This is a genomic window from Rhizobium tumorigenes, from assembly GCF_003240565.2.
Taxonomy (GTDB): Bacteria; Pseudomonadota; Alphaproteobacteria; order Rhizobiales; family Rhizobiaceae; genus Rhizobium; species Rhizobium tumorigenes.
Window position 1 is genome coordinate 3,449,363 of sequence record NZ_CP117255.1, and the last position, 110,983, is coordinate 3,560,345.

At 61.0% G+C, this 110,983-nt stretch carries 111 protein-coding genes, 1 tRNA gene and 3 pseudogenes (2 of these 115 cut by a window edge); 44 read left to right on the forward strand and 71 right to left on the reverse strand.

Annotated features, from left to right (window positions below; genetic code table 11):
* The 9 genes from PR017_RS16755 to PR017_RS16795 form a co-directional block, all read right to left on the reverse strand.
* Positions 1–649: the start of an aminotransferase gene (locus tag PR017_RS16755; RefSeq protein WP_111216058.1), read on the reverse strand. The gene continues 2,306 nt to the left of window position 1, outside the view; only the first 649 of its 2,955 coding nucleotides appear in the window; its start codon is at positions 647–649; its stop codon lies beyond the left edge, outside the window.
* A gap of 124 nt (positions 650–773) precedes the next feature.
* On the reverse strand, positions 774–1,658 hold the full coding sequence (gene purU, locus PR017_RS16760; RefSeq protein ID WP_111216060.1) for a formyltetrahydrofolate deformylase: 885 nt from the start codon (positions 1,656–1,658) through the stop codon (positions 774–776).
* Positions 1,659–1,904: 246 nt separating this feature from the next.
* Positions 1,905–3,212 (reverse strand): type III glutamate--ammonia ligase, encoded by a 1,308-nt coding sequence (gene glnT, locus PR017_RS16765; RefSeq protein WP_111216909.1) that lies wholly within the window; start codon positions 3,210–3,212, stop codon positions 1,905–1,907.
* A gap of 44 nt (positions 3,213–3,256) precedes the next feature.
* Positions 3,257–3,718, reverse strand: a complete 462-nt coding sequence (locus PR017_RS16770; RefSeq protein WP_111216061.1) for an OsmC family protein — start codon at positions 3,716–3,718, stop codon at positions 3,257–3,259.
* Between the two features lies 1 nt (position 3,719).
* Positions 3,720–5,048: an FMN-binding glutamate synthase family protein gene (locus tag PR017_RS16775; RefSeq protein ID WP_111216063.1), complete on the reverse strand. Its 1,329-nt coding sequence runs from the start codon at positions 5,046–5,048 to the stop codon at positions 3,720–3,722.
* 72 nt (positions 5,049–5,120) lie between these two features.
* Entirely contained in the window at positions 5,121–5,807 is a 687-nt protein-coding gene (locus tag PR017_RS16780) for a GltB/FmdC/FwdC-like GXGXG domain-containing protein (protein WP_111216065.1), read from the reverse strand.
* Positions 5,808–5,865: 58 nt separating this feature from the next.
* Positions 5,866–6,762 (reverse strand): class II glutamine amidotransferase, encoded by an 897-nt coding sequence (locus PR017_RS16785; RefSeq protein ID WP_111216066.1) that lies wholly within the window; start codon positions 6,760–6,762, stop codon positions 5,866–5,868.
* A gap of 105 nt (positions 6,763–6,867) precedes the next feature.
* Positions 6,868–7,830: a GlxA family transcriptional regulator gene (locus tag PR017_RS16790; RefSeq protein WP_111216068.1), complete on the reverse strand. Its 963-nt coding sequence runs from the start codon at positions 7,828–7,830 to the stop codon at positions 6,868–6,870.
* A gap of 103 nt (positions 7,831–7,933) precedes the next feature.
* Positions 7,934–9,004, reverse strand: coding sequence for a glycoside hydrolase family 5 protein (locus PR017_RS16795; protein ID WP_425070006.1), 1,071 nt, complete (start codon positions 9,002–9,004; stop codon positions 7,934–7,936).
* A gap of 339 nt (positions 9,005–9,343) precedes the next feature.
* Here PR017_RS16795 and PR017_RS16800 point away from each other — a divergent pair, with 339 nt between their 5' ends.
* Positions 9,344–11,293, forward strand: a complete 1,950-nt coding sequence (locus tag PR017_RS16800; RefSeq protein WP_111216070.1) for a polysaccharide biosynthesis protein — start codon at positions 9,344–9,346, stop codon at positions 11,291–11,293.
* 42 nt (positions 11,294–11,335) lie between these two features.
* Here PR017_RS16800 and PR017_RS16805 read toward each other — a convergent pair whose 3' ends face one another.
* The gene (locus tag PR017_RS16805; RefSeq protein ID WP_111216072.1) at positions 11,336–12,160 is read right to left on the reverse strand and encodes a glycosyltransferase family 25 protein; all 825 of its coding nucleotides are present in this window, start codon (positions 12,158–12,160) and stop codon (positions 11,336–11,338) included.
* A 306-nt stretch (positions 12,161–12,466) separates the two neighbouring features.
* Between PR017_RS16805 and PR017_RS16810 the strand changes: the two genes are divergently transcribed.
* Positions 12,467–12,787 carry a hypothetical protein gene (locus PR017_RS16810; RefSeq protein ID WP_133255536.1) on the forward strand — a complete coding sequence of 107 codons (321 nt, stop codon included), beginning with the start codon at positions 12,467–12,469 and terminating at the stop codon, positions 12,785–12,787.
* 118 nt (positions 12,788–12,905) lie between these two features.
* Here PR017_RS16810 and PR017_RS16815 read toward each other — a convergent pair.
* Positions 12,906–12,992, reverse strand: a tRNA-Leu gene (locus PR017_RS16815).
* A gap of 81 nt (positions 12,993–13,073) precedes the next feature.
* Positions 13,074–14,495 (reverse strand): phosphomannomutase, encoded by a 1,422-nt coding sequence (locus tag PR017_RS16820; RefSeq protein ID WP_206423107.1) that lies wholly within the window; start codon positions 14,493–14,495, stop codon positions 13,074–13,076.
* Positions 14,496–14,758: 263 nt separating this feature from the next.
* Here PR017_RS16820 and PR017_RS16825 point away from each other — a divergent pair, with 263 nt between their 5' ends.
* A complete protein-coding gene (locus PR017_RS16825; protein WP_161959273.1) occupies positions 14,759–15,148 on the forward strand; it encodes a BA14K family protein in 390 nt (129 codons plus the stop codon).
* A gap of 5 nt (positions 15,149–15,153) precedes the next feature.
* Here PR017_RS16825 and PR017_RS16830 read toward each other — a convergent pair whose 3' ends face one another.
* Positions 15,154–15,447 carry an Rdx family protein gene (locus PR017_RS16830; protein WP_111216079.1) on the reverse strand — a complete coding sequence of 98 codons (294 nt, stop codon included), beginning with the start codon at positions 15,445–15,447 and terminating at the stop codon, positions 15,154–15,156.
* Positions 15,448–15,739: 292 nt separating this feature from the next.
* Between PR017_RS16830 and PR017_RS16835 the strand changes: the two genes are divergently transcribed.
* On the forward strand, positions 15,740–16,282 hold the full coding sequence (locus PR017_RS16835) for an isochorismatase family protein (protein ID WP_111216081.1): 543 nt from the start codon (positions 15,740–15,742) through the stop codon (positions 16,280–16,282).
* Positions 16,283–16,428: 146 nt separating this feature from the next.
* Here the strand turns inward: PR017_RS16835 and lepA are convergent, their stop codons facing one another.
* Positions 16,429–18,264 (reverse strand): translation elongation factor 4, encoded by a 1,836-nt coding sequence (lepA, locus tag PR017_RS16840; protein WP_111216083.1) that lies wholly within the window; start codon positions 18,262–18,264, stop codon positions 16,429–16,431.
* Positions 18,265–18,422: 158 nt separating this feature from the next.
* Here lepA and PR017_RS16845 point away from each other — a divergent pair, with 158 nt between their 5' ends.
* The 4 genes from PR017_RS16845 (at position 18,423) to PR017_RS16860 (ending at position 21,620) form a co-directional block, all read left to right on the forward strand.
* Positions 18,423–18,992 (forward strand): helix-turn-helix domain-containing protein, encoded by a 570-nt coding sequence (locus PR017_RS16845; RefSeq protein WP_111216084.1) that lies wholly within the window; start codon positions 18,423–18,425, stop codon positions 18,990–18,992.
* A gap of 19 nt (positions 18,993–19,011) precedes the next feature.
* Positions 19,012–19,542: a GNAT family N-acetyltransferase gene (locus tag PR017_RS16850; RefSeq protein WP_111216086.1), complete on the forward strand. Its 531-nt coding sequence runs from the start codon at positions 19,012–19,014 to the stop codon at positions 19,540–19,542.
* A 53-nt stretch (positions 19,543–19,595) separates the two neighbouring features.
* A complete protein-coding gene (locus PR017_RS16855; protein ID WP_111216087.1) occupies positions 19,596–20,621 on the forward strand; it encodes a histone deacetylase family protein in 1,026 nt (341 codons plus the stop codon).
* Between the two features lie 96 nt (positions 20,622–20,717).
* On the forward strand, positions 20,718–21,620 hold the full coding sequence (locus PR017_RS16860) for an EamA family transporter (RefSeq protein WP_111216089.1): 903 nt from the start codon (positions 20,718–20,720) through the stop codon (positions 21,618–21,620).
* Here PR017_RS16860 and PR017_RS16865 read toward each other — a convergent pair.
* Positions 21,617–22,087: a group III truncated hemoglobin gene (locus tag PR017_RS16865; RefSeq protein WP_111216091.1), complete on the reverse strand. Its 471-nt coding sequence runs from the start codon at positions 22,085–22,087 to the stop codon at positions 21,617–21,619. The two genes, PR017_RS16860 and PR017_RS16865, sit on opposite strands and share 4 nt — an antisense overlap.
* 194 nt (positions 22,088–22,281) lie before the next feature.
* Between PR017_RS16865 and mbfA the strand changes: the two genes are divergently transcribed.
* The gene (mbfA, locus tag PR017_RS16870; protein WP_111216093.1) at positions 22,282–23,265 is read left to right on the forward strand and encodes an iron exporter MbfA; all 984 of its coding nucleotides are present in this window, start codon (positions 22,282–22,284) and stop codon (positions 23,263–23,265) included.
* A gap of 114 nt (positions 23,266–23,379) precedes the next feature.
* Here the strand turns inward: mbfA and PR017_RS16875 are convergent, their stop codons facing one another.
* The 3 genes from PR017_RS16875 to PR017_RS16885 all read right to left on the reverse strand — a co-directional run bounded on the left by PR017_RS16875 (position 23,380) and on the right by PR017_RS16885 (position 25,565).
* Positions 23,380–23,775 (reverse strand): hypothetical protein, encoded by a 396-nt coding sequence (locus PR017_RS16875; protein ID WP_111216094.1) that lies wholly within the window; start codon positions 23,773–23,775, stop codon positions 23,380–23,382.
* 233 nt (positions 23,776–24,008) lie between these two features.
* Complete coding sequence (locus PR017_RS16880; RefSeq protein WP_111216096.1) at positions 24,009–24,608, reverse strand: transglutaminase-like cysteine peptidase; 600 nt, start codon at positions 24,606–24,608, stop codon at positions 24,009–24,011.
* Between the two features lie 153 nt (positions 24,609–24,761).
* Positions 24,762–25,565, reverse strand: coding sequence for an alpha/beta hydrolase (locus PR017_RS16885; protein WP_111216098.1), 804 nt, complete (start codon positions 25,563–25,565; stop codon positions 24,762–24,764).
* Positions 25,566–25,741: 176 nt separating this feature from the next.
* Between PR017_RS16885 and infC the strand changes: the two genes are divergently transcribed.
* The 9 genes from infC to PR017_RS16925 all read left to right on the forward strand — a co-directional run bounded on the left by infC (position 25,742) and on the right by PR017_RS16925 (position 33,949).
* Entirely contained in the window at positions 25,742–26,278 is a 537-nt protein-coding gene (infC, locus tag PR017_RS16890; RefSeq protein ID WP_202617140.1) for a translation initiation factor IF-3, read from the forward strand.
* Positions 26,279–26,585: 307 nt separating this feature from the next.
* Complete coding sequence (rpmI, locus tag PR017_RS16895; RefSeq protein WP_111216101.1) at positions 26,586–26,789, forward strand: 50S ribosomal protein L35; 204 nt, start codon at positions 26,586–26,588, stop codon at positions 26,787–26,789.
* 35 nt (positions 26,790–26,824) lie between these two features.
* Positions 26,825–27,229 carry a 50S ribosomal protein L20 gene (rplT, locus tag PR017_RS16900; protein WP_111216103.1) on the forward strand — a complete coding sequence of 135 codons (405 nt, stop codon included), beginning with the start codon at positions 26,825–26,827 and terminating at the stop codon, positions 27,227–27,229.
* A 138-nt stretch (positions 27,230–27,367) separates the two neighbouring features.
* Positions 27,368–28,234, forward strand: a complete 867-nt coding sequence (locus tag PR017_RS16905) for a BUD32 family EKC/KEOPS complex subunit (protein ID WP_111216104.1) — start codon at positions 27,368–27,370, stop codon at positions 28,232–28,234.
* Positions 28,231–29,313, forward strand: coding sequence for a phenylalanine--tRNA ligase subunit alpha (gene pheS / locus PR017_RS16910; protein WP_111216106.1), 1,083 nt, complete (start codon positions 28,231–28,233; stop codon positions 29,311–29,313). The genes PR017_RS16905 and pheS overlap by 4 nt, the downstream gene beginning before the upstream one ends.
* 36 nt (positions 29,314–29,349) lie before the next feature.
* Complete coding sequence (locus PR017_RS28435; RefSeq protein ID WP_111216108.1) at positions 29,350–29,640, forward strand: BrnT family toxin; 291 nt, start codon at positions 29,350–29,352, stop codon at positions 29,638–29,640.
* Positions 29,582–29,935, forward strand: a complete 354-nt coding sequence (locus tag PR017_RS16915; protein ID WP_240538821.1) for a BrnA antitoxin family protein — start codon at positions 29,582–29,584, stop codon at positions 29,933–29,935. The genes PR017_RS28435 and PR017_RS16915 overlap by 59 nt, the downstream gene beginning before the upstream one ends.
* A 110-nt stretch (positions 29,936–30,045) precedes the next feature.
* Entirely contained in the window at positions 30,046–32,469 is a 2,424-nt protein-coding gene (gene pheT, locus PR017_RS16920) for a phenylalanine--tRNA ligase subunit beta (RefSeq protein WP_111216111.1), read from the forward strand.
* A gap of 175 nt (positions 32,470–32,644) precedes the next feature.
* The gene (locus tag PR017_RS16925) at positions 32,645–33,949 is read left to right on the forward strand and encodes a DUF3422 family protein (protein WP_111216113.1); all 1,305 of its coding nucleotides are present in this window, start codon (positions 32,645–32,647) and stop codon (positions 33,947–33,949) included.
* A 139-nt stretch (positions 33,950–34,088) separates the two neighbouring features.
* On the opposite strand, the gene PR017_RS16930 is transcribed toward PR017_RS16925, so the two are convergent.
* Together PR017_RS16930 and PR017_RS16935 are read right to left on the reverse strand one after the other, a co-directional pair.
* Positions 34,089–34,313 (reverse strand): DUF3072 domain-containing protein, encoded by a 225-nt coding sequence (locus PR017_RS16930; RefSeq protein WP_111216115.1) that lies wholly within the window; start codon positions 34,311–34,313, stop codon positions 34,089–34,091.
* A gap of 51 nt (positions 34,314–34,364) precedes the next feature.
* Positions 34,365–35,360: an aldo/keto reductase gene (locus tag PR017_RS16935; RefSeq protein ID WP_111216117.1), complete on the reverse strand. Its 996-nt coding sequence runs from the start codon at positions 35,358–35,360 to the stop codon at positions 34,365–34,367.
* A gap of 121 nt (positions 35,361–35,481) precedes the next feature.
* Here PR017_RS16935 and PR017_RS16940 point away from each other — a divergent pair, with 121 nt between their 5' ends.
* Together PR017_RS16940 and PR017_RS16945 are read left to right on the forward strand one after the other, a co-directional pair.
* Positions 35,482–36,372, forward strand: a complete 891-nt coding sequence (locus PR017_RS16940) for a LysR family transcriptional regulator (protein WP_111216119.1) — start codon at positions 35,482–35,484, stop codon at positions 36,370–36,372.
* Positions 36,373–36,435: 63 nt separating this feature from the next.
* On the forward strand, positions 36,436–37,047 hold the full coding sequence (locus PR017_RS16945) for a hypothetical protein (RefSeq protein ID WP_111216121.1): 612 nt from the start codon (positions 36,436–36,438) through the stop codon (positions 37,045–37,047).
* Here PR017_RS16945 and PR017_RS16950 read toward each other — a convergent pair.
* The gene (locus PR017_RS16950) at positions 37,037–37,480 is read right to left on the reverse strand and encodes a GNAT family N-acetyltransferase (RefSeq protein ID WP_111216122.1); all 444 of its coding nucleotides are present in this window, start codon (positions 37,478–37,480) and stop codon (positions 37,037–37,039) included. The genes PR017_RS16945 and PR017_RS16950 overlap by 11 nt on opposite strands.
* A gap of 13 nt (positions 37,481–37,493) precedes the next feature.
* Positions 37,494–38,444, reverse strand: coding sequence for an aldo/keto reductase (locus PR017_RS16955; RefSeq protein WP_111216124.1), 951 nt, complete (start codon positions 38,442–38,444; stop codon positions 37,494–37,496).
* Between the two features lie 174 nt (positions 38,445–38,618).
* On the opposite strand from PR017_RS16955, the gene PR017_RS16960 reads away from it, so the two are divergent.
* Positions 38,619–39,605 (forward strand): Gfo/Idh/MocA family protein, encoded by a 987-nt coding sequence (locus PR017_RS16960; RefSeq protein ID WP_111216912.1) that lies wholly within the window; start codon positions 38,619–38,621, stop codon positions 39,603–39,605.
* 9 nt (positions 39,606–39,614) lie between these two features.
* On the opposite strand, the gene PR017_RS16965 is transcribed toward PR017_RS16960, so the two are convergent.
* Positions 39,615–39,989, reverse strand: coding sequence for a GtrA family protein (locus tag PR017_RS16965; RefSeq protein WP_111216126.1), 375 nt, complete (start codon positions 39,987–39,989; stop codon positions 39,615–39,617).
* Positions 39,990–40,254: 265 nt separating this feature from the next.
* Here PR017_RS16965 and PR017_RS16970 point away from each other — a divergent pair, with 265 nt between their 5' ends.
* A complete protein-coding gene (locus PR017_RS16970) occupies positions 40,255–42,096 on the forward strand; it encodes a hypothetical protein (RefSeq protein WP_111216127.1) in 1,842 nt (613 codons plus the stop codon).
* A gap of 29 nt (positions 42,097–42,125) precedes the next feature.
* On the opposite strand, the gene PR017_RS16975 is transcribed toward PR017_RS16970, so the two are convergent.
* Entirely contained in the window at positions 42,126–42,356 is a 231-nt protein-coding gene (locus PR017_RS16975; RefSeq protein WP_111216129.1) for a hypothetical protein, read from the reverse strand.
* Positions 42,357–42,578: 222 nt separating this feature from the next.
* On the opposite strand from PR017_RS16975, the gene xseA reads away from it, so the two are divergent.
* A complete protein-coding gene (gene xseA / locus PR017_RS16980) occupies positions 42,579–44,186 on the forward strand; it encodes an exodeoxyribonuclease VII large subunit (RefSeq protein ID WP_111216131.1) in 1,608 nt (535 codons plus the stop codon).
* Between the two features lie 11 nt (positions 44,187–44,197).
* Here the strand turns inward: xseA and PR017_RS16985 are convergent, their stop codons facing one another.
* Positions 44,198–44,695: a MarR family winged helix-turn-helix transcriptional regulator gene (locus tag PR017_RS16985; protein WP_111216132.1), complete on the reverse strand. Its 498-nt coding sequence runs from the start codon at positions 44,693–44,695 to the stop codon at positions 44,198–44,200.
* A 78-nt stretch (positions 44,696–44,773) separates the two neighbouring features.
* Here PR017_RS16985 and PR017_RS16990 point away from each other — a divergent pair, with 78 nt between their 5' ends.
* Entirely contained in the window at positions 44,774–45,634 is an 861-nt protein-coding gene (locus PR017_RS16990; RefSeq protein WP_111216134.1) for an EamA family transporter, read from the forward strand.
* 19 nt (positions 45,635–45,653) lie between these two features.
* Here PR017_RS16990 and PR017_RS16995 read toward each other — a convergent pair whose 3' ends face one another.
* The 4 genes and pseudogenes from PR017_RS16995 to PR017_RS17010 form a co-directional block, all read right to left on the reverse strand.
* Positions 45,654–46,907, reverse strand: a complete 1,254-nt coding sequence (locus PR017_RS16995; protein WP_111216136.1) for an aminopeptidase — start codon at positions 46,905–46,907, stop codon at positions 45,654–45,656.
* 105 nt (positions 46,908–47,012) lie between these two features.
* Positions 47,013–47,483 (reverse strand): annotated as a pseudogene (gene ybaK / locus PR017_RS17000) (Cys-tRNA(Pro) deacylase); the annotation flags it as partial.
* Between the two features lie 6 nt (positions 47,484–47,489).
* Positions 47,490–47,840, reverse strand: a complete 351-nt coding sequence (locus tag PR017_RS17005) for an ArsC family reductase (RefSeq protein WP_111216139.1) — start codon at positions 47,838–47,840, stop codon at positions 47,490–47,492.
* Positions 47,841–47,842: 2 nt separating this feature from the next.
* A complete protein-coding gene (locus PR017_RS17010; RefSeq protein ID WP_111216141.1) occupies positions 47,843–48,904 on the reverse strand; it encodes a succinylglutamate desuccinylase/aspartoacylase domain-containing protein in 1,062 nt (353 codons plus the stop codon).
* Between the two features lie 213 nt (positions 48,905–49,117).
* On the opposite strand from PR017_RS17010, the gene PR017_RS17015 reads away from it, so the two are divergent.
* From PR017_RS17015 to PR017_RS17035, 5 genes are all read left to right on the forward strand, one after another.
* Positions 49,118–50,143, forward strand: coding sequence for an ABC transporter substrate-binding protein (locus PR017_RS17015; RefSeq protein WP_240538822.1), 1,026 nt, complete (start codon positions 49,118–49,120; stop codon positions 50,141–50,143).
* 2 nt (positions 50,144–50,145) lie between these two features.
* A complete protein-coding gene (locus tag PR017_RS17020; protein WP_111216145.1) occupies positions 50,146–51,180 on the forward strand; it encodes a FecCD family ABC transporter permease in 1,035 nt (344 codons plus the stop codon).
* Entirely contained in the window at positions 51,177–51,938 is a 762-nt protein-coding gene (locus PR017_RS17025) for an ABC transporter ATP-binding protein (RefSeq protein WP_111216146.1), read from the forward strand. Before PR017_RS17020 ends, PR017_RS17025 begins: the two co-directional genes overlap by 4 nt.
* 111 nt (positions 51,939–52,049) lie before the next feature.
* A complete protein-coding gene (locus PR017_RS17030; RefSeq protein ID WP_111216148.1) occupies positions 52,050–52,322 on the forward strand; it encodes an AbrB/MazE/SpoVT family DNA-binding domain-containing protein in 273 nt (90 codons plus the stop codon).
* Positions 52,319–52,717 carry a type II toxin-antitoxin system VapC family toxin gene (locus tag PR017_RS17035; RefSeq protein ID WP_111216149.1) on the forward strand — a complete coding sequence of 133 codons (399 nt, stop codon included), beginning with the start codon at positions 52,319–52,321 and terminating at the stop codon, positions 52,715–52,717. The genes PR017_RS17030 and PR017_RS17035 overlap by 4 nt, the downstream gene beginning before the upstream one ends.
* Before the next feature lie 268 nt (positions 52,718–52,985).
* Here PR017_RS17035 and guaA read toward each other — a convergent pair whose 3' ends face one another.
* From guaA to PR017_RS17055, 4 genes are all read right to left on the reverse strand, one after another.
* Positions 52,986–54,548 carry a glutamine-hydrolyzing GMP synthase gene (gene guaA, locus PR017_RS17040; RefSeq protein ID WP_111216151.1) on the reverse strand — a complete coding sequence of 521 codons (1,563 nt, stop codon included), beginning with the start codon at positions 54,546–54,548 and terminating at the stop codon, positions 52,986–52,988.
* Positions 54,549–54,642: 94 nt separating this feature from the next.
* Positions 54,643–55,284: a 5'-methylthioadenosine/S-adenosylhomocysteine nucleosidase gene (locus PR017_RS17045; RefSeq protein WP_111216153.1), complete on the reverse strand. Its 642-nt coding sequence runs from the start codon at positions 55,282–55,284 to the stop codon at positions 54,643–54,645.
* The gene (locus PR017_RS17050; RefSeq protein ID WP_111216155.1) at positions 55,281–55,730 is read right to left on the reverse strand and encodes a PaaI family thioesterase; all 450 of its coding nucleotides are present in this window, start codon (positions 55,728–55,730) and stop codon (positions 55,281–55,283) included. Before PR017_RS17050 ends, PR017_RS17045 begins: the two co-directional genes overlap by 4 nt.
* A gap of 68 nt (positions 55,731–55,798) precedes the next feature.
* Positions 55,799–56,251, reverse strand: a complete 453-nt coding sequence (locus tag PR017_RS17055; RefSeq protein ID WP_111216914.1) for a TspO/MBR family protein — start codon at positions 56,249–56,251, stop codon at positions 55,799–55,801.
* A gap of 120 nt (positions 56,252–56,371) precedes the next feature.
* Here PR017_RS17055 and PR017_RS17060 point away from each other — a divergent pair.
* Positions 56,372–57,449, forward strand: a pseudogene (locus PR017_RS17060) (DUF2252 family protein).
* A 15-nt stretch (positions 57,450–57,464) separates the two neighbouring features.
* Here the strand turns inward: PR017_RS17060 and PR017_RS17065 are convergent.
* From PR017_RS17065 to PR017_RS17080, 4 genes are read right to left on the reverse strand one after another with little or no spacing between them, the layout of a single operon-like run.
* On the reverse strand, positions 57,465–58,610 hold the full coding sequence (locus PR017_RS17065; RefSeq protein ID WP_206423104.1) for a DUF1513 domain-containing protein: 1,146 nt from the start codon (positions 58,608–58,610) through the stop codon (positions 57,465–57,467).
* Positions 58,558–59,661, reverse strand: a complete 1,104-nt coding sequence (locus tag PR017_RS17070) for an imelysin family protein (protein ID WP_111216158.1) — start codon at positions 59,659–59,661, stop codon at positions 58,558–58,560. The genes PR017_RS17065 and PR017_RS17070 overlap by 53 nt, the downstream gene beginning before the upstream one ends.
* Positions 59,661–61,202, reverse strand: a complete 1,542-nt coding sequence (locus PR017_RS17075) for a di-heme oxidoreductase family protein (RefSeq protein WP_111216160.1) — start codon at positions 61,200–61,202, stop codon at positions 59,661–59,663. The genes PR017_RS17070 and PR017_RS17075 overlap by 1 nt, the downstream gene beginning before the upstream one ends.
* A 43-nt stretch (positions 61,203–61,245) precedes the next feature.
* Positions 61,246–62,475, reverse strand: coding sequence for an imelysin family protein (locus PR017_RS17080; RefSeq protein ID WP_111216916.1), 1,230 nt, complete (start codon positions 62,473–62,475; stop codon positions 61,246–61,248).
* 259 nt (positions 62,476–62,734) lie between these two features.
* On the opposite strand from PR017_RS17080, the gene PR017_RS17085 reads away from it, so the two are divergent.
* Entirely contained in the window at positions 62,735–63,238 is a 504-nt protein-coding gene (locus PR017_RS17085) for an HPP family protein (RefSeq protein ID WP_206423108.1), read from the forward strand.
* A 1-nt stretch (position 63,239) separates the two neighbouring features.
* On the opposite strand, the gene PR017_RS17090 is transcribed toward PR017_RS17085, so the two are convergent.
* The 5 genes from PR017_RS17090 to PR017_RS17110 all read right to left on the reverse strand — a co-directional run bounded on the left by PR017_RS17090 (position 63,240) and on the right by PR017_RS17110 (position 68,256).
* A complete protein-coding gene (locus tag PR017_RS17090) occupies positions 63,240–64,529 on the reverse strand; it encodes an RsmB/NOP family class I SAM-dependent RNA methyltransferase (protein WP_111216163.1) in 1,290 nt (429 codons plus the stop codon).
* A gap of 129 nt (positions 64,530–64,658) precedes the next feature.
* On the reverse strand, positions 64,659–65,021 hold the full coding sequence (locus PR017_RS17095) for a septal ring lytic transglycosylase RlpA family protein (protein WP_111216165.1): 363 nt from the start codon (positions 65,019–65,021) through the stop codon (positions 64,659–64,661).
* 492 nt (positions 65,022–65,513) lie between these two features.
* On the reverse strand, positions 65,514–66,386 hold the full coding sequence (locus PR017_RS17100; RefSeq protein WP_111216167.1) for an SDR family oxidoreductase: 873 nt from the start codon (positions 66,384–66,386) through the stop codon (positions 65,514–65,516).
* Positions 66,374–67,552 carry a tRNA epoxyqueuosine(34) reductase QueG gene (gene queG, locus PR017_RS17105; RefSeq protein ID WP_111216168.1) on the reverse strand — a complete coding sequence of 393 codons (1,179 nt, stop codon included), beginning with the start codon at positions 67,550–67,552 and terminating at the stop codon, positions 66,374–66,376. Before queG ends, PR017_RS17100 begins: the two co-directional genes overlap by 13 nt.
* A gap of 11 nt (positions 67,553–67,563) precedes the next feature.
* Positions 67,564–68,256 (reverse strand): glutathione S-transferase family protein, encoded by a 693-nt coding sequence (locus PR017_RS17110; protein ID WP_111216170.1) that lies wholly within the window; start codon positions 68,254–68,256, stop codon positions 67,564–67,566.
* Between the two features lie 275 nt (positions 68,257–68,531).
* Here PR017_RS17110 and PR017_RS17115 point away from each other — a divergent pair, with 275 nt between their 5' ends.
* Positions 68,532–69,329 (forward strand): undecaprenyl-diphosphate phosphatase, encoded by a 798-nt coding sequence (locus PR017_RS17115; protein WP_111216172.1) that lies wholly within the window; start codon positions 68,532–68,534, stop codon positions 69,327–69,329.
* A gap of 120 nt (positions 69,330–69,449) precedes the next feature.
* Here PR017_RS17115 and PR017_RS17120 read toward each other — a convergent pair whose 3' ends face one another.
* From PR017_RS17120 to oiaX, 11 genes are all read right to left on the reverse strand, one after another.
* On the reverse strand, positions 69,450–69,617 hold the full coding sequence (locus tag PR017_RS17120) for a hypothetical protein (RefSeq protein WP_162854759.1): 168 nt from the start codon (positions 69,615–69,617) through the stop codon (positions 69,450–69,452).
* A gap of 279 nt (positions 69,618–69,896) precedes the next feature.
* Entirely contained in the window at positions 69,897–70,877 is a 981-nt protein-coding gene (locus PR017_RS17125) for a complex I NDUFA9 subunit family protein (protein ID WP_111216173.1), read from the reverse strand.
* A 227-nt stretch (positions 70,878–71,104) separates the two neighbouring features.
* Positions 71,105–72,964 (reverse strand): D-apionate lactonase, encoded by a 1,860-nt coding sequence (gene apnL / locus PR017_RS17130; RefSeq protein WP_111216175.1) that lies wholly within the window; start codon positions 72,962–72,964, stop codon positions 71,105–71,107.
* A complete protein-coding gene (locus tag PR017_RS17135) occupies positions 72,961–73,995 on the reverse strand; it encodes a Gfo/Idh/MocA family protein (protein WP_111216176.1) in 1,035 nt (344 codons plus the stop codon). Before PR017_RS17135 ends, apnL begins: the two co-directional genes overlap by 4 nt.
* Positions 73,996–73,998: 3 nt before the next feature.
* Positions 73,999–75,066: an ABC transporter permease gene (locus PR017_RS17140; RefSeq protein ID WP_111216178.1), complete on the reverse strand. Its 1,068-nt coding sequence runs from the start codon at positions 75,064–75,066 to the stop codon at positions 73,999–74,001.
* Positions 75,063–76,607 (reverse strand): sugar ABC transporter ATP-binding protein, encoded by a 1,545-nt coding sequence (locus PR017_RS17145; RefSeq protein WP_111216179.1) that lies wholly within the window; start codon positions 76,605–76,607, stop codon positions 75,063–75,065. The genes PR017_RS17140 and PR017_RS17145 overlap by 4 nt, the downstream gene beginning before the upstream one ends.
* A 1-nt stretch (position 76,608) precedes the next feature.
* A complete protein-coding gene (locus PR017_RS17150; RefSeq protein ID WP_111216181.1) occupies positions 76,609–77,256 on the reverse strand; it encodes a DUF2291 family protein in 648 nt (215 codons plus the stop codon).
* Between the two features lie 89 nt (positions 77,257–77,345).
* Positions 77,346–78,287: a D-ribose ABC transporter substrate-binding protein gene (locus PR017_RS17155; RefSeq protein ID WP_111216183.1), complete on the reverse strand. Its 942-nt coding sequence runs from the start codon at positions 78,285–78,287 to the stop codon at positions 77,346–77,348.
* An 82-nt stretch (positions 78,288–78,369) separates the two neighbouring features.
* The gene (locus PR017_RS17160; protein WP_111216185.1) at positions 78,370–79,197 is read right to left on the reverse strand and encodes a phosphogluconate dehydrogenase C-terminal domain-containing protein; all 828 of its coding nucleotides are present in this window, start codon (positions 79,195–79,197) and stop codon (positions 78,370–78,372) included.
* Positions 79,198–79,289: 92 nt separating this feature from the next.
* Positions 79,290–80,639, reverse strand: a complete 1,350-nt coding sequence (locus tag PR017_RS17165) for a four-carbon acid sugar kinase family protein (RefSeq protein WP_111216187.1) — start codon at positions 80,637–80,639, stop codon at positions 79,290–79,292.
* The gene (oiaX, locus tag PR017_RS17170; RefSeq protein WP_111216188.1) at positions 80,636–81,892 is read right to left on the reverse strand and encodes a 3-oxo-isoapionate-4-phosphate decarboxylase OiaX; all 1,257 of its coding nucleotides are present in this window, start codon (positions 81,890–81,892) and stop codon (positions 80,636–80,638) included. The genes PR017_RS17165 and oiaX overlap by 4 nt, the downstream gene beginning before the upstream one ends.
* A 197-nt stretch (positions 81,893–82,089) precedes the next feature.
* Here oiaX and PR017_RS17175 point away from each other — a divergent pair, with 197 nt between their 5' ends.
* Positions 82,090–82,824 carry a transcriptional regulator NanR gene (locus tag PR017_RS17175; RefSeq protein WP_111216190.1) on the forward strand — a complete coding sequence of 245 codons (735 nt, stop codon included), beginning with the start codon at positions 82,090–82,092 and terminating at the stop codon, positions 82,822–82,824.
* An 81-nt stretch (positions 82,825–82,905) separates the two neighbouring features.
* Here the strand turns inward: PR017_RS17175 and PR017_RS17180 are convergent, their stop codons facing one another.
* From PR017_RS17180 to dnaN, 5 genes are all read right to left on the reverse strand, one after another.
* Positions 82,906–83,193, reverse strand: a complete 288-nt coding sequence (locus PR017_RS17180) for a DUF1330 domain-containing protein (RefSeq protein ID WP_111216191.1) — start codon at positions 83,191–83,193, stop codon at positions 82,906–82,908.
* A 22-nt stretch (positions 83,194–83,215) separates the two neighbouring features.
* Positions 83,216–83,932, reverse strand: a complete 717-nt coding sequence (gene pyrF / locus PR017_RS17185; protein WP_111216918.1) for an orotidine-5'-phosphate decarboxylase — start codon at positions 83,930–83,932, stop codon at positions 83,216–83,218.
* Complete coding sequence (locus PR017_RS17190; protein ID WP_111216193.1) at positions 83,929–84,522, reverse strand: histidine phosphatase family protein; 594 nt, start codon at positions 84,520–84,522, stop codon at positions 83,929–83,931. Before PR017_RS17190 ends, pyrF begins: the two co-directional genes overlap by 4 nt.
* Positions 84,523–84,537: 15 nt before the next feature.
* Positions 84,538–85,131, reverse strand: coding sequence for a phospholipid N-methyltransferase PmtA (gene pmtA, locus PR017_RS17195; RefSeq protein WP_111216194.1), 594 nt, complete (start codon positions 85,129–85,131; stop codon positions 84,538–84,540).
* 126 nt (positions 85,132–85,257) lie between these two features.
* Entirely contained in the window at positions 85,258–86,376 is a 1,119-nt protein-coding gene (gene dnaN / locus PR017_RS17200; protein WP_111216196.1) for a DNA polymerase III subunit beta, read from the reverse strand.
* Between the two features lie 250 nt (positions 86,377–86,626).
* Between dnaN and rsmI the strand changes: the two genes are divergently transcribed.
* From rsmI to PR017_RS17225, 5 genes and pseudogenes are all read left to right on the forward strand, one after another.
* Complete coding sequence (gene rsmI, locus PR017_RS17205; protein WP_111216198.1) at positions 86,627–87,547, forward strand: 16S rRNA (cytidine(1402)-2'-O)-methyltransferase; 921 nt, start codon at positions 86,627–86,629, stop codon at positions 87,545–87,547.
* Positions 87,537–87,906 (forward strand): annotated as a pseudogene (locus PR017_RS17210) (YraN family protein). Before rsmI ends, PR017_RS17210 begins: the two are co-directional and overlap by 11 nt.
* Positions 87,907–87,983: 77 nt before the next feature.
* Positions 87,984–88,973 carry an endonuclease/exonuclease/phosphatase family protein gene (locus PR017_RS17215; protein WP_111216199.1) on the forward strand — a complete coding sequence of 330 codons (990 nt, stop codon included), beginning with the start codon at positions 87,984–87,986 and terminating at the stop codon, positions 88,971–88,973.
* A gap of 115 nt (positions 88,974–89,088) precedes the next feature.
* Positions 89,089–90,036: a glutathione synthase gene (gshB, locus tag PR017_RS17220; RefSeq protein ID WP_111216201.1), complete on the forward strand. Its 948-nt coding sequence runs from the start codon at positions 89,089–89,091 to the stop codon at positions 90,034–90,036.
* A gap of 192 nt (positions 90,037–90,228) precedes the next feature.
* Positions 90,229–91,761 (forward strand): YifB family Mg chelatase-like AAA ATPase, encoded by a 1,533-nt coding sequence (locus PR017_RS17225; protein ID WP_111216203.1) that lies wholly within the window; start codon positions 90,229–90,231, stop codon positions 91,759–91,761.
* Positions 91,762–91,819: 58 nt separating this feature from the next.
* Here the strand turns inward: PR017_RS17225 and cysK are convergent, their stop codons facing one another.
* Positions 91,820–92,788, reverse strand: a complete 969-nt coding sequence (cysK, locus tag PR017_RS17230; protein WP_111216205.1) for a cysteine synthase A — start codon at positions 92,786–92,788, stop codon at positions 91,820–91,822.
* 190 nt (positions 92,789–92,978) lie between these two features.
* Here cysK and PR017_RS17235 point away from each other — a divergent pair, with 190 nt between their 5' ends.
* A complete protein-coding gene (locus tag PR017_RS17235; RefSeq protein ID WP_240538823.1) occupies positions 92,979–93,629 on the forward strand; it encodes a hypothetical protein in 651 nt (216 codons plus the stop codon).
* Positions 93,630–93,658: 29 nt separating this feature from the next.
* Here the strand turns inward: PR017_RS17235 and dut are convergent, their stop codons facing one another.
* Complete coding sequence (gene dut, locus PR017_RS17240; RefSeq protein WP_111216206.1) at positions 93,659–94,129, reverse strand: dUTP diphosphatase; 471 nt, start codon at positions 94,127–94,129, stop codon at positions 93,659–93,661.
* A gap of 96 nt (positions 94,130–94,225) precedes the next feature.
* Between dut and PR017_RS17245 the strand changes: the two genes are divergently transcribed.
* Positions 94,226–95,809 (forward strand): peptide chain release factor 3, encoded by a 1,584-nt coding sequence (locus tag PR017_RS17245; RefSeq protein WP_111216208.1) that lies wholly within the window; start codon positions 94,226–94,228, stop codon positions 95,807–95,809.
* Here the strand turns inward: PR017_RS17245 and PR017_RS17250 are convergent.
* Entirely contained in the window at positions 95,788–96,828 is a 1,041-nt protein-coding gene (locus tag PR017_RS17250; RefSeq protein ID WP_111216922.1) for a helix-turn-helix domain-containing protein, read from the reverse strand. The two genes, PR017_RS17245 and PR017_RS17250, sit on opposite strands and share 22 nt — an antisense overlap.
* 149 nt (positions 96,829–96,977) lie before the next feature.
* Here PR017_RS17250 and PR017_RS17255 point away from each other — a divergent pair, with 149 nt between their 5' ends.
* Complete coding sequence (locus PR017_RS17255; RefSeq protein WP_111216209.1) at positions 96,978–97,685, forward strand: hypothetical protein; 708 nt, start codon at positions 96,978–96,980, stop codon at positions 97,683–97,685.
* Between the two features lie 32 nt (positions 97,686–97,717).
* On the opposite strand, the gene otsA is transcribed toward PR017_RS17255, so the two are convergent.
* The 5 genes from otsA to PR017_RS17280 all read right to left on the reverse strand — a co-directional run bounded on the left by otsA (position 97,718) and on the right by PR017_RS17280 (position 103,053).
* Complete coding sequence (gene otsA, locus PR017_RS17260; protein ID WP_111216211.1) at positions 97,718–99,106, reverse strand: alpha,alpha-trehalose-phosphate synthase (UDP-forming); 1,389 nt, start codon at positions 99,104–99,106, stop codon at positions 97,718–97,720.
* A 39-nt stretch (positions 99,107–99,145) separates the two neighbouring features.
* Positions 99,146–99,940: a trehalose-phosphatase gene (gene otsB / locus PR017_RS17265; RefSeq protein ID WP_111216213.1), complete on the reverse strand. Its 795-nt coding sequence runs from the start codon at positions 99,938–99,940 to the stop codon at positions 99,146–99,148.
* 171 nt (positions 99,941–100,111) lie between these two features.
* The gene (locus tag PR017_RS17270; protein ID WP_111216924.1) at positions 100,112–101,344 is read right to left on the reverse strand and encodes a CynX/NimT family MFS transporter; all 1,233 of its coding nucleotides are present in this window, start codon (positions 101,342–101,344) and stop codon (positions 100,112–100,114) included.
* A gap of 41 nt (positions 101,345–101,385) precedes the next feature.
* On the reverse strand, positions 101,386–102,063 hold the full coding sequence (locus tag PR017_RS17275; RefSeq protein ID WP_111216214.1) for a FadR/GntR family transcriptional regulator: 678 nt from the start codon (positions 102,061–102,063) through the stop codon (positions 101,386–101,388).
* 78 nt (positions 102,064–102,141) lie between these two features.
* Positions 102,142–103,053, reverse strand: coding sequence for a pirin family protein (locus tag PR017_RS17280; protein WP_111216216.1), 912 nt, complete (start codon positions 103,051–103,053; stop codon positions 102,142–102,144).
* Between the two features lie 258 nt (positions 103,054–103,311).
* On the opposite strand from PR017_RS17280, the gene PR017_RS17285 reads away from it, so the two are divergent.
* A complete protein-coding gene (locus PR017_RS17285; protein ID WP_111216218.1) occupies positions 103,312–104,130 on the forward strand; it encodes a class II glutamine amidotransferase in 819 nt (272 codons plus the stop codon).
* Here PR017_RS17285 and coaBC read toward each other — a convergent pair.
* From coaBC to PR017_RS17305, 4 genes are all read right to left on the reverse strand, one after another.
* Positions 104,117–105,328: a bifunctional phosphopantothenoylcysteine decarboxylase/phosphopantothenate--cysteine ligase CoaBC gene (coaBC, locus tag PR017_RS17290; RefSeq protein WP_111216220.1), complete on the reverse strand. Its 1,212-nt coding sequence runs from the start codon at positions 105,326–105,328 to the stop codon at positions 104,117–104,119. The genes PR017_RS17285 and coaBC overlap by 14 nt on opposite strands.
* A gap of 113 nt (positions 105,329–105,441) precedes the next feature.
* On the reverse strand, positions 105,442–106,062 hold the full coding sequence (locus tag PR017_RS17295) for a J domain-containing protein (RefSeq protein ID WP_111216222.1): 621 nt from the start codon (positions 106,060–106,062) through the stop codon (positions 105,442–105,444).
* Positions 106,063–106,199: 137 nt separating this feature from the next.
* Positions 106,200–107,096 (reverse strand): hypothetical protein, encoded by an 897-nt coding sequence (locus PR017_RS17300; RefSeq protein WP_240538824.1) that lies wholly within the window; start codon positions 107,094–107,096, stop codon positions 106,200–106,202.
* A gap of 92 nt (positions 107,097–107,188) precedes the next feature.
* Entirely contained in the window at positions 107,189–108,124 is a 936-nt protein-coding gene (locus PR017_RS17305) for a LysR family transcriptional regulator (protein WP_111216223.1), read from the reverse strand.
* 94 nt (positions 108,125–108,218) lie between these two features.
* Here PR017_RS17305 and PR017_RS17310 point away from each other — a divergent pair, with 94 nt between their 5' ends.
* Positions 108,219–109,481: an MFS transporter gene (locus tag PR017_RS17310; protein WP_111216927.1), complete on the forward strand. Its 1,263-nt coding sequence runs from the start codon at positions 108,219–108,221 to the stop codon at positions 109,479–109,481.
* Positions 109,482–109,506: 25 nt separating this feature from the next.
* Here the strand turns inward: PR017_RS17310 and PR017_RS17315 are convergent, their stop codons facing one another.
* The gene (locus PR017_RS17315) at positions 109,507–110,397 is read right to left on the reverse strand and encodes a DMT family transporter (RefSeq protein WP_111216225.1); all 891 of its coding nucleotides are present in this window, start codon (positions 110,395–110,397) and stop codon (positions 109,507–109,509) included.
* Between the two features lie 237 nt (positions 110,398–110,634).
* On the opposite strand from PR017_RS17315, the gene cobF reads away from it, so the two are divergent.
* A protein-coding gene (cobF, locus tag PR017_RS17320; protein ID WP_111216227.1) for a precorrin-6A synthase (deacetylating) crosses the window boundary here: on the forward strand, positions 110,635–110,983 show its beginning. It continues 422 nt past the right edge of the window; the window shows 349 of its 771 coding nt (coding positions 1–349); it begins with the start codon at positions 110,635–110,637; the stop codon falls past the right edge of the window.

The window sequence follows — 110,983 nt, forward strand, 5'->3', positions numbered from 1 at the left end:
CGGTCACGTCGTGGTGCACCGGCTGCACGCGCAATTGCGTCGCCAGCGGCTGGATGCGCTTGACTGCGGTCACCATGGCCTTGGCGATGCGGTCGCGGGCCTCGTGATTTGTGATCGCCGACAGCAAATGCACCGCCACCGGCCCGGCCCGGCGCAGATCCCACTGCAGTGTACGGTCGAGCCCGTGATGGTCGAAACCGGAAAGCGACTTTGCCAGTCCGGCGCAAAGCGTCCCGAGAGCCGCCACCGTCGCTGTCGGCAGATGCTTGCGGCGCGTCAGGCCCTGGCCCTCGACATAGCTCAGGAGCCGGATCTGGAGGTCCTGGTCGCTGATGCTCAAAGCGACAATCTCGGCACCGCCGACTGTCGGGATGATCTCCGGAACGCGCGGTGCCCCGTCCATCGCGCGAAGATAGCGAAGCGCGGCATTCTGCGCTTCGAGTTCGACGGTGGCATAGTCCGCGTGGCAAATTTTCAGCACATAGCGCGCTTCGCCGGTATCGAGCCGGAAGTTCCGGTCCTGCTGGCTGCCAAGTTCGATGAACTCGCCCGAGAGACCATAATAGGTCGCGGCAATTTCGGCAGCGTCTGCCGCCGTGACTTCGGGCCTCGGCAATTGCATGCGGTTGACGAGCGCTTGGTCGGTCATGACACCCCCCGGATCACTTACTGCGAGAAGCAGATACGGCAAATCCTGGCAGCCACAAGACAAAGATGCAATCAGCCGGGGCGCAAACGCCGCGAATGTCGATTTTGCTCGCCGTTATGTCCGGCTAACCCATGCGCTCCGAAGCATAGCTGCCGGGGCTTGCCGGGAAGACGACTGTTCGGTTGCCGTTGATGAAGGTCCGGTGATGGATATGGGCGTGGATGGCGCGGGCGAGCACCTGGCTCTCGACGTCGCGACCGATGGATACATAGTCCTCGGCGCTTTGCGCGTGGGTAACCCGTGCGGTATCCTGCTCGATGATCGGGCCTTCGTCGAGATCGGCGGTGACATAGTGCGCCGTTGCGCCGATCAGCTTGACGCCGCGCTCATAGGCTTGCTTGTAGGGGTTGGCCCCTTTGAAGCTCGGCAGGAAGGAGTGGTGGATATTGATGATCCGCCCCGACATCTTGCGGCACATGTCGTCTGAAAGGATTTGCATATAGCGGGCAAGCACGATCAGCTCCGTGCCGGTCTGCTCGGCAACGTCCATGATCTCCGCTTCGGCCTTCAACTTGTTTTCCTTCGTCACCTTGATGTGGTGAAAGGGGATGTCATGGTTGACGACGACCTTCTGGTATTCGAAATGATTGGATACGACGCCGACAATGTCGATCGGTAGAGCGCCGATCTTCCAGCGATAGAGCAGGTCGTTGAGACAATGGCCGAAGCGCGATACCATCAGCAGTACTTTCATGCGCTTCGTCGCATCATGGATTTCGGCATCCATCTCGAAGGTCGCGGCTATCGGCTTGAAGCCCTCGACCAGCGCCTCCTGTGCGATGCCCTCCTCGGACATGAAGCTGACGCGCATGAAGAACTTGCCGGTATCGAGATCGTCGAATTGCGACGAATCGACGATGTTGCAACCCTGGGCCGCCAGATAGGTTGAAATGGCCGCAACGATTCCGCGCGTCGATTGGCAGGATACCGTCAGCACGTAGCTCTTCATGTCTGTTCCCTCATTCGCAGGTTTTGGACCTGCATAAATCAAAGCATGGGCGCCGGATAGCCGGATGCGCAGCGCAATCCGCAAAGCCAGGGGCTACAGGCGCGTAGATCGCCTTGCAAGCCCGCAGCCCATTCGCTTGCAGATTACGGCAGGCAAGCGAAAATCCCGTTCCCATTGCGTCGTCGGAACGCGTATCCCCGCCGTTGGCAGGGAAGTGCTTGCGCGGGATTTCCAAATGCCGCCATCCTAGATGTCCAGCGTCGTATCGCGCTCCCACTGGGTGAAATGCGAGGCATAGGTGTTCCATTCCTGGTGCTTGAGCTTGACGAATGCGGCGGAGAATTCGAGGCCCATCGCCTGCTTTAGTCCCTCGTCCTTGTCGTATTCACGCAAGGCGTCGAGAAGGTTCAGCGGCAGACGCGGCGCGTCCTTCACGAGATGGCCTTCGGCATACATGTCGATGTTGTAGTGCCTGCCGGGATCGGCATTGGTGTTCAGCCCGTCGAGGCCGGCAGCGATGATTACCGCCTGCAGCAGGTACGGATTGACCGCGCCATCGGGCAGCCGCAGCTCGAAGCGGCCCGGCCCGGGTACGCGCACCATGTGGGTGCGGTTGTTGCCGGTCCATGTCACCGTGTTCGGCGACCAAGTGGCGCCGGAGGTCGTGCGCGGCGCATTGATGCGCTTGTAGGAATTCACGGTCGGATTGGTGATCGCCGCCAGCGCCGAGGCATGCTTCATGATACCGCCGAGAAACTGGCGGCCCTCGGCCGATAGCCCGAAATCCATGCTTTTGTCGGCAAAGACGTTGGTCTTGCCGTCGGTATCCCAGACCGAGATGTGGCAATGGCAGCCGTTGCCGGTCAGGCCCTTGAAGGGCTTGGGCATGAACGTGGCGCGCAGCCCGTGCTTTTCGGCAACGGACTTGACCATGAACTTGAAGAAGGAATGCTTGTCTGCGGTGATGAGAGCGTCGTCGAACTCCCAGTTCATCTCGAACTGGCCGTTTGCATCCTCGTGGTCGTTCTGGTACGGGCGCCAGCCGAGCTCCAGCATGTAGTCGCAGATCTCGGTGATGACGTCATAGCGGCGCATGACCGCCTGCTGGTCGTAGCAGGGCTTGTCGGCCGTATCGTATTTGTCGGAGATCTGTTCGCCGTCGGCCGTGATCAGGAAGAACTCGGCCTCCACACCCGTCTTGACGCGCTTTCCGAGCGCCTCGGCCTCGCCAATCAGCTTCTTCAGCACGTTGCGCGGCGCCTGCTCGACCAGCTTGCCCTCCATCACACAATCGGCTGCAACCCAGGCAACATCCTTCTTCCACGGCAGCTGGATGGCCGATGAGGCATCGGGCACTGCAAACAGATCCGGATGCGCCGGCGTCATGTCGAGCCAGGTGGCAAAGCCAGCGAAACCGGCACCGTCGGCCTGCATGCCTGCAATCGCCTGGCTTGGTACGAGCTTCGCCCGCTGGCCGCCGAACAGGTCGGTGTAGCTGATCATGAAGTATTTGACGCCGCGTTCCTTCGCCCACGTCTCGAGATTGATCGTCATCGTGCAGTTCCCCATTTGGTTTTCGCTGCGGCCTTTCCGGCCTGTCAGTCTACGGGTTCGCAGGACACCTCCGTGCGCACCGAATTCGCGATAAAGCATTCTTCATGGGCCAGGTGATGCAGTTCGGCAGCCACCTTCGCGTCCGGACCATTGCCCTCCCAGACAATAAGCGGACGCAACACAACTTTGGCGACCCACATGCGGCCGTTCTCGTTCTTTGCCATCACGCCTTCGGCGACATCCTCGTAGCGGTTGACCACGAAGCCGCGCTTGGCCACGAGATAGAGAAACGTCAGCATATGGCAGGACGAAAGGCTGGCAACAAAGGCTTCCTCCGGATCGATGCCGGATGGATCCGAGTAGCGCGGTACCACGTGCGGCGAGGATGAGGCGCGAACGCTGACACCGCCGTCGAACGACCAGGAATGTCCGCGACCATAGCGATTGTCGGTGAACGGCTCTGCCGCCCCCCGCTCCCACAAAATGGTCGCAGTATATACGGCCATGTCAGAAGCCGCCCTTGCCGGGGATCCAGGAGGTACCGGCCAGCGGCACCTGCGCCATGGCCGACGCCTCGATCGTCAACGCGCACAGATCTTCCGGCTCCAGATTGTGCACATGGTTCTTGCCACAGGCCCTGGCGATCGTCTGCGCCTCCAGCGTCATCACCTTCAGATAATTGGCAAGGCGGCGTCCGGCAGCAACCGGATCGACACGCTTCATCAGTTCCGGATCCTGGGTGGTGATCCCCGCCGGGTCTTTGCCCTCATGCCAGTCGTCATAGGCTTCGGCTGTCGTGCCGAGTGCTGCATATTCTGCTGCCCAGCGCGGATCGTTTTCGCCAATGGCAACCAGTGCCGCCGTTCCGATCGACACGGCATCGGCGCCGAGCGCCAGAGCCTTCGCAACATCGGCGCCGTTGCGGATACCGCCAGAAATGATCAGCTGCACCTTGCGATGCATGCCGAGATCCTGCAGCGCCTGTACTGCGGGGCGGATGCAGGCGAGCGTCGGCATGCCGACATTCTCGATGAACACTTCCTGCGTCGCTGCCGTGCCGCCCTGCATGCCATCGAGTACCACAACATCTGCGCCCGCTTTTACCGCAAGTGCCGTGTCATAATAGGGACGGGAGCCGCCGACCTTCACATAGATAGGCTTTTCCCAGTTGGTGATTTCGCGCAACTCCATGATCTTGATCTCAAGATCGTCGGGCCCGGTCCAATCAGGATGGCGCGAGGCTGAGCGCTGGTCGATGCCCTTCGGCAGGGTGCGCATGTCCGCAACCCGGTCCGATATCTTCTGGCCAAGCAGCATGCCGCCGCCACCGGGCTTGGCACCCTGGCCGATGACGATCTCGATAGCGTCGGCGCGGCGCAGGTCCTTGGGGTTCATGCCGTAGCGCGATGGCAGGTACTGGTAGACGAGGATCTGCGAATGGCCGCGCTCCTCCTCCGTCATCCCGCCGTCGCCCGTGGTGGTCGAAGTGCCGGCGATCGTCGCGCCACGGCCGAGTGCTTCCTTGGCCGGGCCTGATAGCGATCCGAAGCTCATGCCGGCAATGGTGATTGGGATCTTCAGTTCGATCGGCTTCTTGGCGAAGCGACTGCCAAGCACGACATTGGTCTCGCACTTTTCGCGGTAGCCTTCGAGCGGATAGCGCGAGATCGACGCGCCAAGGAACAAAAGGTCGTCGAAGTGCGGCAGCTTGCGCTTGGCGCCGCCGCCTCTGATGTCATAGATGCCGGTTGCCGCAGCCCGGCGGATTTCCGACATGGTATATTCGTCGAAGGTTGCCGAGGAACGTGGCGTGGTCGGCGGGTTCTGGTAGCTCATGGCGGACCTCGATTGATCGCATTGTTTTTTTGTCGCAGCGGAAAGTCCCCGCTGCCTGCTTTGGTCTGACGCTCAATAGGCGTCCGCATTGTCGACATTGAATGTGTAGAGCTTGCGCGCCGAGCCGTAGCGGTTGAATTCCTCCGGCTTGACGTCTGTGATGCCGGCCTTTTCCAGCAGTTCGGCCAGCAACCTCAGGTGTTTCGGCTTCATCTCCTTGGCGATGCAGTCCGCGCCCAGGCTTTTCACCGTACCGCGCACGAAAATCTTTGCTTCGTAGAGCGAGTCGCCCAGCGCATCGCCGGCATCGCCGAGGACGACCAGGTTACCGGCCTGTGCCATGAAGGCGGACATGTGGCCGATGCTGCCGCGCACGACGATATCGACGCCCTTCATCGAAATGCCGCAACGCGACGAGGCGTTACCCTCGATCACCAGCATGCCGCCGCAGGCCGTGGCGCCGGCATATTGCGAAGCGTCGCCTTTGACGACAATCGTCCCGGACATCATGTTTTCGCCGACACCGGGCCCGGCCGATCCGTGGATGGTGATGGTGGCGTCTTCGTTCATTCCGCCGCAATAATAGCCGACATTGCCCTGCACATCGATGGCAACCGGCGCATGCACGCCGCAAGCGACGGCATGGCTGCCGCGGGGGTTGATCACCTCGAAATGCAGATCGTTGGATCCCGGCGAAATGTCATGCAGGGCCTGATTGAGATCGCGGAGCGGCGTGATCGCCAGATCGAAGGTGGGCATGTTCTGTCCTGCAATTGGTAACTTGGAAGGGGATAGAAGCATCCGGCGTAGAGCCAGTTCAGTGCTCCCAGAAGTAAACGGTCGCTGGCTCCGGCTCCCAGACACGCGCGGCCTCGATGCCGGGCAGGCTGACCAATGCCCGGTATTCCGAACCGAAGGCGACATACTGGTCGGTCTCGGCCATCACGGCAGGCTTGCAGGCGATGGCATCGCGCAGCACGCCGAAACCGGATTTGGTGCCGACGACGAAGGTGAAGAAGCCGTCGAGATCGTCGACAGCACCTTCCAGTGCCGCTCCAAGGTTTTTGCCCTTGGCCATTTCAGCCGTCAGATAGGCGGCCGCGACTTCGGAATCGTTCTCTGTCTCGAAGCGCATGCCCTGATGCTTTAGCGAGCGGCGCAGGTTGTTGTGGTTGGAGAGCGAGCCGTTGTGCACCAGGCACTGGTCCGAGCCTGTGGAAAACGGATGGGCGCCGAGCGTGGTGACCGCAGACTCCGTCGCCATGCGGGTGTGGCCGATGCCGTGCGTACCGGACATGTCGGCGACGCCGAAGCGCGCCACGACATCGCGCGGCAGGCCGGTTTCCTTATAGATCTCGATCGAATCGCCGCTGCTCATCACGCGGATATCCGGGCGAAGTTCGCCCAGCGCCGAGCGGGCATCATCCAGCTTGTCTTTCGGGAGTGTAATGACGGCATGGCTGCTCTTGATCTCAACCGCAATCGTCTGCCCCAGCGCCTCTTCCAGCTCTGCCTGAAGTCCGGCAAAATCCTTCGCAGGCGTCGCGGATTGCACGGTGATCTTGGCGTCGCGCCCTTGAGAGCCCCCGTAGATCGCGATACCAGCCGAATCCGGCCCACGGTCGGTCATCGTCACCAGCATCGTGGACAGCATCGCGCCCAGCTGGGGTTCCAGGCTTTTGTCCTTGAGGAACAGGCCGACAATGCCGCACATGATAAAATTCTCCGAGTGATCGTTGCGAGAGGCCTAGCAAGAATCTCAAGTATCTTCAACTAGGAAGAAAATAAATTTCCTTTAAAGAAAGATCGATTGAATGCTTCAGTTTGTCTTGCGGTCAGTTTTCGGAGATCCGCCGTAAGCCTGCCGGTAGCAGCGCGAAAAATGTCCGGGGTTGGAGAAGCCGCAGGCAAAGGCAATCTCCGAGATGGAAAGGCTGCTCTGCTGCAGCAGCTTTCGTGCGTGGGCCAGCCTTATCCGGCGGTATTCGGAAAGGAATGTCGAGTTAAGTCTGGTTGCAAACAGCCGGTCGAGATGGCGGGGCGTGATCCGCGCGAAGATCGCCATCGCCTTGCGATCGAGCGGCTGCTCGATCGTCGTCTCCATCTTCTCGATCACCGCAAGCAGGATAGGATGGTGCGTGCCATGGCGCTCGGCCTCGGAAGCCCGCTGCGGCTCTGCGGCCGAACTGACATGCCTGTGCAGGTACCAGTCGCTCACCCGGCGGGCAAAATCTGCACCCATGCGGGCCGCAATGATCGCGTGCAGCATGTCAAGTGGCGCGACGCCACCGCCGCAGGTCAGCCGCTTGCCGTCGATGATGTAGCGCGCCTGCAGCGGTGTCATGCCGGGAAAATCCTCGATTAGCGCCGGGGCATGCTCCCAGTGGATGGTGAAGCGCTCGCCGGAGAGAAGTCCGGCTGCGGCCAGCAGGTACGGCCCACCAGAGATGCCGCCGATGCGTACCCCGTCCCGATCGAGCGCCCGGAGCGCGCTATAGACGCCTGGCCAGTTCCATTCGTCCGGATGGCCGCCGGCAACCACGAAGACCGTGTGCAGCCGCTCACCGCGACCCGGCAGAGGTTCCGCGGGCACCTGCACGCCATTCGAGGCGACTGCGAATACACCTTGCGGTGAGAACACACGAAAGCGATAGATTTCCCGACCGGCAAGGAGATTGGCCGCCCTCAGCGGCTCCACCGCCGAGGCATAGCACATCAGCGCGAAGCCTGGGATCAGGATGAAGCCAATTTCCTGGACATTGCTGTTTTCGCTGTCGCGCATCACGTTTGCCCCAAGCCGGTAGCCCATAGCGATGCGGAGTGGAAGCGCGGTCCGGGAAAGACAAGTCGTGTCCCTGCGGACCATCGCCGGTCTTTGCTCTCGCTTATTTTACGGTCGCGCTGCATGCTTTCGCCATACGCTGGTTCTTGGCCACAGTTGCCAGCAGCGCCATCTGCGGCCGGTCCGGTGTCTTGCGCGGTTGCACGTTAAGCGGCTCGCTCTCCGGCCACCAGTCGCCCGCCGCCCAATAGCTCCAGCCGAGCCAGACGTCGCTGTTCTTGCCTAGGATGTCGAGCATACTCTGAAGCCCATCGAGGCAGGGCTGATTGCCGGCGGCGCCGAACTCGCCCAGAAATCCCCGTTTATGGTTCTGCCTCAGCCAGTTGGTGACTTCAGTGATACCGGTGCGTGCCTTGTCAGTGCCTTCGCAGAGAGCATGGGTTCCCGACCAGTCAGCATCGAGATACTGGTGAAATTCGTAGGCGTAGAAATCGAGCGGGTCCGTTACGCCAAGCATGACGTCGGCGTTGGAGCCGCCGCCGAGCCTGTCCTCGCTCCATGAGTGGGCGCCGGTCCAGATTGTCCCGGGAACAAGGATGAGATTGCGGGCGCCGACCGCGCGGATCCTGCCGATCGCGGTATTGGCTGCTTTCAGCCAGTCCGGCGCCTTGATATCGTTTGGCTCGTTCATCAGGCCGAAGACTGTGCTTGGCTGGTTGGCGAAGGCGCCGCCAAGCCGGGACCAGAAGTCACCGAATGCATCATCGGTGACCGGATCCTGCGAAATCGTCACCTTGTCGTAACGGGCGTAATTGTGCGGGTCGAGAATGACCGTCATGCCGTTCTTGTGGATCCGGTCGACGGCCGCCTTCAGGCGCGAAAGTTCTTCGTCATCGAGTTTCTCGTTCAGCTTGGGCTGAAGCCTCTCCCAAAGGAAAGGCAGGCGCACGACATTCATGTCCTTGCCGGCAAAGTAATGCACGGTTGCCTGCGTAGGATAGGTGTAGTCCGTCCCTGCGACGCCATCGCGATCACCGTACTCAGCGCCCGAGAGATTGATCCCGCGATAGCAAAGCCCCGCTGCCTCGCCGCTGCCGGCGAAGGTCACGAGCCCTGTCAGAGCCGCCGAAAGCATCGCAAACCTGCGCGCCATGTCAGCGATCGAGATTTTCATATCAGTCGCCCACGGGTTAGCGGTCTCGGCCGCGCGTTTATACTCTCTGCATACAGACAGGTTCCCGGCAGGTCCAGAGATTGGCATCCGCAGATCTGCCACCCGTTTAAGGACTTGGGATTATCCCTTTCAAAACAATAACCGCGCCGGAGGTTTTCCTTTTGCCGCGAGCGGTGATTTTGCGCTATAGCGTTGCTAAAGACGACGCGCGGCTGTCTCGCGCAATTGCCTTTTGCTGTTGGAAGCAGCAAGAGATACTTGGTGTGCTGGAGACGGGCGAATATGCCCGGAGGAAATGCAATTGCGGACTGGGATGACCGGCGCCTGAGGAAATTGTTGATGGTACCTGCCGATCGGCTCGTTCTGCCCTTTTTGGCTTTGCCGCGCGTAACAAAGCGCGCCTTTGCACTCCTGGTTGATTCAAGCCTCTGTGTACTTACGGTGTGGTTTGCCTATTGCCTGCGACTTGACGGGTGGGTGATCCTCGAGGGTGTCGAATGGGTCCCCGCCTTTGTTTCGCTCCTGCTTGCGATACCGATCTTCATCGTGCTGGGGCTTTACCGCGCGATCTTCCGCTATGCCGGGCTGTCAGCGTTCATGACGGTGGTCAAGGCGGTGGCGATCTACGGCCTGGCCTTCATGACGATCTTCACCGCGATCAGCATTCCAGGCGTGCCGCGCACCGTCGGCATATTGCAGCCGTTGCTGTTGCTGATCGCCGTCGGGTTGTCGCGCATGTGGACCCGCTACTGGCTCGGAAACGCTTATCAGCGGCTTCTGAACCGCAACTCGCTGGCGAAAGTTCTGATCTATGGCGCCGGCGCCTCCGGTCGTCAGCTCGCCGCAGCCCTTGCTGCCAGCTCTGAGCTAAACGTCGTCGGCTTTCTCGACGATGACAGACACTTGCATGGCAGCATCATGGCCGGGCTTCCAATCTACGATCCTGCCGACCTGCCGGCACTCGTCGCTACTGGCGAGACACGCGACGTGTTGCTGGCGTTGCCGAATGCGACCCGGCAACGCCGCAACGAGATTCTGGAGGCGATTCGCAAGGCCCGCGTGACCGTCCGCACTATGCCCGACCTGACCGCCTTGGCGCAGGGACGTGTGGCCGTGTCCGACTTGCGGGAACTCGATATCGAGGACCTGCTGGGCCGCGATGTCATCGCGCCCGACCAGGCTTTGCTCGATCGCAATATTCGCGGAAAGGTCGTCATGGTGACCGGTGCGGGAGGCTCGATCGGCAGTGAGTTGTGCCGGCAGATCGTCAAGAACCGTCCCTCGAGCCTGTTGCTGGTAGAGCAGAACGAATTCGGCCTCTATCTCATCCTGGGCGAGCTTGAGAAGGCGGCGATGGCGATCCAGGATGCCGAGATCCGCATCATCCCTTTTCTTGCCTCCGTTCGCGACGGCCCGCGTCTGGAGCAGATCATGTCGGCCTGGAAGCCGAGCACCGTCTACCACGCTGCCGCCTACAAGCACGTGCCGCTCGTCGAGTACAACCCTGCCGAAGGCATCAAGAACAACGTCACCGGGACCGTCGCCGCAGCCAAGGCAGCCCAAAAGGCGGGAGTCGAGAATTTCGTCCTCATCAGCACGGACAAGGCGGTTCGCCCGACCAATATCATGGGCGCGAGCAAGCGACTGGCGGAGATGGTGCTGCAGGCCCTCGACGCCGATCGCGTCACCAGCGGTACGACCACGAGTTTTTCGATGGTCCGCTTCGGCAACGTGCTGGGTTCATCGGGTTCCGTCGTGCCGCTGTTTCGCCAGCAGATCCGCGACGGGGGCCCGGTTACGCTTACCCATCCGGAGATCACCCGCTATTTCATGACAATCCCGGAAGCCTCGCAACTGGTCATCCAGGCAGGCGCCATGGCCTCGGGCGGCGATGTCTTTCTGCTCGACATGGGAGAGCCGGTCCGCATTGTTGATCTCGCCCGTCGCATGGTTGAGCTTTCCGGCTTCAGCGTTCTGGACGACGATAATCCGGAGGGCGATATCGAATTGCGGATTACCGGCCTGCGTCCCGGCGAAAAACTATTCGAGGAACTGCTGATCGGCGACAATCCACAGCCGACGCCGCATCCGCGCATCATGCGGGCTCGCGAGGATTTTCTTAGGTGGCCGGAATTGACCGAACGCCTGGCGGCGCTGGAGAAGGCATTGGATGAAAATGACATTCCGCTCGCGCAGGCCATCCTGAAGATGCTGGTCTCCGGCTATGCCCCGAACGGAGATGTGGTTGATCTGGTATTTCGCGAACGCGAGGCAGATACCGCCGCATAGACCGGTTCGCGGTCTTCTGTGTTCGCTTAGCGCCTGGATTTTCTAGCGGCTGATCCGTTGGCATCCCCATGTCGCATAGAACCATCGTCGCAGCTGGTCGTGGGCGCGGAACCAGTGGGTCGTCATGCGCAGCATGAAGTGTCGCTTGGCAGCCTTGTAATGCGACCTCTTGCCGATCGTCGTATCTCTTCGATGTGGGCTGAATGTCACGAGATTGTCTTCCGTCGAAAACGTCTGGACGCCGGTGGACCAGCCCCGTTCGAGAGCGACATCGTAAGGCAACAGAACCGTATTCAACCTTTTTACCAGCTTCAATGCCGCCTCGCGGGTGACGATGTAGCATGCGGCCGAGCCCTGAGGTCCATGCAGACAGCGGCCGACGACATCGCCTAGCGCGGTCATGGCGACAGGCCTGAAACCGACCTTACGGTGATTGGCGAGCTTGATGACGCTGCCCTCGGTGGCGGACACGGCCGCGACAGCCGCCATGGCCCGCGGGATAAGTGCCGCGTTGAGGTCGACATCGTCCTCGATGATGACGGCCATTGCATCCCCACTGGCCACGAAGGTTTCAAGTGCCAGCAGGTGGCTTCGATAACAGCCGTACTCGCCGGCGAGGATCGTGCGGCCGTTGTGATAACTGAAAGAGCGAGGATGAAAGCCGACGCGCTCATCCTCAAGAACTGATTGACCATCCACCGCTGCAACGCGAACAAGGTTCAGGCCGTGCTGGACAGCCTGGTTTCGGAGGCGGTTCCAGCGCTCGATGCTGCGATCCAGGTTGATGACGTAAATGACAATCGGAGACGCGGGGACTGCCTTGTCAATTCCGTAACCGGCATCCTTCCGCTCGACCCGTTCAAGCATTCACCTAACTCCTGACAGATCAGCACGACTTACACGTCACAAAACCGGAAATGATTGGACATATGCCTTACAGTTATCGCAACTTTTCCTCATCCCAACCTAATGCCACGCCGCCCGGGGGAGTTCAAGCGTGTCCGGGATCGCCATTTGTGACAGGCTGTTACGTTGGGACATCGGTTTCAGCAAGATGTGATGAGGCCGCGCCGCCTTTGTAAAGCTCCCGGCTTTCCCTCGGTTCCGCTAATGACTATATGCGGACAGCATGGGGCGTTGCGCAATGTTCCCCCAGCAGAAGGGTCGGCGTTCATGTGGATAATGAGAGTTGCTCTGGTCGGAGCCACGCTGTTTGCCCTGACACCCTACCACGTCTTTGCCGAAGGTGAGGGTAAGCTCACATGGAGCAAGCCGATCTATCCCTACAAGAATTTGCCAGGCGTCACGGCACCACAGGAATTTAAAGAAAAGTTTAAGTGCTGGACGCGCTTGGCCGACCTCGATTTCGGCTATCGCAGCTTCTACCGCGACTATCCGCGCCTGGTCTACGTTTGCGACCAGAACGGCGTCATTTCCGAAAGCACCCGCCCACCCAACTACAGCTACTGGCAATACAACAATCGTAATCGCTGACCCGTCCAACAACGAGTTTCGCGCAGCGTAAAAACAGCAAAAGACACCCCCGAAGGGGCGTCCGCTAACAATCATTGTGAAAGCTAAGCTGTTGATCTGGCAGAGATCAAAAATGGAATGGTGCCCAGAAGAGGACTCGAACCTCCACACCCTTTCGGGTACCAGCACCTGAAGCTGGCGCGTCTACCAATTCCGCCATCTGGGCGACGGTCAGGCATGTAAGGGGGTCGTCCGCTGCTGTCAACAGCGTTTTTGAAGTTTTGATGTCATTCCCAGAAAAAGCGACTCAATGGCCCGTTCGGGCATAACTGCGGACGAGATCAAGTCCTTGGACCAAAAGCGTCTTTGCCTCGTTTTCGCTGGCTGCCTCGACATAGCAGCGCATTTCCGGGGCATTGCCCGAGGGACGGAAATGGATCATCCGGCCGTCTTCCAGCATGACTTGTAGGCCGTCTATGTCGCTCGTTGAGGCCACAGATCCAACAGGTGCCAGAAACGCAGCCAGATTGCCCTTCGAGGCGCGCAGATGCGCCATCAGCGCGCCGCTGGTCTCGAGTGCGAAGTTCTCCAGCCGGTCGGCTGCGGCAAAGGGCAGGCTGTAGCCGGCGGCGACCTGGGACAGCGTCTTCTTCGAAGCCGCTGCGGCATGGAGCGTGGCAAGGATTGGCAGAAAGCTGTCGCGCGTCGGCAGGGGATGGATGGTCGTGCCGTTGACGGTAAAGGCGCTCGCCGTCAACGTGCCGCCATTGGCCTCGAAACCCATGACGCCCGGCCGGCCGGCCGCCAGCGCGGCGTTCATGCCAGCGATCACATAGGGCGAGCCGACGCGGGTGCGGGTGACGCTGTAGCGGCCGGCTGTCTCGATACCGGAATTGGAGGTGACAGGCGTGACAAGCACGCCGGCACCGAGGAAATTGGCGGCGATGAGACCGAGGAGGTCGCCGCGCAGCGGCTCGCCGTGTTCGTCCGAGACGAGTGGCCGGTCGCCGTCGCCATCGGCGGAGACGATGGCATCGAGCCGGTGTTCGTTCGTCCATCCGCGGAGCAGTTCGACCGTCTGGGCAGAAACGGCTTCTGTATCGACCGGGATGAATGTGTCGGAGCGACCGAGCGGCACGACGCGGGCGCCGTAATGAGCCAGGACTTGCCCCAGCAGGTCGCGGGCGACCGTGCTGTGCTCGTAGACGCCGACGGTCAGGCCCGAAAGGCTGCCTGCTGGCAGCAGTGCGGCGTTGCGGCTCAAGAACTGTGCCTCAGCCTGCTCGCCGCGCTTATCCGCGCTGGCAGGCGAGGCATCGATGGCGGTGTCGCCGATGGCGCACGCTTCCGCTGTGATGGCTTCTTCGTCCTGCTTGTCGATTTCGCCATCCGGGCGGTAGAATTTGATGCCGTTGCGATCAGCCGGAATATGAGAGCCGGTCACCATCAGGCTCGCGGCTCCGAGTTCCAGGCCAAAAAGCGCCAGCGCTGGCGTGGCGATGGCGCCGCAGTCGATCGGCAGGAGGCCGGCGCGCGCCAGCGCCCCGATGCAGGTCGCAGCAACTGATGGGCTCGACTCGCGAAAATCTCGACCGACGAGAATGGGGTCGCCGGCCCTGGCATGGCCGCTTGAGAGGAGATGACGGGCAAATGCCATCGCATAGAGAGCCGAGGCGCGGCCTTCGAGATCGACAGAAAGGCCGCGAAGGCCGCTCGTTCCAAATTTCAGACTGCTCACGCGATAACTCCCGACATTGATAAGGCTTTATGGCGCAGGACCGAAGATCGATCAACCGACGCAAAAGCTCGGACGCAACAGGTTTGGCTCTGCGCATTTGGGCAGGACATGATGGTGTCCTATATAGCCTACCATATGACGCGCGAAAGAAAGCGGCACGGGAAATGATGAAATTTACCGCATGGAGCCCCGGCGCTCCAAGGGGAGGTTGTGCCGCACGGTTTCGCAACCTCGTTCCGATGGCTGTGGTAGCCATGGCTTCACTGACTGCACTATCAGCTCAAGCCTTGCCTCTGACAGCCATCGCCAAGATAGAGCCTCCGGCGGTTTCGATCGAGGTCTCTACGACATGCGATACGCGCGGTTGCTTCACATTCGGGCCGCGCCAGAGCTATCAGCGGCCAAACTATCGTCCGCTGGGCCAGACGGGACCCCGATACTATAGTCCCGGCGCGCGGCCGCCTCGCTTCATCTTCAGACCCCAGCCCCCGAGGCTGCCGCCGAAGGTGCGCGTGCCTGCCGCCGATCCGAGCTTCCACCGCCAAAGCTGCATGAACCGTTACCGCTCCTACGACCCGTTGACCGACAGCTACAAGGCGCCGGGCGGCAGGCCAGTGCGCTGCGTCCTGCCGGAGCGCCGCTGATCGGCTTAACTCTCGCTGCGCTCCCGGTCGGTGTGGCCGAGATCGCGCCCGGGTTCGATGATGTCGCGGACCCGCTGCTTCAACTCCTTCGGGCCCGGAAAGCCACCGTCGCGCTTGCGTTCCCAGATCAGCTCACCGTCCACCCGGATCTCGAAATTGCCTCCGGTCCCGGGCAGGAGGGCGACCTCGCCGAGACTGTCGCCAAATGTTTGCAGCAGCTCCTGCGCCATCCACGCGGCGCGCAGCAGCCAGTTGCACTGGGTGCAGTAGAGGATGGTGATGCGGGGTTTTGCGGTCATGTCGGTTTTTCCTTTGGCGGTCAATTTAGTTTGTCCGGCCTTGCGTCGCAATGGCGGCCAAAGGCACAGACTTTTCCTCATCAGCGCAGGATCCCCTCAAGACGCGATGAGTGACGCGCAAACATGACGTATGTTTTCGCAGGCAATCTGCTTGGCTCCCTCCGGCGTCGCGGAATTGACGCGCAGGATTTTTTCGCTGCCGGCAAGCGTTCTGTATCCGTGCCAAATGAAATGTCTTAAGTGCTAAGTAACCGTCTCAACGGCAGACGATTCAATTGCAGGTGAGCAGGGCATGAAGACCGCACTCGTTATCATTGATATGCAGATGCTGATGCAGCATCGTATTGAAGCAGGACGGGATCATGTCAATGGCGATGCGGCCGGCAAGATCGCCGCGCTTGCGAGGTCATTCCGTGAGGAGGGTCGTGCGGTGATCCACATCCGCCATAGGGACGGCGATACGGCTTCACCCCTCCATCCGAATGCACCCGGCTTCCAATCGATCGCGTGCGTCAGGGAGCTCGAAAGCGAACCCCTTTTTATAAAGACGACGTCGTCAGGCTTTGCCTCAACGGAATTGGAAAGCTATCTGCGGGCAAACGCCATTACAGATCTAGTCGTAACCGGAGCAGTTGCTGGATTTTGTGTTAACTCCACTGTTCGCGCCGGTGCGGATCTCGGTTTTCGAATGTGTGTCGTCCGCGACGCGGTGATCGGCTTCGACCTGCCCGGTGAGAGCATGTCCGCACGGACGATCTTCGATGTGACGATAGCGCATCTCAAAGCGGATTTCGCGGATATCGTCGAAACTTCGGACTTGCTTTCAACAGGCTGAGCAGCCTTGAGTATTTGTTGCTTATGGGGAAGGTCTGCGAATGAGCTGCCGCGCAAACATCGACCGATCATCCTGTTCAATGGGAAGAAAAGACAGCAAAAGGGCGCCTTGGCGCCCTCAATCATATGCGTTGAAAGGGCTTCCCCTCACTCGTCGCTCATCTTCAGCGCCGCGATAAACGCTTCCTGCGGAATGTCCACCTTGCCGAACTGGCGCATGCGCTTCTTGCCGGCCTTCTGCTTGTCGAGCAGCTTGCGCTTGCGGGAGGCGTCGCCGCCGTAGCACTTGGCGGTCACGTCCTTGCGCATTGCCGAGATCGTCTCGCGGGCAATGACGTTGCCGCCGATAGCTGCCTGGATCGGGATTTTGAACATGTGCCGCGGGATCAGGTCCTTCAGCTTTTCGCACATGTCGCGGCCGCGCTTTTCGGCGGCGGTCCGGTGTACCAGCATCGACAGCGCGTCGACCGGCTCGCCGTTGACCATGATCGACATTTTCACGAGGTTGCCTTCCTTGTAGCCGTCGAGATGGTAGTCGAAGGAGGCATAGCCCTTGGAAATCGATTTCAGCCGGTCGTAGAAGTCGAACACAACTTCGTTGAGCGGCAGCTCGTAGGTCAGCATGGCGCGCTTGCCGACATAGGTGAGCTCGGTCTGGACGCCACGGCGATCCTGGCAGAGCTTGAGGATGCCACCGAGGTAGTCGTCCGGGGTCAGGATGGTCGCCTTGATCCAAGGCTCGTGGATTTCCGAGATGCGCACGACATCCGGCATGTCGGCCGGATTGTGCAGCTCGCGTTCGCTGCCGTCGGTCATGTTGAGCTTGTAGACCACAGACGGCGCGGTGGCGATGAGGTCGAGATCGAACTCGCGCTCGAGGCGTTCCTGGATGATTTCGAGATGCAGGAGGCCGAGGAAGCCGCAGCGGAAACCGAAGCCGAGAGCGGCAGATGATTCCATTTCGAACGAGAACGAGGCGTCGTTGAGGCGCAGCTTGCCCATGGCAGCGCGCAGATCCTCGAAGTCGGCCGCATCGACGGGGAACAACCCGCAGAAGACGACCGGCTGGGCCGGCTTGAAGCCCGGCAGCGCCTTGGCCGTAGGCTTCTTGTCTTCAGTGATGGTGTCGCCGACGCGGGTGTCTGCCACTTCCTTGATCGAGCCGGTGAAGAAGCCGATCTCGCCCGGGCCGAGGCTGTCGACGGTCAGCATCTTTGGCGTCAGCACGCCAACGCGTTCGACCTGGTATTTTGCGTCGGTGCCCATCATTCGGATGGTCTGGCCCTTGGTCAACACGCCGTCGAGGATCCGCACCAGAACCATGACCCCGAGATAGGTGTCGTACCAGCTGTCGACCAAGAGCGCCTTCAGCGGGCCTTTTTCGCCCATCTCGCTTTTCGGCGCCGGCAGCTGGTGGACGATGGCTTCCAGAACCTCGGGGATGCCAAAGCCGGTCTTGGCCGAAATCAGTACGGCTTGGCTGGCGTCGATGCCGATGACTTCCTCGATCTGCTCGCGGATGCGGTCGGGCTCGGCGGCGGGCAGGTCTATCTTGTTGAGGACCGTGACGATCTCGTGGTTGTTGTCGATGGCCTGGTAGACGTTGGCCAGCGTCTGCGCCTCGACGCCCTGTGACGCGTCGACCACCAGCAGCGAGCCTTCGCAGGCCGAAAGCGAGCGCGAAACTTCATAGGCGAAGTCGACGTGGCCGGGTGTGTCGATCAGGTTGAGGACGTATTTTTCGCCGTTGTTGGCCTGGTAGTGCAGGCGCACGGTCTGAGCCTTGATGGTGATGCCGCGTTCGCGCTCGATGTCCATGCTGTCGAGCACCTGCTCCGACATGTCGCGTTCGGCAAGGCCGCCCGTCGATTGGATCAGCCGGTCGGCAAGCGTCGATTTGCCATGGTCGATATGGGCGACAATGGAAAAGTTGCGGATATGGTCGAGTGGGATGCGGTTCGGATCGGTGCTCATGCGCGCCATATAGCAGCGCCGTCCTCAGCCGCAAAGCGGAAAACGGGTGCAGTGCAGGGCTTTGAGGGAATTTGCAAAGCACCCGAGGCGGCAAATCTCCGCGCATGACGGGGGTTGATTCCATGATATGACTACGATATTCTCTGATAGTAGAAATTGAGGGTGTCATGGAACAGGAACTGGACATTGCAGTTGGCGTCCGGATCCGACAGTTGCGAATCGATAAGGCGCTGACACTGGATGAGTTGGCCCGGTCCTCGGGCGTCAGCCGTGCCATGATCTCGCGGATCGAGCGCGCCGAGGCGAGCCCGACCGCGTCACTGCTGGCGCGCCTTTGCGCGGCTCTCGGTCTGTCTCTTTCCGCCTTTTTCGCGGACGAGGGCAGGGCCGCGTCGCCCTTGGCGAGGCGCGAGGAGCAGCCAGTCTGGCGGGATCCGGAGACGGGCTATGTGAGGCGCGCAGTCTCGCCGGCGCGCACCGCTTCGCCCGTCGAGATCGTCGAGATTTCGTTTCCACCCGGCGCCCGCGTCAGTTTTCCACCGCATGCTGCCGGCCGTGGCATCACTCAGCACCTCTGGCTGTTCGAGGGCGAGATGGAGGTGATCACGGCCGCCGCCGTCCAGCGGCTACATGCTGGCGATTGCCTATTCATGCCCATTGGCGAGGGCCACGTCTTCCACAATCCGACCGAACGTCCCGCACGCTATTGCATCGTGCTCGACCAGAGCGGCCGATGACCAAAATCTGGAGAAAACAATGATCGATATCCGCATGCTCGATGCCGACCAGGCTCGCGGCGCAGGGCCGCAGCTTGCCGAAATCCTGGTGGATTGCGTCGAAGACGGCGCCTCCCTCGGTTTCATGCACCCCTTCGACGTCACGGATGCGCTTCCCTTCTGGATTGGCGTCGCCGATGACGTGGCATCCGGAAAGACGCTTCTGTTTGTCGCCGAGATCGATGGTGAGATGGTCGGTACGGTGCAGATCGGCTTTGCCAGCATGCCAAACCAGAGACATCGCGGCGACCTCAAGAAGCTGCTCGTTCACCGCTCTGCGCGGGGCAAGGGCGTGTCCCGGCTGCTCACGGAAGCCGCCGAGCAGGAGGCGGCAAGGCACGGCAAGAGCCTGCTGGTGCTCGATACCGCAACCGGCAGCGCGGCCGAAGCCATCTATCCGCGCCTCGGATGGAACAGGGTAGGCATCATTCCGGACTATGCCGCCTGGCCACAAGGTGGCCTCGGCGATGTGACGCTGTTCTACAAGCGGATAGGGCTTCCTGCCGCTTGACAGCGGTGGCCTCGTCCCCGTTCTATCCTCCCGGACGACAATGGGGGCCTCCAATGCGCATTTTCTATTCCGAAGACCACAAGCTGCGCGATGCAAAGACGGAACTCCATGGCGGCTTGCTGGTGACCCCGTTCGAGGGGCCGTTCCGCGCAGAGTGGATCCTCGCGGCAGTGCGGGAGGCCGGTTTCTCCGACGTGGTGTCGCCGCGACCGCAGGGGATCGAAACCGCACTGACAGTTCATGACGCCGGCTATCTCGATTTTCTTTCCAAGGTCTGGCAGCTGTGGAAGGCAAGCGGAGCGGAAGGCGAGGCGATCGCGACGTCGCTGCCGGTGCGCCGCTCCACCCAGCGCATTCCCAACGATATCGACGGAATGCTCGGCTACTATGCCAATGCTACCGAGACCTCCATCACCGATGGTACCTATGAGGCCGCGCTTTCCGCCATGCGTTGCGCCCTCGATGGCGCGGATTGGCTGAATGCCGGTAACCGCTTTGCCTTCGCGCTCTGCCGCCCGCCCGGTCATCATGCCGGTATCGATCTTTTCGGCGGCTATTGCTTCATCAACAATGCCGCCGTCGCAGCCGAACGGCTGATCGAGCATGGCGCGAAAAAGGTCGCCATCCTCGACGTCGATTTTCACCACGGCAACGGCACGCAGGACATCACCTACCAGCGCAGCGATATCTTCTTTGCTTCGCTTCACGGCGAGCCGGCCAATGCCTTCCCCTATTTCTGGGGTTACGCCGACGAAATCGGGGCAGGCGCCGGCGAAGGGTGCAACGCCAATTATCCTCTGCCGCGCGACACTGCCTGGTCTGCCTGGTCTGCAGCGCTCGCCGATGCGCTCGCCCGCATCAAGGCGTCAGGCGCCGAGGCAATTGTGCTGTCGCTCGGCGTCGATACGTTCGAGCGCGACCCGATCTCCTTCTTCAGGCTCGCCTCCGAGGATTTCAGCCGCATGGGGACGATGATCGCCGCGGTCGGCCTGCCCGTGATCACCTGCATGGAGGGCGGCTACGGCGTTCCGGAAATCGGCCTCAACGTCGCCAATGTTCTGATGGGCCTGGAAGCCTGATCCGCAGCCATCGGTTTTCCTGATGTCAGCATGACAATTTGGCGTTTGCCGCCATGCCCGCCGCCCGCTAGGAGCGGTAGCAAAGGGGGGATTGGCATGGATCAGCACGCAGCGACGATGGGAAGCGATGGCGGTGCGCCGCTGATGCCGGTCCCCAATGAGGCGCCACAGGGCGGCATGGCCGCAGGTGCACTGATGTGCCTGCTGTCGATGACGTCGATCCAGTTCGGCGCGGCTTTTTCGTCGCCGGCCATCGGGCTCTACGGCGCAGCTGGCGCCAGCTGGCTGCGGCTCGGCTTTGCAGCCCTTATTCTTCTCGCCATCGTCCGCCCGCCGATCTTTCGCTACAGCCGCCGGCAATGGTTGGGCGCCCTGGTGCTGGGCACGGTAACGGCCTGTATGACGATGTCGTTCTTCGCGGCAATCCAGCGCATCCCGCTCGGGCTGCTTGTGGCCATCGACTTCCTGGGGCCGCTTTCCGTTGCAGCCTTCGGCTATGGCATCGGCTGGCGGCTGGCCTGGCCAGTGGTGGCGGGCATTGGCGTGTTGTTTCTGGCGCGCGACGGACAGGGCTGGGTGGGCAACCTGCCAGGTGTCATGTTCGCGCTCGCCTCGGCTGTCGGATGGGCGATCTACATTGTTCTCACAAAGAAAGTCGGCGCCGCCTTCAAGGGTTTCGAGGGGCTGGCAATGTCGCTCATGGTGGCGGCCCTGGTGGCCACGCCCTTCGGCCTGCCGGCCTCGATAGGTGCTCTCTCGTGGGAAGGCCTGGGCGAAATGCTCGGCCTCGCCATCCTCGTGCCGCTGTTGCCCTACGCGCTGGAGATGGTGGCGCTGCGGCGCATGCCGACAGCCTCCTTCGGTATCCTGATGAGCCTGGAGCCAGCGCTCGGCGCGCTTGCAGGCTTCCTGGTGCTGTCGCAGCCGATGACACTGCTGCAGATGCTGGGAACGGCCTTTGTCGTCGCAGCCAGCGTCGGTGCGACGCTCGCGCCCTAGGCTGGAGGAGGACCGGCCGGCGCGTCGTTGGCTGGACTGTAGAAAAGCGCCAGGAACATGCTCTTGGCGATCCGCTCCGCCGTTGTCATGAACCAGTCGCGGGCCTCTGGCGTCGGCGCGATATCCGCGAGCGTCGCAGCGAATAGCCCCAGCCATTCCGGAAACATTTCCGGCACCAGCCCCTCGACCGAAGCATGCGCCTGCACGGGCTTGCCGCCATAGGCGCCGGTCTTCAAGGCGATCGATGACCAGAAGCGCTTCATCTTTTCCATATGCTCCGGCCAGCGACCGGACAGCCGCGCCTCGAAGACAGGCCCAAGTCGCGGGTGCACCTGGATCCGTTGGTAAAACTCTTCGACCAACTGGTCTATGAACGCCATATCGATGCCGATGCGCAACATGTCCGCCTCGGCACGCTCGCGCATCGCGGCGATCTGGGCGGCGCGGCCCTGCAACTCGTTGGTCATTCGGTTTTGCTCCTGCCGCAGCCACTCTTGCAGCCATGGAGGCCGCGTAAGAACAGCCGGTATAGCCGCGTTGCAGACGATACAGAAGGCCATGCCCGGCGGCTTTGCTCAAATTGCACGATTGCCCTTGCCAGGATCTTGACCCGTGCCATATCGCACTTTAGATTTAGATTAATTCTAAAGTGGAGACACCCATGCTGACCCGCCTGTTCCGATCGTCCAAGCGCCCGTTCAAGTCCCTGACGGAGCAGGAAGTCCTCGCCGTGGCAATCGCGGCCGAAGAGGACGATTCCCGCATCTACCTTGCCTATGCCGACACCCTCAGGCCGAAATATCCCGCGTCTGCCAAGGTTTTCGAGGACATGGCCGAAGTCGAAAGCACGCACCGCAAGATGCTGATCGAGATGCATCGCAGGCGGTTCGGCGAGCGCATCCCGCTTATTCGCCGCGAACATGTACAGGGCTTCTACGAGCGCAAGCCGGATTGGCTGCGCAACACGCTGTCTCTGGAGGCCATGCGCCAGGAAGCCGAGACGATGGAGGGCCAGGCCTATCGCTTCTATCTCCAGGCCGCCAAGCAGACCTCCGATGCCGGGACGCGTCAGCTGCTCGACGATCTCGCCATGGCCGAGCAGGGCCACGAAGACGTCGCCGCAATGCTGAGCGAGAAACATACGCCCGAGGACGTCAAGAAGAACGAAAATGCCGATGCCCGTCGGCAGATGGTTCTCACCTATGTACAGCCGGGCCTTGCAGGCCTTATGGACGGCTCCGTCTCGACGCTGGCGCCAATCTTCGCCGCAGCGTTCGCCACGCAAGACACCTGGCAGACGTTTCTTGTCGGCCTTTCAGCGTCCGTCGGTGCCGGCATTTCGATGGGCTTCACAGAAGCCGCCCATGACGATGGCAAGATTTCCGGTCGCGGCTCGCCGATCAAGCGCGGTCTGGCCTGCGGCATCATGACGGCACTCGGTGGCCTCGGACATGCCTTGCCCTACCTTATCCCTGATTTCTGGACGGCCACCATCACCGCTGGCGTCGTTGTCTTCTTCGAGCTCTGGGCGATTGCCTTTATCCAGAACAAGTTCATGGAAACGCCATTCCTGCGTGCCGCTTTCCAGGTCGTCCTCGGTGGCGGTCTCGTCCTGGCGGCAGGTATCCTGATCGGCAATGTGTGACGGACATTTCGCTCCGGCAGATCCTGCCTGGACCAGCAATGCAAGTGGGACCGAAGCCATTCGGCTTCGGTCCCATGTTTATATTCGGAAATCCCTTGATGGCGCTCGCCCGGCTCAGTTTCCGCCGCGGCTGAACATTGGGCCACGCGGCGAGTCAGCGTTAGGCACAATGATCTGGTTGTTGTCGGGACGGTCGCGGTTGTAGTCTCTTCTTGGACCGTCGGGCCTGCCGTCACCGCGTCCCGGCCCGCGCGGCCTGTCGTTGTCCCGACGACGATCCGCGTAATCGCGTCTGTGGTATCCGCCGTCGCGACGGTAGCCCGGGTAACCGCGATAGTAGCCGCCGTCACGGTATCCACCATAATAGCCACCGTTATACCCACCACCATAATACGGCGCGTCGTAAGTGGTGACGTAGGCGCCGCTGTAGCCTCCGCCTTCCACGCAACCGACGAGAGTGAGGGTTCCGATCCCCATGGCGGCCGTCAACAGCAATGATCTGATTTTCATTTGTTTCTCCCCACACTCGGATCTGGGAATGAAAACATATTTCCAAATCTCAGCCGAGCCAATTTATATTTCTGAACGTTCTAATGCAGCTGACCCGCCGAAGTTCCATCCGCGTGCACGGAATGCTTCGAGGCGCTTGTGAGGCGGCATAAACAAACGGGTCATTGCGACGCAATGTCTTGCCGGCTCCGGTCGAGCCGTGGCATCCGCAAGGTTCCGGATGCAGTCCCGCCTTACTTCAAGGCACCCACCAGTACGTCACGGCCATTCTCGATCGTCACCCAGCGGCCTGCATTGTAGCTCGCCTGGCGTTTGATGTAGGAATAGGGCGTCTGGTACCAGATCTTCACTTCATCGGTGAGGTTGTCGAGCTCGTAATCGCCCTGCGCAGTACGCAGCGTCAGAATGGCGTGGCCTTCGCCGTCCGGCTTGCGGACGACGGTCATGAGAAGGTTGGACGGAGAAAAGCCGCGCTGGATCAGGATACGGCGCTTCAGCAGTGCAAAGTCTTCGCAATCGCCAGCGGTTACCGGATAGGCCCAGTATTCTTCCTTGCCATAGACTTCCATGTCCGTGGCCGGAATAATGGTAGTGTTGACCTGCAGATTGACCTGCTTGACCGTTGCCCAGTTTGCATCGGTCATTTTGACGGGCATGAGATCTGAATTAGGGCCGCATTCGCTGCGGTAGCGCTGGCAGAAATCATAATGGCCAATCGGCTGCGAGGTGGTACCGCCGACAACCATCGAAGGCCCACTCTGGGACGCCGGCATTGCCGATGTCGACATGGCGAATATCGCCACTAAGGCTAGAAAGATGCCCTTGAAATCCACGCCAGCAACCTCGTACCGTCCCTAATTCTTAACAAATTGTTAATGGACACGAGGCCGCATGGTCAATCGTTACTTAAACGTTAACGGGGTGAACCGTGCAACATGGTTAAAATGCAACAGAAGTCGGCGACGGCTCAAGGGCGACCGATGCGCCTATAGCGTTGCGAACGCCGCGATCACCTCCAGCATCCTTTCCAGATCCTGCGGGCGGGAGAGGCGATGGTCGCCATCGCGGATGAGCGTCAGCACCACGTCGTCGGCAGGCAGGTGCTCCACCAGTTTCATCGCGTGGGCATGAGGCACGTCCTCGTCCTGCATGCCCTGCAAGATGTGGACCGGGCAGCCAGTCTCGATCATGCCTGACAGCACTTGGTTCGCCCGGCCGTCCTCGATCAGCTTCCGCATATAGATATTGGGGATAGGACTGTAGGCAGACGGCTCCTCGAAAAACCCTTTCTCCGCCAAAGCCTGGCGCTCGGCATCTTTCAGGTTTGGTTCGATCAGGTCGATCGTAAAGTCCGGTGCCGGGGCGATCAGAACCAGGCCCTGGATAACTGGCGCACTCTTCCGGGCGCGCAGTTCCTGGATCAATCGCAGCGCGATCCATCCACCCATAGACGAGCCCACGATTACGAGGCGTTGCGGATTGGCGTGATCGACAACCGCCAGCGTTTCCTCCAGCCAACGCGAGATCGTGCCATCGCGAAAGTCGCCGCCCGAGACGCCGTGACCGGAATAGTCGAACCGGATGCATCCAAGACCCAGCCGCTCGGCCATCGCATCGACCTCGACTGCCTTGGAGCCCCCCATGTCGGAGCGATAGCCTGACAGCCAGAGAACTGTTGCCTGCTTTTCGGGGTTCGAGGTCTCGCGAAGTCGCATGGCGATCGGACGGGCACCATCGCCGCTGCCGACAGTGATGGTCTCGGGCGGAAGGGCATTTGCTGTTTCGGACATAGCTGAGCTCCTGTTTGGCCGCTTTTAAAACAGATTCGCTTCCGGGCTGACAGGAGGTGATTTCTGCCATACACTGTGCTATTGACATCGCTGCCGCTTTGAGCACATTGCCGCCAACTGCGCCGACGGGAGCTTGGGGCCGCAAATACTTTAAACAATTCGTGGAGAATACGACCATTCGCAGACCTTTTAAAACCGACGCTCCCGTTAAGGACGGGCCGCGTTCAAACCGGGAAATTCGCATCCCGAAAGTCCAGCTCATCGGAGCGGACGGCGCAAACCTGGGCATAGTCCCGACAGACGAAGCAATGAAGATGGCGGAAGACTCAGGTCTCGACCTGGTGGAAATTTCCCCTAACGCAGAGCCGCCCGTCTGCAAGATTCTCGACCTCGGCAAGCTGAAATACGCCAACCAGAAGAAGGCGGCCGAAGCGCGCAAGAAGCAGAAGATCGTCGAAATCAAAGAAATCAAGATGCGTCCGAATATCGACACCCATGACTACGAGGTGAAGATGAAGGCCATGAGCCGCTTTTTCGATGAAGGCGACAAGGTCAAGGTTACCCTGAAGTTCCGCGGCCGCGAAATGGCCCACCAGGAACTCGGCATGAAGCTGCTGCAGCAGGTCAAGGTCGACACAATCGAGTTTGCCAAGGTCGAAGCCGAACCGAAGCTCGAAGGTCGCCAGATGATGATGGTGCTCGCGCCGAAGTAAGGGTGCGGACCGTCACACTGGAAGTCGAAGCCGTCCGTCCGGGCGGCTTTTTCTTTTGTCAGGGCTGCGTTCGAAAGATTCAGCTGCGGCCCCGTTGCACTTTGGCGGGACTGCGGTTATAGGACCCCGTCCGAACTGACCGGCAGGGCATGCCGTGGCAGTTCAGAATGCTTGCAGAACGGTTCGTCACCGCACCTGCAGTTCAACAACCAAGCCACCCGCACTTTGTGCAAGCCCGGCATGCCGGACCTGCGAGAGGCGCCTTTTTCAAAAAGAGCGCGACCGGGGGCATAGAAGGAGTAGCAAAATGCCCAAGATGAAGACGAAGTCCTCTGCCAAGAAGCGGTTCAAGATCACCGCGACCGGCAAGGTAAAGGCCGCCGCTGCTGGCAAGCGCCACGGCATGATCAAGCGTAGCAACAAGTTCATTCGCGATGCACGCGGCACCATGGTTCTTTCCGAGCCAGATGGTCGCAAGGTCATCAAGAATTACTTGCCGAACGGTCGCTAAGACCCTTCGCCCGCTATTATTAAGGAGATCATGACATGGCACGTGTCAAAAGAGGCGTCACCTCGCACGCCAAGCATAAGAAGGTTCTGAAGCAGGCCAAGGGTTTCTACGGCCGCCGCAAGAACACCATCCGCGCCGCCAAGGCAGCGGTCGATCGCTCCAAGCAGTACGCTTACCGCGACCGCAAGGTAAACAAGCGCAATTTCCGCGCCCTCTGGATCCAGCGTATCAACGCTGCCGTCCGCGAGCACGGCCTGACCTACGGCCGCTTCATCGATGGCCTCACCAAGGCTGGCATCGAAGTCGACCGCAAGGTTCTGTCTGACATGGCGATCCATGAAGTCGAAGCATTCGGCGCCCTGGTTGCTGCCTCGAAGAAGGCGCTGGACTATCTGAAGGATGCCGGCACGAAGAACGAATTCGAAGCGGTCGTTAAGTAACGGCGCGACGAACCCTTTGTGTTCCAGGTTTGAAACCCGCGCCGGCAAGCTGGCGCGGGTTTCGCGTTTTCGTCACCCCGTTTTTTCATCAACCCAGTCTCTGAGCGGCGCGCCAGGCCCGCAAGACAGGATCGCAAAGTGGAAGACCAGCAAGATTATCTGCGTTCTCTACCGGATCTGACCGCCAGCGACCTCGAGACGCTGCTTGCGGTGCTGGTTTCTGGCAAGAAGCGCGTTGAGCGGGTCGTCCTGTCGAAGCGGACTGTCTGGATCAAGCGCTACGGCACGGAGAAGCCGACATGGTGGCGTCACCTGCAGGCTTTTGTCTCACGATTGATCCCCGTCGATTACCTCAGGCCCTCACCCTATCTGACGCCACGAGAGATGGCAGAGCGCGAACAGCGGCGCATCCGGTTGTTTGCCGCAAGCGGCATCGCCACTCCCCAGATCCTCTATGCCTCCAGGAGCGCCATCGTGCTGACCCATGTCGGCGAGACGGTGCAGACGCGCCTGCGCAACTCGGATGACGATACAGTCCGCGACGGGCTGCTGGTTGCCTGCGCCGAGGAGCTCGGGCGCCTCCACGCCGCCGGTCTCTGCCACGGGCGGCCGTACCCGCGCGACATGTTTTTCGCCGGCGACAGGCTCGGTTTCATGGATTTCGAGGAGGAGCCGCAAAGCGTCATGCCGCTACCGGTGGCCCAGGCGCGCGACATATGGCTGCTGTTCCTGCAGATTGCCAGCACGGCCCGGCGCGGTACGGATACCTTCGACGCTGCCTACAGCGCGTGGTCGGCGCGGGCGCCAGTGGCAGCGATTGCCGAATTGCGACGCATGACCGGCTTCCTCGGGCATTTTTTGTCCTTTGCCCGGTTGATTGGCCGCGTCCGCATGGGTAGTGATCTGCGGCGCTTCATTGTCGCCACGAGCTATCTGGCGACGGTGCCGTCCGATAGTCGCTCCAGCACGACCCACGAAGAACGCCCGCAAGGCAGGACACCATGACCGAACTCGATACATTGCAACAGCAGCTGCTTTCCGACGTCCATGCCGCTTCCGACGAGGCGGCCATCGAAGCCGTCCGGCTGTCGGCGCTCGGCAAGAAGGGCTCGGTCTCGGAACTGCTGAAGACGCTGGGCGGAATGTCGCCGGAGGAACGCCAGACGCGCGGTGCCGCTATCAATGCGTTGAAAACCGTCGTGACCGAGGCCATCGTCGGCCGCAAGGCAGAGCTGAAGGACGCCGCGATCACGGAGAAGCTCAAGGCGGAGACCGTTGACGTCAGCCTGCCGGTGCGCTCCTCGCCGGCCGAACGCGGTCGAATCCATCCGATCAGCCAGATCGTCGACGAGATCACGGCGATCTTCGGCGATATGGGCTTCTCGATTGCCGAGGGTCCCGACGTAGAGACCGATCATTACAATTTCACGGCGCTGAATTTCCCGGAAGGCCACCCGGCCCGCGAAATGCATGACACGTTCTTCTTCCAGCCGGACGAAAACGGCGAGCGGAAGGTACTGCGCACCCACACCTCGCCCGTGCAGGTCCGCACGATGGAATCCCAGAAGCCGCCGATCCGCATCATCATCCCCGGCAAGACCTATCGCCAGGATTCAGACGCAACCCATTCGCCGATGTTCCATCAGGTTGAGGGGCTCGTGGTCGACAGGAAAGCCAATGTCGGAAACCTGCGTTGGGTTCTCGAAGAGTTCTGCAAGGCCTTCTTCGAGGTCGACAGCGTCACCATGCGCTTCCGTCCGTCCTTCTTCCCGTTCACCGAGCCGTCCTTCGAGGTCGACATCCAGTGCGACCGTTCCGGCCCGAGCGTCAAGTTCGGCGAAGGCACCGACTGGATGGAGATCCTCGGCTGCGGCATGGTCCATCCGAACGTGCTGCGCCACGGCGGGCTCGACCCGGACGAATACCAGGGCTTTGCCTGGGGCATGGGCCTCGACCGCATCGCCATGCTGAAATACGGCATGCCGGACCTACGCGACTTCTTCAACGCAGACGTCCGCTGGATCTCCCACTACGGCTTCCGCCCCCTCGACATGCCGACGCTGTTTGGCGGTTTGAGCGTGTAGTTTTATTGTGGCCACAATTAAATATGTGTGGTAGAGATGGATCTGGAGTGGGACGAGGAGAAGCGGCAAACCAACCTTCGCCAAAGAGGGCTGGATTTCGCTGACGTTCTTGACTTCGACCTGGAAACCATCGTGACGTATATCGATCAACGTCGGGAATATGGTGAGACGCGCTATAATTCGACGGGGTATCTTAGAGGTGTCCTGTGCAGTTTTTGCTGGACAGAAAGAGGCGGAAAGCTACGCATCATTTCGCTGAGGAAGATCAATGACCGCGAACGCAAAATCTACGAGCGCGAAAAGCCTTCGGCTACCGACACTGGATGACGTTAATTCCGGTGTCGTCAGCATGGACGAGTATGAGATTGCCCATGGTGAGGACATTCCAGAGCTTACAGAGGGCACGATGGCGGGGGCGCTGCCGATCTCGGAACTCCCGCAATTAAAGGCAGCGTTTGAAAAGGCGCGGGGCGAGCGTGGTCCGCAGAAGGCCGCTGTCAAGGAGCGGATCGGTTTGCGCCTTGATGCAGAAGTGGTTTCGCATTTCCGCCAGACCGGGCCCGGCTGGCAGAGCCGCATCAACGCAGTGCTGACAGAGTATGTGAAGGCGACCGGTAAGTGAACTTCGATGCCGAAGTTTGCAAAGCGATGCGTGCGGATTGTTTCGAAAAATCAACCTTTCCATTGAAGAAATCAAGGCCTTGGTGCCGATAGCCTAATGAGAAGAAACCTATGAAATTCACACTCTCCTGGCTGAAGGATCACCTCGACACCGAGGCTGGTCTCGATGAAATCTGCACCCGGCTGACCGAGATCGGGCTTGAAGTCGATGCTGTCGACGACAAGGCGGCATTCAAGCCGTTCGTTATCGCCAAGGTGCTGTCGGCTGAAAAGCATCCGCAGGCCGACCGGCTGAAGGTGTTGATGGTCGATACCGGTGCGGACAAGCCAGTGCAGGTCGTCTGTGGCGCGCCGAATGCTCGGGCCGGGATGATCGGCGCTTTCGCCCCCGCCGGCACCTATGTGCCCGGCATCGATGTGACGCTGACGGTCGGCAATATCCGTGGTGTCGAAAGCCATGGCATGATGTGCTCCGAGAAGGAGTTGCAGATTTCCGACAACCATGACGGCATCATCGACCTGGCCGATGATGCACCGGTCGGTTCGAGCTATGCCACTTACGCCGGCCTCGACGATGCCATGATCGACGTCAACCTGACGCCGAACCGGCCGGATTGCACCTCGATCTACGGCATCGCACGCGATCTCGCCGCATCCGGCCTCGGCACGCTGAAGACCCGCGCGGCACCTGCGTTCCCCATTGAGGGCGAAACGCCGGTGAAGGTGACGCTCGATCTCGATGACCCCAGGCTCTGCCCCGGCTTCGCGCTCCGCCTGGTGCGCGGCGTTAAGAACGGCCCGAGCCCGGCCTGGATGCAGCAGCGGCTGCTGGCGATCGGTTTGCGGCCGATCAGCGCGCTGGTCGATATCACCAATTACATGACCTTCGACCAAGGCCGTCCGATGCACGTTTTCGACGCTGCCAAGGTCAAGGGCGACCTGACCGTGCGCCGTGCCCGCGACGGAGAAACCGTCCTCGCGCTGGATACCCGAGAATACAAGCTTTCCGGCAACAACGTCGTCATCGTTGACGACAACGGCATCGAGTCCATCGGTGGCATCATGGGCGGCGAGCACTCGGGCTGCGACGAGAACACCACCGACGTGCTGATCGAATCCGCACTGTGGGACGCCATGAACATCGCCAAGTCCGGCCGCAGCCTTGGCATCATCACCGACGCCCGCTATCGTTTCGAGCGCGGCGTCGATCCGGACTATATGTTGCCCGGTCTTGAGCGCACTACGGAACTGGTGCTGGAGATCTGCGGCGGTACTGCTGCCAAGGCCAATGTCGTCGGCTACACGCCCTATGAGCCCAAGATCGTCGATTTCCCCTTCGCCGAAATCAAGCGGCTGACCGGCCTTGAGGTCTCCACCACCGAGAGCACCGAAATCCTGCAGCGCCTCGGCTTCAAGGTCTCGGGCTCCGGCGAGCGCGTCTCGGTTGCGGTCCCCTCCTGGCGCCCGGATGTCGACGGCAAGGCTGATCTCGTCGAGGAGGTCATGCGTATCCACGGCGTCGATAATATTAAGCCTACGCCTCTTGAAAGCCATGCCGCCGTCAACGGCAAGATCCTGACGACGCTGCAGATCCGCACCCGCACCGCTAAGCGTGCGCTGGCCTCGCGTGGCATGCTGGAAGCGGTCATGTGGTCGTTCATCTCGACGGACCAGGCGAAGCTGTTCGGCGGCGGATCCGATACCCTGAGACTTGCTAACCCTATCGCGGCCGACATGTCCGATATGCGGCCGTCGCTGCTGCCGGGCTTGCTGAGTGCTGCTCAGAGAAACGCCGACAAGGGCTACGGCGACGTTGCGCTGTTCGAAGTCTCCGGCACCTACGAGAGCGACCGGCCGGAAGGCCAGCGGCGAGTGGCTGGCGGCATCCGTCGGGGCACGGCGACGCTTTCTGGCGCCGGTCGCATCTGGTCGAACGCTACCAAGGGCGGTGGCAAGGCGGTCGATGTATTCGATGCCAAGGCCGATGCCCTGGCCGTCATCGAGGCTTGCGGGCTGCCGATGGGCAATATCCAGATCGAGCATGGCGGGCCGGATTGGTACCACCCCGGTCGCTCCGGTACGATCAAGATGGGCCCTAAGGTCGTGCTCGGTTATTTCGGCGAGTTCCATCCGAAGACGCTGGAGGCACTCGATGTCTCAGGAGCGCTCTGTGGCTTCGAGGTGTTCCTCGACGTCATGCCCGAGCCGAAGCGCAAGCCGACGCGGACCAAGCCGGCGCTCGAGCTTTCGCCCTTGCAGGTGGTCAAGCGTGACTTCGCCTTTGTCGTCGACAAGACGGTGGAAGCCGGCGCCATCATCCGGGCGGCATCCGGCGCAGACCGAAAGCTGGTGACGTCAGTCAACATCTTCGATGTGTTCGAAGGCGCTTCGCTCGGCGAGGGCAAGAAATCAGTCGCCATCGAGGTTCAGATCCAGCCGGCGGAGCGCACATTGACCGATCAGGATTTCGACGCGCTGACCCAGAAGATCGTCGCCAACGTCACCAAGACGACCGGTGGCGTGTTGCGCGGCTGATACCCATAAACCCACAGGCGCCTCACTCGCCGCCACGTCTGACGGCGGGTGAGCGCCTCTCTGGTGCGTAGCATCATATTTTTGCGATGCACCAAACCTCGACCCCTTGTCCATGAGCGCATTTGCGCATAGCGAGGAATGGTGCCGGCCATCACGGCGGCTCGAGGGTAGCGAAGTGTCGAAGCGCAGTTTTTCCTTCCCCAGTGCCGAGATTCGCGCAAAGGCGATCGGTGAGATCCACTCCAGGCCCTATACGCTGCTCGCACTTCCGCGCGTCGTTTTCCAGATTGCCTTCCTGACGGAAGCAAATTTCACTGCCGACCACGCAATCCTCACGGATCTGTCGCTGGGGCAGGGTGTTCCGGCTCCTGCTGCCGATTCCAGCCATCATACGATGACCTGGGGTGGCGGCATGTTGCGCTGGGAGCGTCATACGGAATTCTCGACCTATTTCTGGGACACCCCGGCTCCCGCGAAATTCGGCGGTGATATCCCGATCAATCCTTTTGGATCCCGCTTTGTCGCGCCGGGGCCGTTCATCTCCGGTGTCCGCATCGAGATCCGGCCTGCCATAGAGGTATCGGTGGATGTGATCGAGAATTTCGACCTGACCAGTCTCTGTCAGAGCACCGTGGCGGACGGCAAGGCGACGATCGTGACCGACTTCCGCCAGGATGGCGATGGCCTCACCAAGTTCCTGATCCTCGACCGGGGCATGACGGATGCCGCACGTGGCATGCTCACCCAGCGTATCCTCGATATCGAGACCTATCGCACGTTGGCGATGATGGGTTTGCCACTTGCGCAGACCCTTTCCCCCGAGATCCGCCAGATCGAGAACAGCTTCACCGCCATCACCCAGGGCATGAAGCAGCACGCGCGTGACGAAGCAGATGCGATGCTCGCCGAGATCACCCGCCTTGCTGCCGAACTGGAGGCAAATGCGGCTCTGAGCCTCTATCGATTCGGAGCCAGCCGCGCCTATTACGACATCGTCCTTGATCGTGTCGCCATGCTGGCGGAGAAGGGGCTTCCCGGCAACGAGACGCTTGGCGCCTTCCTGCAACGGCGCCTGGCGCCGGCCATGCGAACATGCCAGTCCGTGGAAGTGCGGCAGGCCAACCTCTCGAGCAAACTGGCGCGCGCCAGCGGCCTGCTGCGCAGCTGGATCGACGTCGACCTGCAGAAGTTCAACACCGAAATTCTGGCATCTATGGACAAGCGGGCGCATCTGCAGCTGCGCTTGCAGCAAACGGTGGAAGGCCTGTCGGTGGCGGCCATTTCCTATTACGTCATCGGCCTGGTCGGCTATCTCGCCAAGGTCATCCACGCCATCGGTCTCGATATTTCGTCCGATACGCTGACGGGTGCCTCAGTGCCGTTCGTGATCGTCGGTGTCTGGCTTACGGTCCGGCGCATCCGGAGCCGGCATAGCGATGATCCCATGCGTGCATCAAACAAACCTCGCTCCATCAACTGAACACGCTCATCGCTGGAGAGGTGATGCTGGATTTTTTGATCTTCGCGCCTGGAACCTCAATGGAAAAGGCGGCGCCCGCTCTCGCTGACACCGCCTCGTTGTATCTCTCTATCGGTTGAACGCGACAACCGGCCCAACATTATTTCTGCATCCGGCTCTTGATCTCGTCGATACGCTTGGACGCTTCCGCCTTGGAGAGCTCTTCGGAAAAAGCATCCGGCTCGTGCGCCTGTTCCGTCAACGTTTTCAAATAGGACTTTTGCGCTCCGGTCATAGGTTCGTCGCCGGTGACCCAGTCGTCCGGATCCTTCTCCGTGTTGGAAGAAGGATCCGGATTGGTCTTAGGATTGTGTTCGTCTATCATTGCTAGCCTCCTTGTTTGTTCTCTTAACGTTCTTGAGGAGGCCAGGTTCCGTCAGCGCTTTGCATTCCAGGCCGCAGGTTTGCCATAGCGCGCCCCTGCGATCTTGTCCGGCGACAGCATGTGATCCAGTCTCGTCACGTCGTCCGCCGTCAGAACGAGATCGGCGGCAGCCGCGTTCTGCTCGAGATGGGTGATCTTGCGGGCGCCGGGAATGGGCACGATGAAATCGCCCTTGGCCAGAACCCAGGCGAGCGCCAGCTGCGCGGCAGTGGCTCCCTTTTCAGCTGCCATCTCCTCCACGAGCTTCACGAGCGCCAGGTTGGCAGCCATGTTGTCGGCTTCGAAGCGTGGCAGGTTCTTGCGGAAGTCGCCTTCCCCGAACTCGGAGGTGTTTTGGATTTTGCCTGTCAGAAAGCCGCGTCCAAGGGGGCTGAACGGTACGAAACCGATGTTAAGTTCGCGGCACGTATCGAGGATCTCCCCTTCGGGATCGCGGGTCCAGAGCGAATACTCGCTCTGTAGCGCCGAAACGGGCTGCACGGCATGGGCGCGACGGATATGCTCGGCGCTCGCTTCCGAGAGGCCGAAGGCGCGCACCTTGCCGGCCTTGATGAGATCGGCCACGGCACCGGCGGTGTCCTCGATCGGTACTTCCGGGTCGGGGCGGTGCTGGTAGAACAGATCGATCACTTCGACGCCGAGGCGCTTCAACGAAGCCTCCGCCACCTCGCGCACATGCTCCGGCCGGCTGTCGAGTCCGGACATGGCCTGCGAATCCGTCTTCGCAGGATCGATCCTGAAGCCGAATTTGGTGGCAATGGTGACCTTGTCGCGGACGCTCCTGAGGCCTTTGCCAACGAGGATTTCGTTGGCAAAGGGGCCGTAGACCTCTGCGGTGTCGAAGAAGGTGACGCCGATCTCGACGGCGCGGTGCAGGGTGCGGATGGCATCTTGCTCGTCCTGACCACCATAGGCATGGCTCATGCCCATGCAGCCGAGGCCGATGGCCGAGACGGTGAGTTCGGTTCCGAGTTTGCGGGTCTTCATGAAATTTCTCCTTGGGAACGGTCAGCCATGCAGGCGACACGATGCAACCTGCAAAATAGGGCAACCCAGCGCTTTTGAATATGGGTGCAAAAGGCAATGTGCTGTTCTATCATTTAGACCAATGAACAGGACTCAGCTTTCGCAATTGGCAGTTCTTGCCGCCGTCGCCGCGCATCGCAGCTTCCGGGCTGCGGCTAAGGAGCTGGCTATCGCGCCGTCGGCCGTCAGCCATGCCATATCGAGCCTGGAGGCGAGCCTCGGCGTCCGCCTTCTGGCCCGCACCACCCGCAGCGTCGCGCCGACGGAGGAGGGGCAACGCCTGCTGGAACGCCTGCGGCCGGCGCTCGATGAGATCGGCATTGCGCTGGAGGCGGCCATCGACGCGCGTGACCGGCCCGCCGGCAACCTGCGCATTACCGCGCCCCGGTTCGCCTCGGACATCCTGCTTGGACCCCGCATCGGAGATTTCCTCAATGCCTATCCCGATATCACGCTGGAGATTGCCAACGAGGATGGCTTCATCGACATCGTCGACCAGGGCTATGACGCCGGCATTCGGATGGAGGAAAGCCTCGATGCCGACATGATCGCTGTGCGCATCTCGCCTGAGATGCGCACAATCATTGCCGCCTCGCCGAGTTATTTCGCAAAGCATCCGATCCCCGTCCATCCCCGCGACCTCGTCGCACACCGCTGCATCAAGCGCCGCTTTTCGAACGGCGCGATCTATCGCTGGGAGTTCGACAAGGACGGCGAGTCTCTCGTGGTCTCGGTCGACGGGCCGCTCATCGTCGGCGAGGACAGGCTGGCGCTGCTGGCAGCTCTGAACGGCGCCGGTCTTGCCTATCTCTTCAACATCCGCGTCGAGGACGAGGTGGCCGGCGGGCGGCTGGTCCGGGTGCTGGAGGACTGGTGCCAGCCCTATCCCGGTCCCTTCCTTTATTATCCCAGCCGCCGGCAGCTGCGTCCGGCGTTGCGCGCCTTCATCGATTTCTTCAAGGTCGATGGCTGAGATGCAGAGTTTCGGGTGGCCGGCATGAAAATGCCGCTTACCCTGGCGGGGAGGAGAGCCTACATGAAAAGACCGGCATCGATGCGCGGGCTGGAAGATCTGGGGCGGGTGCGGCTGTCCGAAAACTTCTTCCTTCGCGACTTCCTGCATTCCGAAATAGGCACCCTTTACCGCATCCCGAATGTCCCTGATGACCCCGCCCTTGCCATCGCGGCCGGCAGTCGGCTTTGCGCCGACCTGCTGGAGCCCCTGCAAGCGACATTCGGAAGGTTGCACCTTCGTTCAGGCTACCGCTCGCAGGCGCTTAACCGCTTCGGAAACGAAAATAATTTGAACTGCGCTCGCAATGACGCCGCCGGCCATGTCTGGGACCTCAGGGATGCCGATGGCTTCATGGGCGCAACCGCCTGCGTCGTGGTCCCCTGGGTGTGGGATCGCTATCAGGCACCAGGCGACTGGCAAAAGCTGGCTTGGTGGATCCACGACCAGCTCCCATACGCCTCCCTGCAGTTTTTTCCGAAGCTCTGGGCCTTCAACATCTCCTGGCATGAGCGCCCGAAGCGATCGATCAGCAGCTACGCCGCGCCGCGCGGCATCCTGACCCGGGAAGGTATGGCCAACTGGTCGGGCGGTCATTCGGGGTCGTATGACGGCTTTCCGCGGATCAGAGCGTAATGCGATAGCGTATGTGGCCGTCGCTCTGGACGAAGCGGTCGTATAGCTTGCGGGCAGTGCTGTTGGTCTCGTCCGTATGCCAGTAGAGCCGCGTCCAGCCGCTCGCCTTGGAAAGCGCCACTAGGTCGTCCAGCAGCGCCTGACCTACGCCCTTGCCGCGCACTTCCGCGTCGACGAACAGGTCTTCGAGGTAGCAATCGAGACCTGAAGTCCAGGTACCTTCGTGGGTCAGGCAAAGGGCAAAGCCCATCACGACGTCATCGACAACGGCCACTCGCATGAAGATCGCCGACGCCGGGTCGAAAACCCGGCGCCATGTGAGATCGGTGATGTCGTCCGCGATGCCAACGCCATAGAAAGCGAGGTAGTCGGCCCAGAGTGCGCGCCAGCGGGCCTCGTCGTCGGGTCTGGCTTCTCGGATCGTCACCGTCATTTTGTCGTCCTCGTTATGCGCCTGCCTTGTCGAGCAGGTCCATTGCCTCAGGCGATAATGTCAGCTGCGCAGACTTCACCAAAGCCTCCAGCTGCGCAAGGCTGGTCGCTGAAGCGATCGGCGCCGTCACGGCCTTTTTCTGCTGCAGCCAGGCGAGGGAAATCTCGGCGGGAGCTGCCCCTGTCTCCTTGGCGACGGTATCGAGCGCCGACAGGATTCGAAGTCCCTTGTCGTCCAGATACTTCGCCACCCTGTCCTGGCGTGCCTTGCCCTCGGTGTCGGCCTTGCTGCGGTATTTGCCAGAGAGGAAGCCCGACGCCAGGCTGAAATAGGTGATGACGCCAATGTTTTCACGCATGCAGAGGTCGGCAAGCGGGCCTTCGAAACTCCCGCGATCATAGAGATTGTATTCCGGCTGCAGCACGTCGTAGCGCTGGACGCCGGTCTTTTCTGCGGCATCGAGCGAGGCCTGCAGTTGCGCCGCGTCGAGATTGGAGCAACCGACCGCGCGAATTTTGCCCTGCTGGCGCAGCTTGGCATAGGCACCCAAAGTTTCCTCGTAAGGCGTCTCCGGGTCGGCCCAATGGGATAGATAGAGATCGATATAGTCGGTCTGCAGCCGCCTCAGCGAATCTTCCACCGCCTTCAGGATGTAGCTTTCCTTCAGGCCCTTCTTGTCGGGCCCCATCTCAGAACCGACCTTGGTGATGATGATCGCCTTGTCGCGCGCCACATGCCCCAGTTTCAGCCACTTGCCGATGATCTCTTCAGAATCGCCACCTTTGTTGGTGGGCACCCAGCGCGAATAGACGTCGGCCGTATCGATGGTGTTGAAGCCGGCGCCGAAGAAGGCGTCGAGAATATCGAAGGACGTCTTCTCATCGGCAGTCCAGCCGAAGACATTGCCGCCGAAGACAATTGGCGAAATTGAAAGTCCTGTTTTACCGAGTGGGCGCATCTGCATGCCGCTCTCCTGAATGAAGTGGGACGCTGAAAAATTGGCACAGCGCTAAGCCGCCCTGCCTATGTAGGGCCTGGACGTCGTTAAGGAAACCGGACGTCGGTGAATTGCCCCGCCGGCGTTGCGCGCTACCTCAACGCTGCCTATGATCGGGCGATAAAGGATGAGGAGATATCGATGATGCGTTTTGGAATTCTATCGACTGCCAAGATCGGTCGCGAACTCGTGGTGCCCGCCATTCAGGATGCGGAGAACTGCGTGGTCACCGCTGTTGCCAGCCGCGAGCTCGCCCGCGCCCGCGAAATGGCGGACCGCTTCTCCATTCCGCACGCCTTCGGCTCCTACGAGGAGATGCTCGCCTCCGATACGATCGATGCTGTCTACATCCCGCTGCCGACATCGCAGCATGTCGAGTGGTCGATCAAGGCCGCCGATGCAGGCAAGCACGTGCTCTGCGAAAAGCCGATCGCCCTCAAGGCTGCCGAGATTGACAGCCTGATTGCCGCCCGTGATCGCAACAAGGTGCTGGTGAGCGAAGCCTACATGGTGGTGTATACGCCGGTCTGGAAGAAGGTAAGGGAACTGCTTGCCGAGGGCGCCATCGGCCGCCTGCGGCATGTGCAGGGCGCTTTTACCTATTTCAACCGCGATGCCGGCAACATGCGCAACATTCCAGCACTCGGCGGCGGCGGCCTCCCTGATATCGGCGTCTACCCGTCGATCACCACCCGCTTTGCCACGGGCAAGGAGCCACAGCGCATCCAGGCGGTCACCGAGCGCGATCCCGAGTTCGGCACTGACATGTACTCCAGCGTCAAGGCCGATTTCGGCGACTTCGAGATGAGCTTCTACATCTCGACGCAGATGGCCAGCCGGCAGATCATGGTCTTCCACGGCACGGACGGCTTCATCGAGGTGAAATCGCCGTTCAATGCAGATCGCTATGGCGCTGAAGAGGTCGAGCTTGCCAATCGCAGCCATGGTCAGTCGCAGATCTTCCGCTTTCCCGACAGCCGCCAGTACAAGCTGGAGGCAGAGGCCTTTGCCGACGCTGCTACCGGTGGGGCTGCAGAGGTGGTGACGCTGGAAAGCTCGAAGAAGAACCAGGCGATGATCGACGCGATCTATCGCGCCAGCGAAAAGGATGGCTGGGAAACAGTCTGATCTCGAAGCTCAGCGGCGGAAGACGAAGCGGGAATAGCCGAAAAAGCTGAACGCCGTCGCCGCCGCCGAGGCCATTACCAAGGCAAAGGTCGGACGCAGGATCGGGATCGTGATCAGAAGCCCGGAATAGATCCCGTAGTTGATCAGCGCCGAAACGACACCAACAGAGCCATACCGAAACCCTTCGACGGCCAGCGATTGGCTGGATTTTTCGAAGGTGAAGCTGTGGTTGAAGAACCAGGTAGCCAGCATCGCCGACGGAATGCTGATGGCACGGGCCCCAAAAGGCCCGATCGGCGTGTAATGCAGCAGCAGCATCAGCAGGCCGCCATCGACCACGAAGCCGATGCTGCCGGCGATGGCAAACCAGAACAGTTTCTTCATGCTGCACCGCTGTGGCTGCAATCGGGGGCCAGGCGTAAGTGGACGATATCGGTGGTCAACGGCTGTAGCATCGGCGTGGTCGCTCGTTCATAACGTCGTTGGTGCGGTGGCCGGTGCAAGGCGCATCAGCAACCGGTGTCTCCCCACCGACCATCCCACCAATTCGTCAATATTTCCTGACGGATGGTGGCCGCTGACTTTACGCTTTCTTGAGGCTGGACCGGTAGTTTCGTCTCTGCAGCAAGTAAGGGTACGGGATCACGACATGACTGGTGTGACGGATATGCGGCCGATCCAAGGCATCGACGGAAAAACAGCAACCGCGTCGCTCTGGTCGAGCGCTTGGTTCTTGACGCTGGCCTACAGTCTGGTGGTTATTCTCGTCCTGCTGTTCCTCAACCGCAATGCCGTCGATTATATCGGTGCCGACAACGACGACGCCATGCGCCTCGTCGAAGTTCGCGACCTGCTTGGCGGCCAGGGCTGGTTCGACATGATGCAATACCGGCTAGGCCTCGGCGGTGGGACGCTGATGCACTGGTCCCGCTTCATAGACTTGCCAATTGCGAGCCTGATCGTGTTATTCCGCCTGTTTGCGTCCCCTGAGCGCGCGGAAGTGCTGGCCGTCACTGTCTGGCCTCTATTTCTCGTGTTGCCGTTCATGGCTAGCATGGCGCTCCTCGGGCGCCGGCTGGGTGGGCTCCCGGGCCTGCACGTCACGCTTGTCCAGACTGCATTTTTGATCATCACCTCCGTTCGCTACCTGCCAGGATCGATCGATCACGACAATGTCCAGCTTGGGCTGGTGGCACTGATCGTCGCCATGCTGGTCGACGAGCGGTTTCGAGCCTCGAGCTTTGCCATTGCAGCGCTGGCCTCAGCCCTCGCCATCGGCATAGGCGCCGAAACGACGCCTTTCGTTGCCGTCGCCTGCATGGTGGTCGCAACGCTCTGGGCCTGGGAGGGAAAGGTTTTCGCACCGGCCGCCGCAGCCTTCGCGACGACCTTGACCGTCGCCATCAGCGCTGCTTTCTTCGCAACGGTGCCGCCGCATTTCTATTCCATGGTGACCTGCGACAATCTTTCGCTCGGATTTTACGGCATCACCGCTGTTGGCGGGGTGGGGCTGCTGCTTTCAGCGCTGTTTGCCAGCCACCTGCCACGCCGGGCACGGTTTGCGGTTTTGGTTGCAAACGGTGTCGCCGTGGCAGTCGCCACAGTGCTGCTTGCCCCGCAGTGCCTGGGCAACCCGCTGGGTGGCCTCGATCCGATGCTGGTTGAACTCTGGCTCAACAGCGTCAGCGAGGCGCAGTCCATCGTGACGCTCAGCGCTACGGAACCGACAGCGCTCGGCGCATTCTATGCCGTCGGCCTGCTCGCAATCGCGGTCTGCGTCCTCAGGATTGTCCGTCATGAGAGGCCGCAACTGCACGCTGTTTTGCTGGCGCTGCTCGCGGTCAACTGGATCATTGCGCTGGTGCAGGTACGTGGTGCAGTCTTTGCCAACCTGCTCGCCATTCCGCCGCTGACGCTTTTCGTCCTCGACCTCAGGCGTATTTCCAATGCCGATTCCGAAGACATTCGCGCAGCATTCTTTTACGTAGTCGGAGTGCTGATCTCGGTACCTGCGGTCTGGGCGGTCGGTGGTGGCCTTGCCGATAGCAATGTCGGCAATATCTTCTCGAAGACGCCGGCCATTGCAGATGTCGCAGCCGACCAGAGCAAATGCTCCTCGAAGGACGCTCTCGCTCCGCTCGCAGCGCTTGATCCGGGCGTGGTCGTCGCGGCCTCAAACCTGGGCTCACCGATCCTGCGGTTTACGCGGCATCGTACGCTGTCGGGCCCCTACCATCGGGACGCTGATGGGATGCTGGCGGAAATGAAGATCGGCCTTGCCACGCCGAAGGATGCGCAGGCCCTGATGCAGCAGGCCGGTGTGACGCTGCTTGCGTATTGCGCAATTGATCCGCAAGTCGAAAAGCTGTCGCAGCGAAGCCCGGACGGCCTCTATGCGCAAATAGCAAAGGGCAACGTCCCCGCCTATCTGGAGCCATTCTCTGTAAAACAGGGTCCGGACATAAAGTTCTTTCGCGTCAGGCAGCCCTGAAGCCCGGTCTTCTGATGGCTGCGGCCAGCCTAGGCGACGCGAGGCTTCTGCAGCAGGAGAAGCAGGGCAACCTGCCCTGCAAAGGCTGAATTGAAGCCTGCAATCGCCAGCAACAGTGAAACAAGGGAAGCTCCTGCCGGAGACAGCAATGCCGCGGCAGCGAAGGCGACACCTATCAAGGCGGCCGAAAGCACTATGCTTGCAACGGACCGCGTCAGGGACACGGCAACGCCGATTGCCAAGGCAACCACGAAGACCATCTGGGAAACTCCTGTAGAAGATAGTCCCGGATATACCCGGATCTCCCTAAGAAACGCTGAAGCAGCTTGTTCAAAGTGTTTGCAAAGGCCGAAAACTGCGTCGTTCTATAACAGGACAAGCTCAATCTTCTGATCTTGTTAATGGCTTGCCGGATGGCCGAAAACTGCGGGTGAAGGTCGTGGGATGGCTGATCTTGGCGCACAGTTGCGTTAAAAGAATGCATGAGTAGCTTATTCGAAAATGATTCGCCATCGAACCTCGCGGAATATTCGGTCTCCGAATTGTCCGGCTCGATCAAGCGCACGGTCGAAAATGCCTTCGACCAGGTGCGGGTTCGTGGCGAGATTTCCGGCTATCGCGGCCCGCACTCTTCCGGGCACGCCTATTTTTCGCTGAAGGACGACCGTTCGCGCATCGACGCGGTCATCTGGAAGGGAAGCTTCTCCAAACTCAAGTTCCGCCCGGAAGAGGGCATGGAAGTCATCGCCACCGGCAAGGTCACCACCTTCCCCGGATCCTCGAAATACCAGATCGTCATCGAGACCCTGGAGCCGGCCGGCGCCGGCGCCTTGATGGCGCTGATCGAGGAACGCAAGCGCAAGCTCGGCGCCGAAGGCTTGTTCGACGCCGATCGAAAGAAGCCTCTGCCTTTCATGCCGAAGGTGATCGGCGTCGTCACCTCGCCGACCGGCGCTGTCATCCGCGATATTCTGCACCGCATCGCCGATCGCTTTCCGGTGCGTGTGCTCGTCTGGCCTGTAAAGGTCCAAGGCGAGGGATCCGGGTCGGAAGTCGCCAACGCCATCCGTGGTTTCAATGCGTTTGAGCGCGGCGGCGACATGCCGCGTCCGGATGTGTTGATCGTTGCGCGGGGCGGAGGCAGCCTCGAGGATCTCTGGAGCTTCAACGACGAGATGGTCGTGCGCGCCGCAGCTGAAAGTATCATCCCGCTAATCTCCGCTGTCGGCCACGAGACCGACTGGACGTTGATCGATTATGCGGCCGATGTGCGCGCGCCGACCCCGACAGGCGCTGCCGAGATGGCCGTGCCGGTGAAAGCCGACCTCGAGGCGCAGGCAGCAGGCCTTTCCGCCCGTCTGCGGACCGGCATCCGTCGCCATATGGATCATCACGGCCAGGCGGTGCGGGCGCTGGTGCGCGCGCTGCCGTCGCTCGATCAGCTGCTGGCATTGCCGCGCCGCCGCTTCGACGAGACGGCCGCAGGCCTCGGTCGCGGTCTCGAACTGAATACCCTCAACAAGCGCCGCAGTTTCGAGCGCGCCGCCGCGCACCTGCGCCCCGAGGTTTTGTCGACCCGGATTGCCGAGAAGCGCCAGAAGCTCAACGAGCGGATGGTGCGCGTCGAGCGTCGCGTCGAGCGCCTTCTCCTCGACGGCCACAAGCGTATTTCCAACGCCGACGTTGCGATGCGCGGCGTGCCGGCGCGGTTGACTGCCCAGAGCCGCAGCTTTCGCGACCGTCTGGCCAACCTCGGCCGGCATTCCGATACAGCGATCTTGCACAGGCTCAGCATGGCCAAGGGTGCCATCGCTGCCCAGGACCGCATGCTGCAGTCGCTGTCCTACAAGAATGTCCTGAAGCGCGGCTATGCTGTCGTGCGCGATGAGGAGGATCGCCCGCTCTCGTCGGCCGCGCTGCTGTCAGCCGGCCAGGCGATGTCGCTGGAGTTTGCAGACGGCCGTGTGGCTGCGACCGCAGGGGAGGGGATGGACACGCCGCCGGCCGCGCCCGTTCCTCCGATGAAGAAGCGCGCCGCAAAACCGGCGGCGATACTTGCCGATGGTGAGAAACAGGGCACCTTGTTCTGAGATTCGCGTCGCTACTCCGCAGCGGCCGGTTCGAACTGCGCGAGATAGCGAGCGAGAAGTCCGTCCAGCGCTGCAAACTCCTCCGCGCTAAGGCATGCGGTGATCCTCTGCTGGTTCGCCACATGCGCCGCCACGGCATCCTCGATCACCGACAGTCCCTTGTCCGTCAGGCCTATCAGCACGCTTCGGCCATCCTGCGGGTTGGAAAGGCGGGCGACAAGCCCCTGTTTCTCCAGCTGGTCGATGCGGTTTGTCATGGTTCCTGACGTCACCATGGTGGCGGCGATCAGTTCGCCTGGAGAAAGACGATAGGGCGCACCGGCTCTCCGGAGCGTCGCCATGACGTCGAAGCTCGCGGGTGACAGGCCATGTCCGGCAAGGGTCGTCTCGACCTCGCGCATGAGATGGCTGTGAAGGCGACCGAGCCTCCCGAGCAGGCCCATGGCCGCGGTGTCCAGATCCGGCCGCTCTCGGCTCCACTGCTCCAGAATTCTATCGACATGATCCATGCAGCCACTATGGCAAAATTTATCTTGACGTCAAGATTTAGGGATCTATCTTGAAGTCAAGATAAATGGAGATATGCCGTGTCCCGCCTTCGCGATATTGGCCTGACGGCGCTTGCTCCCGCCATATGGGGATCGACCTACATCGTAACGACGCAGTTGCTGCCGGCAGGAATGCCGCTGACGGTGGCGACGCTGCGTGCCTTGCCGGCAGGGCTCCTGCTGCTGGTAATGGTGAGGGAGTTGCCGCAGGGCGCATGGTGGTGGAAAAGCCTCGTGCTCGGCCTGCTCAATTTCTCGCTGTTCTGGGCTCTCCTGTTCGTCTCCGCTTACCGCTTGCCCGGTGGCGTGGCCGCAACCGTGGGCGCGGTGCAGCCATTGATCGTCATTGCCATTTCGCGCCTTGTCATGGGAACTTCGGTGCGCCCGCTTGCTATCGTGGCCGGCATTGCGGGGCTTTGCGGCGTGGCACTGCTGGTGCTACGGCCGGGTGCGTCGCTCGATCCTGTCGGCATCGCCGCGGGACTTGCCGGCGCTCTCTCGATGGCTTTCGGCACGGTCCTCAGTCGCCACTGGAAGCCGCCTGTATCACCCCTGACCTTCACGGCCTGGCAACTCACGGCTGGGGGTCTCATGCTGGCACCTGCAGCACTTCTGCTGGAGCCGGGTTTGCCGCCGCTGACGATCGCAAATCTTGCCGGGTTTCTCTATCTCGGGCTGGTCGGCGCGGCCTTCACTTATATCTTGTGGTTTCGCGGCCTCCGCATCATCGGCGCGCCGGCGGCATCAGCGCTGGGCTTCCTCAGCCCTCTAGTGGCAGTCCTTCTCGGCTGGAGCCTGCTGGGCCAAGCACTCGATGAGGTGCAACTGGCCGGTGTTGCCGTCGTGCTGGCCAGCGTCTGGGCAAGCCAGCGCGCGTCTCGTGCCCAAGGGCCGAAATGACGCGCGCAACGCTCTTAAATCAGGCCCATTCGGCCTTGCGCATCACAGGTACGCGCGTGCCGTCCGGCTTCACCCCGTCGATATCGACCTTGTCCGAGCCGATCATCCAGTCGATGTGGATCAGGCTGGAATTTCCGCCCTGCGCCTTGACCTGTTCCTGCGTCAGCGACGCGCCGTCTAGGAAGCATTTCGAGTAGCACTGGCCAAGCGCGATATGGCAAGACGCGTTCTCGTCGAACAGCGTGTTGTAGAACAGGATGCCGCTGGCAGAAATCGGCGACGAATGCGGCACCAGCGCCACTTCACCCAGCCGTCGCGCGCCGTCGTCGGTGTCGAGCACTTTATTGAGCACTTCCTCGCCGCGACTGGCCTTGGCCTCGATGATCCGGCCTGCTTCGAATTTCACCTGGATATTGTCGATCAGCGTGCCGCCATGCGACAGCGGCTTGGTGCTCGAGACGTAGCCGTCCACTCGCAGGGCATGCGGCGTGGTGAAAACCTCTTCCGTCGGGATGTTCGGGTTGCACGTCACGCCGTTCTTCGCCGTCGAGGCGCCGCCATGCCATTCATGGCCGTCGGCAAGGCCGATGGTGACATCGGTGCCCGGGCCAACGAAATGCAGGCTGGCAAAGCGCTGGTCGTTCAGCCAGCCGGAGCGGACGCGCAAATTGGCGTTGTGCTCCGCCCAGGCGGCAATCGGATCCTCGACATCAACGCGCGAGGCAGCAAAGATCGCCTTAGCGAGCTTGGCAACCGCGATCGGCTCGGGATCGTTCGGGAACACCAGTCGTGCCCAGGATGGGTTCGGGTAAGATACGATGTTCCAGTTGATGTCAAAATTGGAGATCTTCTCCAGCGCCGGCTTGTACGCCGTCGAATTGGCGCGGTTTGCACGGGCCACCTTGGCCGGGTCTTGGCCGGAAAGCAGCATCGGGTTGTCGCCGGAGACGGCAAGCCGGGCTGCACCGTTAGCGAAGGCATTGGCCATGCCGTCGTAGAGCCAGCCGGCGGCGCGGTCGAAGCTTTCGTCGCTGCCGTTTTCATAACGGGCGAGCGTAGCCTCTTCGTCGGCATAGAAGGAGGTCACCAGACCGGCGCCTTCGATATAGGCGTGCCGGGTGATGCGGCGGACCAGCGGCATAGCGGCGACCGGCGCGGTGATGACCAGATCCTGGCCCTTCTGCAGCTGCAACCCGACCTTGATGGCCACTTCGGCAAGCTTGTCGAGCTTGACGGGATCGATGGTGTGGGCGCTCTGGGAAACGGATGTCATGGGAACCTGCCTGCTGGGTAATGCGAAGGCACAAGACTTAAACCCCATTGCGGCGAAAATGAAGCTTGCCAGCAGTCAAATCGCCAGCGGATCGGCAGAAAGAAATCAGGCGACGAGCGGCACCGCAACTGCTTTCAAAACCGCAAGAGCGTCTTTCGGATCGAGCCGAACTTGCAGGCCGCGTTGTCCGCCGTTCATGAAAACATAGGCCTCGTCCATGGCACTGACTTCGATTGCCGTCGGCACGACCTTCTTCTGGCCGAACGGGCTTATCCCGCCGACATGGTAGCCAGTCAGCCGCTCCGCATCGACAGGCTTTATCATATGGGCCGACTTGCCGCCAAAAGCTGCGGCCAGCTTCTTCATGCTGACTTCGTGATCCGAGGGCACCACAACGCAAACCGGCTTGCCATCGACTTCCGCCATCAGCGTCTTCAGAACCCGATGTGGCTCCTCACCCAAGGCCTCTGCCGCCTGCAGTCCAATACGCTCGGCGTTCGGATCGTAGTCGTAAACATGGGTGGTGAAAGCGATCTTTGCCTGGCTAAGGACTTGCGTCGCCCGGGTGGTTTTCGACGTGGATCAAACCTTGAAAAGAGCTTCGTATTCGCCCGGCTTGAATCCTGCCAGCAATTTGCCGTCCGCTTCCAGCACCGGCCGCTTGATCATCGAGGGCTGGGCCAGCATCAGCGCAGTGGCTCTTTCGGCGTCGAGACCGGTCCTGTCGGCCTCGTCGAGCTTGCGAAAGGTGGTGCCGGCGCGGTTGAGCACCGTCTCCCAACCGGCTTGCCTGATCCACCCTTGCAGGTGCTCGCGGTCGATGCCTTCCGCCTTATAATCGTGAAAACGGTACGAGATGCCGTGGGCGTCCAGCCAACTGCGCGCCTTCTTTATCGTGTCGCAGTTCTTGATGCCGTAGATCGTGACGCTCACGCTCAGTTCTCCAGTGTGCCGGGCTTGCGAACGACGCTGCTCGGAGCGTCGCAGCCGATCTTCATCAGATCCGCGCCGCGCCGCACCAGGCGGTCGGAGACGCGGGTGACGATCAGTCCGGCCTGCGGCGCGACGATATCCAGCGTGCTGTCGGGCATGCCGGGTGCAGTGATGATCGTCGCGAGAATGTCTCCCTTTTCGACGCGTTCGCCGATATTGCGGTGGAAGAGCACTGTGCCGGCGACTGGGGTTCGGATCATCTCGATATTGTCGAGCGGCACGACCGGCCCGGTAAAGGCGGCAAGGCGGAGATCGTCGTCGCGGACTATGCCGCGGGCGGCGAGGAAATTCCACAGGCCATCGGCGTCCTTTCTCGCCATTTCGGGATAGACGTCTCGGGTACCGCGCAGTTCGACCGTAACCGACAGTTTGCCTGGCAGCCGATGCTTCTTTTCGCCCGGCACCTCGTACTTCCAGGCATAGCTCACGGCCTCCTCGAAGGCGGAGCTCTCCCCGTCGGACAAAAGCACCGCCTCCATCTCGAGCGCTGCGGCGAGATCGGAAGCCTCCGGCCAGAAGGCGCTGTCGATGTAGGCGTATTGCAGCGATTCATCGTCGCAATGGAGATCGATGACCAGGTCCGCGCCGAGCGCCATGTGGATAAGCTGGCGCTTCAGACGCACCACAGCCGGCAGGCGGTCGAGATTTTCCAGCAGCTTGCCGCGGTCGCCAAGTGCGATCAGCGGAAAGTCACGGTTGAAATTGGTGCGCGAGCCGAGCTCGAAGCGCCCTTCCATGCCGCCGAACAGCGATTGTGCCGCACCGACGGGATTGGCATGCGGGACGACGACGATGTCGCTCTGGATACCGCCACTGACTTCTGCCGCCCGCAGTTTCTCGCAGAGAAAATGCAAAAGCGCGGTGCCCGGCAATTCGCCGGCATGCAGCGCCGCCTGGATATAGACCTTTGGCGCCGAAGGATCGGAGCCGGCAAAATGCAGCACAGGCAGCTTCCAGGCGATGCCCGGCGTATCGCCCTCAATGACGATCTCGGTAACGTCCATAGATGCGGCTCCCTGGCTAGTGACAAAAGGTTCATTAGCAAGCAGGCTCCCCCGCCGACAAGCGCTTTCGCTATGAATCGGGCAGGCGGAGTGAGGTAGCGCTGCTGAACTGGAATAAATATGAGTGCACGACTCTTGTTTTTATCCCGACGGAATGGTTATACCGCGCAGACAATCTCACATTGCCGCAGGGCCAAGAGCAGGATGTTTTCCGTGACCGTATTCAGATCTTTTCTGACCGCCATTGGTGTTTGCCTCGTGCAGGTTTTCGTGAGCCACCCGGCGCTTGCCGCGGCAACGAAATATCCGCTTATGATCGACAACTGCGGTGCAAAGATCACGATAAGCAAGGCCCCTGAGCGTGCTATCGGGCTCGGGCAGAACAGCGCCGAGATCATGCTCTTGCTCGACCTGCAGGACAGGATGGCAGGTACCGCGTTCTGGCCGAGCAAGGTCCTTCCGCAGCTTGCCGAGGCCAACGCCAAGGTGAAACTCCTGACGGTGGAGTTCCCGACCTTTGAAACGATCCTCGCCGAAAATCCCGATTTTGTCGCTGCCGCGCTGCCGAGCCTCGTCGGGCCCAGCAGCAAGGTCGCCAAGCGCGAGGATTTCGACAAGGTTGGCGTCCCCACGTACCTCTCGCCGAGCACCTGCCTCAGCACAGAGAAGGTCAAGAACGAGTATGGCAGCCGTGACCAGCTGTGGAACATGGATCAGCTCTACAAGGAGATCGACGAGCTATCGCAGATCTTCGATGTAGCAGATCGTGGCCAGGCGCTGATTGCCGATTTGAAGACGCGTGAAGCAGCCCTGCGCGCGAGCGTTTCGAAGGATGGCAAAAAGCTATCCTACGTCTTCTGGTTCTCCAGTCCCAGCCCGTCTGCAGACGCCTATGTCGGCGGCAAGAACGGCGCATCTGGCTTTATCGCCGATGTGCTGGGCGGCCGAAATGCCATCGAGGCTGAAGCCGAATGGCCAACGCTTGGCTGGGAGAGCATTATCGCCGCCAACCCGGACGTCATCGTCGTCGCCAATCTCGACCGCAACCGCTGGGAACTCGACAAGCCGGAGGCGAAGATCAAGTTCCTGACCAGCGATCCCGCCGTCAGCCAGATTGCAGCCGTCAAAAACAAGGCCATCGTCGTCATGGACGGTCAGGCGATGAACCCGACAATCCGCACCATCTATGGTGCCGAACAGGTGGCGACCCAGATGAAAGCCGTCGGCCTTTTAAAGTGAGCATGACACGCCGGTCTTTGAGACAGCTTGCGACAGTCAGCCTACTGGTGCTGGCGTCGCTCGCCGCCATAGGCATGGTGGTCGGCATCAGCGTTGGTATCGGTGACCTGCCGATCCCGCTTGCGACGACGTTTGCTGCTGTCACGAACCGCCTCGGCCTGACGGCGATCGAACTCAACCGCATCCATGAAACCGTGATCTGGGATTACCGCCTCAGCCGGGCGCTGGTGGCGGCATTCTGCGGTGCGGGGCTGGCTCTGTCAGGGGCCATCATGCAGTCGCTGCTGCGCAATCCGCTGGCAGAACCTTATGTGCTCGGGATTTCGGCCGGCGCCTCCACAGGTGCAGTTGCCATCGTCATTCTCGGCATCGGATCGGGCGCCGTGTCGCTTTCGGCAGGCGCCTTTGCCGGTGCTTTTGCGGCCTTCCTGTTCGTGGCGCTTCTGTCGAACGGCGCGCGCGGCGGCGCCGACCGCACGATCCTTGCAGGCGTCGCCGCCTCGCAGCTTTTCAACGCCACCACATCCTACATCGTTACCACTTCGGGCAATGCGCAGCAGGCGCGCGACGTGATGTTCTGGCTGCTGGGCAGTTTTGGCGGAGTGCGCTGGCCGGAGCTGACGCTGGTTTCCATCGTCATAGGCATCTCGCTTATTGCCTGCCTTGCCTATGCGCGCGTGCTGGATGCCTTCGCCTTCGGCGACGAGACAGCCTCATCGCTGGGGGTGAACGTCAGTCGCGCCCGGATCGTCCTGTTTGCCCTGACGGCGGTCATGACGGCAACGATCGTCAGCATGGTCGGCTCGATCGGCTTCGTCGGCCTCGTGGTGCCCCACGCTGCGCGCTTCATCGTCGGGCCGCTGCATATCCGGCTGCTGCCTGCATGCGCCATCTTCGGTGCGATTTTCATGGTGTTGGCGGATATCGCCTCGCGCGTGCTGATCCCCCATCAGGTCCTGCCGATCGGCGTCGTCACCGCGCTCGTCGGCGTGCCCGTGTTTTCCTTCATCCTCTACCGGTTCCAGCGCGCATCATGAGCATTACAGCTGAAAATCTCACCTGGAGCATCGGCAGGAAGACAATCCTGGACGGCATCTCTTTCAGTGTCCGATCAGGCAAGATGTTGGGCCTGCTCGGCCCCAACGGCTCCGGCAAGACATCTCTGCTGCGCCTGCTGGCGGGCCTCAAGCAACCGGATACGGGGCACGTCACACTCGACGGGCAGGACATCGGCACGGTCAGCCGTCGCAACATCGCCCAGCGCGTCGCCTTCGTTGAGCAGCATGCCACCACCAATGCCGGTCTTCGGGTCATCGATGTGGTCAAGCTCGGCCGCTTTCCCCACCGGTCGATGTTTTCGGGCTGGTCGATCGCAGACGAGGAGGCGGTGGAAGCGGCCCTAGCGCGCACAGGCATGGGGGAGAAGCGCCAGGACCGTTGGCATAGCCTCTCCGGCGGTGAACGGCAGCGCACCCAGATCGCCAGGGCACTGGCACAATCGCCGAAAGAACTCATCCTCGACGAGCCGACGAACCACCTTGATATCCAGCACCAGATCGGCCTGCTCAGGCTCGTCTCCAGCCTCCCGATGACCAGCATCATCGCGCTCCACGACCTGAACCACGCCGCCATGTTCTGCGACGAACTGATCGTCCTGGAGCGCGGAAAGGTCGTGGCCTCAGGCACGCCTGAGAAGGTGTTGACGGAGACGCTGCTGCGTGAGGTATTCTCCGTCGAAGCCAGGATCGAGCCGTCGCCGCACACCCAGAGGCCACACATCCATTATCTCGGGTAGCGGTCTCTCGATAGGGCCCATCTAGCGACTTTTGACAAACCGCAGAAGTATCTTGATAGTAATGTATATTTGCATTACCATAGGGCAGATGCAACAATAGAGAATGTGGTGATGGCATCGGTATCGCAGGCGGTCACGGTAAAAGGTCAGGTCACGCTGAAACGGGACTTGCTGAACCATCTCGGCATCAAGCCGGGTGAGCGGGTCGATTTCGAAAAATTGCCCGGTGGCGAACTGCGGCTGCGCGCTGCGCGCCCGTCCGGCACGATCGACGACTTCCTTCATTCGCTCGACGGCAAACTAAAGCTGAAGAAGCCGATTTCGATTGAGGAAATGAATGAGATTGCGGCGGCGGGTTGGGCCGGCCAACTGGACGAAAAATGAAGATCACGGCCGATACCAACGTCCTTGCGCGTGCGATCCTGCGCGACGATCCAGCCCAAGCCGATACCGCCCGCAAGCTGCTCAGAGAGGCGACGTTGATCGCGGTTTCGGTGCCGTCGCTATGCGAACTGGTTTGGATACTGCGGCAAGGAGCCAAATTGCCGAAAGAGGATGTTGCGGCCGCGATCCGGGCGCTAATGGACGCCGGTAATGTCGTGCTGAACCGCCCCGCCGTTGAAGCCGGCCTTGCGCTGCTTCAGGCCGGCGGCGACTTCGCCGATGGAGTCATGGCGCACGAAGGCAAATGGCTTGGCGGCGAAACCTTCGTGTCGTTCGACAAGCAAGCGGTTGCGCTGCTTTCCAAGCAAGGCGAAGCCGTACAACTTCTCACCTGAGGGCAGGGCGAATATTTCATCCGCGTGCAGTCGCTAGCCGAGGCATGAACAGGGGTCGAACGAGTCGTAGAAGCGACCTGCGGCGAACAAAATTAGCCAAATAGGCTTGCGTTCATTTGAGCCGCTCTGCATGCCCGATCCCAGATGGGATCGGCATTTTTTCAATTGTACGCCATCCAACTATCATAAAATGTGCAATTGATGACCCGGGTAAAATGGCTGAACATTCTTATTTACGTCAATAAAGTCAATGGGTTATTTGATGATCTCATTCCCACTCGATGGTCCCGGGTGGCTTGCTCGTAACGTCATAGACGACGCGGTTGATGCCGCGGACTTCGTTGATGATGCGGGTGGCGGCGCGGCCGAGGAATTCCATGTCGTAGTGGTAGAAATCGGCCGTCATGCCGTCCACAGAGGTGACGGCGCGCAGTGCGCAGACGAATTCGTAGGTGCGCCCATCGCCCATGACGCCGACGGTCTGTACCGGCAGCAATACGGCGAAGGCCTGCCAGATGGCGTCGTAGAGGCCCGCCTTGCGGATTTCGTCGAGATAAACGGCGTCGGCTTCCCTCAGGATTTCCAGCTTTTCGCGCGTGATGCCGCCGGGGCAGCGGATGGCGAGCCCCGGGCCGGGGAAGGGATGGCGGCCGATGAAACTGTCGGGCAGGCCAAGCTCCTTGCCGAGCACCCGCACTTCGTCCTTGAACAGTTCACGCAGCGGTTCGACTAGCTGCATGTTCATCCGGGCAGGAAGCCCGCCGACATTGTGGTGCGACTTGATGGTGACGGACGGGCCGCCGGAGAAGGAGACGCTTTCGATGACGTCGGGGTAGAGCGTGCCCTGTGCAAGGAAATCGGCGCCACCGAGCTTCTTCGCCTCGGCCTCGAAGACGTCGATGAACAGCCGGCCAATCGTCTTGCGCTTGGTCTCCGGGTCGCTCTCGCCTTCCAGCGCATTGATGAACATGTCGGACGCATCCACATGCACCAGATGCAGGTTGTAGTGCTCCTTGAACATGGCGACGACATCGGTCGCCTCGTTCTTGCGCATCAGGCCGTGGTCGACGAGGATGCAGGTCAGCTGGTCGCCTACGGCCTCGTGGATCAGCAGCGCCGCAACCGAGGAGTCGACACCGCCGGAGAGGCCGCAGATGACCTTGCTGCTGCCGACCTGCGCACGGATCGCCTCGACTGCCTTGGCGCGATAGGCCGACATCGTCCAGTCGCCCTTGAGGCCGGCAATGTTGTGGATGAAATTGGCGATGAGCTTGGCGCCATCGGGCGTGTGGACCACTTCCGGATGGAACTGCACGCCGTAATATCTCCGCTTCTCGTCGGCGATGAAAGCATAAGGCGCGTTCGACGATGTGGCGATGACCTCGAAGCCTTCCGGCAGCGCGGTCACGCGGTCGCCGTGGCTCATCCAGACCTGGTGGCGCGAACCGGAGGACCAGAGGCCCTCGAACAGCTTGCAATCCTGGTCCACCTCGAGGAAGGCGCGCCCAAATTCGCGGTGATGGCCGCTTTCGACCATGCCGCCGAGTTGCATGCACATCACCTGCTGGCCGTAACAGATACCGAACACCGGAAGGCCGCTGTCGAAAATGATCTGCGGTGCCCGGGGCGAGCCTTCGTCGACCGTCGACGCCGGGCTGCCGGACAGGATGACCGCCTTTGGGTTCAGCCGGTGAAAGGCTGTTTCGGCGGACTGGAAAGGGGCGATCTCGCAATAGACGCCGGTTTCGCGGACGCGCCGGGCGATCAGCTGGGTTACCTGGCTGCCGAAATCGACGATGAGAACGGTATCTGGATGAACTGTCTGGGTCATGGCGAGCCTTTAGAGAAAAGCCTTGCTTCATGCAATCGGGCAATGCCGGCAAGCTTTAAAAATATTGTCCCGATTGTCCTTGGCAGCAGGGCTTTCAGAACCAGAAGACACCGTCCTCGAGCGCCGCAAACAGGCTGTCGACGGCATAGGAGAGTTTGCGGTCGACGATGTGCAGGTACTCTGTCCAGCCGCTGATATGCTGCAGCTCGACGATGCCATCAGATATGCCGCGCAGCCCGATAAGCGGCAGGCTGTAGGTCTGGCAGGCGCGCAACACGGCGAAGGTCTCCATGTCGACCATATCGGTGCCGATGGCGGCATAGGCTTCCGCCCCCGAGATGACATTGCCGCCGGTCGACAGGCTGGCCGTCGGCACTGCCGGGATACGCAGCGGCAGTTCGACTGACGCAGGCAGATCGAGGAACGGCGTGCGTCCGCGCTCGAAGCCGAGTGGCGAGGCATCCATGTCGCGGTAGGAAACCGAGCTGACCTGGTAGACCTCGGTCTGTTCCAGCGTTGCAGAGCCGGCTGAGCCAAGCGAAACAACGAGATCTGGCAGTTCGTCGCGGGCGTCAAGCTGCGCAAGCGTCCGGGTGAGCGCAATCGCTGCCTCGACCGGACCGACGCCGGTCATCAGCGGCTCGATGCGGGAGCGCAGGAACGGCCCGTATTCCGCCTCTGCCGCCATCACGAACAGGATCGTCTTGCCGGAAACGGATTTCAGTTCGAAGGTCATCCCGAAATTCCTTCCCTGCCGCGGATCACCATCATCGTGCCGGTCATCGAGGCGATCAGCTTGGCCGGTCCGTCGCCGATGGCGTAGCCGCGACCGTCGGCGACGATGATCGTCGTGCCCGGCTTGGTGACTTCGCCGCGAAACAGGAAGCGCTCGCCGCGGCCCGGCGACATCAGGTTCACCTTGAATTCGATGGTCAGGATGGAAGCCTCCGGATCGATGACGCTGTAGGCGGCAAACCCACAGGCCGAATCCAAGGCCGCAGAGATGATGCCGGCATGTAGTATGCCGTGCTGCTGCGTCAGCTTGATGTCGAAGGGTAGCTCGATCTCGACCATGCCGTGCTGGACACGCGTGAGCTCGGCGCCGATGGTTTCCATCGCTGCCTGCTTTTCGAAGCTGTCGCGGATCCGCTGCCTGAAATCGCCGCTGCTGCCATCGTTCATGCCATGCCCTCGTTGTCACGGGAAAGTGGCATGGCTGCCGGTGTCAGACAAGCGGCGACGGGGCAATTTCAGTTGAGATAGGCTATGGAAGCGTTCAGCACTGTCGCAAAGGCAACCCAGGCGGCATAGGGGATGAACAGCAGCGCCGCAATCCTGTCGCGCTGCCAGCGGTTGGCGATGAAGGCGAGGATGACGATCAGCATCCCGAGGATGATGAAGAGCGCGATCAGCGGCTTCTCCAGGCCGAAGAAAAACGGCGACCAGAGAAAGTTGAGCGCCATCTGCACAAACCAGAGCTTCATGCCGTCTGTTTTTGGCCCCATAAACCATGTGCGTGCACCGGCAATGCCGATGAGGACGTACAGCGTGGTCCAGGCAGGGCCGAACAGCCAGTTCGGCGGATTGAACGGCGGCTTGACCAGCGACTGGTACCAGGCGCCGGGCAGATTGAAGAAGCCGATTGCCAGTCCTATCCCGAGAACGGCGACGATGAAGACGATATAAGTCGATGCTTTGTTCATGGCGATCAACATAAGGTAGCGGCGCGTGTCCGCCAAGCGTCATCCCTTGCCTGTATGCATTCACGGCTGCACGGTTGCGTGTGGGTGCGAAAATTGACCGAAGTTGGAATGGAAAGTGTGATGGCTAGCATCTTGCAGTCGACTGAATCTTACGAGACGTGGCTGCGGACGGCGCTGCCGGGAGAAATTGTAGAGGCCGATCTCGCCGTAAAGCATCAGAAGATGAAGAGCGGCAGCTTCGCATTCCTTCGCGCCACCTACTGGCGCTGGGCTGAAACCATCCTCGATCTCTGCCCCGAACTGGCATCGGCGCCCGAGGTGCTGGCGATCGGCGATACCCATCTGGAAAACTTCGGAACGTGGCGCGATTGCGAAGGCCGGTTGGTATGGGGCGCCAACGATTTCGACGATGCAGCGACCATGCCCTATGTGCTCGATCTCGTTCGTTTGACGACGAGCGCCATTCTCGCCCGCAATGCAAGCTCGCCCTACCACGGCCATTGCCGCCGCTATCCTTGCCGGCTACCGACGCGGACTGGGTCGCCCCATGCCCGTTATCCTCGAGCGGGACTACAAGTGGCTGCGAAAGGCCGTCATGTTGTCCAACGGCGAGCGCAAGGATTTCTGGGAGAAATTCACAGAATTGCCGACCTGCACCGCGCCGCCGCGGCAAAAATACCTGGAAGTGCTCCGTGGTTCGCTGCCGGAGCATACGCGTGAATTTGTTATAAAGCCCCGCACTGCCGGCACGGGAAGCCTTGGTCGTCCACGCTTTGTGGCGATGGTGGATTACTGGCGCGGTGGCCCGGTCCTCAGGGAAGTCAAGGCGCTCGCCATGTCCGCCTGGTCGCTGTGCCACGACCCCGCCAACACCGCCATTCATGCCGGAATTATCGCTGACGGCCGGGCCCGTTCTCCCGATCCGCAATACAGGATCACCGGAGACCTCCTTGTTCGCCGCCTTTCGCCGAACAGCCGCAAGATCGAGGTCGATGGCGATCTCGACACGCTGCTTTCGCCGGACATGCTCGACCTCATGGGTTTCGAGATCGCCAATTGCCATTCGAACGACGTGTCCGTTATCCCGGCCATCCTCGCCGATCTCGATGCGCGCGGCGATGCGTGGCTGCGTGCGGCGGCGAAGACGGCGGCGGCCGCGGTTGCGGCAGAGCAGGCCGAGTATGCAGCAGCTGGCTGAGTTTGTGGCAACCGGCTACACCGGCCGGCCGATCCTCACGATATGCTGGTCCCAGGCAACATCGCTACGGGCACCACCGAAAGTGCCGTCGTAGGAGGAGACTGCAAAGCCATGCGCCCCGGGCGCAATACCGGCGGCATTGTCGATGCTCTCGACTTTCAATACGACACCTGTGCGGCCGTCGAGTGTCACGGCTGTGCCGTTGACGGGCGAGGTAACGCCGACCAGATGTTCATGCCGGTTGACGGCAATGGCGCCGACATAGTTGCCGAGTGCCCGCGTCGTGTCGTCAGGCAGCGTCACGAACGTGAGATCCTCGCCCTTTGCGAAGTGACCGACGAGAGGCGGCAGCGAATTGCGCGGGCCCTCGTACTGGCAGGCAAACCAGATCCTGCCACTGGCATCTATGTCCACGTGACGCGTCGACACCTGGGCATATTCCGCCGGCAGGCCATGTTTTTCGACCAGTGTCCCGGTGGTCGCGTCGATCAGCGTCAGCGACGGTTCCATGTGGTCGAGATTGAGCTTCGTGCGGCCGAATTCCGGATGGGTCTCGATGCCACCGTTGGCAACGACGATGAGACGGCCGTCGTCCGACACCGTCATGTCGTGCGGCCCGGTGCCGAAGGTCTGGTATTCGCCAATGCGGGAGAACCGATTGCGGGCGTCGTAGAGGCCGATGACGCCGCGGTTGTTGTCGAAGTCGTTTTCGCTGGCATAGAGCAACCGGCCGTCCGGAGAAAATGTCCCATGGCCGTAGAAATGGCGCCCCTCAGCGGCGGCGATAACGATCGGCTCGGCGTTGCCGAAAGGATCGAATATCATCGCGTATGTGCCGGGGCGGCGGGCAAAGGCTACGGTGTGGCCGGTCGCTTTCGAAAAGGCCATGCCGTGGGCGCGGGCGGGAAGGGCCACGCGATCGACGATCTCGCCGCGCTCGGTCACGGTCGCCACGGCAAAGGAGCCGTCGGCCGCGCGCATGCCGGATGCATAGACCGCATCGGCCCGCTCCAGCGCCATCAGCGCGCCCGGTCGCAGGCAGGCGAGGAAACCGATCCCGGCAGCCTTGACGAATTGTCGGCGATCGATCAGCGCGCTGCGCAAGGCCTCAGTCTCCGTCGGCAAACGAAAAGCCGGCCGACAGACCGATGTCCACGCCATAGCCGTCGGAGAGATCGGTCGCCAGCAGGCGGGCTTCGGCAAGCAGCGTATCGATCTTGCCACGCTCAGAGGGGTCGGCGATTGCGGCTTCGATATCGGGATTGATCGAGCCTGCGGTGGCGATCAACTGGCTCAGTCTCGTGTCTATCTTTGCAGCGATATCGTGTTTGCCCGGCGGCAGGAGATCGGTCATGCCAGCTTTCTGCCAGAGCGCCTGCAAGCCTTCGAGGTTGGCCTTCACCGAGGGCCAGGTGTTTCGGGAGCGCCAGTAGATGGCCATGTGCGGTCGGGCCGCCGCAGGGTCGCCCTTGTAGAAGGTCTCCAGCCGCTGGTCGCGGACGTTCTCAGCCCCATGGACAAGGATGCCGAGCAGCGCGGTGATGGCTTCCTTGTTGTCCATGAAATCGTCGCTGGTCTTGCCGGGTGTCTTCCAGGAGGCCTGTACGCCCTTCGGGTCGTCCCATTCGGCTGAAATATCGCCGGAGACCTCTTCGATATTGCCGGCGATGGCCGCACCATAGCGGCATCGGAAGCCGTTTTTATCGGTGGCAAGCGTCTCGGAGCCATTGCCATACAACACGTATTCCAGCGCAGTCAGGCTCTGCAGCGCGACGCTCTTGGCGGCAACACCGGCAACTGTGGTGTCCTTCTCGTCCGCCTTGGCGATAAGCGCCTGCACCTGCTTCATGCCGATGCCCTTGCGGTCGGGGTAAAACAGGATGTGCTCGAAGCGGTTCTTGTCGAGAACCGGGCCAACCTGGACAATCTCGATCATGGACCAGGCCGTGATGGTGTCGGCGAAGGCAGCTTTGGCGATCGTCTCCGCCTGCGCCGAGGAATTTTTGCAAAGACCTGTCATCGCGGTCGAAAGCGCATTTGAGGACGCGTGCATCCTTATGTAGCCGGGTCGGATAACGTCATCCACCGCCTTCTGCATGACGCCGGGGACAGCCGCGTCGTTCATGGGACCAGGCGCCGGCGTTTCTGCTTCGACCGGCATAGCAGCTGTTGTCAACAGCATGGCAGCAGCTAGAAATTTCCAAGGGCGCATCACAGGGACTCCACAAAGGTGATCAGGGCTTGCCTATCGTCTTTCGACAGGGATGCAAATGCGTCGCGCGCTTTTGTCGCCTCGCCGCCATGCCAGAGTACGGCTTCGGTCAGGCTGCGCGCCCGCCCGTCGTGCAGGAAGAAGGTATGGCCGCTAACGGTTTTTGTCAGGCCGATACCCCACAGCGGCGGAGTGCGCCAGTCCGTGCCGCTCGCCACGCCGACCGGTTGACCATCGGCCAGACCGTCCCCCATGTCGTGGAGGAGAAAATCGGAATAGGGCCAGATCAACTGGAAGGACTGCGCCTCGGTGCCAGCATCGCTGCGGGTGACGAATTTCGGCGTGTGGCAGGCAATGCAGCCGGATTGGTAGAACATCTCCTTGCCGTGCAGCACGGTCGGATCGCTCGGCTTGCGGCGCGCCGGCACGGCGAGGTTCTCGGAATAGAACGTCATGAGATCGAGCACCGCCTCCGGCGCTTCCGTCGGGCCGAGCCGCTTTTGCACACCGTTCGGCATGGCCAGACATTGCGGCTCCCGGGCCGTGCAATCGCCATAGGCGTTCGGCCTGTCGGGGTTGGAGATGCCGATATCGCCTTCGAGGGCAGCCGAGGACTGGTCGCGCACCGTCGCATTTTGCGCCTTCCAGCCGAAGCGTCCGAGCGCAAGCTTGCCGGTCCTGTTGTCGCGCGCAATCGCCGCCTTGCCCGCAATGCCGTCATGGTCGCGATCGTCGGGGTCCGCATGCGCCAGGATATCGGCATCGGGAATGGCCTCGATCAGCCCAAGCCCGAGCATGGCCGGGGCGACGCGCGCCGAAAGCGTTGTGTCCGGCCCGAGCGGGCCATAGGCGAGATCGGTGGCGGAATAGCGCGGCTGGCGCAGCGATACCGTCTCGCCACCTGCCAGGGTGACGGTATGTTCGGTGTAGGCGACAGCGACCTGGCCCTCGCCGGCAAGCCCCGGCACTGCAGTGTCCTGAAGCTGGGTGCCATAGGTCGCGTCGGGAAAGTTGACGACCCGGGTGTCCGTCACGGCCTCGCGCTCCTCGGCCGTTCTTGCCGGTCGCGCCAGCCTGAGGAACATGGTAGCCGCTCGGCCCGAGGATTCCGGCGGATGGCCACGGCCGTCGTTGATATGACAGCTTTGGCAGGAGCGGGCATTGAACAGCGGCCCAAGTCCATCGGTCGCCTGTGTCGATGACGGCGACGAGACCCAGAGCTGGCGGAAAAGAGAATTACCGAGATGAAAATCGAGCCCGCGTGCCGGATCGAGATTGGTTGGAGGCTGCGAGAAGGCCTGCGTGTTGACGGCAGCAGTCGACGTTCCGGCGCCGCTTTCCATCGTCTCGTAGGTCTCTGCCCGGGAGAAGTCCGTCGTCGGGCGGGTCACGGCCTGCACGCGCTTCAATTGCGCCGGCGTCAGGTCGGTGCGGACCGCAGGTGCATCGATCCCGTCGGCAGCCACCGGCAATCCGCTGCAGCCAAGCGCAGCAGCCAGCAGTGCGAGGGTGAAAATGCGACGGCCAGGATGGTCTGTCATATTGGACGAAAGGGCGGCGGTATTGTGCCGCCGCCCTCCTTCATCACTTCTTGAAGACGGAGCCGGGGTTGTCGAGGCTGTCAGAACCTTCGAGCTTGACCGTCCCGACGTCGAGCGCAGCGATAACCCGCTGGATGCTCTTGGTCTGGTCCAGCAATCCGTCGATGACGCTCTGCACAACGGCGTTGCCCTTGGCGTTGCCTTCGCCGATCATCTGGTCGTACTTCTCGACGGTCTCGCCGCGCTTGACCATCACATCGGACGCCTTCTGGGTGAGGGCGAACTTGGCCATCATTTCCTTGTCGACGGCCTTGTCCTTCTCGGCCACCAGTTCGTGCAGCGAGGGGCCTTTCATCTTGGTACCGTCGATGCGCGTGTAGTTGCCGGTGTAGGCCGATTGAATGCCGACAATGTCGTTGTTGTAGGTGTTGTAGGTATTGTCGGAGAAGCAATCATGCTCCTGCTCCGGGTCGTGCAGCAGCAGGCCGAGCTTCATGCGTTCGCCGGCCAGCTCGCCATAGGAGAGCGAGCCCATGCCGGTCAGGATGGCAACGATACCGGCCTTCGGGTCCTTCTCGTCTTCCTTGGCGGCAGCACCATCAGGCGCCCAGTCGTCGGTCATGGTCTGCAGGTCGGCCACCAGCTTGGTCGATGCCGACTTCAGGTACTCGGCACGGCGATCGCAATTGCCGCCGGTGCAGTTCTTCACGTCGTAGTCCGTGGCCGGACGCTCACCAGCGCCCGGGCCGGTGCCGTGCAGGTCCTGGCCCCACAGCAGAAATTCGATGGCGTGGTAGCCGGTGCCGACATTCGCGTCGACCTTGCCTGCGCTGTTCAGCGAGGTGATGAACTCAGGCGTCAGATGCGACGCGTCGACGTCCTTGCCATCGATCTTGATCGTCTTGTTGGCGATGACGTTGGCGACATAAAGGGCATTTTCGTCGCTTTCCGTGCCGTAGGACTTGTCGACATAGTCGATCAGGCCTTCGTCCAGCGGCCAGGAGTTTACATCGCCTTCCCAGTCATCGACGATCTTGTTGCCGAAGCGGTAGACTTCCGACTGCGAATAGGGAACGCGGGCCTTGATCCAGGCAGCGCGGGCAGCGTCGAGCGTCTTCTTGCTCGGCGTCGCGATCAGGGCATCGATGGCCTTGTCGAGCGTCTTTGCCAGCGTCAGCGAATCCTCGTACTTCGCATGGGCAACGTCTGCATAATGCTTGACGATGGCAGCCTCATCCACCGCAGCGCGGGCTGGAAGTGCGTAGGCGGTCATGGAGGTGGCGGCGAGCGCCAGGGCGGCGTAAAATCTGATTTTCAATATCGTAATCCTCTACAGCGACTGTCTGCGCCATCGGAAACTGGGGCGATGGTTTCATGGCCGAAAAATAAAGTGGTGTCAAACGCTCTAGTTTGGAATGAATTTAAGCACTGCCTGTCCTTAGGATGTCCGAAATGCGAAATGCCTTTGCTTGCAAAGCACGGCGTTGCGGCGCAAAACGCTGCCCAAACCGAAACTTTAGAAGTTCGCCATGATCCATCGGCATTTAAGACACTTCATTCACCGCCACGAGCCCAGGGGCCACTGGCATGGGCAGTTAAAGGCCGGTATCGGCGCCTGCGTCGGCATGCTTGCCGTCGGGGCGTTGGCGATCATGACGGGAATTCCGCTGCTGATCGCACCGTTCGGCGCCACGGCCGTGCTGATATTCGGACAGCCGAAGAGCCCGCTGGCACAGCCTGCCAATGTGTTCGGCGGCTATCTCATTGCCGCCGCCATCGGCACCCTCGCCATGGCCGTTGCGCCCGGCCTCTGGTGGACGGCGGCCATCGCTGTGGGCGTAGCGATCGGAGCCATGCAATTGCTCCGCGTCACCCATCCGCCGGCCGGCGCGGTGCCATTGGTGGCCTTCGCCTCCCACCTGTCGGCGGGTCTGTTATTCACTGTCGTCGTGGTCGGCGCGCTGGCATTGATCGCCATTGCCGTTCTGCATCATGCCATCCCGCCGAAACATCAATATCCGCTAAGGGTGGATTAAATTACGGATTGCGACGCATCCGGCAGAAGAAAAAGCCGTCTGTATCGGTGGATGCCGGCGTCAGAGTGATCGTCTTGCCATCCGACGAGCGCGGCTGTTGTGCGTCCGCACCGAACAGCGCTGCCCACGAGCTCAGGGACTCGATGATTTCGAATTGCGGATTGTCGGTGGTAAAACGCAGCACCTGTGCCTCGTTTTCTTCCGGAAGAACCGAGCAGGTCACGTAAATAAGGATGCCGCCCGGCCGGACATATTCGGATGCCTGCAACAGGGCGTCGTGCTGCTGCCCGATGCGCTCGTCGAGGTTCTTCTGAGTCAACCGCCATTTGGTATCGGGGCGACGTCGCCAGGTCCCGGTCCCGGTGCAGGGAGCATCGACCAAAACCTTGTCGAAGCGACCGACGAGCCCCGCAAGACTGGTCTTGTCGTCATGCACCTGAACGTTGCGGGTGCCTGCGCGCTTGAGACGCTCGATGATGGGCGCCAGTCGCTTCCGATCGGAGTCGTAGGCATGCACCTGGCCCTTGTTGTTCATCGCCGCAGCCATGGCCAGCGTCTTGCCGCCGCCACCGGCGCAATAGTCGAGAACCTGGTCGCCTTCCGCCGGCATGACCAGATCGGCCACGATTTGCGAGCCTTCGTCCTGGACTTCGAACCAACCCTTCTGGAACGAAAGCTCGGCCGTAACGTTGGGAAGACGGGAAGCACCTTCGCCTGCGGCAATGCGGATACCGTATCGAGCGATTTTGGCGGGGTGGGCGCCCACCCGTTCAAGCGCCTTGGTAGCCTTTTCCCGGGAAGACTTTAGTGCATTGGCGCGAAGATCGAGCGTGGGACGCTCGGCCAGCGATTTTGCCTCGGCCAGCCAGTCGGAACCAAATGCCGTTTCGAACGACGCCTGCGTCCATTCTGGGATGTCACCCTGGATATAGCCTTCCGCATCGGCTAGCGAGCGGCTTGTAAATGCGGCGACCGAGGCATCGCTCAGCGGTTCAGGCGCAAATCGGTCGCCTTCTGTTTCCGCTGCCAGGCTTTCGTGTGTAACACTCCATTGGCGAAACAGCACGGCATGGGCAAGAGCGGCAGGGCCGTCATCGTCCATAAGGTAGGCATGGGATAGACGCATGCGAAGCGCGTCGTAGACGATATTTCCGATTGCAGCCCGATCGCCCGATCCGGCGAAACGGTGACCCAATCCCCAGTCCTTCAGCGCGTCGGCGACAGGTCGCTTGCGGGCCTCGATGTCGGCAAGGATCTCAATGGCCCCTTGAAGCCGGCCGCCCAGACGCATGTACTCTTCTCCCGGATGTCTCGGTCCCCGTGACGTACTCGACCATCGTCGGGTTGCCAGCAAGGGGATGTCTCAAGCGGCTAGGTAGCCGCGATTGACGCGGAGAGCAAGCTTTGGCGCAGATACGTCTCAGGTGACAACCGAATAGCAGATGCTGGCGGTGCCCGAAGCAACCATGCCGATGTCCTGTGCGGCAGCGCGGGAGAGGTCGAGGACCCGTCCCCGGATGAACGGACCGCGATCGTTGACGCGGACGACAACCGTCTTGCCGTTGTTCTTGTTGGTAACGCGGATACGCGTTCCGAAGGCCAGCGAGCGATGGGCAGCGGTCAGCGTCGAAGCATTCATACGTTCGCCAGAAGCGGTCTTGGAATGTGCTGCATACCAGGATGCGCCTCCACAGCCCGTTGCTGCTGATGCTGTAATAGGATTGATAACAACGCAAGCTGATATAGTTGCGGCGATCGCTATAATGCGGGAGATAATATTCAAAACAGATTTACCCTCGACGTTGTTGAGCGCCGTGCTTGAACGACGAGGGGCTTAAATCCGGCGAAAAATGGCGAAAAAGTGCCGCCGTCGATCACGGAGTATTACATTGCGTAACATTCGTTGTGAAGCCGACAAAGGAAGATCTGAATCAAATTGTTTGGTTTGTGGAAAAAAATGAATGAAATCAGGGAGAAATCAGACGATTATTCTGCCGGCTCAGGTGCGGGCAGGGAGATCACGATATTTCTGAAATTTCTTTTGCGCGAGCGTCATATTCGTTGCCTTAGTTGCGCAAATTTAGAGGCCGTTAACCGTTGCTATCAGCACTTTTCATCCACAAAAGCTTCTAAGTAGGAAAATTCAACCCTTTGGATCGCATGCGATCCATGACTTTTCCAGCGATGTCGGGTGCGTTGCGCTTGGGAGAAAATGCGGGTCTCGTCAATCATGACGCGAAAAAAAGCATTCGCTCGCCCATGGGCGAACGCGGATTCAGCCGCGCCAACGACCAGATGACCAGAGTTCGGCAAGCGATGCGCGGTACTCGGGATGGCTGAAGTGGAAGTCCAGCGCCTTCAGCCGGCCATTCGATACACGCTTGTTCTCGCCATAGAAGGACCTCGCCATGGGGGATAGTTCGGCCGTCTCGAACGGTGTTTCCGGCGGCGGGGCAATGCCCATGAGCTTTGCCGCTTCCGCCACGATGTCCTGCGGTGGGGCGGGTTCGTCGTCGGTGACATTGAAGATGCCGCCAATGCCGCGATCTGCGAGGAAACGGCTGGCGGCGCCGATGTCTTCAACGCGGATGCGATTGAATACCTGGCCCGGTTTCACGAGCCTGCGCGCCGTGCCCTTTTCGAGATTGCAAAAGGCGTTGCGGCCTGGACCATAGATACCGGAGAGCCGCAGCACGGCTGTCGGCACCCCGAGTTTGTCGCCGATGGACATCCATCCGTCCTCGGCAGCCACCCGCTCGACGGATCGGTCGGACACCGGCCTTATCGACGTATCCTCGTCGATCCATGCACCCTTGTGGTCACCATAGACGCCGACGGTCGAAAGGTAGCCGATCCATTGCAGGTCGGGCATCAGCGTCGCGATGCGCTCGCCCGCCAGCCGAATCAGTGGATCCCCCGCCTGCCCGGGCGCAATCGACTGCACGAGGTGTGTCGTCTTCCTCATTTCGTCGAGAAGGCGCGGGTCCAGCATTTCGCCGTCGAACAACAGGCCCGAAATGCCTTGCCGTTCAAGGCCCAAGCGCTTTTCCTCTGTGCGTGTCGTACCGACGACGGTGTTTTGCGGGCCCGAAAAACTTTTGGCGATGGCTGTGCCGGAATAGCCGCAGCCGAAAATCATTGTGTGCATGACATCATCCTTGCAGCGCGCCACTCCTCGCGCACCTCTTCGTCGAGATCGTCCGGCCTTTCTGCCGCAAATCGCGCAAACTCGCCAGCCGTCATCAGTCGGCCCAGGGCCCAGGCCGCCATGCCGCGCACGATGGGCGCGCTGTCGTCGGCAAGCCGCCGGCATGGCTCGATCAATGTCCCGTCGTGCGAATTGCCGGCAGCGATCAGAACGTTACGCGTAAACCTGTCGCGGCCGATGCGCTTGATGGGCGAGCCGCTGAAAAAGCTGCGGAAGGTTGCGTCGTCAAGGCCAAGCAGGAAGGCGATCGACGGCTCCCGCAGATCTTCCCGTGCCACCAGCTTCATCTCGGAGGCGCTTGCTGCAAACTTGTTCCAGGGGCAGGCGGCGAGGCAGTCGTCGCAGCCATAGATGTGGTTGCCGATCAGCGGCCGCAGTTGTCTGTCGATCGGCCCTTTGTGCTCGATTGTCAGGTAGGAAATGCAGCGGCGGGCGTCGAGCTGATAGGGAGCCGGAAAGGCATCGGTGGGGCAGGCCGTAAGACAGGCGGTGCACGAACCGCAGTGGTCGCTCTCCGGCTCGTCGCTGCCAAGGTCTGCCGTGGTGAACATCGAGCCGAGAAACAGCCAGGAGCCATGCGTACGACTGACGAGGTTGGTGTGTTTTCCCTGCCAGCCCAGCCCGGCTGCTGCCGCCAGCGGCTTTTCCATAACCGGCGCGGTGTCGACGAAGACTTTGACGTCTTCCTTCGAGCGCGCTGCGAAACGGGTGGCAATCTCCTTCAGCCGCCCCTTGATGACGTCGTGATAATCGCGGTTGCGGGCATAGACCGAAATCGCAGCCTTGTCCGGCTTGCCAAGGATGCCGCGTGGATCTTCGTCCGGCCCGTAGTTCAGTCCGAATACGACGACCGAGCGCACGTCCGACCAGAGAGCAGCCGGACTTGCCCGACGCTCCCGTGTCTCCGCCATCCAGTCCATCGTTCCGTGGAAACCTTCGTCGAGGTATATGCCGAGCCGCGGGCCGGCCTGCTGAATGGAGTCCGGACCGGTAATCCGACAGAGATCGAACCCCAGTCGTCGCGCTTCCTCCTGCAGGAATGTCTTCAGGCTTCGGCCCGCCGCCTTGTCGGGCCTTGTCGACGGATTTTCGGTCGCCTCCGGCATGGCGCGCCCCGTTAGAAGTCCAGGTCTGTATAATGGGAGACCGGCGAAAGGCCGCGGACGCGCTCGGTGAGCAGGGGCCGGAAGGAAGGCCGCGATTTCAGGCGCTGGTACCAGTCCTTGACGATCGGCACCTCGGCCCAGGCGATCTCACCCATGTAGTCGAGTACGGAGATCGAAGATGCGGCGGCGAGATCGGCGTAGCTCATCCGCTCGCCAGCCAGCCACTGGCGCGAACCTGCAAGCCAGGTCACGTATTTCAGGTGCTGGCGAATATTGGCGCGGGCTGTCCGCATCATTTTCGAATCGGGAGCGCCGCCGCCTTGGGCCGCCGTCATCTGCAACTTGTAGACCCGTTCGCGCGCGAGAGGCCGTGTTACGTCTTGCTCCATTTTTAGAAGAAACCATTCCGTCAGCCGGCGGATTTCGGCGCGCTGGAAGGGGTCTTCGGCAAGCAGGCGCCGGTCGCGTTTCAGCACACCATGCGTCTCGTCGAGATATTCCGAAATGACGGTAGCGCCGCACAATGCCCGCATGCTGTCGTCGACATAGACCGGCAGTGTCCCGGCCGGGTTGAGCGCCAGGAAATCATGACGCTTTTCCCAGGTCTGTTCTTCGATCAGATCTGCATGGAACCCGTATTCCGACAGGATCAGGCGCACGAAGCGAGACGCGGATGACATGGAATGATGATAGAGAGTCGGCATGTAAACTCTGAACTGTGGGATTGATGAAGGGCTTGGGCGTGGCTTGTCGTGTGGCTGCCCTAGTCATGACTTGTTTGTTGCAGCTATAGAAGTTTGGTCCCGGCAACACAAGCCAATCGGACCACCCGCCCTTTGACATAGGACACAAGATGGCTGAAGAAACTATCAAGGGCCGATAGGCGGCCCTATCGACAGCGCATCATATCGATAAAAACGGACCCCGTTTTTGCCCCCGCCCACCCTCCAATCGAGCGAATCCCAACTGGAGACTATTCATGGACTACATCAATGCTGCGCTTCTTGGCATTATAGAGGGTATCACCGAGTTTCTGCCGATCTCGAGCACCGGCCACCTGATCATCGCCGAGCAATGGCTCGGCGCCCGGTCGGAACTTTTCAATATCGTCATCCAGGCTGGTGCCATTCTCGCCGTGACTTTCATCTACTGGCGCCGGTTGATGGATCTGGTGCTCGGCTGGCGGGATCCACGCAACCGCTCCTATGCCGCCAAGCTGATCGTCGCCTTCCTGATCACTGCGGTGCTAGGGCTGATCGTCAAGAAGTTGGGCTTCGAATTGCCTGAAACAGTGACGCCAATCGCCTGGGCACTGATCGTCGGCGGCATCTGGATGATCTTTGCCGAGTGGGCTGCAGCCCGTCGGCCACAATACAAGAGCATCACCTGGTACGTGGCGATCCTCGTCGGCATCGCCCAGATCGTCGCCGGCATCTTTCCCGGCACGTCGCGCTCGGGTGCAACGATCTTCGTTGCCATGCTGGCCGGTACCGGCAATCGTGCCGCCGCGACCGAATTTGCGTTCCTGGTCGGTATTCCGACGATGTATGCGGCCAGTGGCTATGAGTTGCTGAAGACATTCAAGGACGGCGGAGCGGCAGGCGAGGATTGGGGCGCTCTGGCGATTGCCTTCATCGTCTCGACGGTCGTCGCCTTCGTCGCCGTCAAGTGGCTGCTCTCTTACATCCAGAGCAACCGGTTCACGGTGTTTGCCGTGTATCGCATCATTCTCGGCGCGATCCTGCTCGGTCTGGTAGCAGGTGGCATCGTCCGCTGATCAATGGCTTCCAGCATTCGCGCCCGATGGCGCGGATGCGACAAGGCGATTGCTTTGATTTAGCTATTTCAAGGGTTGCATTCAGGAAGCCGGTGGTCATGCGCCGGCTTCTTTTCGTTGTCAGTGGGCGATCGATGCGGAATCGATGGAGCCGGTGCTGCATGGATCGACGCCATAAGCCGGCGAGCACTCGCCCTTGAGTGCGGCAACACTGTTCGGTGCCATGAATGAACCGGCAACGATAACCAGAGCCGCACAGACGAAGAGAAGTGCGATTGACTTGCCCATCTAAAAATACCTTTCCGCAATGAATAGCGCGCGTTGAGACCCTTGGGACGTCGTCCGTCGCGCGGTTTTGTTAATCAGTGGAATGGAAATTAGCAATAAAGGTTCCTGCTGAATTTCCCGTTAATTCGACTATTCCGGCGCTGCGTCTTTTGGGCAACGCTGCGCGGTGGACAACCGCTCGAAAAGCCCGAAAGAGGCCGTTTTCCGGCCACAAACTAAAAACGCCGTCTGCGAAATCGCAAACGGCGTCGAGTACATTTAAAATTTATTTTAAGGACCTCAGGCGGCTTTGCCGGTTCCGGAGAATTGCCCGTGAGGACGAAAGCGCACCAGATAGGAGGGAAGCACCGAGGTCAGCATGGTCGGGCGGATGCCCATCGCGGCCAATGTCCGGCCTTCAGCCTCTGCCTCCGGCGACACGATATTGTCGACCTTCAGCAGCGTCACCTGGTCCGGGGTAATCGGTGGCGTGATCAACGGTATCATCGAGGCGACGCTGCCGATCATCGAGGCGACACCGAACGGGATAGACACCAGCGGCCGCTTGCGGTTGACGACTTTGAGGATGGTCTCGAGACATTCGCGGAAGCTCAGCACTTCGGGGCCGCCCAGTTCGTAGATCGTACCCGGTGTCAGCTTGCCATCGACCGCGCGGCCGACGGCCTCGGCAACATCCTCGACATAGACCGGCTGAAACTTCGTCTTGCCGCCGCCAATAAGGGGCAGAGCAGGCGCCAGGCGTGACATATCGGCAAACTTGTTGAAGAAGCCGTCCTCCGGTCCGAAAACAATAGACGGCCGAAGAATGATTGATTCCGGCACGATCGACAGCACTGCTGCTTCCGCCTTGCCCTTGGTGCGGCCATAGGAAGAGGCTGAGCCACCGTTGGCTCCAATCGCCGAGATATGGGTGAGCTTGGCACCGACTGCGCGGGTGGCCTCGCCAATCGCCCGGCCGCCAAACTCCTGCACGGCGTCGAACGTGTTGCGACCGCTCTCCGACAGGATGCCTACGCAGTTGACGACGAACTGCGCGCCTTCGACGGCGCGGTCGACAGAGTCGCGATAGCGCAGGTTGGCCTGTACGGCAGAAATCTGTCCGACATTGCCGGCAGTCAGCAGGAAGCCTGCAAGATCCGGCCGCCTGACCGCGACGCGGATCCGATAACCGCGTTTCGCCAACACCCGCACGACATGCCGCCCGACGAAACCGGACCCTCCGAACACAGTGACAAGCGGCGGCAGGTTGGACAGTGTCATGGCAAATTCCTCGAAAGGCTATGGTGCTGATCGCAAAGGTCTTAGCCGAATCGCCACGCGAGGTGAAGGGCCTGCCGTGCCATCAGCGCTGCTGTTTTCTACCCGATGTCGACGGCAGGACACTCGACAAGGCTTTGTCACGCACGGACGAAGCGCGAGAGGCTTCTGTACGCCGTGAGCGCCTGCCATTCAGCGCCGCATGCAGTTCCACCCTCGTTCCATCTTTGCTAGCCCATCCACCCTACCTTGCGGATACCAAAGGGTGGCAACTCCACAATGTCGGGACCTGCTTCGACGGTCTGGACGTACGGCGTAAGGTTTGCGATCCACAACAGCCTCTTGCCATGTGGGGTACTGACGGCAAGCCCCAGAACCTTGTCCGGTGCGCTTGAAATGCATTGGATCCAACGGCTGCCAAAGAGCGCCGCCAGACCCTGTACGACCCTGTGCAGCGGTCGCAAGCCGCCTTCGGGAACGGGTTCGCCCCGGCCGGCGATCAGCCCGACTGGACCTGTCAGCGCCGAAAGGGTCAGGCACTCGAGCCCGGCCTCCACCACACGCGCCGCATACCCAAGCGCAAAAGCCGCAGCGAAATCGGCATTGTGGCGCGGGTCGCTGTTGGCCATCGCCATCCGTGCGCCAGATGGATTATCCATCGTCCGGCTCCCATAGGGGTTCTGGCGCATGGGAATGGTCGAGGGGCCGATACGGTATGGTTTATCCTCATAGATCGCCCGAACCGACCGGGTGATGAAGGGCAGCGCTTCGAGCGTCTGCATGACGCTGAGATCGTCTGCGGCATGAACGATCGGATTGGTGCAATGCGTAATGAAGTCGAGTTGTTCGGCCGGTACCCGCTTGCGGTTGAGCTCTGTGAAATAGCTGAGCATGCCTCCGCCAAGACGGGCTCCCGGAAACGCGGCGCGGGCAGCGCTGTAAACTGTCTCCAGTGGCGGGCAATCCGGCCACGGGCTTCCCGGAGGCGTCGACTGCCGGTCGATGGAGGGCGAGACGACGACGGCGTCCGGCGAAAAGCCGGCATCGCGCATCCATCCCGCAATCTCTGACAACTCGTCTGACACGGCCGCACGGCATGGAACCGCGATCTCCATCGTGGTCCAGCCGTGGTGCAGGTTGGTCATGTCGGCAAAGTCTGCAAGCGCGCTTCTGCCGTGACCTACCAACGGATCGAAGTGGAACAGCAGGTCCTGTGCGCCGATGGCATTGAACTGCATGCCCGCCTCAAGTGTGGCAGCCGCTTCCTCGGGCGTTATGACGAGTCCGATGGCAGGCATTTTCCCGGACGCAGGGCCGCAAACCAGTCGGATGACGGCAGCAGGTGCTAAACCTGTTCCTTGAGCCGCTTTTTTGAGATCCGTGACCGTCAGCACGACGCGCTGATGCACCGGCTCGCCGGCCTCGATCCGGTACGGCCATGGCAGCGCAAGCGGCCGCACATAGGTCTTGTAGGAGGCGTCGGACCAGTTGCGCTGGTCTTCCATCTCGAACGTATCGCCTTCCATCCGGCATTCGGCGGTCACATATGGGATAACCTCATGGGTGATCGCGCGCATGGCCATGAATGGTTGCCAGGGCTCGATGAGGTCGGGAAAGGTCGATGTCTCCACGCTGCCGTCCACATGGGTGACAGTCACCGGCCTACCGGCAAGGCCAACAATGGGATGGAGGATGCAGAAGCCGCAGCGGGAGGTCTCGAAGCCGCTCTTCGAGACAGCCTCGGCATCAAATCGGAGCTGTCCGCCGGCATCGGCTGAGATGGTCACGAGAATGCGGAGGTCGGTATCATCAGGACCGACGCATGTGGCTAAGTAGCTGACTGCAAAACCGTCCGTTTGCTGATCGATGACGAGGTTCTCGATACTGGGATCGTAGGTCCCCCAGTCGCGGTCGCGCACCAGGAACGCGACGCCCCTAAGCACTTCGACGCCGTCATAGCTGACAGTGCGCAGGTTGCCGCCGGCCAGATCCGCCGTCAGCCGCCCGGCCGTCAGGCGAACGGGCAGGGCCTCGCTCCGGTTGGTGCCGTAGAGGGTAAAGGCATCTTCCTGCCCTCTGCCGCCGCTCATTTCAGCATCGCTCCGACATCGACGGTCTTGCCGCTGGCGGCGCTTTCATATGCAGCCTCGACGAGCGCGAAAGTCTTCAGATTATCGGCTCCCGATGTCGATGTCTCGCCGCCTGTTGCCAGTTGCGCGACCCAGTGCTGTTGGATGGCCCGCACGCTTTCCTGGATATTGTGCCAGGGCCGCGATGCCCAGGAAAGCTGGTTCGGAGAGACATCGCTGACCTCTGTGCCCTCTGTGCCTGTGACTTCCAGCCGGTAACCCTGCGAAAGCCGGAGAGAACCCGCGCTGCCGTCGATCTCGACCAGCGTTTCCGGGAATGACTCAACGGACTGCTTCGTCGCATAGCTGACGTCGACGATCGATGTGACGCCACCCTCGTGGTCGAGCATCATCGTGGCGACGTCCTCGCCCTTGATCCGAGGGTTCACGCGTTTGGTGCGCGCCGTCATCGCCTTGACGTCGCCGAGCAGGAAACGCGCGATGTCCAGTGTGTGGATGCCGAGATCCTCGATGATGAAGCGCTCGCCGTCGGCCAGATAAGGCTGGCCGGAGAAGACGTCGTAACCCGAGCGGAACGATAGTCGGCCCCAGAACGGCGCACCGATGACGCCTGAATCGAGCGCCCTGCGCACCGCCTGAATCGGCGTCTGCCAGCGAAAATTCTCATGCACCATCAACGGCACGCCTGCCTTGGCACAGGCCGCGACCATCGCCTTGGCATCGTTGAGCGTCTTTGCAAACGGCTTCTGGCAGATCGCCGGCACTTTGTGGCTAGCAGCCAGCTCGACCAGCGCCCGGTGGCTGGACACGGTAGTGGCGATATCGACGAAATCGAAACCGCCATCGGCAAACATTTGAGCCGCGTCGCTGTAGCGCCGGGAGATACCGAACTGGTCGCCGACGACTTTCAGCCGCTCCGGATCGCGGTCGCAGATGGCAACGATGCCGGCACCGGTCACATCACCCCAGGCATGCATCTGGTTCACCGCAAAGAAACCGCAACCGATCAGGGCACCGCGCAATTCCGTCATCTCTCAGCCCGCCTTTGCCATCTGCATTAGGGTCACCCGCTGCTGCAATTTACGCTGTGCCTGGTCGACGACCACGGCGATGATGATGACCAGCCCCTTGATGACCATTTGCCAAAAGGACGAAACGCCCATCATCACAAGGCCGTCGGAGAGGATGCCGATGACGAAGGCCCCGACGATGGTGCCGCCGATCGTGCCGCGTCCGCCTGACATCGAGGTCCCGCCAAGGACCGCCGCCGCGATGGCATTGAGCTCGAAACTCTCGCCGGTTGCCGGATGCGCCGCCATCAGCTCCGAAGAGATGACGATGCCGACGATCGCCGCGCAGAGGCCGGAGAACATATAGACGAAGATCTTCACCAGATCGACCCTGACCCCGGACATCCGAGCAGCGCGCTCGTTGCCGCCGACTGCAAAGATGTGGCGGCCGATAGGTGTCGAGCGGGCGACGTAGGCGGCAGCCAGCGCCAGAAAGATCAGGATCCAGATGGAGACGGGCAGGCCGAGAATGCGGCCGGCACCGAAAAAGTCGAAGCCGGTTGTCGCGTATTCAGGCCGGCCCGAGAGGTTTGGAAACGTCTGTCCGTCCGACGATAGCAGCGCCAGGCCGCGGGCGACATAGAGCGTGCCGAGCGTGGCGATGAACGGCGCGACGTTCAGCTTGGTGATCAGCAATCCGTTGATCAGGCCGATTGCAATGCCGACGGCAAGCGTGATCAGCACGATCTCGAACAGGTTGAAATAGACGGTGTAGCCCATCGGCAGGTCGACGCCGTTGAGGATCAGCGCGCCCGCCACCATCCCGCAGAGCCCGACGATCGAACCGACCGACAGGTCGATGCCGCCGGTGATGATGACGAACGTCATCCCCATCGCCAGGAAGGCGTTGAGGGCGACATGCTTCGACATCAGGATCATGTTGGCGGTGGAGGTGAAATTCGGGGCCGCGAAGGCAAAGAAGATCAACACGGCAAACAGCGCGATGAAGGTGCGCAGTTTCATGATTGTCAGAAGAGCCGAGCCGCTCGAGCGCTTGACAGCCGGTGTAGAGGAGGAGGTGTCCGCTGTCATGATGCGAGTTCCCTTGTATGTCCGTGTCCCTTGGCCGAAGCCGCGATGATGGCCTCTTCCGTTGCGTCGTCACGATTGAAGATTGCCACCAGCTTGCCGTTGCTGAGCACTGCGATACGGTCGGAAAGCGCCATGACCTCTTCGAGGTCGGAGGTCGAAAACAGGATGGCCAGCCCTTCGCCAGCCAGCCGCCGCATGGTGCGGAAGACGTCCGCCTTGGCGCCGACGTCGATGCCGCGGCTCGGCTCGTCCATCAAAAGTACCTTCGGATTGGTCATCAGAGCCTTGCCGATGACCACCTTCTGCTGGTTCCCGCCTGACATCGAGGTGATTTCGAAATCCGGATTGGGTGCCTTGATGGATAGCTCGCGGATGCTGTCGCGGATCGCCTGCTTCTCGGCATTGGCATTGATATGGAAAAACCTTTTGAAACGCCCCAGGCTCGCAAGCGTCAGGTTGCTGGCAATAGACAGTATCGGCACCAGCCCCTCGCGCTGCCGGTCTTCCGGGATCAACGCCAGGCCCCGGCGGATACGCCGGGTGGTATCGCGCTCGCGCACCTGCTTGCCGTCGATAAAAATCTCACCGGTCGAATGGGGGTGGCGCCCCATGATGCATTCGAAGAATTCACTGCGTCCGGCGCCCATCAGGCCATAGATGCCGAGAATTTCGCCGGCCTGGACGCTCAGGGACACATTGTCGACGGCAAGTCCGCCGGTGGCGCGTGGCATGGTGATGCCATCGGCGCGAAACATCTCCTTGCCCATCGCGTGGCCATCGGCTTTGGCAAAGTCCTTTGCGTCCGAACCGATCATCGACCGGACGATCCATTTGGTGTCGATGTCCTTCACCATCGCCTGGCCGGTAATCTGGCCATCGCGCAGTACTGTGATGTAATCGCCGATGCGCATCAGCTCTTCCAGCCGGTGCGAGATGTAGACGATTGCCACTCCCTCGGCTTTCAGTTCGGCGATGACCTTGAACAGGATGTCGACTTCGGCCGCCGACAGGGCCGAGGTCGGCTCATCCATGATCAGGATGCGGGCATTGAGCGAGATCGCCTTGGCGATTTCCACCAGTTGCTGCTGGCCGATCGGCAGGTCCTCGACCATCGTTTCCGCATCGATCCCGGCGTCCAGCTTCTTCAGGTACTGGTTGGCCTTTGCGACCTGCGCCTTGTGGTCGATGCCGAAGATGCCGCGGGTGATCTCGCGCGTGGCAAAGATGTTCTCGGCAACCGTGAGGTTGGCAAAAAGATTGAGTTCCTGGAAAATCATGCCGATGCCGTTCGCCTGGGCGTCGGCAGGACTGTCGAAATGGATCGGCTTGCCGTCGAGGATGATACGGCCGATGGTCGGCTTTTCGACGCCGGCGATGATCTTCATCAGCGTCGATTTTCCGGCGCCGTTCTCCCCAACCAGCACATTAACGGCGCCGCGCCTGAGTTCCAGATTGGCGCGCTTGACGGCAACGATGCCGGAATAGACCTTCGTCACATCGTCAAGCCGCAGGATGATATCGTCCGGGGTGAGCGCTTCCATGCTATTGGCCGATAGCAAGTGTTGCGGGTGTCACCAGCGGTAGCTGGCCAGATGTCGGCAGCGGGAAGGCGCCGGTGACCTTCACGGTTTTGCCGGGTAGCGCGTCGCGCGGCAGCGCCGAGAGAACGGTAGCATTGACCTTTTCATTGAACGACTTGCCGAACTGCGCCCATTCGATCTGGTTCTTGAACTCGTTGAAATTAACGATGTCGAGACTGTCTCGCAGCGCGGTGCCGCGGATGGCCGGGCCGATCTGCACCTTGAGATCCGCCTTGCCGTCGCCATCGATGTCGACATCGATCGTGGCTGCCCGGGATGTGGTTTCGGCCGCGCTGATCTTACCTTCGAACTTGACCACGTAGGTCCAGGGCGCATTGCCTTCCTTTTCGCGGTGACCGAACTTTGCACCGGCGTCGTCCGGGTTGGCGGCAATAAGTGCCATCAACTGCCTGAAGTCGCCGGCCCGCTTTTCGATGGAGGGCAGGGCCTTGCTCTGCCAGATCGCCTCGACCCTGTCGCCAGGATTGAAGCCGGTCTTCGCAGCTTCGGCAGCTTTTTCAGCGGCTGTCTGCGTCTTGACGATCTTGCAGCCCGGCAAGGCTGCCGCAGCCAGCATTGCCATCAGCAACGCGCCCTTGATCCTCATCATTGGTATGCACTCCGCCCGCATCAGATACTGTCTATCAAGGTGACGGAGAGCGGATCTTGTCGCTCTCCGTCGATGTCAGTCCCGTGAGATCAGTTTTTCAGCGCGAAGGTTTCGAGCTTGTCGGCGTTCGCGGCGTTGATCAGCACGCAATCCATCAGCTGCTTTTCTTCCTTCGGCGCGGTCTTGTCCTTGATGTAGGCCGCTGCCTGGTCGACCGCCATCTGGGCCTGAGCATAGGCGGGCTGCATGACCGTAGCCTTGATGCCGCCCGCCTTGATCGAATCGCGGACGTCGTTGGAGCCGTCGAAGCCGACGACGATGACATCCTTGCGGCCGGCAGCCTGCAACGCTGCAATCGCGCCCATGGCCATGGTGTCGTTGCCGGCGATGACGCCCTGGATCTTCGGATTGGCCTGCAGGATGGTTTCCATCTTGGAATAACCTTCCGTCTGGCTCCAGTTGGCCGACTGCTGGGCGACCATCTTCATGTCAGGATAGTCATCGATGACGTCGTGGTAGCCCTTGGAGCGGATGCCGGCGTTGAGATCGGCTTCCCGTCCGAGCAATTCGACATAGCTGCCCTTTTCGCCCATCAGCTTGACGAACTCCTCGGCGCCGAGTTGCGCGCCCTGGTAGTTGTTCGAGACAATCTGCGAGACGGCAATGCCGGTGGCATTGATCTCGCGGTCGATGAGGAAGGACGGGATGCCCGCATCCTTGGCCTTCTTGACGGCGGCAATCGAGGCTTCCGAGCCGGCGTTGTCGAGGATGATGGCCTTGGCACCACGGCCGATGGCTGTGTCGATGAGCTGCGACTGCTTGTTGGCGTCGTCATCGTGGCTGAGCACCAGTGTGTCGAAGCCGAGCTCCTTGGCGCGGGCTTCGGCCCCGACGGATTCTGCCTTGAAGAACGGATTGTCGAAGGCCGGCGTGATGATGGCGATAAGGTCCGCCGAGAAAGCCGGCAGGGCCGTGCCGAGCGCCAGAACGCCGGCGAATGCAGCAAGGGTAAGCTTACGTGTCAGTTTCATGATTATCCTCCCAGATGTGAAAATCAGCCCCGTTTCCCGGACAGGGCTGTCGAAAAAGGGAGAGCGGGTGCTCTCCCTGGTATCAGGTGATGCGCTGGATGCTGTCAGCGATCTCCTTGGGTTCGAAAACCTTCTTCCAGTCGTCGCGCATCAGCGCCGGAATGCCAAACTCGATGGCCTTGTTGCAGGCATCGGAGAACACACCCTCCACTTCGCCGAAGATAACAGCGCCGAGCACGTTGAGGTGGCCAAGCAGGAAGTCGCGGGCCGCCTCTTCCGGAACGCCGCGTTTTACGCACTCGTCCATCGCCTGCTTCATGACGACGAGCAGCGAGGCGGCCACCGTTTCCGACAGGCCGGGCTCCAACATCGCCATCTGGTCGACGGTGACGCGGTGCGAGCGCATGACGGGTGCCCAGATCGTCTTGGCGATTTCCTCGCCGAGGCCATAGGCTTCGTTCGGGCCCTGCATCAGTGCCGACACGATGTGCTGCTTGGCGAACAGGCCGCCGAAGTGGTCTTTCTTTGCCTGCATGTCCGTCTCATCGTTGAAGATCGGCGGATGGCAGGGGTGGGTGACGAAATAGGTGAGATCCGGCCGCTCGGGGAAATGGCCGGCGAAAGGTGCTGCAGCGTCGAGCGCAACCACCATCGTACCAGGCTTCAGCTTGTCTGCGATGCCGGCTGCAACCTTGCCGATATGCGTGTCCGGAACCGCCAGGATAACAACGTCGGCGCCATCGAGGGCTGCGTCGATATCAAGGCAGGTGAGGCCGAGATCGTCCTTCAGCCGCGCCTTGCCGGCGTCGCTGATCTCGACGTGACGGACGTCGAACCGCGAACCTTTGAGATTTTTGGCAAGCCGGTAACCCATTTTACCGCCGGCGCCGAAAAGTGCAATCGAAGTCATGTTTTTCACCCAATCTGTTTGGTAAGGCGACTATATCCAACTGGTATGATGAGTCAATGAGTATATCAGTAAGTGGGCGATCTGGCGGCAGATCATGCCGCGAGCCCATCGCGGATCTGGGCGAAGTAACCGTCAGAACCAACCTGGCCGCCCTTGAGCGCGATCTGCAGGCCGTTTGTCGCGGTGTCGTTACCATGCGCCACACACAGTGGAGACCCCGGGGTCTGCGGCAAAGGAAGCAGCGTCGTCAGCGCATCCACATTTAGCTCCTTCAGCGCGTGGCTCGACGTGTCGCCTCCGGCGATCACGGCCCGACTGAATTTTTCCTCGGCGACCAGCCGATGCAGGATGCGGCCAAGGATGCGCCCGAGTCGGTGGCGGCTTCCGGCAATCCGGTCGATGTCGCCGCCACGATCGGCCGATGGTCCGAGGGCGGTGTTGAGAATGACACTGTGGCCGCTCTTCAGGCTGGCGATACCGCTCTGTACCGCGCGCTCGATGGCGCCACTTCCACCTTCGCCGAGCAATTCCAGTGGGTCCAGGTCGATCCCGTCAAAACCGTTGGCCGTTGCATGGCGGATTTGCCGCTCTGTCGTCGGAGAAACGCTGCCGGAGACGACTGCGAGCCGGTCCGCCTTGCCGGGCAGCGGAAAGACGCTCGTCCCTGTCGTCAGACCCGTCTTTTTCCAGGCGGTGAGCAGCGCATATTCGATGCCCGAGGAACCGACGACGAACCAGCCTCCGTCCCTTTTGATCCGCCAAAGCTGGTTTCCGGCCTGCGCCTGGCTCTCGGCGCTGTCGACGTCGAATAGCAGCATGCCGGTGCAATCGCTGGCGAGCATATCGATCCCGCGGTCGGCATCGACCGACGATAGAGTTGCGAGATCGGCCAGCGCTGTCGAAAGCGTCGTCTGGGCTTGAAGATGCATCCGGAGATCAGCCTCCTGCATCGGCGTCACCGGATGCCGGCTCATGACAGGATGGCGGTCTATGCGGAACACCTCGCCCTGGTAGGCGGCAAACAGGTTGCCGAACGCGGTAAACCGCTTCAACTGCGGTGCGCCGACGACAAGGGGGACGAAGGGCTGATCGAAGACTGATTTGCCGATTTCGACCGCCCTGCCAATGTTGCCGGTTTCAAGGCTGGAATCGAAGGTCGAGCAGACCTTGTAGTGGCAGATGGCGGCATCGAGGCTTTTCAGCCATCTGAATGCAGGCGTCAGATGAGCCTCCATCCATTCCGGCGTCTCGCTGCGGCTGGTGCCGGCTAGGCCGATGGCACGGCAATGACTGAATCGGGAAAGGAGCGCCTCGTCGGGCTGGTCCATGAACAGCACCGTATCGACGCCGTTGGAAGCCAGCGCTTCCATGACGTCGGTCGAGCCTGTCAGGTCGTCGCCATAGTAGGAGAGCAGCAGATCGCTTTGAGCCGGCAAGGTCATTCCCCTTCGCCTCCGAATTTCTTCAGAGAGGCGGCAAGTTCCGGATGGTCCGTGGCATAGGTCGCAAGCGGGATATCGCGGACTGCCGCCTGCCAGGCCTGCTGCACGGCCCGCACGCCGGCTGCCGGGCCGCCGGGGTGGCTGACGATGCCACCACCACAGAGATACATCAGGTCCGTGGTGCGCCCAGTGCGCTGATAGGTTTCAGGCGCCTGGCCACCCCACTGGCCGGAGCCGGCGACGGGGAGCGCGCAATCGGCCTCTGAAAACATCGGCGTGGTCACGGCTGCGAAGGATTTGACGAAGCTCTCGTCCGGTTCCCAGTATTTGACCTTGATGCCGTTGATCTGGAACTGGTCGACGCCAAGCAGCCGCCAGAATTTTTGCCACACCTTGAAATCCAGGCCGATGCCCGGGTGGCGGGTCAGCACGTCCCAGCCGTTGCGATGGGCGTGCAGCACGAGGCCGGAGCGCTTGCGCAGGAACAGCATGCCGCCCATGCCGATCGAATTGATGTTGATGACGGCGCAATTTCCACCGGCTTCAAGAACCATGTCGTGATTCCGCATCATCTCGTCAGGGTCGGTGTGCGAGATGCCAAAGGCGTACATCACCTTCTTGCCGGTCTTCTGCTCGTGATCGAGGATTAGCGGCATGATGGCCGCGACCCGCTCCTTCAGCGGCGAGTAGGCCGGGCTCATCAGCTTCTCGTCATCCTTGATGAAGTCGACGCCGGATGCGATCAGCTCGCCGACCAGGCCTGCGGTCTCCATCGGACGAAGGCCCAGCGCCGGCTTGACGATGGTGCCGATGATCGGCCTGTCGTAAACGCCGGTGAGCCGGCGGCTGCCGGCCACGCCGAACTGCGGGCCGGGATAGGCATCCCGATAGCGCTCCGGCAGATCGACATCGACGACCCGCAGGCCGGTCATCCCGCGTATCGAAAAGATGCCGCCGATTGCAATGGTCATCAGCGCCGAGAGGTCGGTGCCAACAGCGTCCAGCGGAAAGGCAATATCGACATCGGCGCGGCGGATCGGGCCATGTCCGGCCGCCGCTTCCGGCCAGCTCGGGGAAACGGCATCCTCGAGCGGCCGGATGGCAAGCACGTGGGCAGCAACGCGGGCTTTAAGCTCTTCGGTTTCGCCCGGAACCGCCACAAACGTGCCTGTCGACTGGTCGCTGGCGATCTTTTCCGCCATGGCTTCTATGTTGCCCGGCGTTTCGATGCGGTAGGTGACTTTTATCTGCATGAAATCTCGGTTGCTCCTCTCGCCAATCCCGGAAAAGACTGACGTCAACCGTTCAACTGGTATAATGAGTATTCCATTGAGGCAACAGAAACTTTTGTGAGCGGTCGGGATGAACGCCTATGCATTCCGCGATTGACGTTTTCCCAAACGATGGGAAATGTGCATAAGGGAGGGTCTTGATGAGCCGGAAAGAATCCATGGACCAACCGAACGAACCCATCGTCCGCCGCAAGCTGTCAGACGAGGTCTTTGCCCGTCTGGAAAGGATGATCACCAGTGGTGAACTGGCACCCGGCGACGAAATGCCGTCGGAGCGCGACCTGATGGAGCGTTTTGGCGTCGGCCGGCCGGCTATCCGCGAGGCCATGCAGTCGCTGGCGAGCATGGGACTTGTGGTGATTTCGCACGGCGAACGGGCCCGCGTGCTGCAATTGACGGCAAAGACGATCTTCAAGCAGGTGGACCTGACCGCAAAGATCATGCTGTCGCAATCATCCGCGACGCTCGAATATCTGAAAAGCGCCCGCATCTTCTTCGAGCGCGGAATGGCTCGCCAGGCTGCGACCGAGGCGACTCCAGAGGATATTGCCGATCTCCAGTCCATCATCGATCGCCAGCGCGCTAGCCTCGGCAATGCCGATGCCTTCATCGCGGCCGATATGGAGTTTCACACGCGGATCGCCCGTATCTCGGCCAATCCGATCTTCGTGGCTGTGAGCGAGGCCATGCTCGCCTGGTTGAAGGAATATCACACCGACATGCTGATCTGGACCGGCAAGGAGAAATTCACCCTCGTCGAGCACGAGGAAATCCTCCAGTGTCTTGCCGCCAACGATGCCGACGCGGCCGAAACCTCGGTGCTGAAGCATCTGGAGCGGTCGCGTGGCCTCTATCTGAACAACGGCCAGCGCGATGCGCCGGACCATCGGTAACTGCAAAGCATCGACATTCTGTGCCGCGCAATCAATTCGTCAGATTGCGAGGGCACGCCCTATAGCCCAAACCTTGACTGGCTAAACGCCTTCGACCACGACCATCTCTGCGGTGGCGATTTCCTGGCGGATCTTCGCTGCGACCTGATACTCCGGTGAGTTATAGCAATCGACCGCGTGCTGCAGCGATGGAAATTCGATAACCACGTTGCGACCGCGTGCCATCCCCTCCAATTCGACGAATTTTCCGCCGCGCGCTATGAAATTGGCCTCGTAACGCTCAAAAGCTGGCTTTGCGGCCGCAATATATTCGCCGTAGCGCTCCGGCGCGTGGACGTCGACGCGCGCGATCCAGTATCCCTTGGCCATGGTTTTCCTCCTCGTTGAAATCTCAGTGGTTGGCGGGCCAGAGCGCCGTCAGCATCTCGTCGAGAATGGCGCGGGCTGCAGCCTTCGGATCGGGCGCCTTGACGATTGGCCGGCCGACGACGAGATGGCTGGAGCCGGCGCGTATCGCATCGGCGGGCGTCATTACCCGCTTCTGGTCGCCGGCATCGCTGCCTATGGGGCGAATGCCAGGGGTTACCAACGCAATGTCCGGTCCAATGATGGCGCGAACTGCAGTGGATTCCTCGGCCGAGCAGACAATCCCGCCCATGCCGGCATCACGGGCCTGTTCGGCGCGCCGCATCACCAGCGCATGCGGATCGGACGAATAGCCTGCCTCCAGCATGTCGTCGCCATCCATCGAGGTCAGGACGGTAACGCCGAGCAGGCAGAGGCCCGAGCCTTCCGCAGCCTTGACAGCAGCCCGCATTGCCTTTGGATAGGCATGCAGCGTCAACATCGACATGCCCATCTTGGCGATGTTCTCGACGCCGGATGCAACGGTGTTGTCGATGTCGAGCAGCTTCATGTCGAGAAAGATCTTCTTGCCGCTCTGCGCGAGTTCGCGCGCAAACTCGAGGCCGCCGGCAAATACCAGTTGATAGCCGATCTTGTAGAACAGGATGTCGTCGCCGAGCGTCGAGACCAGCGCCTCGGCCTCCTTCAGGTTCGGTACATCCAGCCCGACGATCAACCGGTCGCGCGCTGTATCAATGGTCATCGTCCCATCCATCCCTGCCAGTCTTCCATTGGCGTCCAGTCGCATGCGACAGACCCGTTCGCAAGATCGAAGGCAAAAAGATTGCCGCCACCTGCCGGCTGGTCGCCGTCTCGGCCGATTGGACGGCCCATCAGATGGCACTTCAGCAGGGTCCCCACCCCGCCATGGCCGACGAACGCAATCGGCGTCAGGGGATCGTGAGCTTCAAGCACTGCATCGACTGCGCCGACAATCCTTGCCTGAGCATCGCGGGCCCGCTCCCAGCCGTGAAAACTCTCGTCCGGATGAGCGAAGAACCAGTCGGCCGCCTCCTCGAAAGCCTTTGGTGGCAGGAAGCCTGTGGCAGATCGGTCGTTCTCGTGCATCCCTGCGACGATCTCGACCGTGAGACCGGCCGCAGTTGCCAGCAGGTTTGCGGTTTCGATGGCCTTGGTTTCATCGCTGGACACAATGCGCCCGAGCGTCGCTGCCCATGGTTGGCCGGCCGCTTGCCCGGTGCGCGCACGACCAAGATCCGAAAGTCCCCATTGCGGCACCGGAACATTGGGATCGATCTGCACCTGGGGATGCGTAATGTAGAGACCAAACATCTGAGGCTCCCGGGACTAGCCGCGGCTATAGATCCAGAGCTGCGCAGGCGGAATGTTTCGGACGATGAAATCGAAATGCTTGATGTGGTAGCGGTCGGGCCGGGCAATGATCGGCGAGACGGCACCATAGGAGATCTGCACCACCGGGCGGCCCGGCGGCATCCGGTCGAGCAGGCTCTCCAGTAGCGCAACACGCGCCTGCATCGGGAAATTCAGCAACGGGATACCGGAAACGACGCAATCGAACGTCTGGCCGTTGAGCACACCTAGGGTCTTGTCGAGATCGAAGGCATCGCCGTTGATGAAATGCACGCCGGCGTAACGCTTGACCAGATGGTTGAAGAAGTCGGTCGAGTATTCGATCGCGATCAGCTTCTCGGGCTCGATGCCGCGCGCGAGAATTGCCTTGGTGATGGCGCCGGTTCCAGGTCCCAGTTCGAGAACGGGCAGCCCGGAGTGCGGGTTGATGACGCTTGCCATCTTGCGGGCGGTGATCGTCGAGGTTGGGGCAATCGATCCCACGGTTCGCGGGCCCTGCATCATCCCCTTGAAGAAACGGATTTCCTCGTCGAATTTCTTTCCCAGACGTTCCTTCAGGCGTAGCGCCATAGGTATTCTCCACGAGCATTTAAAAGCGGAGAGGGGCACTCTGCCCGCCTCGATCTCGTAGACCCGTCACGAAAAGGCGGGGCGAAGCATCGCTAGGCCCCATCCTCGCGCCGGTGCCTGTCTTGCCTAGACCCGCATCGGCATTAGGACATAGATCGCATCGTCACCAGCCGTATCGCGAATAAGGGTAGGCGAGCCTGCATCCGCCAGCAGGAAGATGGCTTCGTCGCCGGAGAGTTGCGCGGTGATGTCGAGCAGGTATTTGGCATTGAAGCCGATTTCCATCGGTTCCGTTTCATAGCCGACGGCAACTTCTTCGGTGGCGCTGCCGGAATCCGGGTTGTTGACGGTGAGCAGCAGCTGCCCCTCCGTCAGCGCCAGCTTCACGGCGCGACCGCGTTCGGAAGATATCGTCGAGACGCGGTCTACAGCCTGTGCGAAGGTCTGGCAATCGACGCGCATTTCCTTGTCGTTATTGGCCGGAATGACGCGTTGGTAATCGGGGAAAGTGCCGTCGATCAGCTTCGACGTCATCACGATGTTGCCGACCGATAGGCGGATCTTGGCGTCCGACACCTCCAGCGTGACGATCACGTCGGGGTTGTCCATCAATTTCTGGAGTTCGCCGACCGTCTTTCGGGGAATGATGATGCCGGGCATGCCCTCGGAGCCGGAAGGCGCATCGACATCGGCCCTCGCCAGGCGGTGGCCGTCGGTCGCAACGGCGCGCAGCTTCAGCCCACCGCCGCTTTCGATGGTGTGGAAGAAGATGCCGTTCAGGTAATAGCGGGTTTCTTCGGTGGAGATGGCAAATTGCGTCCGGTCGATCAGCATCTTGAGTTCTGCCGCCTTCAGCGGAAACTTGTGACTGAACGTGCCGGCGGTCAGGTCCGGAAAGTCAGATTGCGGCAGGCACTGCAGGGTGAACTTCGAGCGTCCGGAGGCGACCGTCATGGACCCGCCATCGGCATTGGTCGACAATGACACCTCGGAGCCGTCGGAAAGCTTGCGGACGATGTCGTAGAGCAGGTGCGCGGGAACGGTGGTAGCACCGGGCTGCTCGACATTGGCTGGCGTCGCCTCGGTGATTTCGAGATCGAGGTCGGTCGCCTTCATGTCCAGCGTCGAGCCTTCGGCCTTCAGAAGCACGTTCGACAGGATCGGAATAGTGTTGCGGCGCTCCACCACGCGATGGACGTGGTTCAGCGATTTCAAAAGGTGGGACCGCTCAATAGTAATACGCATGGATGCTACCGCTTTCGACCGTGACTGTCCGGGCGTCGAGACGATGCCCAAAAAATTCTCGCCCGGGTCCGGCCCGGAAGAGTGGACCGGCAAAGTGGCAGAAATCCGCATATGAAAGCAAGAGGTATAGCGCCGACGCCGGGTCCATTTCTCCCATTTCGTCTTCAAAGCACACAGGATTCCACGCTCACTTGCCGAAGCCGTGCGCCTCGCCCATAAAGACCCAACTTCAGGAAGGGCATATCAGGGCATGGACGACGAGATTTCGAGCGAAGTCGCCAAGGGGCGTAGTTTCAGACTGCACAACGTGACCGTGCCGGCCCGGCCGCTCGAGCCGATGCTTTATCTCGTCGCCACGCCGATCGGCAATCTCGGTGATATCACTCTTCGGGCGCTGGAAACGCTGGCCGGTGCCGACGTGCTCGCCTGCGAGGATACCCGCGTCACCCGGGTGCTGCTCGATCGCTACGGTATCCACAATCGCCCCTACGCCTACCATGAATACAATGCCGACGAGGCGGGTCCGAAATTGCTGGCAGCGCTGGCCGGCGGTCGGTCCGTGGCGCTGGTCTCGGATGCAGGCACGCCGCTGGTCTCCGACCCCGGCTACCGGCTGGCCCTGCAGGCGATTGATGCCGGCTACCGCGTCGTGCCCATTCCGGGTGCCTCGGCCCCACTCGCAGCGCTTGTTGGTTCCGGCCTTCCGAACGACGCCTTCTTCTTTGCGGGCTTCCTGCCGGTCAAGGACAAGGCCCGCCGCGACCGATTGGCCGCACTCTCCTCGGTTCCGGCCACGCTCCTGTTATTCGAATCGCCACATCGTATCGCCGCGACCTTGGCTGCTGCTGCGGATGTGCTCGGTGTCGACCGCAAAGCCTCCGTCTGCCGCGAGCTGACCAAGACCTTCGAGGAATTCCGCCGCGGCACGCTTTCCGAACTCGCCGCGCACTACCAATCTGTCGACAACGTCAAGGGCGAGATCGTGCTGGTGATCGGGCCGCCACCGGAGATCGCCACGCCGGAGGCGGATGTCGAGGCAATCCTTCTCGATCTCTCCCGCGAGATGCCGACCGCCAAGGCGGCCGCCGAAGCGGCCCGGATCACCGGCCTTCCGCGCCGGGATCTCTACCAGCGGCTGCTTGCCATGAAGGCGAGGGGCGATGGGCGATAGCGGCGAGCGCCAGAAACGGCGCAAGGCCTGGCGCCGGGGGGTATCTCTCGGAATACCTCGCCGCGCTCTATCTCGTCTGCAAGGGTTACAGCATCGTCGCTATCCGCCACAAGACAGTCCTTGGCGAAATCGATATCGTTGCCCGCAAGGGCGATCTTGCTGTGTTCGTGGAGGTCAAGGCGCGGCGCGGCGAACAGGCGGCGATCGACGCCGTCTCATTTTCCTCGCAGCGCCGCATCCGTGCCGCCAGCGACCTGTGGCTTGCCCAGCAGCCGGATTTCGGGCGCCTGTCGCAGCGCTACGATATTGTCGCGATCCTGCCTGGCCGCTGGCCGAGGCATTTCCGCGACGCCTTCTGAACCCCGCCCATCATGCAACTGTCATATATTGCCTCTAAGGCGCGGCGACCCTACCATGCGCCGAGGACAGCCCAATCATGATCCGCACCACCGTCTCCGCCTTCGAGGTACCGTCCGAAGAGCAGCGTCAGCACTTTCTGACACTGCAGAAGACGCCGGCAATTTGCGAGGCGACGATTGCATCGCTGCCCTGCATGAACGCTGCGCGCACCGGTGGAAAGAGCCCGGCTGTGCCATTGGCTTTTCCGTTTACGGTAGCGGCATGGAACATGGAGCGCTGCCTCTTCCCGCAGGCCTCCGCCGAAAAACTGAAGGCCCTGGGGGCGCCTCTCGTCCTTTTATCGGAGATGGACGACGGCATGGCCCGCACCGCGCAAGCCAATCCGACTGCGCTGATTGCGACCGAACTCGGCATGGCCTATGCCTACGGTCTCGAATTTCTGGAACTCAGCCTCGGCTCCGAGATCGAGCGCTCCTACTGCACCGACAGCACCAACGCGAGGGGCTTTCACGGCAACGCGATCCTGGGTGCTACGGCGCTTCGGGATGTTTTCGTTTTCCGGCTGCCCGGGGAATCGCTCTGGTTTTCCGATGCCAGGGAGCAGCCGCGTATCGGCGAGCGCTGCGCAGTCGGTGCGACGATCGATACGGAGGTCGGGCCCTTCGTCGCCGTTTCGGTTCATCTCGAAAGTGTCGGAGACGGTGCCTATCGCGAACGCCAGGTGGCGGCGCTGATCGATGCCGTCGAGGCCTATGCGCCTGGCCTGCCGATCCTCATCGGCGGCGACCTGAACACCGGCAACCACACTGGCGGTAATTTCGAGACCGACACGCTGTTTGCCATGGCAGCGGCCCGTGGCTTCGAGCGCCATGGCGGCCCGCTCGACCAGGCCAGCACACGGCCAAGTCTGATCACCCGTTTTCCCGACCGGGCCATGAAACTCGACTGGTTCCTCAGCCGCGGTCTTGCAATATCCGGCAGCCGGCTGGTGACATCGCTCGATGCTGACGGCAAACCGCTTTCCGACCACGATATCATCGCCTGTGACATATCAGGTTTTCTCTGAGCCGCCGATGACGCGGACGTTGAGACGGATGGGTGGTCCGACGGCAGCCTGATTAGCCGTTGCCTTCGAAAGCCCGCCGACCTACATCTGTCGTGAAATCGAGCAAGGAATAGCGATAGTGACGATCAGGAATGTGGCGGTCCAGATGGACCATGTGTCGGGCATCAACATCGCAGGCGACAGCACCTTCGCCATGAGCCTCGAGGCGCAGGCGCGTGGCTACAAGCTGTTCCACTACACGCCGGAACGCATGAGCATGCGCGACGGCAAAGTCTATGCAACAGCGGAGCCGATGGTGCTGCGCGACATCAAAGGCGACCATTTCGACCTTGGCGCGCCCGAGCGCATCGATCTCTCGACGATGGACGTGGTGCTGCTGCGCCAGGATCCGCCCTTCGACATGGGTTATATCACCTCCACCCACATGCTGGAGCGCATCCATCCGAAGACCCTCGTGGTCAACGATCCCGCTTGGGTCCGCAATTCGCCGGAAAAGATCTTCGTCACCGAATTCGAAGATCTGATGCCGAAAACTCTGATCACCCGCGATGCCGATGAAATCCGTCGCTTCCGCGAAGAGATGGGCGACATTATCTTGAAGCCGCTCTACGGAAACGGCGGCGCCGGTGTGTTCCATTCGACGCGTGACGACCGCAACCTGTCTTCGCTTCTGGAGATGTTCGGCCAGTTGTTCCGCGAGCCCTTCATCGCCCAGCAATATCTGCCTGATGTCCGCAAGGGCGACAAGCGCATCATCCTCGTCGACGGAGAGCCGGTGGGCGCCATCAACCGTGTGCCGGCCGAGCACGACAGCCGATCCAACATGCATGCCGGCGGCCGCGCCGAGGCGACCGATCTAACGAAGCGCGAAGAAGAGATTTGCGCCCGCATTGGTCCGGCCCTCAAGGCGCGCGGCTTTCTGCTCGTCGGAATCGATGTCATCGGCGACTACATGACGGAGATCAACGTCACCTCGCCGACCGGCATCCGTGAGGTCAAGCGTTTCGGCGGTGCCGATATCGCCAGCCTGCTTTGGGACGCCATCGAGCGCAAGCGCGCTTAACACAGACCCGGCCTTCAATCGCCAGCCGCAATATGTTCTGCCCCCACAACCCGCTGCAACCTGGCTGCAGCGGGAAGGTGTGCTTGTTCATTAATTGTTCTTGTTTCATTCCATCTTCTATGCCAGATTGCATTTAGCCTGCTGCAATCGCTGCAGGTCTTTACGAAAAGACTGCGGCATAGGGGATTGCGCATGATAGCGCGGGTCAGCACGGTTGCATTTCAGGGCATAGAAGGGGTTCCGGTCGAGGTCCAGGTGATGATCGCGCCGGGCAAGATCGGCATCAACATTGTCGGGCTGCCGGACAAGGCGGTTGCAGAGAGCCGCGAGCGCGTTCAGGCGGCTCTCCATGCCTCGGGCTTGGCGCTGCCGCCGAAAAAGGTGACGGTCAACCTTGCTCCGGCGGATTTGCCAAAAGAGGGATCGCATTTCGATCTGGCCATCGCGCTTGGCCTGATGGCGGCACTGGGAGCCATTCCCGGCGATGCGCTGGCGGACTTCATGGTGATCGGCGAGCTCAATCTCGACGGCACGATTGCGGCGGTGTCCGGGGCTTTGCCGGCGGCTATCAGCGCCAATGCCATGGGCAAGGGGCTGATCTGCCCTGCCGACAGCGGCCCGGAGGCGGCGTGGGCGGGCGCCGACATCGAACTGCTGGCGCCCCGCAGTCTCATTGCCCTAGCCAATCATTTTCGCGGTACGCAGATCCTGTCGCGCCCCGAACCTGCCATTCGCGCCGCCCCGGCCAATCTCGGCGACCTTGCCGAGATCAAGGGCCAGGAGAGCGCCAAGCGTGCTCTCGAGGTGGTGGCTGCCGGCGGCCATAATTTGCTGATGGTCGGCCCTCCAGGGTCGGGAAAGTCGATGCTGGCTGCCCGTTTGCCATCGATCCTGCCGCCGCTGTCGGCTGCCGAATTGCTGGAAGTCTCCATGATCCATTCCATTGCCGGGCAATTGTCGGGTGGCAAGCTCTCCGACCGCCGGCCATTCCGGACCCCGCATCATTCGGCCACCATGGCGGCGATGGTCGGTGGCGGGATACGCGCCCGGCCCGGGGAGGCCTCGCTCGCCCACCATGGCATCCTCTTCCTTGACGAGTTTCCGGAGTTTTCGCCGCAGGCACTCGATGCGCTGCGCCAGCCGCTGGAAACCGGGGAATGCATCATAGCGCGCGCCAACCACCGCGTCTGCTATCCGGCCGTGATCCAGCTGATTGCCGCGATGAACCCTTGCCGCTGCGGCATGGCAGGTGAACCCGGCCACAGCTGCGCCCGGGGGCCTCGCTGCATGACAGACTATCAGAACCGAATTTCCGGACCGCTGATGGATCGCATCGACATCCGTATCGATGTGCCGGCCGTTTCAGCCGCTGACCTTATCCGCCCGATGCCGGCCGAGAAGAGCGCCGATATCGCCAGACGTGTCGCAAGGGCACGGGAGTGGCAGCAGGAGCGGTTCTCGGAAGCCGGCATGCGCGGCGTGTCGACCAATGCACGGTGCTCGACATCAATGATCGAGGTTCTGGCGGAACCCGATGCCGGTGGCCTTCAATTGCTGCGCGACGCCGCCGAAAAGTTGAAGTTTTCCGCCCGCGGTTACCATCGCGTCCTGAAAGTGGCGCGCACGCTTGCCGATCTCGACGGCAAGCAAACTGTCGGCCGGATCCATCTGGCGGAGGCGATTTCCTACCGCATAGCCGGCACGCGCCTGCCAGCAGTCGCCTGAGCGCAGATACTGAGAAGGGCGCCTTCCGCCCTTCTGTTCTTTGAAAAGAGAAGAGAGTTTAGCCGCCGAGGCCTTCGAACAGCGCTGTCGACAGGTAGCGCTCGGCAAAGGACGGGATGATCACGACGATCGTCTTGCCGGCATTCTCTTCGCGTTTACCGATTTCGATGGCTGCAAACAGCGCAGCGCCGGAGGAGATGCCGACCGGCACGCCTTCGAGGCGGGCGACGTGGCGGGCGGTTTCAAGGGCTTCGGCGCTGGCGACGGTGATGATCTCGTCATAGATCTCGGTGTCGAGGATGGCTGGCGCAAAGCCGGCGCCGATCCCCTGGATCTTGTGCGGGCCGGGAGCGCCGCCGGACAGCACCGGCGATTCGGCCGGCTCGACAGCGATCACCTTGAGGCTCGATTTTTTGGACTTCAGGACTTGGCCGACACCGGTTATCGTGCCGCCAGTGCCGATGCCCGCGACCAGGATATCGACGCCGCCCTCGGTGTCGTTCCAGATCTCCTCGGCCGTCGTCTTGCGATGGATCTCGGGGTTTGCCGGGTTTTCGAACTGCTGCGGAATGACCGCGTTCTCGATGCTTTCTGCCAGTTCCGTCGCCTTGGCTATGGCGCCCTTCATGCCCTTGGCGCCTTCGGTCAGCACCAGTTCGGCGCCCAGCAGTGCCAGCATCTTGCGACGTTCGACCGACATCGTCTCCGGCATGGTGAGGATCAGCTTGTAGCCCTTGGCGGCGGCGGCAAAGGCCAGCGCGATGCCGGTGTTGCCGGAGGTCGGCTCGACCAGCGTCGTCTTGCCGGGCGTGATCTTCCCCTGGGCCTCGAGGCTCTCGATCATTGCAACGCCGATACGGTCCTTGACCGAGGCAATCGGGTTGAAGAACTCCAGCTTGGCGAGCAGGTGAGCCTTCACGCCGTTCTCTCTGGCCAGCTTGTCGAGGCGAACGATGGGCGTGTCGCCAATGGTGTCGGTGATCGACGCATAGATGCGACCGCGGCCTGGTTTACGGGTGTCGGACATGGAACTCTCCCTTGGTATTTCTTGCTCGGAGAATAGGATCAAACATGACACTAGGCCAGAGTGCGTTTGTCCAACCAACGCCACGAAGTTGGCATAAAAATCTCCGCAAAAGGCTTTTGGCAAAACGCGGCCCGTTGCCGTCCGCTGGAAGCCATTCCCAACATCACGGAAAACACTCATGGATGGTCAAATGCTATCGTTCGCTCGGTCGGTGCGGCAACTGCGGGCGTTCATACTGTCGCTATGTATGATCGTACCCCTGTTGCCAGCCCGTCCCGTCCGTGCGGCCTCTCCGCCGGGAGAGGAGACCATTGTCTTCCTGCGCCACGGTGAAAAGCCTGAAGCAGGGCTCGGTCAATTGAGCTGCAAGGGCCTCAACAGATCGCTGGCGTTGCCCACCGTGCTTTCCAGTCAGTTCGGCAGGCCGGATGCCGTCTTCGCGCCAGATCCGTCGAAGCAGAAGGTCGATGCCGGCGCCCTCTATGACTATGTCAGGCCACTTGCGACGATCGAGCCGACGGCCATTGCCGCTGGACTGCCTATCGATACTACTTTCGGCTACGACGAGATTGCCAAGCTTCAGACAGCACTGACGGCGCCGAAATATCGCTCGTCTCTGATCTTTGTGGCCTGGGAGCACAGCGAGATCCAGGATCTCGTTGCCGAGTTGCTGAAAGATAATGGCGGCGATCCGGCTGCGATGCCGAAGAAGTGGAAAGGCAAGGATTTCGACAGCCTTTATGTCGTCCGGATCACGACTGGCGGGGCCGGGCCAACCGCGACATTCGAGGCAAAGGCCGAAGGCCTCGATGACGTCGCGGATGATTGCCCGGTCAGATAGCAATTAGCCGATGGGGAGATAGTGCGGGGTCAAACGCCGGTGGAGCCGAAGCCGCCGGCACCGCGCGTGGTTTCGCCGACGTCCGTCGCTTCGACGATGCGAACCTGAGTGACCGGCGCGATCACCATTTGCGCGATGCGCATGCCGCGCGTCACGACGAAATCCTCGTGGCCGTGGTTGATCAGCAGAACCTTAACTTCGCCGCGGTAGTCGCTGTCGATGGTTCCCGGCGTGTTCAGGCAGGTGACGCCGTTCTTGAACGCCAGGCCGGAGCGCGGCCGGATCTGTGCCTCGTAGCCTTCAGGCACCGCAAGTACGAAACCCGTCGGCACCAGCGCGCGCATGCCCGGCGACAGCACTAGCGGCTCGCCTTCGCCGACCGCAGCCCTCAGGTCCATGCCGGCGGCACCGGATGTTTCGTAGGACGGCAGATCGAGGCCATGGCCGTTGGCAAGGCGAACGAGGGATACGCTTGGGCGGTTAGCTGTGTGAATATTCATGCCCTCATTAGCAATTCGGCGACGGTTCGGGTCAATCCGATTTGCAAGTTATCCACGGAGTCGCTAGATACGCGGCAATTCACAGGATCCGATATCATGGCCGAAAGTCTCGCCGAGGCGGTCTCCCGCCGCCGCACATTTGCTATTATCTCCCACCCGGACGCCGGCAAGACGACGCTGACCGAAAAGCTGCTGCTGTTCGGCGGTGCCATCCAGCTGGCCGGCGAGGTCAAGGCGAAGAAGGACCGTATCCAGACGCGCTCAGACTGGATGAAGATCGAGCGCGAACGCGGCATTTCCGTCGTCACCTCGGTGATGACCTTCGAATACGACGATGTCGTCTTCAATCTGCTGGACACACCAGGCCACGAAGACTTCGCTGACGACACCTATCGCACGCTGACCGCCGTCGATGCCGCCGTCATGGTCATCGATGCTGCCAAGGGTATCGAACCCAGAACCCTGAAGCTGTTCGAGGTCTGCCGTCTTCGCGACATCCCCATCATCACATTCGTCAACAAGATGGACCGCGAAAGCCGCGATATCTTCGAGATTCTCGACGAGATCGAGGTGAAGCTGGCGCTCGATACCGCCCCGATCACCTGGCCCATCGGCCGTGCCAAGAGCTTCTGCGGTTCCTATCACCTTGCCAAGAACGAGGTTCGCGGCAACGATAAGGAGGCCGACACCACACCCGTCAACGGCCCGCAGGCGGTGGCCGAGCGGCTGCCGGAAAACGAACGCCAGGCGTTCATCGACGAACTGGATCTCGCGCGTGATGCCTGTCGGCCGTTCGAGCGCGAGGCCTTTCTCGAAGGTCACCTGACACCGGTATTCTTCGGCTCGGCGCTGCGCAACTACGGTGTGCGAGACCTGATCAATGCCCTGGCCGAGATGGCACCGCCGCCGCGCGACCAGGTCGCCGATATCAAGACGGTGCATGCCACCGATCCGAAGATGACCGCCTTCGTCTTCAAGATCCAGGCCAACATGGATCCTAACCATCGCGACCGTATTGCCTTCGTGCGCGTCTGCTCGGGCACGCTTGCGCGTGGCATGAAGGCGCGCCTGTCTCGCACCGGAAAGCAGATGAGCCTGTCCGCGCCGCAGTTTTTCTTTGCCTCGCAGCGCCACATCGCCGACACCGCCTTTGCCGGCGATGTCGTCGGCATTCCGAACCACGGCACCCTGCGCATTGGCGATACGCTGACCGAAGGCGAGGATCTGGTGTTCCAGGGCGTGCCGAATTTCGCCCCGGAAATCCTGCGACGCGTCCGTCTCGAGGATGCGATGAAGGCCAAGAAGCTGAAGGAAGCGCTGCAGCAGATGGCCGAAGAAGGCGTTGTGCAGCTATTTTCCCCGGAAGATGGTTCGCCGGCTATCGTCGGCGTCGTCGGCGCGCTGCAGCTCGACGTTCTGAAGGAGCGCCTGCAGGGCGAATATGGTCTGCCCGTCTCGTTCGAAATGTCGCGCTTTTCCGTATGTCGCTGGGTGTCTGCAGATGCACCCGCCGACATGGACAAGTTCGTCACCGCCAAGCGTGGCGACATCGCCCGCGATCTCGACGGCGACCCTGTCTTCCTCGCGCAGGACGGTTTCTCGCTGCGCTACGAATCGGAACGCTATCCGGCCATCAAGATGGTTGCCATCAAGGAATATCACGCCATCAAGGCGGCGTGATTTTTCGATCGCCAGAGCGTCGGGCTGGTTCCCGTGATCCGCAGGAATTCGCGGTTGAAGTTCGATTTGCTGAGAAATCCGGCATCGAACATGATGGATGTCACCGGCGCGTCCGTTTCTGACAGCAACCGGCACGCCTCGGCGATGCGGAAGTTGTTGACATATTGCGACACGCTGACGCCGTGCACGCGGTTGATCGCGATCGAGACACTGCGGGCAGGGCAATTCAGCTTCCGCGCCAGCCGCCCGAGATTGAGTTCCGTATCCCTGTAGAGCGCCTTTGCTTGCATCAGGGCATCGACAGCGGCAGCCGTTGCCGCAAGGTCTTCCGGCGCTGACCCGGCTATGGCGGACGTCGGTTCGGTTTCGTCGCGGTCGTGCACTGTGGCGCCGGAGCTTGCAACCGACGCTGCGGCGCCGAGCGCCAGCAATGCAAGCACATTTCCCACTGCCACCACTTCGCCGGCATGACTGCCATCGCTCCAGGAGAAATCAAGGCTGATGGCGATGTCGGCAACCGCGGACATGAGCACCGCTGCTGCGGTGAGCTGCAGGGAGCGATAGGACCTAAGCGCGCCGTCGAGACGGGAAGAGACCAGACCATCCGGCCCCGCCAGGCACAGCCCTGTCAGCCCCGCGCCATAGCCGAGAAACACCAGGATAATGAAGAGGCCTACCGGCTCCGGCCAGACGATCCGCAGCAGGACAACTGTGGCTGCCGGCAGGCAATGCAGCCATGTTGTCCATTTTCGAAAGATCGACCCTTCGCTCGCCAGATCGTAAAAACTCAAGAAAGCCAGTGTCGCGATAGCGGTGGCCAAGACGGCCTGGAGCGGCAGGACGGCTGAGATCCCGTAGCCCCAGCGCAGGCCAATCAGCACCGATTGCAATGCGTAGGCTGCGATCAGCAGCGCAAACAGGGGATGCTCGCGCAGGCCGTCTTCACTCCGCCTATGCATCTGCAGCAGCATCGTGAGGAGAAAGAGCGTCTCGACAAAGGGCAACGGGATAAAAATCATGGTGCGTTGTTCTGGCTGCTGAAACAGGATCAAAACGTCAGAATGCCCCGGATGGCGATCGAGGTCGACCCGGATCGCGTTCGAGGTCGCGACGGACAGTGATTTTCGTGAATTTGCGCTCAGCCCGATGGCGGGACCAGGAGCACATCATGAAACGAATTCTTTTGACAGGCATCGCCCTTTTCGTGGCTGCCACCATCAGCAATGCGACACAGCCGCCGAGCTTGCCGCTGGATATTTCCGGTATCACGGCCGTGGCCATTGGCGGTGAGGCCAGTTCCCTCGACATCACCACCGCGCCGGACCGACCCTATCTGGCAACCCTGATACGTCGTCGCTCGGGCTGGTTTGCGCGGTGGAATTCGATCTGGTCCTACGATGACTGCAGTTCTTCCAGCCGAATGTGGATCGAGGGCACGCTGTTGCACATCGATGTAGGCTCATCCACCTGGTTCGGAGTGTCCGATTGCAGCTACGACATCAATCTGAATGTCAAAAAGGATGCGGCAATCGCGATCCATCAGCAGGCGCTGAGCGCCCGACTTACCGGACAGTTCTCGGCGGTGACGATAGAATCGAAGGCCGCAGACGTCGCCCTGTCCGGCCACGCGGAAACGATTTCCGTCAACAGCGATGCGTTACGCCTGGGGATCGTCCTTGATTCGCCCGGCACGGCGCAAGCTGTCACCGTCAAGGCCCGCATGCTAGAGGCCGATCTCGACTTCTCAGCGGTACCGGAGCTTGCCTACGCCGTAACGGCAAAGGCATCCTTCGTCGACACGTCAAGACTATCCACGCCAGGAGCACCGGTCAGGCTGACGATTGCCGGCGAGTTGGTGCACGCGACGATCCGATGAATGCAAGCCTCCGCCCGTTGGCGATGGTGAACTCAGGCGGCTTCGTCTTGCTCGGTAAGATCCTTCAAAAAGTCGTCGCACCAGCGCACGACGTCGTGCTCGAGCAGATGCGTCATCATCCCTTGCCAGCGCTGGCGACGCTCCTCGAGCGGCATCTCCAAGGCCCTTGCTATGGCATTGGCCGTCGCCTCGACGTCGTAGGGGTTGACGATGATTGCACCGTAAAGTTCCCGCGCTGCTCCGGCGAAGCGGGACAACACCAGCACGCCGGGATTTTCAGGATCCTGCGCGGCGACGTATTCCTTCGCAACGAGGTTCATCCCGTCGCGCAGCGGCGTGACGAGGCCGATCTTTGCAAGCCGATAGAGGCCGGCCAGTACCGTGCGCGGGATTGAACGGTTGATGTAGCGGATCGGCACCCAGTCCACGGTGCTGATGGCGCCATTGACGCGGCCGGCCTGCTCGGCGACCATGCGCTGCATCTGCTCGTATTCCGGCACTTCCGAACGCGATTTCGGGGTGATTTGCAGATATGTAACCTTGCCCTGATGAGCGGCGTCGGCGGTGATGAAACGTTCGAATGCGTCGATACGCTGGGTAATGCCCTTCGAATAATCCAGCCGGTCGACGCCAATGATGAGGTCGCGACCTTCAACGCTTTGCCGCGCCTTACGGACCATGACGTTTGTCGCCGCCTTGGTCGCGAATTCGGCAAAGGCTGCCGTTTCGATACCTATCGAGTAATATCCGCCCTTGAACGTCCGTCCGTGCGCGCTGAACAGACCTTCACCGAGTTCGTCACCAATGCCTTCCCGACGCAGGCAGCCGGCGAAGTTCTCGAGGTCATGGTCGGTCTGGAAGCCGACAAGATCGTAGTGAGAGAGCCCGCGCATGATTTCCTCATGCACCGGCATGGTGAAGATCACATCGGCCGGCGGCCATGGGATGTGCAAGAAGAACCCGATCTTGTTCTTGAACCCCATCTGGCGCAGCTCTGCAGCCAGGGGGATGAGATGGTAGTCGTGAACCCAGATGATGTCGTCCGGCTGGATCAGCGGCGCCAGCCGGTGCGCAAAGAAGCGGTTGACGCGGAAATATCCGGCCATTTCCTTGCGCCCATATTCAGCGAGATCGAGACGGTAATGGCAGATCGGCCAAAGAACACGATTGGCAAAGCCGTGATAATATTCCTCGACGTCGGTATCTGTCAGATCCGTCAGCGCATAGGTGATCTTGCCCTGCTCATCCATGGTCAGCGGACCCGGCTCCGCATCGCCGCTGGAATTACCGGACCAGCCCATCCAGACGCCGCCTTGCGCTTCGAGCGCAATCTTCAGGGCAACCGCGAGGCCGCCTGCCGGTGCTGCACCGCCCTTTTCGGGCACGGGAACACGGTTGGAGACAATTATAAGACGGCCCATGGGGAAAATCCCTTCAGAAATTCAGTCGGTAGTGTGTAGTCAGGACGCAAGCTGCGCGAGAATCTGGCGAAGAATGGCCGGAGAGGCAACGCGGCTGCGTGCCTGGGTCTCGACGCTGTCGAGGCCGATGAACAGCGATTGCCCGCCGATGCGATTGACGGTGCGAAACATCGCTTCGTCGGTAAAGTCGTCGCCTGCCGCAAAGGCGCGCCTTCCCTTGAAAGGCGCCTCGTTCAGGAAGGCGGCGACGGCATCGCCCTTGCCGGCGCGAGCCGGGCGTATCTCGACGACCATCTTTCCGCGCTGCAGCGACCACTCCGGTCCCGCTTCCCGGAAGTAACGATCCATCATGGCTTCCACCAGATGCTGGCATTCTGGCGCAAGGCGGTAGTGGGCAGCCACGGCAGCGCCCTTGTCTTCCACGAGGACGCCGGGCCACTGGCTCGCTTCCTCCGTCATACAGCGCTTCATTTCGGTAAAGGCCGGCGTGACTGTTACCCGCTGGACATTGCCGGCGGCGTCGCGCCGCTCTGCGCCGTGCAGGCCTGCAACGGGGAACTGGAACGGATAGAATAGCGGATCAACGAATGACAGCGATCTGCCGGTTACCAAGGCCAGCGCGCCGCCAAGTTTCTTCGACAGCGCGTCAAGATCGTAGGGAAGGGAGGAAGGGACGGTGATTGAGCTTGGCGTTTCCGCCAGATCTACAAGCGTGCCGTCGATATCGAGGAAAAGCGCCCATTCGGAAGGATGGGCTGCCAAAGCCGATAGGGCTGTACTTTCCATTACCGCTGCGACGGTCGCCTCGGTTGCGGGTTGTGTTTGCTCAGACATGGCTACCTACTTATGGCGCGCTTGCCTCAAGGCAAGGCCGAATTGTGGTGAACAGACATTCTTTTGCTGCGCTGCAGCATTATTTGGTTGGCGCAGTTAGCATACCACCTAACCGACGGCGCACCACAATGTCCATCGACGAGAGCGCGCTTCGAGAGCTGAACGTCGGTATCACGTAGCCATCGGTACGCTTCTCGATTGCACATATTTCGACCTGCCGGCACCCCAGCCGTTGACGGCCGCGATGAGCCCGATAGCCACAAACAGGATGGCGCAGGGGCCGAAGCTTCCCGTCCAGCTGCGAATCAGGCCGACGATCAATGGCCCGACAGCGGCGAGCAGATAGCCGACGCATTGCGCCATGCCGGAGAGATGGGCGGCAACATGGGCATCCGGCGAGCGCAGAACGATAACTGTCATGGCAACCGCAATCAGTCCGCCCTGGCCTACCCCCTGGACGACGGCCCAGAGCCAGACGGTCGAAAGCGGCGCGAACAAAAGACCGAGCAGTCCGCCGACCGCAAAAAGGCAAAGTGCGACGTTGATGATCCGCTGGTCTTTGCCGCGTACAGCCAGATGCGGCATGAAAAGGCATGAGACAGCTTGCACCATGACCGATACCGAAACGATGCCCCCGGCAGTCATACCGTCCAGGCCCCGTTCCCGCAGGATGGGAGCCAGCCAGCCGAATACGCTGTAGGCCAGCGCCGACTGCAGGCCCATGAACAACGTTACCTGCCACGCCAGCGGATCGCGCCAGAGCCCCTCGACGCGAAACGCCGTCTTGCGCGCCCGGCTCTTAGTCGAGATCGCTTGCGGCAACCACAGGAGAGCGGTCGCCAGCGCTGGCACGGCCCAGACGGCAAGGGCAGCGCCGGTCGATCCGCCGAAAAGGCGTTCGGCCGGCAGGCTGAGGCCTGCGCCGCAGGCTGCACTGGCGCAGAGCGCCATGGTATAGAGGCCGGTCATCAACGCCGCCTTGTCCGAGAAGTCGCGCTTGACGAGGCCAGGCAGGAGAACGTTGCCAACGGCGATGCAGGCACCAGCCAGCCCCGTGCCGATAAACATAAGCGGGATAGAGCCCAGTCCGCGAAGGGCAATGCCGAGCGTCAGCAGGAAAAGGATAGCGAGCAGCGCCCTTTCGGCGCCCATGCGTTGTGCCAGTCTCGGCGCCAACGGGGAAAACAGGCCGAGGCAGAGGACCGGCACGGTGGTCAGCAGGCTGGCGCCTGTAGCCGACAGGTCGAATGTACTGCGAATCTCCGGCAGCAGCGCCGATGCGCTCGAAAACAGTCCGCGCAGATTGAAGGCGATCAGCACCAGGCTGATGCCAAGCACCAGACGCGAGCCCTTGGCGCTTGCGACCGGTTCCGGAGCATCGTCGATTTCGGCGTCAACCAGCATTGCGGTTTCGGCGGCCAGCGTGTCACGCGAGAGGGAGACGGTCACGAGAACAGGCTCCGATCGAGAGCGGCAATCACGGGTGCCATGAAACTCCGCACCGCCGCATCGGCCTTGTCGGGGTCGCCGGTCTCGATGGCGTCGACTATCGCTGCATGGGCCAGATGATCGGGTTCCGGCACGTCGGCGCCTATGCTGGCCTCGATGGTCTGCTGGATCGAGGCTGAGAAGAAGGCATAGATGTCGATCATCGCATCATTGCCGGAGGCGGCGATGACGGCCTGGTGAAAGGCGAGGTCACGGGCGACAAATCCGGTATCGCCTCTTCCCTGATGGGTGCCGCGCAAAGCCAGCAACTCGCGCAAGTTGGCGAGGACGGCCGGCGTATGCCGGAGTGCTGCGAGCCGTGCACCTTCGACATCCAGCGCGCACCGGGCCTCGAACCGGTCGCGCAGGCTTGCCCGCCGCGCCATGTCGAGACTATCCGTCCTGTCCACAGACGAGCGCAGATAAGTCCCGGATCCCTGCCGCGTTTCGAGGTATCCCTGCGAGACGAGAACGCGCACCGCCTCGCGGATCGTGCCGCGGCTGACCGACAGCATTGCCGAAAGCGCGGCCTCGTTGGGCAATTTCTCGCCCACAGACCAACGATTGGCTCGGATTTCACCGCGTATGATGTTGGCCGCGGTTTCGGCGAGGTTGCTTCGAGGGAGAGGTTGCATGATTCCATTAGTCATAAAGTCATCGGATGACTTTATGACTAATATGCCTCTTGCCGGCCGTCAACCCCTGTGGGCGCTTCAGTGGGCGGCTTTGATGAACGTGCCGTTTTGCAGTTCCTTCATCGCCTGCATGATTTCCTCGCGGCTGTTCATGACGATCGGCCCGTGCCAGGCAACGGGCTCCTGTATCGGCTTGCCGGAAACCAGCAGGAAGCGGATACCCTCGTCACCTGCCTGCACTGTGACTTCATCGCCGCTGTCGAAGACCACCAGAGTGCGATTGCCGGACATGTCGCGAATATTCAATTCCTCGCCATCGACTTCTTTCTCGACGCGGACGCCAAAAGGCTTGGAAGCATCCCGAAACGTCCCGGAACCGGCGAAAATATAAGCAAACGCGTTGCGATAGGTATCCACCGGCAGCCGTTTCCTGACACCCGGCGGGACGGAGACATCGAGATAGATCGGTTCGGCCGCAACGCCATCGACCGGTCCGGCCTTGCCCCAGAAATTTCCACAGATGATCCGCACAGCCGTGCCGTCATTGTCGATCACGAGGGGAATGTCCGTCGATTTGACGTCCTGGTAGCGCGGCGCGGTCATTTTCAACGCCGACGGCAGGTTCGCCCAGAGCTGGAAACCGTGCATGCGCCCGGCAAAGTCGCCCTTCGGCATTTCCTGATGCATGATGCCACTGCCGGCCGTCATCCACTGGATGTCGCCGGCATTGAGGTCGCCGCGATTTCCGAGGCTGTCACCGTGCTCCACCGTGCCCGCCAGCACGTAGGTGATCGTCTCGATGCCGCGATGCGGATGCCAGGGAAAGCCCCTTATGTAATCGCTCGGCACATCGTTGCGGAAGTCGTCCATCATCAGGAACGGGTCGGTGAGCGAAGGATCTCCGAAGCCGAAGACGCGGTGCAGCTTGACGCCCGCACCTTCCATCGCTGGTGTTGCCACACTCTCATACTTCACGGGACGAATGGACATCGCAGGCTCCACATTGCTTGATCACGCTGTCATACAACCAACCCGCCAATGTCGCGAGCTTGGGCTCAAGAACGCACCGTTCACAAAAAGAAATTGCTGCGTTGCAAAATCGTGATCTGACTTGCGTCAAAAATATGTCATGCTCAACGGCAAGCTGCGGAATCATTAAGGTTTTGTTATCCATTTCGCTCAACAATCGTCCTTGATTTCGACATTCTTCCGCCGGAGTAAAAGCAAGCGAGAATCGGAGCAGAAAGCATGTGTCGCTGGGCAGCCTATTGTGGAGACCCTCTCTATCTTGAGGAGCTCGTCTCGTCGCCGGCCCACTCTCTGATCGAGCAATCTCACTGCGCCACCCGCGCCAAGACAGCGACCAACGGTGATGGTTTTGGCATCGCCTGGTATGGCGACCGGCCTGAACCCGGCCGATATCGCGACATCCTTCCGGCCTGGTCAGATTGCAATCTGAAGAGCATGGCGCGGCAGATCCGCTCGCCATTGTTTCTGGCCCATGTTCGCGCCTCCACCGGCGGCGGCACGCGCCGCGACAACTGTCATCCGTTCGTGTGGGACAACTGGTCCTTCATGCACAATGGCCAGATTGCCGATTTCGAGCGCCTGCGCCGTCCCATGGAAGCCATGCTCGACGACGAGCTGTTCAACGCCCGCTCCGGTACGACGGACTCCGAGCTTTTGTTTTTGCTGGCGCTGCAGTTCGGTCTTTGCCGGACGCCGATGTCGGCTATGGCCGATACGATCAGCTTTGTCGAAGGCCTCGCCGAGCACATTACCGGTACGGCCTTGGTGCGCTTCACCGCCGCCTTTTCCGATGGCAAGTCTCTTTATGCCATCCGCTATGCCACGGATCGCAAGGCACCGACGCTCTATGCCGCTCCGCTCGGCGCCGGCAAGGGCTACTGCCTCGTGTCTGAACCGCTGAACGACGACATCGACAGCTGGGCCGAGATCCCGAATGGCAGCGCCGTGACAATCACGCCTGCCGGTGTCGATGTAGGTGTTTTCCTACCTGAAAAGCGCGAAGTGGCAAAATCGGTCGAGCTGGCTATTCCGGCCTGAACCGCTCGGCTATCAGTCCCGCCAGCTTTGCTGCAACCTCTTCCTTGCTCATCTCGGGCCACGCCTCCGTGCCTTCAGAGCTGATCAGCGTCACGCTGTTACGATGGCCGCCCATGATGCCGGTGCCGGGAGAGACATCGTTCGCCACGATAAGGTCGGCACCCTTGCGGGCAAGCTTGGCCTTGCCATTGGCGTCCACATCCTGTGTCTCTGCCGCAAAACCTATGACGAACGCAGGGCGCATAGGGTGATGGCTGATCGTCTTCAGGATGTCAGGGTTTTCGACCAGCGACAGGCTCGGCAGCGGCTGGCCTGCGACCTTCTTGAGTTTCTGGCTGGAGGCAGTTTCAACGCGCCAGTCTGCGACAGCGGCGACCATGACGGCGATGTCGGCCGGCAATGCCTTTAAAACGGACGAAAGCATCTCCTCTGCGGCCTCGACATGGATTGTCTGAACGCCCGACGGATCGGGGATCGATACCGGGCCGGACACCAGCGTCACGTCGGCGCCGAGATTGGCCAGCGCTGCCGCGATCGCATGGCCCTGACGGCCTGAAGAGCGGTTGGCAATATAGCGGACGGGGTCGATGGGCTCGTGCGTCGGGCCTGATGTGACGATTGCGGTGCGGCCTGTAAGCGGCAGTGGTCGGTCTTGAAGCCATGCTTCCACGGCGGCAACGATCTGCAGCGGTTCCGCCATGCGTCCGGTGCCGGCCTCGCGGCTTTCGGCCATTTCTCCGGCCATCGGTCCGATAAAGCGAATTCCGTCGCCCTGAAGGGTTGTCACATTGCGCGTCGTCGCTGCGTGCGACCACATCCTCGGGTTCATGGCCGGTGCCACCAGCACAGGCTTGTCTGTAGCGAGCAGGATGGTGGAGGCGAGGTCATCGGCAAGACCGTGCGCCATCTTGGCCATCAGGTCTGCGGTTGCCGGCGCCACGATCACCAGATCGCATTCACGCGCCAGGCGGATGTGGCCGACATCCTGCTCGTCCTGGCGGGAAAACAGGTCGGTGTAGACGTGGTCGGCGGCAAGCGCTCCGACAGCAAGCGGCGTGATAAACTGCTGCGCTCCGGCCGTCATCACCGGGCGCACGGACGCGCCGCGTTCACGCAGACGACGAATGAGGTCGAGGCTCTTATAGGCCGCGATACCACCGGAAATGATGAGAAGGATGCGTTTGCCCGAAAGAACCATCGTCTGAACCTGTCGCCTGGGTTGTTCACAACACCTAGGGCTTCGACTGGCAACATGCAATCTTCGCCAGAGACGGGGAAGAGACCTGTAGCGTCAAAGCTCGCGGGCTCGTATCAGCAGAAACCGTTCAGCTTCAGGATCTTGTGGGCCTCGATTGCGGCCTGCAGGTATGTCTCCGAGCCGCGATCGCCTTCGTTGGCGTCGGGGTGGTGAAGCTTCAGCTGTTCCTTGTACTTCGCCTTGATCTCTGCAGCCGTTGCCGTCTGCGGCAGGCCGAGCGTCTCGAATGCCTTGGCTTCGAGCGTCTTCAGCTTGCGACCGCGCACCTGCGGCTCGTATCGGTCGGCACTGTTGCGCTTTGCTGCGGGACGTTTGAACTTATAGGCCTGTGCCGCACCCGATTTCACCTCGGACTGCGCTGGCGCGTCCTGCGCACCCTTGTTGACGCCCATGCTCCATGTCGGCCGCCCGCCGGTTGCGGCTTCCCGCTGATATCGAGCTATCTCCGCGTCGGAGAGGCCGGACATGAAATTGTAGCCCTTGTTGTATTCCTTGACGTGCTCGAGACAGAACAGAAAGAATTCTCCCTCTGCCTCGCGGCCGACCGGTGCACGATTGGTGCCCTTTTTGTCGCAACCGTCCCAATGGCATTTCGGCCCGGAATCGTCGGGTTGCGAGGCAGGCCTCTTGCGTTTTGTGCGGATGCTGTCGAATATTTTTGAATCAAGTCCCATGCCTCCTTATGCAGGCAAGAGCCGTTTGCGGCAAGAACCGCAGAAAAAAAACATGCGGGATATGGATCCAGCTGCCCGCCATTCAGGTCGCAAAACGCCGGTTGCATTCCATTTTCAAATGGCCGTCACACGCGGCGTCAGCCCACGTCCAAATCTATCAGCTTTTCTTTTTCGGCTAGAAAACGACTGATATTCGACTTGCCTTTGACGGTCCAGAAGGCGCTATCGGGCTCGTAGTCGTATCCCATCAGCTTATCCGGTATATCGATGACTGAGAAGTCAGGGAGATACCGAGGTGCAAAGCTGCAGAGGTAATAAGGCAGTATCTGATCGATGTGGTATTTGGGATTATAGGCAAGAGCCGCTGCGAGGCTGCTGGCGAGCGTCTCTGAAAGCCGGAGGGAGCCTTTCGAGCCGTTGAAAAATACGGCCGATGCCAGCACCCTGTACCAGGGCCTTCGCATGCCACGCCTGAAGATAAAGCCGCCACTTGTCGTTGCGCTGTCGCAGCCAAAGAGCCTCCACGGGAGCATGTTCATCACCGCGTCGACATCAACGATCAGCAGCCGCTTTACACCCCTCTCCAGGATCAACGGGGCGAGAAGAAAACGCGCAGCGGTGTAATAGATCTGTTTGTGCGAGAGTTTGTCGGCAAGCAGGCATCTGTCGATTGTAAATGTCAGCGTCACAAATTTCAGATCGCGCTGCAGCGCTCGGGCCCGTTGAACAACCTCGTCGGAAGGTTCGAGCAGATGAATATGCAGAGGCTGCGTTTTGCCGAGGCGTTCGATGGATTTGATGAGCGAGATTGCGAATAGGTTGAAATAGGTATCGTTGCACGCGGCCAATATCACATCCGGGCCATCTGCGGGATCAGGAAACGCCCCCGAGATTCCCTTTGCAAATATCTCCCGCGGCTTTTTGCCCGCATCTGCGGATCGCAATGTTTTCACCGCGATGCGTTTCAGTACCCAACGAGAGAAAAGGCTATGGCGCTTGTCGAGCTTTCCGTCGGTCTTTCGAAAAAGTGGCAATAAACACATTCCATGCGAAGGCGATTTTGGTTTGGATTCCCAACGCAACCGCGTCAGGACAGATAACCCCTAAATGTCGATCAGCACTGTCGTCAACGATTCGTGTCGTTGTTGTCCGGGCCGGGGGCTGCTGTTTCCGCTTTGAATATGCTGTCAGGCAGCAGGCTCATCAGATTATCGGTCACCGGCGACCGCTGGCTCTTCAGCATGGCCAGCCCTAGCCGTGCCACCAGAGGCGGGCCGTCGATTTCGCGGTAGACGACGCCGTCGAGCTTTATCTGGGCGATAGAGGCCGGAACGATTGAGACGCCGAGATCGGCCGCCACCAGGTTGACCACCGACGGGATTTGCGGTGCCTCCTGGCTGACCACGAGCTCGAACCCCGCTTCGCGACAAGCGGCGGCGATGTCGTCGTAAAGGCTGAGGCCCGCGACGCGCGGAAAGAGAATGAACTGTTCCTCGGCAAGCGCCGAAAGCGGCAGACGCGGGGCTGCTGCCAGTCGATGCCCGGTCGGCAATGCGATCACCATGCTCTCGACGGCAAGCATCCGGAGACGCACTTCGCGCGGATTTTCGAGGCCGGGCCGGATGAACGCGGCATCGATCTCGCCGCGCATAAGCCTTTCCATCAATCCCTTGCTGTTCATCTCCGTCAGCGAGAGGCGCACCTCGGGCCAGCGTTTGCGAAACTGGCGTATTGCGCCACTGACATGGGTATTGAAGGCGGAGGAGGCGGTGAAGCCGAGCGACAGGCGGCCGGTTTCCCCTCGGTTCGCGCGCTGGGCCGAGAGCTTGGCCCTCTCGGCCGCATCGATCGCCGCCTGCGCCTCCGGCAGGAAGGCCTCCCCGGCGGCGGTGAGTTCTGCGCCGTGCGGCACACGGTGAAACAACTGCACGCCGATTTCGGTTTCCAGATCGCGGATCTGCTGGCTGAGCGGCGGCTGGCCGATGCCGAGCTTCCCGGCCGCACGGGTAAAGTTGCCCTCATCCGCCAATGCCAGAAAATAGCGCAGGTGACGCAACTCCATCGCTATCTCCAAAACAGATTGAAAACGTCTCTTTCATATATTGGACACATGAAGCCCATTTGACTAGATCAGGGACAAGAAAAGGTTGGTGCTGATGTCCCTTGCTACTCCCCTTAAGATTGTCGCTGCCACACGCCCCGTATTGAAGATCGTTGCAGCTTCCGAGGCACCGCAGTTTCTCATTCGCGGTACACCGGAATACAAGCGCGCAAGCCTTGCGCTTTTCCTGTCGGGCTTCTCGACATTCTCGCTGCTCTATTGCGTGCAGCCGCTAATGCCGGTTTTCGCCCACGATTTCGGCGTCAGCCCTGCCGCAAGCTCCCTGTCGCTGTCCCTGTCGACAGGCTTTCTCGCTTTTGCCATCTTCATCGCTGCAGCCATCTCGGAAGGCGTCGGCCGCCGTAGCCTGATGTTTGCCTCGCTGCTCGGCGCAGCGCTCTGCACACTCGGCTGTGCCATCGCGCCTAATTGGCAGACCCTGCTGGCCATCCGTTCCCTGGAAGGTTTTTTGCTCGGCGGTGTTCCGGCCGTCGCCATGGCGTACTTGGCGGAGGAAATCGATCCGCGCGGTCTTGGAGCTTCCATGGGCCTCTACATTGCCGGCAACGCGTTCGGCGGCATGGCAGGTCGCGTGGTGACGGGCATGATTGCCGAAAACTTCTCCTGGCGCCCGGCACTTGCGACGGTTGGCATGCTCGGACTTGCCGCTGCGGTCGGATTTCTCCTGCTGTTGCCGGCCTCGCGCAATTTTACGCCCCGCAAAGGTTTCAATGCTGCATTCCATTTGAGTGCCTGGCTCGGCCATCTCCGCAACCCGGCGCTTCCCTGCCTGTTTGCCATCGGCTTCCTGATCATGGGATCCTTCGTCACGGTCTACAATTACGCCGGCTTCCGCCTCGTGGCCGCTCCATTCAATCTTAACCAGACGGAGCTTGGCCTGATCTTCACGGCCTACCTGTTCGGCATAGCCGCCTCCTGGGCAGCCGGATTGCTGGGCGACCGCTTCGGACATTTCCGTGTCATGCCCGTCGGCATCCTGATTGCCGCAATCGGTGGCCTCGTGACCTTGTCGTCATCGCTGCCGCTGATCATCGTCGGCATCGTACTGGTGACCATCGGCTTCTTCGGAGCACATTCGGTTGCCAGTGCCCTGGTCGGACGGCTGGCGCGCGACACCAAGGGCCACGCCTCGTCGCTCTACCTGCTGTCCTACTATTTGGGTTCTAGCATTGCCGGTTCGCTTGGCGGTTATTTCTGGCTTGCGGACGGCTGGTCGGGCGTCATCAGTTTCAACCTGCTGCTGCTCATCGGATGCATGACGGCGGCGCTAGCGGCGGCAAGGCTTGCCCGCCGCTAGCCCGGCACATATTGCAGATGCAAAATCAAAACTGTTGACTGGCCCGGGCAGCGGCCGCTTTGCGCGCTGCCGAGTTGCGAAGGCCGCTCCACAGATACCAGGCTGCTGCCACGAGTATCAGGCCAGCGCCGGCAATCGTCGAATTGCCTGGCCATTCAGAAAAGGCAAGCCACACCCAGAGCGGGCCGAGAACGACATCCATCAGCCCGATCAGCCCGGCTTCGCCTGACGGAATATAGCGGCCGCCGGTCATGTAGAGCAGGTAGGCTAGCCCCGAGGTTGTCGATCCGAACAGGGCGAGGATTGCAAGATCCGCCGGGCCGGGCACCGCATGCAACATCAGCGGCAGGCAGAGCAGCACGCAGAGACCAGAGCCGATGGCATTGACCGGAGCCATCCGCAGCAAGGGGTGTTTGCGCGCCATGACTAGCAGGATGCTGAAGGTAACCGTCATCAGCAAGGCGAGTGCGTTGCCGGCGAGATCCGTCAATCGCGCCGCAAAGCCCGCGACCACGAGGACGCCGAGGAAAGCGACGCAACTGGCAATCAGAACGCGGCGCTCCACCCTTTCGCCGATCAGAAGATAGGCCAGCCCTGCTGCGATAAACGGGACCGTAGCGTAGATCGACAGGACATTGGCAACGGTCGTCAGCTTGAGCGACGCAATGTAACCGAACATCGACAGCGCCGAAAACAGCCCAAGCAGGGCGTACATTCCATAGGGCGTGGCTACTGTCGGCGGTGCGGCGCGGCGACCGAACAGGGAAATGATTGTGAGCGTCAGTCCGCCAAAGACGGAACGCCAGCCCAGCGTTGTCCAGACATCGAGATCGATCATCCGGACGAAAAGCCCGGCGCTGCTCCACATCACCGTCGCAACGGTAACGAGCACGAGTCCATAGGTACGCGGTTGCATTGATTCTCCGCATGTCTGAAGCTTAATAAATTGAAAAATATGTAGAAATATAACGTGTCGGTACCGGGCGCGCGCATTGGCCAACCACCTCGCAGCTAGCCTAGCAGATGTCGGCCCGAACGCAGGATATTGCTGACGACAATCGATTTCGCAATTGGGACCGTTGCGACATGATGGCGTCGCTCATAAACAGAACGCGAGCCGACGCACGAGGCAGGTCGGCGGCAGGAGCATGTCGTGCGACATCTGTATCTGATCGGCATCGGCACCGGTAATCCGGAGCATATGACCGTTCAGGGCATCAACGCCCTGAACGCCGCAGACGTCGTGTTCATACCCGACAAGGGAGACGCCAAGAGCGGTCTCGCCGATGTCCGCCGTGAGATCTGCGCCCGCTACCTGACACGTCCCGAAACTCCCGTCATTGCCTACGATGTGCCCGTGCGCCAGACGAAAGACCGGTCCTACGGCGAGGGCGTCGATGCCTGGCATGCCGAGATCGCCTTGGTTTATGAGCAGATGCTATCAGAGGCAACGTCCGAGAATGGCCGTGCCGCACTTCTCGTCTGGGGAGACCCGAGCCTTT

Excerpts from the sequence above, each read along its gene's own strand:
- purU (WP_111216060.1), bottom strand. The coding sequence starts at position 1,658 with ATGAAGAGCTACGTGCTGACGGTATCCTGCCAATCGACGCGCGGAATC.
- glnT (WP_111216909.1), bottom strand. The coding sequence starts at position 3,212 with ATGACGATCAATCTCGAGACGTGGGCGAAGGAACGCGGCGTCAAATAC.
- PR017_RS16770 (WP_111216061.1), bottom strand. The coding sequence starts at position 3,718 with ATGGCCGTATATACTGCGACCATTTTGTGGGAGCGGGGGGCGGCAGAG.
- PR017_RS16775 (WP_111216063.1), bottom strand. The coding sequence starts at position 5,048 with ATGAGCTACCAGAACCCGCCGACCACGCCACGTTCCTCGGCAACCTTC.
- PR017_RS16780 (WP_111216065.1), bottom strand. The coding sequence starts at position 5,807 with ATGCCCACCTTCGATCTGGCGATCACGCCGCTCCGCGATCTCAATCAG.
- PR017_RS16785 (WP_111216066.1), bottom strand. The coding sequence starts at position 6,762 with ATGTGCGGCATTGTCGGCCTGTTCCTCAAGGACAAAAGCCTGGAACCC.
- PR017_RS16790 (WP_111216068.1), bottom strand. The coding sequence starts at position 7,830 with ATGCGCGACAGCGAAAACAGCAATGTCCAGGAAATTGGCTTCATCCTG.
- PR017_RS16795 (WP_425070006.1), bottom strand. The coding sequence starts at position 9,004 with ATGAAAATCTCGATCGCTGACATGGCGCGCAGGTTTGCGATGCTTTCG.
- PR017_RS16800 (WP_111216070.1), top strand. The coding sequence starts at position 9,344 with ATGGTACCTGCCGATCGGCTCGTTCTGCCCTTTTTGGCTTTGCCGCGC.
- PR017_RS16805 (WP_111216072.1), bottom strand. The coding sequence starts at position 12,160 with ATGCTTGAACGGGTCGAGCGGAAGGATGCCGGTTACGGAATTGACAAG.
- PR017_RS16810 (WP_133255536.1), top strand. The coding sequence starts at position 12,467 with ATGTGGATAATGAGAGTTGCTCTGGTCGGAGCCACGCTGTTTGCCCTG.
- PR017_RS16825 (WP_161959273.1), top strand. The coding sequence starts at position 14,759 with ATGGCTTCACTGACTGCACTATCAGCTCAAGCCTTGCCTCTGACAGCC.
- PR017_RS16830 (WP_111216079.1), bottom strand. The coding sequence starts at position 15,447 with ATGACCGCAAAACCCCGCATCACCATCCTCTACTGCACCCAGTGCAAC.
- PR017_RS16835 (WP_111216081.1), top strand. The coding sequence starts at position 15,740 with ATGAAGACCGCACTCGTTATCATTGATATGCAGATGCTGATGCAGCAT.
- lepA (WP_111216083.1), bottom strand. The coding sequence starts at position 18,264 with ATGGCGCGCATGAGCACCGATCCGAACCGCATCCCACTCGACCATATC.
- PR017_RS16845 (WP_111216084.1), top strand. The coding sequence starts at position 18,423 with ATGGAACAGGAACTGGACATTGCAGTTGGCGTCCGGATCCGACAGTTG.
- PR017_RS16850 (WP_111216086.1), top strand. The coding sequence starts at position 19,012 with ATGATCGATATCCGCATGCTCGATGCCGACCAGGCTCGCGGCGCAGGG.
- PR017_RS16855 (WP_111216087.1), top strand. The coding sequence starts at position 19,596 with ATGCGCATTTTCTATTCCGAAGACCACAAGCTGCGCGATGCAAAGACG.
- PR017_RS16860 (WP_111216089.1), top strand. The coding sequence starts at position 20,718 with ATGGATCAGCACGCAGCGACGATGGGAAGCGATGGCGGTGCGCCGCTG.
- PR017_RS16865 (WP_111216091.1), bottom strand. The coding sequence starts at position 22,087 with ATGACCAACGAGTTGCAGGGCCGCGCCGCCCAGATCGCCGCGATGCGC.
- mbfA (WP_111216093.1), top strand. The coding sequence starts at position 22,282 with ATGCTGACCCGCCTGTTCCGATCGTCCAAGCGCCCGTTCAAGTCCCTG.
- PR017_RS16875 (WP_111216094.1), bottom strand. The coding sequence starts at position 23,775 with ATGAAAATCAGATCATTGCTGTTGACGGCCGCCATGGGGATCGGAACC.
- PR017_RS16885 (WP_111216098.1), bottom strand. The coding sequence starts at position 25,565 with ATGTCCGAAACAGCAAATGCCCTTCCGCCCGAGACCATCACTGTCGGC.
- rpmI (WP_111216101.1), top strand. The coding sequence starts at position 26,586 with ATGCCCAAGATGAAGACGAAGTCCTCTGCCAAGAAGCGGTTCAAGATC.
- rplT (WP_111216103.1), top strand. The coding sequence starts at position 26,825 with ATGGCACGTGTCAAAAGAGGCGTCACCTCGCACGCCAAGCATAAGAAG.
- pheS (WP_111216106.1), top strand. The coding sequence starts at position 28,231 with ATGACCGAACTCGATACATTGCAACAGCAGCTGCTTTCCGACGTCCAT.
- PR017_RS28435 (WP_111216108.1), top strand. The coding sequence starts at position 29,350 with ATGGATCTGGAGTGGGACGAGGAGAAGCGGCAAACCAACCTTCGCCAA.
- PR017_RS16915 (WP_240538821.1), top strand. The coding sequence starts at position 29,582 with ATGACCGCGAACGCAAAATCTACGAGCGCGAAAAGCCTTCGGCTACCG.
- pheT (WP_111216111.1), top strand. The coding sequence starts at position 30,046 with ATGAAATTCACACTCTCCTGGCTGAAGGATCACCTCGACACCGAGGCT.
- PR017_RS16930 (WP_111216115.1), bottom strand. The coding sequence starts at position 34,313 with ATGATAGACGAACACAATCCTAAGACCAATCCGGATCCTTCTTCCAAC.
- PR017_RS16935 (WP_111216117.1), bottom strand. The coding sequence starts at position 35,360 with ATGAAGACCCGCAAACTCGGAACCGAACTCACCGTCTCGGCCATCGGC.
- PR017_RS16940 (WP_111216119.1), top strand. The coding sequence starts at position 35,482 with ATGAACAGGACTCAGCTTTCGCAATTGGCAGTTCTTGCCGCCGTCGCC.
- PR017_RS16945 (WP_111216121.1), top strand. The coding sequence starts at position 36,436 with ATGAAAAGACCGGCATCGATGCGCGGGCTGGAAGATCTGGGGCGGGTG.
- PR017_RS16950 (WP_111216122.1), bottom strand. The coding sequence starts at position 37,480 with ATGACGGTGACGATCCGAGAAGCCAGACCCGACGACGAGGCCCGCTGG.
- PR017_RS16955 (WP_111216124.1), bottom strand. The coding sequence starts at position 38,444 with ATGCAGATGCGCCCACTCGGTAAAACAGGACTTTCAATTTCGCCAATT.
- PR017_RS16960 (WP_111216912.1), top strand. The coding sequence starts at position 38,619 with ATGATGCGTTTTGGAATTCTATCGACTGCCAAGATCGGTCGCGAACTC.
- PR017_RS16965 (WP_111216126.1), bottom strand. The coding sequence starts at position 39,989 with ATGAAGAAACTGTTCTGGTTTGCCATCGCCGGCAGCATCGGCTTCGTG.
- PR017_RS16970 (WP_111216127.1), top strand. The coding sequence starts at position 40,255 with ATGACTGGTGTGACGGATATGCGGCCGATCCAAGGCATCGACGGAAAA.
- PR017_RS16975 (WP_111216129.1), bottom strand. The coding sequence starts at position 42,356 with ATGGTCTTCGTGGTTGCCTTGGCAATCGGCGTTGCCGTGTCCCTGACG.
- xseA (WP_111216131.1), top strand. The coding sequence starts at position 42,579 with ATGAGTAGCTTATTCGAAAATGATTCGCCATCGAACCTCGCGGAATAT.
- PR017_RS16985 (WP_111216132.1), bottom strand. The coding sequence starts at position 44,695 with ATGGATCATGTCGATAGAATTCTGGAGCAGTGGAGCCGAGAGCGGCCG.
- PR017_RS16995 (WP_111216136.1), bottom strand. The coding sequence starts at position 46,907 with ATGACATCCGTTTCCCAGAGCGCCCACACCATCGATCCCGTCAAGCTC.
- PR017_RS17010 (WP_111216141.1), bottom strand. The coding sequence starts at position 48,904 with ATGGACGTTACCGAGATCGTCATTGAGGGCGATACGCCGGGCATCGCC.
- PR017_RS17020 (WP_111216145.1), top strand. The coding sequence starts at position 50,146 with ATGACACGCCGGTCTTTGAGACAGCTTGCGACAGTCAGCCTACTGGTG.
- PR017_RS17025 (WP_111216146.1), top strand. The coding sequence starts at position 51,177 with ATGAGCATTACAGCTGAAAATCTCACCTGGAGCATCGGCAGGAAGACA.
- PR017_RS17030 (WP_111216148.1), top strand. The coding sequence starts at position 52,050 with ATGGCATCGGTATCGCAGGCGGTCACGGTAAAAGGTCAGGTCACGCTG.
- PR017_RS17035 (WP_111216149.1), top strand. The coding sequence starts at position 52,319 with ATGAAGATCACGGCCGATACCAACGTCCTTGCGCGTGCGATCCTGCGC.
- guaA (WP_111216151.1), bottom strand. The coding sequence starts at position 54,548 with ATGACCCAGACAGTTCATCCAGATACCGTTCTCATCGTCGATTTCGGC.
- PR017_RS17045 (WP_111216153.1), bottom strand. The coding sequence starts at position 55,284 with ATGACCTTCGAACTGAAATCCGTTTCCGGCAAGACGATCCTGTTCGTG.
- PR017_RS17050 (WP_111216155.1), bottom strand. The coding sequence starts at position 55,730 with ATGAACGATGGCAGCAGCGGCGATTTCAGGCAGCGGATCCGCGACAGC.
- PR017_RS17055 (WP_111216914.1), bottom strand. The coding sequence starts at position 56,251 with ATGAACAAAGCATCGACTTATATCGTCTTCATCGTCGCCGTTCTCGGG.
- PR017_RS17065 (WP_206423104.1), bottom strand. The coding sequence starts at position 58,610 with ATGGCGTGGACATCGGTCTGTCGGCCGGCTTTTCGTTTGCCGACGGAG.
- PR017_RS17070 (WP_111216158.1), bottom strand. The coding sequence starts at position 59,661 with ATGCGCCCTTGGAAATTTCTAGCTGCTGCCATGCTGTTGACAACAGCT.
- PR017_RS17075 (WP_111216160.1), bottom strand. The coding sequence starts at position 61,202 with ATGACAGACCATCCTGGCCGTCGCATTTTCACCCTCGCACTGCTGGCT.
- PR017_RS17080 (WP_111216916.1), bottom strand. The coding sequence starts at position 62,475 with ATGACCGCCTACGCACTTCCAGCCCGCGCTGCGGTGGATGAGGCTGCC.
- PR017_RS17090 (WP_111216163.1), bottom strand. The coding sequence starts at position 64,529 with ATGCGTCTGGGCGGCCGGCTTCAAGGGGCCATTGAGATCCTTGCCGAC.
- PR017_RS17100 (WP_111216167.1), bottom strand. The coding sequence starts at position 66,386 with ATGCACACAATGATTTTCGGCTGCGGCTATTCCGGCACAGCCATCGCC.
- queG (WP_111216168.1), bottom strand. The coding sequence starts at position 67,552 with ATGCCGGAGGCGACCGAAAATCCGTCGACAAGGCCCGACAAGGCGGCG.
- PR017_RS17110 (WP_111216170.1), bottom strand. The coding sequence starts at position 68,256 with ATGCCGACTCTCTATCATCATTCCATGTCATCCGCGTCTCGCTTCGTG.
- PR017_RS17115 (WP_111216172.1), top strand. The coding sequence starts at position 68,532 with ATGGACTACATCAATGCTGCGCTTCTTGGCATTATAGAGGGTATCACC.
- PR017_RS17120 (WP_162854759.1), bottom strand. The coding sequence starts at position 69,617 with ATGGGCAAGTCAATCGCACTTCTCTTCGTCTGTGCGGCTCTGGTTATC.
- PR017_RS17125 (WP_111216173.1), bottom strand. The coding sequence starts at position 70,877 with ATGACACTGTCCAACCTGCCGCCGCTTGTCACTGTGTTCGGAGGGTCC.
- apnL (WP_111216175.1), bottom strand. The coding sequence starts at position 72,964 with ATGAGCGGCGGCAGAGGGCAGGAAGATGCCTTTACCCTCTACGGCACC.
- PR017_RS17135 (WP_111216176.1), bottom strand. The coding sequence starts at position 73,995 with ATGACGGAATTGCGCGGTGCCCTGATCGGTTGCGGTTTCTTTGCGGTG.
- PR017_RS17140 (WP_111216178.1), bottom strand. The coding sequence starts at position 75,066 with ATGACAGCGGACACCTCCTCCTCTACACCGGCTGTCAAGCGCTCGAGC.
- PR017_RS17145 (WP_111216179.1), bottom strand. The coding sequence starts at position 76,607 with ATGGAAGCGCTCACCCCGGACGATATCATCCTGCGGCTTGACGATGTG.
- PR017_RS17150 (WP_111216181.1), bottom strand. The coding sequence starts at position 77,256 with ATGATGAGGATCAAGGGCGCGTTGCTGATGGCAATGCTGGCTGCGGCA.
- PR017_RS17155 (WP_111216183.1), bottom strand. The coding sequence starts at position 78,287 with ATGAAACTGACACGTAAGCTTACCCTTGCTGCATTCGCCGGCGTTCTG.
- PR017_RS17160 (WP_111216185.1), bottom strand. The coding sequence starts at position 79,197 with ATGACTTCGATTGCACTTTTCGGCGCCGGCGGTAAAATGGGTTACCGG.
- PR017_RS17165 (WP_111216187.1), bottom strand. The coding sequence starts at position 80,639 with ATGACCTTGCCGGCTCAAAGCGATCTGCTGCTCTCCTACTATGGCGAC.
- oiaX (WP_111216188.1), bottom strand. The coding sequence starts at position 81,892 with ATGCAGATAAAAGTCACCTACCGCATCGAAACGCCGGGCAACATAGAA.
- PR017_RS17175 (WP_111216190.1), top strand. The coding sequence starts at position 82,090 with ATGGACCAACCGAACGAACCCATCGTCCGCCGCAAGCTGTCAGACGAG.
- PR017_RS17180 (WP_111216191.1), bottom strand. The coding sequence starts at position 83,193 with ATGGCCAAGGGATACTGGATCGCGCGCGTCGACGTCCACGCGCCGGAG.
- pyrF (WP_111216918.1), bottom strand. The coding sequence starts at position 83,932 with ATGACCATTGATACAGCGCGCGACCGGTTGATCGTCGGGCTGGATGTA.
- PR017_RS17190 (WP_111216193.1), bottom strand. The coding sequence starts at position 84,522 with ATGTTTGGTCTCTACATTACGCATCCCCAGGTGCAGATCGATCCCAAT.
- pmtA (WP_111216194.1), bottom strand. The coding sequence starts at position 85,131 with ATGGCGCTACGCCTGAAGGAACGTCTGGGAAAGAAATTCGACGAGGAA.
- dnaN (WP_111216196.1), bottom strand. The coding sequence starts at position 86,376 with ATGCGTATTACTATTGAGCGGTCCCACCTTTTGAAATCGCTGAACCAC.
- rsmI (WP_111216198.1), top strand. The coding sequence starts at position 86,627 with ATGGACGACGAGATTTCGAGCGAAGTCGCCAAGGGGCGTAGTTTCAGA.
- PR017_RS17215 (WP_111216199.1), top strand. The coding sequence starts at position 87,984 with ATGATCCGCACCACCGTCTCCGCCTTCGAGGTACCGTCCGAAGAGCAG.
- PR017_RS17225 (WP_111216203.1), top strand. The coding sequence starts at position 90,229 with ATGATAGCGCGGGTCAGCACGGTTGCATTTCAGGGCATAGAAGGGGTT.
- cysK (WP_111216205.1), bottom strand. The coding sequence starts at position 92,788 with ATGTCCGACACCCGTAAACCAGGCCGCGGTCGCATCTATGCGTCGATC.
- PR017_RS17235 (WP_240538823.1), top strand. The coding sequence starts at position 92,979 with ATGCTATCGTTCGCTCGGTCGGTGCGGCAACTGCGGGCGTTCATACTG.
- dut (WP_111216206.1), bottom strand. The coding sequence starts at position 94,129 with ATGAATATTCACACAGCTAACCGCCCAAGCGTATCCCTCGTTCGCCTT.
- PR017_RS17245 (WP_111216208.1), top strand. The coding sequence starts at position 94,226 with ATGGCCGAAAGTCTCGCCGAGGCGGTCTCCCGCCGCCGCACATTTGCT.
- PR017_RS17250 (WP_111216922.1), bottom strand. The coding sequence starts at position 96,828 with ATGATTTTTATCCCGTTGCCCTTTGTCGAGACGCTCTTTCTCCTCACG.
- PR017_RS17255 (WP_111216209.1), top strand. The coding sequence starts at position 96,978 with ATGAAACGAATTCTTTTGACAGGCATCGCCCTTTTCGTGGCTGCCACC.
- otsA (WP_111216211.1), bottom strand. The coding sequence starts at position 99,106 with ATGGGCCGTCTTATAATTGTCTCCAACCGTGTTCCCGTGCCCGAAAAG.
- otsB (WP_111216213.1), bottom strand. The coding sequence starts at position 99,940 with ATGTCTGAGCAAACACAACCCGCAACCGAGGCGACCGTCGCAGCGGTA.
- PR017_RS17270 (WP_111216924.1), bottom strand. The coding sequence starts at position 101,344 with ATGCTGGTTGACGCCGAAATCGACGATGCTCCGGAACCGGTCGCAAGC.
- PR017_RS17275 (WP_111216214.1), bottom strand. The coding sequence starts at position 102,063 with ATGCAACCTCTCCCTCGAAGCAACCTCGCCGAAACCGCGGCCAACATC.
- PR017_RS17280 (WP_111216216.1), bottom strand. The coding sequence starts at position 103,053 with ATGTCCATTCGTCCCGTGAAGTATGAGAGTGTGGCAACACCAGCGATG.
- PR017_RS17285 (WP_111216218.1), top strand. The coding sequence starts at position 103,312 with ATGTGTCGCTGGGCAGCCTATTGTGGAGACCCTCTCTATCTTGAGGAG.
- coaBC (WP_111216220.1), bottom strand. The coding sequence starts at position 105,328 with ATGGTTCTTTCGGGCAAACGCATCCTTCTCATCATTTCCGGTGGTATC.
- PR017_RS17295 (WP_111216222.1), bottom strand. The coding sequence starts at position 106,062 with ATGGGACTTGATTCAAAAATATTCGACAGCATCCGCACAAAACGCAAG.
- PR017_RS17305 (WP_111216223.1), bottom strand. The coding sequence starts at position 108,124 with ATGGAGTTGCGTCACCTGCGCTATTTTCTGGCATTGGCGGATGAGGGC.
- PR017_RS17310 (WP_111216927.1), top strand. The coding sequence starts at position 108,219 with ATGTCCCTTGCTACTCCCCTTAAGATTGTCGCTGCCACACGCCCCGTA.
- PR017_RS17315 (WP_111216225.1), bottom strand. The coding sequence starts at position 110,397 with ATGCAACCGCGTACCTATGGACTCGTGCTCGTTACCGTTGCGACGGTG.